Annotated in this window: 124 protein-coding genes and 2 tRNA genes (1 of these 126 running past the window's edge); 53 read left to right on the top strand and 73 right to left on the bottom strand. The window is 57.2% G+C overall.

Annotation, left to right across the window (positions count from 1 at the left end; genetic code table 11):
- The 8 genes from ACR0K9_RS13975 to ACR0K9_RS13940 all read right to left on the bottom strand — a co-directional run.
- Positions 1–1,508 carry the 5' portion of an OmpA family protein gene (locus ACR0K9_RS13975; RefSeq protein ID WP_480824033.1) on the bottom strand. It extends 541 nt beyond the left edge of the window, so the window shows 1,508 of its 2,049 coding nt (coding positions 1–1,508); its start codon is at positions 1,506–1,508; the stop codon falls past the left edge of the window.
- Positions 1,509–1,517: 9 nt separating this feature from the next.
- On the bottom strand, positions 1,518–1,886 hold the full coding sequence (locus ACR0K9_RS13970; protein ID WP_480487274.1) for a hypothetical protein: 369 nt from the start codon (positions 1,884–1,886) through the stop codon (positions 1,518–1,520).
- A gap of 7 nt (positions 1,887–1,893) precedes the next feature.
- Positions 1,894–2,334 carry a hypothetical protein gene (locus ACR0K9_RS13965; protein WP_480824031.1) on the bottom strand — a complete coding sequence of 147 codons (441 nt, stop codon included), beginning with the start codon at positions 2,332–2,334 and terminating at the stop codon, positions 1,894–1,896.
- A complete protein-coding gene (locus tag ACR0K9_RS13960) occupies positions 2,331–3,017 on the bottom strand; it encodes an extensin family protein (RefSeq protein WP_480824029.1) in 687 nt (228 codons plus the stop codon). The genes ACR0K9_RS13965 and ACR0K9_RS13960 overlap by 4 nt, the downstream gene beginning before the upstream one ends.
- The gene (locus ACR0K9_RS13955) at positions 3,007–3,246 is read right to left on the bottom strand and encodes a hypothetical protein (protein WP_480487279.1); all 240 of its coding nucleotides are present in this window, start codon (positions 3,244–3,246) and stop codon (positions 3,007–3,009) included. Before ACR0K9_RS13955 ends, ACR0K9_RS13960 begins: the two co-directional genes overlap by 11 nt.
- Positions 3,247–3,524: 278 nt before the next feature.
- Positions 3,525–4,172 carry an N-acetylmuramoyl-L-alanine amidase gene (locus tag ACR0K9_RS13950; RefSeq protein WP_480824027.1) on the bottom strand — a complete coding sequence of 216 codons (648 nt, stop codon included), beginning with the start codon at positions 4,170–4,172 and terminating at the stop codon, positions 3,525–3,527.
- 288 nt (positions 4,173–4,460) lie between these two features.
- Positions 4,461–5,615 (bottom strand): LuxR C-terminal-related transcriptional regulator, encoded by a 1,155-nt coding sequence (locus tag ACR0K9_RS13945; RefSeq protein WP_480824025.1) that lies wholly within the window; start codon positions 5,613–5,615, stop codon positions 4,461–4,463.
- A 1,126-nt stretch (positions 5,616–6,741) separates the two neighbouring features.
- The gene (locus tag ACR0K9_RS13940; RefSeq protein ID WP_480824023.1) at positions 6,742–7,629 is read right to left on the bottom strand and encodes a LysR family transcriptional regulator; all 888 of its coding nucleotides are present in this window, start codon (positions 7,627–7,629) and stop codon (positions 6,742–6,744) included.
- A gap of 78 nt (positions 7,630–7,707) precedes the next feature.
- Here ACR0K9_RS13940 and ACR0K9_RS13935 point away from each other — a divergent pair, with 78 nt between their 5' ends.
- The 4 genes from ACR0K9_RS13935 (at position 7,708) to ACR0K9_RS13920 (ending at position 10,460) form a co-directional block, all read left to right on the top strand.
- Complete coding sequence (locus ACR0K9_RS13935) at positions 7,708–8,595, top strand: SDR family NAD(P)-dependent oxidoreductase (RefSeq protein ID WP_480824021.1); 888 nt, start codon at positions 7,708–7,710, stop codon at positions 8,593–8,595.
- A complete protein-coding gene (locus ACR0K9_RS13930) occupies positions 8,592–8,969 on the top strand; it encodes a DoxX family protein (RefSeq protein ID WP_171676639.1) in 378 nt (125 codons plus the stop codon). The genes ACR0K9_RS13935 and ACR0K9_RS13930 overlap by 4 nt, the downstream gene beginning before the upstream one ends.
- A 29-nt stretch (positions 8,970–8,998) precedes the next feature.
- Entirely contained in the window at positions 8,999–9,787 is a 789-nt protein-coding gene (locus ACR0K9_RS13925) for a nuclear transport factor 2 family protein (RefSeq protein WP_480824019.1), read from the top strand.
- A 196-nt stretch (positions 9,788–9,983) separates the two neighbouring features.
- Positions 9,984–10,460, top strand: a complete 477-nt coding sequence (locus tag ACR0K9_RS13920; protein ID WP_480824017.1) for a hypothetical protein — start codon at positions 9,984–9,986, stop codon at positions 10,458–10,460.
- An 11-nt stretch (positions 10,461–10,471) separates the two neighbouring features.
- Here the strand turns inward: ACR0K9_RS13920 and ACR0K9_RS13915 are convergent, their stop codons facing one another.
- A complete protein-coding gene (locus tag ACR0K9_RS13915; protein ID WP_480824015.1) occupies positions 10,472–11,020 on the bottom strand; it encodes a VOC family protein in 549 nt (182 codons plus the stop codon).
- An 85-nt stretch (positions 11,021–11,105) separates the two neighbouring features.
- On the opposite strand from ACR0K9_RS13915, the gene ACR0K9_RS13910 reads away from it, so the two are divergent.
- Both ACR0K9_RS13910 and ACR0K9_RS13905 read left to right on the top strand, forming a co-directional pair.
- Positions 11,106–11,858 (top strand): DeoR/GlpR family DNA-binding transcription regulator, encoded by a 753-nt coding sequence (locus ACR0K9_RS13910; protein ID WP_480824013.1) that lies wholly within the window; start codon positions 11,106–11,108, stop codon positions 11,856–11,858.
- The gene (locus ACR0K9_RS13905; RefSeq protein WP_480824011.1) at positions 11,855–13,036 is read left to right on the top strand and encodes an MFS transporter; all 1,182 of its coding nucleotides are present in this window, start codon (positions 11,855–11,857) and stop codon (positions 13,034–13,036) included. The genes ACR0K9_RS13910 and ACR0K9_RS13905 overlap by 4 nt, the downstream gene beginning before the upstream one ends.
- Before the next feature lie 33 nt (positions 13,037–13,069).
- Here ACR0K9_RS13905 and ACR0K9_RS13900 read toward each other — a convergent pair whose 3' ends face one another.
- The gene (locus tag ACR0K9_RS13900) at positions 13,070–14,404 is read right to left on the bottom strand and encodes a tetratricopeptide repeat protein (protein ID WP_480824009.1); all 1,335 of its coding nucleotides are present in this window, start codon (positions 14,402–14,404) and stop codon (positions 13,070–13,072) included.
- A 99-nt stretch (positions 14,405–14,503) separates the two neighbouring features.
- Here ACR0K9_RS13900 and ACR0K9_RS13895 point away from each other — a divergent pair, with 99 nt between their 5' ends.
- Genes ACR0K9_RS13895 through ACR0K9_RS13885 form a run of 3 tightly spaced genes read left to right on the top strand, consistent with a single transcriptional unit; the run spans position 14,504 to position 17,209 of the window.
- A complete protein-coding gene (locus tag ACR0K9_RS13895; protein WP_480824007.1) occupies positions 14,504–14,722 on the top strand; it encodes a hypothetical protein in 219 nt (72 codons plus the stop codon).
- 25 nt (positions 14,723–14,747) lie between these two features.
- The gene (gene gntH / locus ACR0K9_RS13890) at positions 14,748–16,214 is read left to right on the top strand and encodes a guanitoxin biosynthesis MBL fold metallo-hydrolase GntH (RefSeq protein ID WP_480824005.1); all 1,467 of its coding nucleotides are present in this window, start codon (positions 14,748–14,750) and stop codon (positions 16,212–16,214) included.
- 14 nt (positions 16,215–16,228) lie between these two features.
- Positions 16,229–17,209: a CobW family GTP-binding protein gene (locus ACR0K9_RS13885; protein WP_480824003.1), complete on the top strand. Its 981-nt coding sequence runs from the start codon at positions 16,229–16,231 to the stop codon at positions 17,207–17,209.
- Positions 17,210–18,076: 867 nt separating this feature from the next.
- Here the strand turns inward: ACR0K9_RS13885 and ACR0K9_RS13880 are convergent.
- A complete protein-coding gene (locus tag ACR0K9_RS13880) occupies positions 18,077–18,748 on the bottom strand; it encodes a GntR family transcriptional regulator (RefSeq protein ID WP_480824001.1) in 672 nt (223 codons plus the stop codon).
- 114 nt (positions 18,749–18,862) lie between these two features.
- On the opposite strand from ACR0K9_RS13880, the gene ACR0K9_RS13875 reads away from it, so the two are divergent.
- From ACR0K9_RS13875 to ACR0K9_RS13860, 4 genes are all read left to right on the top strand, one after another.
- Positions 18,863–19,861 carry a TRAP transporter substrate-binding protein gene (locus tag ACR0K9_RS13875; protein WP_170546565.1) on the top strand — a complete coding sequence of 333 codons (999 nt, stop codon included), beginning with the start codon at positions 18,863–18,865 and terminating at the stop codon, positions 19,859–19,861.
- Positions 19,862–19,939: 78 nt separating this feature from the next.
- Positions 19,940–20,425 carry a TRAP transporter small permease gene (locus ACR0K9_RS13870; RefSeq protein WP_480823999.1) on the top strand — a complete coding sequence of 162 codons (486 nt, stop codon included), beginning with the start codon at positions 19,940–19,942 and terminating at the stop codon, positions 20,423–20,425.
- A gap of 10 nt (positions 20,426–20,435) precedes the next feature.
- Complete coding sequence (locus ACR0K9_RS13865; protein WP_480823997.1) at positions 20,436–21,719, top strand: TRAP transporter large permease; 1,284 nt, start codon at positions 20,436–20,438, stop codon at positions 21,717–21,719.
- A 45-nt stretch (positions 21,720–21,764) separates the two neighbouring features.
- A complete protein-coding gene (locus ACR0K9_RS13860) occupies positions 21,765–22,910 on the top strand; it encodes an alpha-hydroxy acid oxidase (protein ID WP_480823995.1) in 1,146 nt (381 codons plus the stop codon).
- A gap of 24 nt (positions 22,911–22,934) precedes the next feature.
- Here the strand turns inward: ACR0K9_RS13860 and ACR0K9_RS13855 are convergent, their stop codons facing one another.
- The 13 genes from ACR0K9_RS13855 to ACR0K9_RS13795 all read right to left on the bottom strand — a co-directional run bounded on the left by ACR0K9_RS13855 (position 22,935) and on the right by ACR0K9_RS13795 (position 33,669).
- On the bottom strand, positions 22,935–23,348 hold the full coding sequence (locus tag ACR0K9_RS13855; protein WP_480823993.1) for a methylglyoxal synthase: 414 nt from the start codon (positions 23,346–23,348) through the stop codon (positions 22,935–22,937).
- The gene (locus tag ACR0K9_RS13850; RefSeq protein ID WP_480823991.1) at positions 23,329–23,847 is read right to left on the bottom strand and encodes a 2,4'-dihydroxyacetophenone dioxygenase family protein; all 519 of its coding nucleotides are present in this window, start codon (positions 23,845–23,847) and stop codon (positions 23,329–23,331) included. The genes ACR0K9_RS13855 and ACR0K9_RS13850 overlap by 20 nt, the downstream gene beginning before the upstream one ends.
- Positions 23,848–23,856: 9 nt before the next feature.
- Positions 23,857–24,558, bottom strand: a complete 702-nt coding sequence (locus ACR0K9_RS13845; RefSeq protein ID WP_480823989.1) for an SDR family NAD(P)-dependent oxidoreductase — start codon at positions 24,556–24,558, stop codon at positions 23,857–23,859.
- A complete protein-coding gene (locus ACR0K9_RS13840; protein ID WP_480823987.1) occupies positions 24,555–25,181 on the bottom strand; it encodes a 2-dehydro-3-deoxy-6-phosphogalactonate aldolase in 627 nt (208 codons plus the stop codon). Before ACR0K9_RS13840 ends, ACR0K9_RS13845 begins: the two co-directional genes overlap by 4 nt.
- A complete protein-coding gene (locus tag ACR0K9_RS13835) occupies positions 25,178–26,098 on the bottom strand; it encodes a 2-dehydro-3-deoxygalactonokinase (RefSeq protein ID WP_480823985.1) in 921 nt (306 codons plus the stop codon). Before ACR0K9_RS13835 ends, ACR0K9_RS13840 begins: the two co-directional genes overlap by 4 nt.
- A complete protein-coding gene (locus ACR0K9_RS13830; protein WP_108861947.1) occupies positions 26,079–26,768 on the bottom strand; it encodes an RraA family protein in 690 nt (229 codons plus the stop codon). The genes ACR0K9_RS13835 and ACR0K9_RS13830 overlap by 20 nt, the downstream gene beginning before the upstream one ends.
- Positions 26,769–26,780: 12 nt before the next feature.
- Positions 26,781–27,812, bottom strand: a complete 1,032-nt coding sequence (locus tag ACR0K9_RS13825) for a C-terminal binding protein (protein ID WP_480823983.1) — start codon at positions 27,810–27,812, stop codon at positions 26,781–26,783.
- The gene (locus ACR0K9_RS13820; RefSeq protein WP_010437254.1) at positions 27,805–28,299 is read right to left on the bottom strand and encodes a lactoylglutathione lyase family protein; all 495 of its coding nucleotides are present in this window, start codon (positions 28,297–28,299) and stop codon (positions 27,805–27,807) included. The genes ACR0K9_RS13825 and ACR0K9_RS13820 overlap by 8 nt, the downstream gene beginning before the upstream one ends.
- 22 nt (positions 28,300–28,321) lie before the next feature.
- Positions 28,322–29,110, bottom strand: a complete 789-nt coding sequence (locus tag ACR0K9_RS13815) for an SDR family NAD(P)-dependent oxidoreductase (protein ID WP_480823981.1) — start codon at positions 29,108–29,110, stop codon at positions 28,322–28,324.
- A 1-nt stretch (position 29,111) separates the two neighbouring features.
- Positions 29,112–30,113 carry an ABC transporter permease gene (locus ACR0K9_RS13810; protein ID WP_108861951.1) on the bottom strand — a complete coding sequence of 334 codons (1,002 nt, stop codon included), beginning with the start codon at positions 30,111–30,113 and terminating at the stop codon, positions 29,112–29,114.
- Positions 30,110–31,633, bottom strand: a complete 1,524-nt coding sequence (locus ACR0K9_RS13805) for a sugar ABC transporter ATP-binding protein (protein WP_480823979.1) — start codon at positions 31,631–31,633, stop codon at positions 30,110–30,112. Before ACR0K9_RS13805 ends, ACR0K9_RS13810 begins: the two co-directional genes overlap by 4 nt.
- Positions 31,634–31,717: 84 nt before the next feature.
- A complete protein-coding gene (locus ACR0K9_RS13800; protein WP_480823977.1) occupies positions 31,718–32,752 on the bottom strand; it encodes a sugar ABC transporter substrate-binding protein in 1,035 nt (344 codons plus the stop codon).
- Between the two features lie 26 nt (positions 32,753–32,778).
- Positions 32,779–33,669, bottom strand: coding sequence for an SMP-30/gluconolactonase/LRE family protein (locus tag ACR0K9_RS13795; protein WP_480823975.1), 891 nt, complete (start codon positions 33,667–33,669; stop codon positions 32,779–32,781).
- Positions 33,670–33,754: 85 nt separating this feature from the next.
- Between ACR0K9_RS13795 and ACR0K9_RS13790 the strand changes: the two genes are divergently transcribed.
- The 6 genes from ACR0K9_RS13790 (at position 33,755) to ACR0K9_RS13765 (ending at position 39,920) form a co-directional block, all read left to right on the top strand.
- Complete coding sequence (locus ACR0K9_RS13790; protein WP_170431691.1) at positions 33,755–34,426, top strand: GntR family transcriptional regulator; 672 nt, start codon at positions 33,755–33,757, stop codon at positions 34,424–34,426.
- A gap of 135 nt (positions 34,427–34,561) precedes the next feature.
- Positions 34,562–36,127, top strand: a complete 1,566-nt coding sequence (locus ACR0K9_RS13785) for a sugar ABC transporter ATP-binding protein (protein ID WP_480823973.1) — start codon at positions 34,562–34,564, stop codon at positions 36,125–36,127.
- Positions 36,128–36,129: 2 nt separating this feature from the next.
- Entirely contained in the window at positions 36,130–37,116 is a 987-nt protein-coding gene (locus ACR0K9_RS13780) for an ABC transporter permease (RefSeq protein ID WP_480519512.1), read from the top strand.
- Between the two features lie 56 nt (positions 37,117–37,172).
- A complete protein-coding gene (locus ACR0K9_RS13775; protein ID WP_480823971.1) occupies positions 37,173–38,168 on the top strand; it encodes a substrate-binding domain-containing protein in 996 nt (331 codons plus the stop codon).
- A 52-nt stretch (positions 38,169–38,220) separates the two neighbouring features.
- Complete coding sequence (locus ACR0K9_RS13770; RefSeq protein WP_480823969.1) at positions 38,221–39,123, top strand: hypothetical protein; 903 nt, start codon at positions 38,221–38,223, stop codon at positions 39,121–39,123.
- A complete protein-coding gene (locus ACR0K9_RS13765) occupies positions 39,111–39,920 on the top strand; it encodes an NAD-dependent epimerase/dehydratase family protein (RefSeq protein ID WP_480823967.1) in 810 nt (269 codons plus the stop codon). The genes ACR0K9_RS13770 and ACR0K9_RS13765 overlap by 13 nt, the downstream gene beginning before the upstream one ends.
- Before the next feature lie 114 nt (positions 39,921–40,034).
- Here ACR0K9_RS13765 and ACR0K9_RS13760 read toward each other — a convergent pair whose 3' ends face one another.
- From ACR0K9_RS13760 to ACR0K9_RS13740, 5 genes are all read right to left on the bottom strand, one after another.
- Positions 40,035–40,259 (bottom strand): hypothetical protein, encoded by a 225-nt coding sequence (locus tag ACR0K9_RS13760; RefSeq protein WP_480823965.1) that lies wholly within the window; start codon positions 40,257–40,259, stop codon positions 40,035–40,037.
- Between the two features lie 648 nt (positions 40,260–40,907).
- Positions 40,908–40,984 (bottom strand) — tRNA-Arg (locus tag ACR0K9_RS13755).
- A 63-nt stretch (positions 40,985–41,047) separates the two neighbouring features.
- Positions 41,048–42,430 carry an ATP-binding protein gene (locus ACR0K9_RS13750; protein ID WP_480823963.1) on the bottom strand — a complete coding sequence of 461 codons (1,383 nt, stop codon included), beginning with the start codon at positions 42,428–42,430 and terminating at the stop codon, positions 41,048–41,050.
- Between the two features lie 18 nt (positions 42,431–42,448).
- Positions 42,449–43,867, bottom strand: coding sequence for a dihydrolipoyl dehydrogenase family protein (locus ACR0K9_RS13745; RefSeq protein WP_480823961.1), 1,419 nt, complete (start codon positions 43,865–43,867; stop codon positions 42,449–42,451).
- 3 nt (positions 43,868–43,870) lie between these two features.
- Positions 43,871–44,602: a TVP38/TMEM64 family protein gene (locus ACR0K9_RS13740; RefSeq protein WP_480824195.1), complete on the bottom strand. Its 732-nt coding sequence runs from the start codon at positions 44,600–44,602 to the stop codon at positions 43,871–43,873.
- A gap of 296 nt (positions 44,603–44,898) precedes the next feature.
- Here ACR0K9_RS13740 and rpmH point away from each other — a divergent pair, with 296 nt between their 5' ends.
- The 12 genes from rpmH (at position 44,899) to ACR0K9_RS13680 (ending at position 54,495) form a co-directional block, all read left to right on the top strand.
- A complete protein-coding gene (gene rpmH, locus ACR0K9_RS13735; RefSeq protein ID WP_005980833.1) occupies positions 44,899–45,033 on the top strand; it encodes a 50S ribosomal protein L34 in 135 nt (44 codons plus the stop codon).
- A gap of 25 nt (positions 45,034–45,058) precedes the next feature.
- Positions 45,059–45,484 (top strand): ribonuclease P protein component, encoded by a 426-nt coding sequence (gene rnpA, locus ACR0K9_RS13730; RefSeq protein ID WP_480823959.1) that lies wholly within the window; start codon positions 45,059–45,061, stop codon positions 45,482–45,484.
- On the top strand, positions 45,481–45,705 hold the full coding sequence (gene yidD, locus ACR0K9_RS13725; protein ID WP_480823957.1) for a membrane protein insertion efficiency factor YidD: 225 nt from the start codon (positions 45,481–45,483) through the stop codon (positions 45,703–45,705). Before rnpA ends, yidD begins: the two co-directional genes overlap by 4 nt.
- A 44-nt stretch (positions 45,706–45,749) precedes the next feature.
- Entirely contained in the window at positions 45,750–46,634 is an 885-nt protein-coding gene (gene ttcA / locus ACR0K9_RS13720; protein ID WP_480823955.1) for a tRNA 2-thiocytidine(32) synthetase TtcA, read from the top strand.
- Between the two features lie 72 nt (positions 46,635–46,706).
- Complete coding sequence (locus ACR0K9_RS13715) at positions 46,707–48,245, top strand: putative bifunctional diguanylate cyclase/phosphodiesterase (RefSeq protein ID WP_480823953.1); 1,539 nt, start codon at positions 46,707–46,709, stop codon at positions 48,243–48,245.
- A gap of 125 nt (positions 48,246–48,370) precedes the next feature.
- Positions 48,371–50,194: a membrane protein insertase YidC gene (gene yidC / locus ACR0K9_RS13710; protein WP_480823951.1), complete on the top strand. Its 1,824-nt coding sequence runs from the start codon at positions 48,371–48,373 to the stop codon at positions 50,192–50,194.
- Positions 50,191–50,928 carry an MOSC domain-containing protein gene (locus tag ACR0K9_RS13705; RefSeq protein ID WP_480823949.1) on the top strand — a complete coding sequence of 246 codons (738 nt, stop codon included), beginning with the start codon at positions 50,191–50,193 and terminating at the stop codon, positions 50,926–50,928. The genes yidC and ACR0K9_RS13705 overlap by 4 nt, the downstream gene beginning before the upstream one ends.
- On the top strand, positions 50,925–51,578 hold the full coding sequence (yihA, locus tag ACR0K9_RS13700; RefSeq protein WP_480823947.1) for a ribosome biogenesis GTP-binding protein YihA/YsxC: 654 nt from the start codon (positions 50,925–50,927) through the stop codon (positions 51,576–51,578). Before ACR0K9_RS13705 ends, yihA begins: the two co-directional genes overlap by 4 nt.
- A gap of 60 nt (positions 51,579–51,638) precedes the next feature.
- A complete protein-coding gene (gene argB, locus ACR0K9_RS13695) occupies positions 51,639–52,502 on the top strand; it encodes an acetylglutamate kinase (protein WP_480534642.1) in 864 nt (287 codons plus the stop codon).
- A 57-nt stretch (positions 52,503–52,559) separates the two neighbouring features.
- The gene (locus tag ACR0K9_RS13690; protein ID WP_480824193.1) at positions 52,560–53,354 is read left to right on the top strand and encodes a sterol desaturase family protein; all 795 of its coding nucleotides are present in this window, start codon (positions 52,560–52,562) and stop codon (positions 53,352–53,354) included.
- A 47-nt stretch (positions 53,355–53,401) separates the two neighbouring features.
- Positions 53,402–54,004 (top strand): ferredoxin, encoded by a 603-nt coding sequence (locus ACR0K9_RS13685; RefSeq protein WP_480823945.1) that lies wholly within the window; start codon positions 53,402–53,404, stop codon positions 54,002–54,004.
- Positions 54,001–54,495, top strand: a complete 495-nt coding sequence (locus tag ACR0K9_RS13680; protein WP_480823943.1) for a SixA phosphatase family protein — start codon at positions 54,001–54,003, stop codon at positions 54,493–54,495. The genes ACR0K9_RS13685 and ACR0K9_RS13680 overlap by 4 nt, the downstream gene beginning before the upstream one ends.
- A gap of 48 nt (positions 54,496–54,543) precedes the next feature.
- On the opposite strand, the gene ACR0K9_RS13675 is transcribed toward ACR0K9_RS13680, so the two are convergent.
- The 9 genes from ACR0K9_RS13675 to ACR0K9_RS13635 form a co-directional block, all read right to left on the bottom strand.
- Positions 54,544–55,335: an amino acid ABC transporter ATP-binding protein gene (locus ACR0K9_RS13675; RefSeq protein WP_480534637.1), complete on the bottom strand. Its 792-nt coding sequence runs from the start codon at positions 55,333–55,335 to the stop codon at positions 54,544–54,546.
- 12 nt (positions 55,336–55,347) lie between these two features.
- A complete protein-coding gene (locus tag ACR0K9_RS13670) occupies positions 55,348–56,703 on the bottom strand; it encodes an amino acid ABC transporter permease (protein WP_480534635.1) in 1,356 nt (451 codons plus the stop codon).
- Between the two features lies 1 nt (position 56,704).
- The gene (locus tag ACR0K9_RS13665) at positions 56,705–57,973 is read right to left on the bottom strand and encodes an amino acid ABC transporter permease (protein ID WP_480823941.1); all 1,269 of its coding nucleotides are present in this window, start codon (positions 57,971–57,973) and stop codon (positions 56,705–56,707) included.
- A 129-nt stretch (positions 57,974–58,102) separates the two neighbouring features.
- The gene (locus ACR0K9_RS13660) at positions 58,103–59,119 is read right to left on the bottom strand and encodes an amino acid ABC transporter substrate-binding protein (protein ID WP_480534630.1); all 1,017 of its coding nucleotides are present in this window, start codon (positions 59,117–59,119) and stop codon (positions 58,103–58,105) included.
- Positions 59,120–59,325: 206 nt separating this feature from the next.
- Positions 59,326–60,033 (bottom strand): ATP12 family chaperone protein, encoded by a 708-nt coding sequence (locus ACR0K9_RS13655; RefSeq protein WP_480823939.1) that lies wholly within the window; start codon positions 60,031–60,033, stop codon positions 59,326–59,328.
- Between the two features lies 1 nt (position 60,034).
- On the bottom strand, positions 60,035–60,709 hold the full coding sequence (locus tag ACR0K9_RS13650; RefSeq protein ID WP_480823938.1) for an HAD-IA family hydrolase: 675 nt from the start codon (positions 60,707–60,709) through the stop codon (positions 60,035–60,037).
- Complete coding sequence (locus tag ACR0K9_RS13645; protein ID WP_480823936.1) at positions 60,706–61,749, bottom strand: RluA family pseudouridine synthase; 1,044 nt, start codon at positions 61,747–61,749, stop codon at positions 60,706–60,708. The genes ACR0K9_RS13650 and ACR0K9_RS13645 overlap by 4 nt, the downstream gene beginning before the upstream one ends.
- A 109-nt stretch (positions 61,750–61,858) precedes the next feature.
- Positions 61,859–63,172 carry a replication-associated recombination protein A gene (locus ACR0K9_RS13640; protein ID WP_480823934.1) on the bottom strand — a complete coding sequence of 438 codons (1,314 nt, stop codon included), beginning with the start codon at positions 63,170–63,172 and terminating at the stop codon, positions 61,859–61,861.
- A 3-nt stretch (positions 63,173–63,175) separates the two neighbouring features.
- Positions 63,176–64,561, bottom strand: coding sequence for a trypsin-like peptidase domain-containing protein (locus tag ACR0K9_RS13635; protein ID WP_480823932.1), 1,386 nt, complete (start codon positions 64,559–64,561; stop codon positions 63,176–63,178).
- Between the two features lie 192 nt (positions 64,562–64,753).
- On the opposite strand from ACR0K9_RS13635, the gene ACR0K9_RS13630 reads away from it, so the two are divergent.
- Positions 64,754–65,686: a TAXI family TRAP transporter solute-binding subunit gene (locus ACR0K9_RS13630; RefSeq protein WP_480823930.1), complete on the top strand. Its 933-nt coding sequence runs from the start codon at positions 64,754–64,756 to the stop codon at positions 65,684–65,686.
- Between the two features lie 77 nt (positions 65,687–65,763).
- Here ACR0K9_RS13630 and rplQ read toward each other — a convergent pair whose 3' ends face one another.
- The 8 genes from rplQ to ACR0K9_RS13590 all read right to left on the bottom strand — a co-directional run bounded on the left by rplQ (position 65,764) and on the right by ACR0K9_RS13590 (position 71,471).
- Entirely contained in the window at positions 65,764–66,186 is a 423-nt protein-coding gene (gene rplQ / locus ACR0K9_RS13625; protein ID WP_039538314.1) for a 50S ribosomal protein L17, read from the bottom strand.
- Positions 66,187–66,359: 173 nt separating this feature from the next.
- The gene (locus ACR0K9_RS13620) at positions 66,360–67,376 is read right to left on the bottom strand and encodes a DNA-directed RNA polymerase subunit alpha (protein ID WP_170387759.1); all 1,017 of its coding nucleotides are present in this window, start codon (positions 67,374–67,376) and stop codon (positions 66,360–66,362) included.
- 114 nt (positions 67,377–67,490) lie between these two features.
- Entirely contained in the window at positions 67,491–67,880 is a 390-nt protein-coding gene (gene rpsK / locus ACR0K9_RS13615) for a 30S ribosomal protein S11 (protein ID WP_170462414.1), read from the bottom strand.
- A gap of 15 nt (positions 67,881–67,895) precedes the next feature.
- Positions 67,896–68,264, bottom strand: coding sequence for a 30S ribosomal protein S13 (rpsM, locus tag ACR0K9_RS13610; protein ID WP_298387605.1), 369 nt, complete (start codon positions 68,262–68,264; stop codon positions 67,896–67,898).
- 200 nt (positions 68,265–68,464) lie between these two features.
- Positions 68,465–69,109: an adenylate kinase gene (locus ACR0K9_RS13605; protein WP_480534616.1), complete on the bottom strand. Its 645-nt coding sequence runs from the start codon at positions 69,107–69,109 to the stop codon at positions 68,465–68,467.
- Positions 69,106–70,470: a preprotein translocase subunit SecY gene (gene secY / locus ACR0K9_RS13600; protein ID WP_480823929.1), complete on the bottom strand. Its 1,365-nt coding sequence runs from the start codon at positions 70,468–70,470 to the stop codon at positions 69,106–69,108. The genes ACR0K9_RS13605 and secY overlap by 4 nt, the downstream gene beginning before the upstream one ends.
- 109 nt (positions 70,471–70,579) lie before the next feature.
- Positions 70,580–71,053 (bottom strand): 50S ribosomal protein L15, encoded by a 474-nt coding sequence (rplO, locus tag ACR0K9_RS13595; protein WP_480534612.1) that lies wholly within the window; start codon positions 71,051–71,053, stop codon positions 70,580–70,582.
- A gap of 202 nt (positions 71,054–71,255) precedes the next feature.
- Positions 71,256–71,471: a DUF1127 domain-containing protein gene (locus tag ACR0K9_RS13590; protein ID WP_480823927.1), complete on the bottom strand. Its 216-nt coding sequence runs from the start codon at positions 71,469–71,471 to the stop codon at positions 71,256–71,258.
- A gap of 376 nt (positions 71,472–71,847) precedes the next feature.
- Between ACR0K9_RS13590 and ACR0K9_RS13585 the strand changes: the two genes are divergently transcribed.
- Positions 71,848–72,906, top strand: a complete 1,059-nt coding sequence (locus tag ACR0K9_RS13585) for a haloalkane dehalogenase (protein WP_480823925.1) — start codon at positions 71,848–71,850, stop codon at positions 72,904–72,906.
- A gap of 139 nt (positions 72,907–73,045) precedes the next feature.
- Here ACR0K9_RS13585 and rpmD read toward each other — a convergent pair whose 3' ends face one another.
- From rpmD to rpmC, 11 genes are all read right to left on the bottom strand, one after another.
- Positions 73,046–73,234, bottom strand: a complete 189-nt coding sequence (gene rpmD, locus ACR0K9_RS13580; RefSeq protein WP_039538297.1) for a 50S ribosomal protein L30 — start codon at positions 73,232–73,234, stop codon at positions 73,046–73,048.
- A gap of 12 nt (positions 73,235–73,246) precedes the next feature.
- Complete coding sequence (gene rpsE, locus ACR0K9_RS13575; protein ID WP_170356677.1) at positions 73,247–73,810, bottom strand: 30S ribosomal protein S5; 564 nt, start codon at positions 73,808–73,810, stop codon at positions 73,247–73,249.
- A gap of 116 nt (positions 73,811–73,926) precedes the next feature.
- Positions 73,927–74,286 (bottom strand): 50S ribosomal protein L18, encoded by a 360-nt coding sequence (rplR, locus tag ACR0K9_RS13570; RefSeq protein ID WP_039523386.1) that lies wholly within the window; start codon positions 74,284–74,286, stop codon positions 73,927–73,929.
- 11 nt (positions 74,287–74,297) lie between these two features.
- Positions 74,298–74,831 carry a 50S ribosomal protein L6 gene (gene rplF / locus ACR0K9_RS13565; protein WP_170456135.1) on the bottom strand — a complete coding sequence of 178 codons (534 nt, stop codon included), beginning with the start codon at positions 74,829–74,831 and terminating at the stop codon, positions 74,298–74,300.
- Between the two features lie 11 nt (positions 74,832–74,842).
- Positions 74,843–75,235 (bottom strand): 30S ribosomal protein S8, encoded by a 393-nt coding sequence (rpsH, locus tag ACR0K9_RS13560; RefSeq protein ID WP_010437099.1) that lies wholly within the window; start codon positions 75,233–75,235, stop codon positions 74,843–74,845.
- Between the two features lie 13 nt (positions 75,236–75,248).
- The gene (gene rpsN, locus ACR0K9_RS13555; protein ID WP_068340744.1) at positions 75,249–75,554 is read right to left on the bottom strand and encodes a 30S ribosomal protein S14; all 306 of its coding nucleotides are present in this window, start codon (positions 75,552–75,554) and stop codon (positions 75,249–75,251) included.
- A gap of 19 nt (positions 75,555–75,573) precedes the next feature.
- The gene (rplE, locus tag ACR0K9_RS13550) at positions 75,574–76,134 is read right to left on the bottom strand and encodes a 50S ribosomal protein L5 (protein ID WP_480534608.1); all 561 of its coding nucleotides are present in this window, start codon (positions 76,132–76,134) and stop codon (positions 75,574–75,576) included.
- Positions 76,127–76,438 (bottom strand): 50S ribosomal protein L24, encoded by a 312-nt coding sequence (gene rplX, locus ACR0K9_RS13545; protein WP_171092002.1) that lies wholly within the window; start codon positions 76,436–76,438, stop codon positions 76,127–76,129. Before rplX ends, rplE begins: the two co-directional genes overlap by 8 nt.
- A 2-nt stretch (positions 76,439–76,440) precedes the next feature.
- The gene (rplN, locus tag ACR0K9_RS13540) at positions 76,441–76,809 is read right to left on the bottom strand and encodes a 50S ribosomal protein L14 (RefSeq protein WP_005621870.1); all 369 of its coding nucleotides are present in this window, start codon (positions 76,807–76,809) and stop codon (positions 76,441–76,443) included.
- A 76-nt stretch (positions 76,810–76,885) separates the two neighbouring features.
- A complete protein-coding gene (rpsQ, locus tag ACR0K9_RS13535; RefSeq protein ID WP_068340771.1) occupies positions 76,886–77,116 on the bottom strand; it encodes a 30S ribosomal protein S17 in 231 nt (76 codons plus the stop codon).
- A 4-nt stretch (positions 77,117–77,120) separates the two neighbouring features.
- Complete coding sequence (rpmC, locus tag ACR0K9_RS13530) at positions 77,121–77,327, bottom strand: 50S ribosomal protein L29 (RefSeq protein ID WP_010437082.1); 207 nt, start codon at positions 77,325–77,327, stop codon at positions 77,121–77,123.
- A gap of 356 nt (positions 77,328–77,683) precedes the next feature.
- Between rpmC and ACR0K9_RS13525 the strand changes: the two genes are divergently transcribed.
- Positions 77,684–78,511, top strand: coding sequence for a LytTR family DNA-binding domain-containing protein (locus tag ACR0K9_RS13525; protein ID WP_480823923.1), 828 nt, complete (start codon positions 77,684–77,686; stop codon positions 78,509–78,511).
- A 166-nt stretch (positions 78,512–78,677) separates the two neighbouring features.
- Here the strand turns inward: ACR0K9_RS13525 and rplT are convergent, their stop codons facing one another.
- The 5 genes from rplT to pyk form a co-directional block, all read right to left on the bottom strand.
- Positions 78,678–79,043, bottom strand: a complete 366-nt coding sequence (gene rplT / locus ACR0K9_RS13520; RefSeq protein WP_008756009.1) for a 50S ribosomal protein L20 — start codon at positions 79,041–79,043, stop codon at positions 78,678–78,680.
- Between the two features lie 14 nt (positions 79,044–79,057).
- A complete protein-coding gene (rpmI, locus tag ACR0K9_RS13515) occupies positions 79,058–79,258 on the bottom strand; it encodes a 50S ribosomal protein L35 (protein WP_010443552.1) in 201 nt (66 codons plus the stop codon).
- 183 nt (positions 79,259–79,441) lie between these two features.
- Positions 79,442–80,992, bottom strand: coding sequence for an alanine/glycine:cation symporter family protein (locus tag ACR0K9_RS13510; protein ID WP_480823921.1), 1,551 nt, complete (start codon positions 80,990–80,992; stop codon positions 79,442–79,444).
- Positions 80,993–81,006: 14 nt separating this feature from the next.
- Positions 81,007–81,444, bottom strand: a complete 438-nt coding sequence (locus tag ACR0K9_RS13505) for a universal stress protein (protein ID WP_480534602.1) — start codon at positions 81,442–81,444, stop codon at positions 81,007–81,009.
- A gap of 243 nt (positions 81,445–81,687) precedes the next feature.
- Entirely contained in the window at positions 81,688–83,133 is a 1,446-nt protein-coding gene (pyk, locus tag ACR0K9_RS13500; RefSeq protein WP_480823919.1) for a pyruvate kinase, read from the bottom strand.
- A 118-nt stretch (positions 83,134–83,251) separates the two neighbouring features.
- Here pyk and ACR0K9_RS13495 point away from each other — a divergent pair, with 118 nt between their 5' ends.
- The 4 genes from ACR0K9_RS13495 to ACR0K9_RS13480 all read left to right on the top strand — a co-directional run bounded on the left by ACR0K9_RS13495 (position 83,252) and on the right by ACR0K9_RS13480 (position 85,172).
- Positions 83,252–83,989 carry an N-formylglutamate amidohydrolase gene (locus ACR0K9_RS13495; protein ID WP_480823917.1) on the top strand — a complete coding sequence of 246 codons (738 nt, stop codon included), beginning with the start codon at positions 83,252–83,254 and terminating at the stop codon, positions 83,987–83,989.
- Positions 83,990–84,076: 87 nt separating this feature from the next.
- Complete coding sequence (locus ACR0K9_RS13490) at positions 84,077–84,316, top strand: DUF6868 family protein (protein ID WP_480823915.1); 240 nt, start codon at positions 84,077–84,079, stop codon at positions 84,314–84,316.
- Positions 84,317–84,419: 103 nt separating this feature from the next.
- Complete coding sequence (locus ACR0K9_RS13485) at positions 84,420–84,734, top strand: DUF1244 domain-containing protein (RefSeq protein WP_480823913.1); 315 nt, start codon at positions 84,420–84,422, stop codon at positions 84,732–84,734.
- 210 nt (positions 84,735–84,944) lie between these two features.
- Entirely contained in the window at positions 84,945–85,172 is a 228-nt protein-coding gene (locus tag ACR0K9_RS13480) for a hypothetical protein (RefSeq protein ID WP_480823911.1), read from the top strand.
- A 102-nt stretch (positions 85,173–85,274) separates the two neighbouring features.
- Here the strand turns inward: ACR0K9_RS13480 and ACR0K9_RS13475 are convergent, their stop codons facing one another.
- From ACR0K9_RS13475 to dgcN, 3 genes are all read right to left on the bottom strand, one after another.
- A complete protein-coding gene (locus ACR0K9_RS13475; protein ID WP_480823909.1) occupies positions 85,275–86,135 on the bottom strand; it encodes a D-amino-acid transaminase in 861 nt (286 codons plus the stop codon).
- Between the two features lie 11 nt (positions 86,136–86,146).
- Entirely contained in the window at positions 86,147–87,112 is a 966-nt protein-coding gene (gene dgcA / locus ACR0K9_RS13470) for an N-acetyl-D-Glu racemase DgcA (RefSeq protein WP_480823907.1), read from the bottom strand.
- A gap of 75 nt (positions 87,113–87,187) precedes the next feature.
- On the bottom strand, positions 87,188–88,189 hold the full coding sequence (dgcN, locus tag ACR0K9_RS13465) for an N-acetyltransferase DgcN (RefSeq protein WP_480534586.1): 1,002 nt from the start codon (positions 88,187–88,189) through the stop codon (positions 87,188–87,190).
- 292 nt (positions 88,190–88,481) lie between these two features.
- Here dgcN and ACR0K9_RS13460 point away from each other — a divergent pair, with 292 nt between their 5' ends.
- Complete coding sequence (locus ACR0K9_RS13460; RefSeq protein WP_480823905.1) at positions 88,482–89,444, top strand: L-malyl-CoA/beta-methylmalyl-CoA lyase; 963 nt, start codon at positions 88,482–88,484, stop codon at positions 89,442–89,444.
- Between the two features lie 49 nt (positions 89,445–89,493).
- Here ACR0K9_RS13460 and ACR0K9_RS13455 read toward each other — a convergent pair whose 3' ends face one another.
- Positions 89,494–90,078: a PA14 domain-containing protein gene (locus ACR0K9_RS13455; protein ID WP_480823901.1), complete on the bottom strand. Its 585-nt coding sequence runs from the start codon at positions 90,076–90,078 to the stop codon at positions 89,494–89,496.
- Between the two features lie 119 nt (positions 90,079–90,197).
- On the opposite strand from ACR0K9_RS13455, the gene ACR0K9_RS13450 reads away from it, so the two are divergent.
- The 3 genes from ACR0K9_RS13450 (at position 90,198) to ACR0K9_RS13440 (ending at position 92,763) form a co-directional block, all read left to right on the top strand.
- Entirely contained in the window at positions 90,198–90,791 is a 594-nt protein-coding gene (locus ACR0K9_RS13450) for a LysE family translocator (protein WP_480824192.1), read from the top strand.
- 223 nt (positions 90,792–91,014) lie between these two features.
- Positions 91,015–91,698, top strand: a complete 684-nt coding sequence (locus tag ACR0K9_RS13445) for a hypothetical protein (RefSeq protein WP_480823899.1) — start codon at positions 91,015–91,017, stop codon at positions 91,696–91,698.
- A gap of 102 nt (positions 91,699–91,800) precedes the next feature.
- Positions 91,801–92,763, top strand: a complete 963-nt coding sequence (locus ACR0K9_RS13440) for an acetyl-CoA carboxylase carboxyltransferase subunit alpha (protein ID WP_480823897.1) — start codon at positions 91,801–91,803, stop codon at positions 92,761–92,763.
- Positions 92,764–92,766: 3 nt separating this feature from the next.
- Here the strand turns inward: ACR0K9_RS13440 and ACR0K9_RS13435 are convergent, their stop codons facing one another.
- From ACR0K9_RS13435 to ACR0K9_RS13425, 3 genes are all read right to left on the bottom strand, one after another.
- Positions 92,767–93,897: a lytic murein transglycosylase gene (locus ACR0K9_RS13435; protein WP_480823895.1), complete on the bottom strand. Its 1,131-nt coding sequence runs from the start codon at positions 93,895–93,897 to the stop codon at positions 92,767–92,769.
- 112 nt (positions 93,898–94,009) lie between these two features.
- Complete coding sequence (locus tag ACR0K9_RS13430) at positions 94,010–94,657, bottom strand: GntR family transcriptional regulator (RefSeq protein WP_480534574.1); 648 nt, start codon at positions 94,655–94,657, stop codon at positions 94,010–94,012.
- 30 nt (positions 94,658–94,687) lie between these two features.
- Positions 94,688–95,380, bottom strand: a complete 693-nt coding sequence (locus tag ACR0K9_RS13425; protein ID WP_480823893.1) for a M48 family metallopeptidase — start codon at positions 95,378–95,380, stop codon at positions 94,688–94,690.
- A 100-nt stretch (positions 95,381–95,480) separates the two neighbouring features.
- Here ACR0K9_RS13425 and ACR0K9_RS13420 point away from each other — a divergent pair, with 100 nt between their 5' ends.
- From ACR0K9_RS13420 to ACR0K9_RS13405, 4 genes are all read left to right on the top strand, one after another.
- The gene (locus tag ACR0K9_RS13420; RefSeq protein ID WP_480534570.1) at positions 95,481–95,804 is read left to right on the top strand and encodes a TIGR02300 family protein; all 324 of its coding nucleotides are present in this window, start codon (positions 95,481–95,483) and stop codon (positions 95,802–95,804) included.
- Between the two features lie 140 nt (positions 95,805–95,944).
- Positions 95,945–96,020: transfer RNA gene (locus ACR0K9_RS13415), tRNA-Ala, on the top strand.
- 260 nt (positions 96,021–96,280) lie between these two features.
- Positions 96,281–97,036, top strand: a complete 756-nt coding sequence (locus tag ACR0K9_RS13410; RefSeq protein WP_480823891.1) for an SDR family oxidoreductase — start codon at positions 96,281–96,283, stop codon at positions 97,034–97,036.
- A 19-nt stretch (positions 97,037–97,055) separates the two neighbouring features.
- Positions 97,056–97,898, top strand: coding sequence for a fumarylacetoacetate hydrolase family protein (locus tag ACR0K9_RS13405; protein WP_480823889.1), 843 nt, complete (start codon positions 97,056–97,058; stop codon positions 97,896–97,898).
- Positions 97,899–98,031: 133 nt separating this feature from the next.
- Here ACR0K9_RS13405 and ACR0K9_RS13400 read toward each other — a convergent pair whose 3' ends face one another.
- On the bottom strand, positions 98,032–98,991 hold the full coding sequence (locus tag ACR0K9_RS13400) for an isopenicillin N synthase family dioxygenase (RefSeq protein ID WP_480823887.1): 960 nt from the start codon (positions 98,989–98,991) through the stop codon (positions 98,032–98,034).
- Between the two features lie 194 nt (positions 98,992–99,185).
- Between ACR0K9_RS13400 and ACR0K9_RS13395 the strand changes: the two genes are divergently transcribed.
- Both ACR0K9_RS13395 and ACR0K9_RS13390 read left to right on the top strand, forming a co-directional pair.
- Positions 99,186–99,845, top strand: coding sequence for a TetR/AcrR family transcriptional regulator (locus ACR0K9_RS13395; RefSeq protein ID WP_480823885.1), 660 nt, complete (start codon positions 99,186–99,188; stop codon positions 99,843–99,845).
- Positions 99,842–101,026, top strand: coding sequence for a pyridoxal phosphate-dependent aminotransferase (locus tag ACR0K9_RS13390; RefSeq protein WP_480823883.1), 1,185 nt, complete (start codon positions 99,842–99,844; stop codon positions 101,024–101,026). Before ACR0K9_RS13395 ends, ACR0K9_RS13390 begins: the two co-directional genes overlap by 4 nt.
- A gap of 47 nt (positions 101,027–101,073) precedes the next feature.
- On the opposite strand, the gene ACR0K9_RS13385 is transcribed toward ACR0K9_RS13390, so the two are convergent.
- Positions 101,074–101,949 (bottom strand): LysR substrate-binding domain-containing protein, encoded by an 876-nt coding sequence (locus ACR0K9_RS13385; protein WP_480823881.1) that lies wholly within the window; start codon positions 101,947–101,949, stop codon positions 101,074–101,076.
- 131 nt (positions 101,950–102,080) lie between these two features.
- On the opposite strand from ACR0K9_RS13385, the gene ACR0K9_RS13380 reads away from it, so the two are divergent.
- The 4 genes from ACR0K9_RS13380 (at position 102,081) to ACR0K9_RS13365 (ending at position 107,868) form a co-directional block, all read left to right on the top strand.
- Positions 102,081–103,046 (top strand): NAD(P)-dependent oxidoreductase, encoded by a 966-nt coding sequence (locus ACR0K9_RS13380; protein WP_480823879.1) that lies wholly within the window; start codon positions 102,081–102,083, stop codon positions 103,044–103,046.
- An 18-nt stretch (positions 103,047–103,064) separates the two neighbouring features.
- Entirely contained in the window at positions 103,065–103,811 is a 747-nt protein-coding gene (locus tag ACR0K9_RS13375) for a 3-methyl-2-oxobutanoate hydroxymethyltransferase (protein ID WP_480823877.1), read from the top strand.
- A 100-nt stretch (positions 103,812–103,911) separates the two neighbouring features.
- Positions 103,912–104,967: a sterol desaturase family protein gene (locus ACR0K9_RS13370; RefSeq protein WP_480823875.1), complete on the top strand. Its 1,056-nt coding sequence runs from the start codon at positions 103,912–103,914 to the stop codon at positions 104,965–104,967.
- Positions 104,968–105,948: 981 nt separating this feature from the next.
- Positions 105,949–107,868, top strand: coding sequence for an adenylate/guanylate cyclase domain-containing protein (locus ACR0K9_RS13365; protein ID WP_480823873.1), 1,920 nt, complete (start codon positions 105,949–105,951; stop codon positions 107,866–107,868).
- Positions 107,869–107,918: 50 nt separating this feature from the next.
- Here ACR0K9_RS13365 and ACR0K9_RS13360 read toward each other — a convergent pair whose 3' ends face one another.
- Positions 107,919–109,553 carry a winged helix-turn-helix domain-containing tetratricopeptide repeat protein gene (locus ACR0K9_RS13360; RefSeq protein ID WP_480823871.1) on the bottom strand — a complete coding sequence of 545 codons (1,635 nt, stop codon included), beginning with the start codon at positions 109,551–109,553 and terminating at the stop codon, positions 107,919–107,921.
- 166 nt (positions 109,554–109,719) lie between these two features.
- On the opposite strand from ACR0K9_RS13360, the gene ACR0K9_RS13355 reads away from it, so the two are divergent.
- Entirely contained in the window at positions 109,720–110,136 is a 417-nt protein-coding gene (locus tag ACR0K9_RS13355; RefSeq protein ID WP_480823869.1) for a hypothetical protein, read from the top strand.
- Between the two features lie 9 nt (positions 110,137–110,145).
- Here ACR0K9_RS13355 and ACR0K9_RS13350 read toward each other — a convergent pair.
- Positions 110,146–110,345 (bottom strand): hypothetical protein (locus ACR0K9_RS13350; protein ID WP_480823868.1); only part of this gene is annotated, 200 nt, incomplete at its 5' end.

Below are 110,345 nucleotides of genomic sequence, written 5' to 3'. Positions count from 1 at the left end.
GCTAACGCTTCGGCAGCAACAGCCAACGAGTTTGCCGCGCCGCCAAGATCCTCCAAAGTGTCTTCCAAGGCGGTTCCATCAGTCAACTCAGCAACAAATTTGACTGTCAGGTGTTTCTGGGTTTCGCTTACGGTTGCAGGTTGCAGCACCACAACAGGCGGCCGTTCCCTCAGCAGCTTCACCTCTTGTGCCAGACGCGCAATTTGAACTTCGACAACAGTTGGCGGGTCCGGCAGCAATTTCTTCACATTCGAAACAAGCGCTATTGCCGAAGTTGCCAATTTATACGCTTTTTGAGCGTACTCAGCCGGAAACGACAGCCTGGTATTGCCATCATCGAGTTGGAACTGTTTTATCGTAGAGGCATTGAGGAATACGAGCTGACCGCGTTGACCAACCGGAGCAAGCGCCGCCCATCCGCCATATTTACCGAGATGGAAAACGGGTTTGGATATCACCGAACCTGTTCGTCCAGCGGACAAACCGGCGTCCACGATCCTAGCGTTTTCCAAAGCAGGGGGAACCGACATGACAATCCTGCCGCATGGTATTCGAGCGGTGAGTGGTAGTCCCAGTTTCTCTGCGCCATTCAGAATGAATCCTCCGACGGAGATCTTTTTACAATTCTTCGAAGCGGTTTCAATTTGTTCGTTCACTTTCCCAGCAATAGCCTTGGTCTTAAATGTCAGGCTAACTGCCAGAATTGCGATCACTCCACACCTGACCAATACCGAACTGATCCCCTTATGTTTGTTGTTCAGAAGCGCCCCAACCCAAAAACCAACTAAACTATCGGTTCTCTCGATCCACATTTTACGAGTGGCATCGTAGCTATCCCGCATTCGGCTTCTCTGAGCGATTTCTGCTTGTTTACCGCGCTCAAAGTCGCGTTGAATGCGCGCCTTCGCTGTATGTTCCAAATTCCTGCCAAGCCCGAGCCACCAACGAATTTGACCGGCAAGAAACTTGATACGGTGCTTCAACATCAAACCTGCCAATTGAAGCCATTCGCCCTTGAGCACCGTTGCAATTTTCGGAGAGATCATGACCCCGCCAACGCGGAAAACCACCCAAAGGACGAGTGCGACGAATAGATAAAGTAAAGCAAAAACAATAACTAAGACCAAAAATTCAGCGGACACAAACCGCTCGAATGTCGAACTGTTGTCGCCAATGGGCAAAACGATGCCCAGTTCATGGCGCCAGACACGTTCAAGAAGCACCCCAATAGTCGTTCCTGTAACCACAAGCAGCCCAGGAGTTGAAAACACCATATCGGCCAGACGTGAGGGTTGCTTGGCAGAAGCCTTTGCGGCGAGGCCCAAGAGTTTCGTGATTTCACCAGATTTCAAGCTGGTTAACACAGCGGTCTTTTCTTTGCTCAAGTTGGCCAGATGCTCTTTGCACAGCAGCCCGTCACCGTCACCGACCGCATCTTTGGGACAACGCTGTCCTTTGTCGACGGCCACACAGCGGCCGTCGGGCGAGTTTTTTGCTCTCTTTGTCATGACATATCCTCACCGCACAAGCTGAGGCGCTATGTTCAGACCCGTCAGGTTTCGCACGGCGTACCCAAGGGCACGGACGGCTGTATCGAGGATGGTCTGCCGAAACTCGAAAGTCTCGTATTTCAGACCATTCAGATACACTTTCATAGCGCGCTTATGTGACCGCATCAGGAATTCAGCATTCTGCTTGCTGATCCGATTTGCGGCAAAATCGATCTGCGTTTGAATTACGGCTTCTGAGATGCTTTTCAGATAGCCGCTCGCCTGCTCTTTACTCTCGGCGAACCAGGTTTGGGCTTCGGAAGAAATCGCGGCACCTAAACCATTTAGCAAATCATCTACAGAGCTGGGTTTGAAGTTTTCGTAATCAAATGCCATGACAACCTCACTGCAAAATGTTGTTGATAGGGATGGCGCAGGTCACCTGTACCAGGGTGTAGGCTTGAGACTGGCCGAGCCCAACAGTCCGATGCTGCTGAGCCATTTCAGTGAAGCCGTCGACGCAATCCGTCAGGTCTGATGCCAGCAGCTTGGCCGCTTTGGTCGCCGGCCTGCCATCGTTACTTTCTGCCCGGTTTTTAACCCAGCTTCGGGTGACCTCCAACTGCGCAAGCGCATCGGCATAGCGCGTGGCGGCACCGTTATAGGAGCCAGGCCCCTTGAAATCGCCCAGCTGCGCAGATGCCACCAGCGACGAGACACTCTGCAAACCATCTGCTGCGGATTTTGTGACCTGGTTGGGAAAGGCCGGTTCAAAATAAGTGCATCCACTGAGGGCAAGGCCAATCCCGGCAACAATCAAAGCTGTCTTCGAAAAGTAGGTCATGCAATCAGCCCTCCTTGGTTCAACTCCCGAGCCCGGTCCGTCGCGATGTCGAAACTGGCCTCGATAAACCCGACCCAGTTCGACCGGATCGACAGGCCACCCAGCCCAAGCTCTTTGCGCACTTCGCGCTCGATCGATTGCGTTTCTGGCCCCCTTACCCCATCGATGGTAAGCATCTGGTCAAACAGGAATTTCAGGGCGTTTTGCAGGTAAAGCACTCGGCTTTTGGAATGCCGCTGAAAACTAACCGGCTCGCCATTATCAAAATGGATATGATCGCGATGGGCGGAGTCGTAGCCAGAAGTTAGCACTGTTCCAAAATTCTGGCGCAGCACACCTTCGATCGCCAGATATTGATGCGGTTGCGTAGCAAAGGTATCGGCCACCCAGATGAAGCCGTTATCGAACACCAGGCCGTCCAGATCGAACGCTCGGCCCTTGTGGTGAAGACTGTATCCATTTCCAGTTCCATCGACGCCGCCAAACAGGATAGCCGTGACCTGCCCAAGATCCATCGCCTCGAGCACCTGGAACATTTCGCCGATTGCGATGTCCGTTTGAAGCGCAAAGACCGTATCGACATGAGGATGCGCGCGAAAACCGCACTTGCCGCAGTTAGCTACCGGATCCCGGTCATAAAGCAGCGAGACGTCGCCAAACTGACTGATCCGATTACGTGCCATGGGCATTCACCCCTTGGTCATCGGTGATGATGCCATCGTTGGCACTTGGGGGCACAAAGTACCCGACCAGAAACACGATAATTGTGATCAGCGCAGCCGACACCGCGCCGGGCAACTTAGCACCCAGGAAGAACTCTTCGACTACATAGATAAAGACCGTCGCAACTGCCGCCCCGACAGAGCCGAAGACAACCTTTCGCGCAGGCAGGTTTGTTGACATCTGAGCCATGTGATACCTCTAAATAACTGATTCTGAATGGCGCCAAACTTTCTCAAGCGCCTAATTTATTGAAGAAAAAGTATCGTTTGCCTTGCCGAACAACCTCGCCCGACAGGGCTGTGCCTGCGGATATAGCGGCGATGCAGTCCAACATTGAATTTCAGTTTTACGTCAGCGGCGCTCAGTCGATCTCCTGAGTTTCAGGGATCATTTCTGAACATCGAAGCGTCCGCTATTGAGCCACCCTAGCTATTCAAAAAAAGCGAAAAGCGGGTGGTTCGCAGCCCTTAGAGCCACCGGTCAACCTTAAAGCCCGGGCATGCTTTGGCTGCGTAGTCGTTATGACCGCTAACTATCTTGATCAGCGTCCGCCCCTGAATATCCGAGATCAGATTGCGCAATGCGACATCTTGGGCGTCCGTAAAATTGTCGGTAAAGGCATCGTTTTCAGATGAGCCGAAACCGCCAACCAAAGAGATACCAATCGTACCGGCGTTGTGGCCCGCCACATGCGCGCCCACAACGGTTTCAGCACGTCCTTTCGCGATGCCGCCATCGCGATCAATCATGTAATGATAGCCGATATCTTTCCAACCGCGATCTGACACGTGCCATCTGCGGATTTCAGCAGCCTTTTCTTCGACAGATCGTCCCGCATACCATTCTGGGCGGGTAGCTGTGCAATGGACAATGATTTCATCAACGGTATGACGAGCACTACCCTGATAAATCATCCCGCCTGTACTGACGGCTGCGGCGACTTTTTGCATCTCGGCCGGTTCACCATCGTTTTCAAGCCAAAGTTCAGCTGCCGCACGGGTCCGTCGACCAAAATCACCATCGATCGGACCAGGATTGTATCCCAGAGCCTTCAGCGCTTGCTGAATAGACGTAACTGCGGTTGCCGGATTGGTGATCGAAGCGAAGTTCGTCATAAGAATCTCCTTTTCCAATAAAATTTAGCCGTTGGAGGCAAGGTCAATATCGTCTCTTAAAAGCACTTGGTTGCGAGCTAAAAATGCCAGTTGTCGAGCAGCTTAATGGGAACAAACGCAGCGATCATGATCCAAACAGATCATGACACGACAACTAATTTTGAAATGTGAAAATGCTGGATCGCCTTGAATCCCCTACCATCAAATTGCGGAGGCGATCGCTTCATTCCCTAAACATCCTAGTGCAGATGTTTCCGTTCAAAATCAAAACACCACTCATACGCGATGTTAGGCTACCGGAGGCAATACACGAAGAATTAAACGTATCAGTTCGTGCCTGCTGTTCACACCTGTTTTTGCAAGCACCGCAGAAACTTGGTTCTTTGCCGTTGTCGGACTAGTGTTTCGATGCTCAGCAATCTCAGCGACGCTTGCGCCTTCTGCAATCCATCGGCAAACCTCGGTTTCCGCTGGAGTTAATCCATATAGGGCCGTGAACCGCTCCAGTCTTAGATACGGAACTCGCTCTGGATCGACTATGGTGATCAGGGCTCCATCCAGGTTGTTCTCAAGCTCTGCATTGCTATCACTCAGCGGGGCAATGTCTAAAAGATAAGGCGTCAGGCCAGATGGCCGCGAAACTGACACAAGCGATTCATGACGATTGGCTTGCCCCTGCGCTGTGGATCCGATGTCAAATATGTGCGCTTTGATTTTCGAAGTCACATCCGGATCAGAGGTTACAATTCTTCCGTCACGGGCCAGTGTTATTCCATCTTGTGCTTTCAGGATCTTTTTTGCTTCTGCGTTTTTGACAATCACCTGCCCATCCGGCAGCGCTATCGCAATTCCGGCCTGCACATGATCCAACGCTGTGAGAGTTGCTTTGTATCTCGCCTTCAAGAAGGTAAATACGCGTCCTATCTCCAGAGCCTTCGTCAGATGTGGAAGCAATGTAAGAGATCTCTCACATGCTGACCGAGGTACCTTGGAGTCCTGTTGGTCGAAGCCAAGACTCATTGCATCAAACCAGACTGGATCAGTGTTGAGACGTATTCCAATTCGGCGGGCAACACCTGTCCGCCTTTTCAAAAATGCATAATCCTTGCGGGCGTCCAAGACTTCGGCTGCAAGTCCGGTTGCCAGGTCGGGTACCGGTTGATGAGCAGGCTGAGTTCGAAGAAAATCCCAATCCTGATTTTGCAGTCGAGAGAGCCAAGCCCCGTAGTACCACCCTGCTGGTGTGCGGGAAAAATCCAGATAAACACTCGACATCATCGTCAAGTCTTTTGCTCCGGCCTTTTGGCCCCTGATCACTAAGGCTATGGCCTTCGCGCCAACGACAGAGGTCGTTGCATCTAAAGCTCTGCGCCAGCGCCCAGGATTAACCGCTGTGTCGTATATAGTTTCGAGGGCCTTATAGCCCCTAACATCTAGCTCCAACTGTCACCTCCAGAGTTCAATGGCCGCAATGGAAACTGAGATACCCTAATGCGAATTGACGCCATGGACGACTTGATCGGTCTTCGCCGCACCTTCTAACATAACTGCTAAAGCCGTAACGCGCGACCAAAGATCGAAATCGGGAAAATCCGACCGATTTGGCAACCAGTGAAATGTACAGTGTTTGAAACCTTTTCCTGGCAGACTTCGCAACCTTCGGCTGAAACGCTTCTCCATAACAAACCGCGAACATCGTTGAAGCGGTTTTATGTGAAGCGATCTCTGGTTGAGTGCTCAGCCCCCCAAGCGGACCAAACGAACCACTACTTCAATCGCCGGATTACAGTCATTGATCCTGTTTGCAGAGAAAGTCAGCGAAGAGCCCATAGTGCCGATTGCTGCGGTGCAAATAACTGCAAGAAAGTTAGGGAGCAGATCTTCAGGCGTTCCTTTTTCGGTCACTCCACGGTTGGAGCTATTTCAGCAGATGCCCCGGTTTCGTTCCGCTTGCCAACGTTTTCGGCAAAGTGCTCTTCAAGCAGAGTGTCGAACCGGGCAAAGTCAATATCCGGGCAGCGCTATACGCTAGGCGTGATCTTTCACGATGCCACGTAAAGGATGAACATGGCCTTGGATTTATTCAGTAATCATGCGGACCCAGAACAGAACCTGCTGCCCCAAGACGGCGTTGTTCATTACTACGGATCGATCTTCCCGCTGGACGTAGCTGACCGATACTATGCGAGCCTCATGGAGCGAATAGAATGACGCCACGATGAAGCGGTGATCTATGGGAAGCGCATTCAGACTAAACGCAAAGTTGCATGGTATGGCGATGCACCGTTTGAATACACCTATTTGCGGGTCACGAAGCATGCCTTGCCATGTCCGGATGCTGTTGACGTAGTTCGCGGAGCCGACATTCGAGCACAACGAAGCAGATCTACGGGAGGTTGTAATCTAGTCTCTGGGAAACCAGAAATCCGCGGTAAACTCAGTAGGGTCGACTTTGATTAACAAGAACCAACGCTGCCCTTGAAGTTCTCCTTCCTACGAGGTTGGCGTATAACATTACTGGCCTCATTGCACAGTTGGCACCGAAGAGCAGTACTAGATCCAATAAACGCTATGTTTCCAGCTGGCTACGGATCCAGCTGAGAAGGGGAGACCGTGCGTCTCGCTCATGCCAAATTGCACGGATTCCCAATTCCGGCAGTGTGAAAGGGCAATCGCGCGTGATTAGATTTCCGTTGATGGTGGCGGCTTGGGCGAGCGTCTCCGGCACAAAAGCGATTAGATTTGTTCCTTCCAGGAAGGCCGGTTGCAGATGCAGACTATCTGTCACCAGCCCAACCTGGCGTGGGGGCAAACCCTGATCCTTCCCAAAAAGGTGAACTGGGTCATCTTGCTTGGCCACGAGCCTCAGCCGGACATGTGGATATAGAAAGACCGTCTCAGCATTCCAGCTGTTCAACGCTGGGTGGGTTCGGTCTAATAGGCACACAAGGCGCTCACGCAGTAGAAGCTTTTGAAGAAACTTAGGATTTGCCTGAAGCCCTGCGCCAATGATCAAATCGGCATCACCTGAATCGAGCATCTGGTAGCTGTGATCCGAATAGCTATGAATTTCGAACACGATCCCCGGTGCTTGCTTTCGAATACGCCGAACTGCGTTTGCAAGGAAACTGGTGGCAATAAAATCATGGGCATGAATTCGAATAGTTGCGCTCGCGTTTTCAGGTGAGAACGTCACCGGCGCAGTCAGCACGCTGATCTCGGAAAGGATCGTGTTCAACCGCGCTGCAAGATCCAGGGTGCGCGCCGTTGGCACCATTTCGCGCCCTTGCTGGACGAACAGGGGGTCGTCAAACAGGCGGCGCAACCTTGCTAGAGTATGACTCATGGCAGGTTGGGTTACGTTCATTCGCTGCGCAGCACGCCCAACATGCCGTTCCGAAATGAGCGCTTGCAGAGATTTCAGTAGATTAAGATCGACGCCATCAATATCATTCATATCAGGAAGTAATAATGATTATTTCCAATTATGTCCACCGGACGCCATCTTCCTCTCGACCACAAGAGGAAAAGAAAGATGAATATTCTGATCACTGGGGCCAGCAGCGGCTTCGGAAAAGAAATGGCCATCAGACTTGCAGACGAAGGTCATTCTGTATTCGCCGGAATGCGTGCTTTGAAGGGGCGAAACGCCGAAGTGGCGACCAGCCTAGAGGCGGCATCTGCGCGGATTTCATCCATTGAACTGGATGTCGGCAGTGATGGCAGCGTAGACAGCGCAATCGCCGATCTGATGTTAAAGCTGAATGGCCCACTTGATGTCGTCATTAACAACGCAGGGATCTATGTTGGAGGGCTCAACGAGACCATTTCTGCGGTTCGGTTTCAGAACATGCTGAATGTGAACGTGCTGGGACCGGTTCGTGTTCTACGCGCCATCCTTCCCAATATGCGCGTCCAGGGCTTTGGCACGGTGATCAGCATCACCAGTGACATGTCGCGGTTTGCGTTGCCGATGAGCGGTTTTTACTCAGCCAGTAAAGCGGCGCTGGAACTGGTCGCCGAGACCTATGCCCTTGAACTCGCTCCTTTGGGACTGGAATCCCTTATCGTTCAACCCGGCGCATTTGACACTGGCATCATGCAAAAATCGCCGCCAACGGATGAACCGGAACGCATGGCTGGATACGGCCCAACATTGGAACAAGCACAGGCGATAGCCGGTCGCTTCATGGGGTTGGCGCAAAAAAGCTTTGTTGAGGCGTCCCCTGCAATGGTTGCCGATGCCATCGCCGACCTGTTGAACCTGCCCTACGGCAAAAGACCGCTGAGAACTGTCGTCGACCCGTCGGACATTGGCGCTCTGGCCAGCGCAATGAATGCTGCCGTAGCCACCAAGCAGGAGAGGATTCAGAACGCTCTCGGCGCCGATTTTTCCTTCCCGGTTCAGGAGGCTGCGGAATGAATATGATCACCGTTTTCGTCGGACTGCTGTCCGTCTTCTTCCTCTTCGCAAGCTCGATCAAGATCTTTGGCTGGCAGAAGTTCATTTTCGAAACCCAACTGGCGATGTTCATCAAGTATGGGTTGAACCGGCAGATCATGGCCTTGGTCGGCGTGGTTGAATTGTTGGGCGCAGTCGCGATCTGGTTTCAGGGATCCTGGGTCGGAACTTTAGGCGCGTTGGCTATTCTTGGAACGTCTATCGGTGCAATTGGTTGTCATCTGATCTGGGATACCTGGAAAGAAGGCGTTCCCGCCATGGTCACAGGCACCTTGTCCGCTTTCGTAGTTTGGTCTGGCCGTGAAACGGTGTTGAGCATTGTTGGTATTAGCTGAAAGCAATTCATAACACAGGAGTGCATGTTGTGACTGACAGTATCCGCGTGGCAAATGCCAAGGGCCTTTATCTGGAAGGCATTCGAGACGGCAAAATGGTTGAAGCGCTCGATAAATATACCGGGGATCGCTACACGCAACACTCAACGGGTGTAAGCGACGGTAAAGAAGGTTTCATCGAGTTCTTCACGCCTTTTCTTGAGCGGAATCCGGTGCGCGACGTTCAGGTTCTGCGCACCATCGAGGATGGAAACTTTGTATTCGTACATGTGTATCAAAGCCTCAACGGTGGTGAAGCGCAGTGGGTGACGGCCGATATCTTTGATACCGACGAAGACGGTAAAATCATCGAGCATTGGGATGTGATTGCCGCGTATAAGTGGCCAACCGTCTCGGGCCGCAGCATGGTGGATGGCCCAACCGAAATCGAAGATCTCGATTTCACCGAGGCCAACAAGACCGTGGTGCAAGGGTTCATCGACAATGTCCTGATGGCAGGGCGTACCGATCTTGTGACTGACTACATATCGACCGAGCAATACGTTCAGCACAACCCAGAAATAGACGGCGGATTGGAAGCTTTCTCCATGCATCTTGGAGAGATGACAAGTGGCGGAAAAACCGCGCAATACGTCAAAGTTCACCGACTACTCGGCCAAGGAAATCTTGTGGTTGCTTATAGCCATGTAAAACAAGACGAGAACGATTGGGCCGTCTTTGACTTGTTCCGGCTCAAGGGTGGGAAGATCGTCGAACATTGGGATGTTCAGGAACAGATCGGTCCGAAAGAGACTTGGAACAACTCTGGCAAATTCTAGGGGAGGAGGCAGTCCTATTTTCTCTGGTAGGGGTTTAAGATGATTGCTTTTTCAGGGCTAGGGCGTATTGACGTCGGCTCAACATTCCAGAAGCTGAATGGTTGTATTTGATTAACCCCGCGCGATACTCTGAATGCACCTTTTTACTTTCGGAACAAGTGTGTGGCATCGAATGAACAAGTTGGCGCTGACAGCAATGGCATTGATCTCCACTGGCGCGGTGTGGGCCGCCGGTATGGAACGGTGGGGCGAATCCGGGGACTGGACAATCCTGATTGATCCCGAAAAGGGAAACGGCTGTCTCGCGTGGAAGCTCTTTGAAAATGACATGACCGTTGAAATCGGCGCGGCACCTAATGAGGCCGGCGGCTTTTTTGCAGCTTACAATCCGGCCTGGGTTCAAATCGAGGACGGCGCGACTGGGGTCGTACAGTTCGACTTTGGTGATGCGAAATTCGAAGGTGAAGCGGTTGGTGTCTTCAAGAATGGAGTGCCCGGTGGCTACGCATTTTTCGACAACCCGGCATTTGTAACCGAGTTTGGAAAACGCCAAAGCGTTACGATCATTGGTGAAAGTGGGGCCGAGGTGGAGCTTGATCTCAGCGGGTCTGCAAAAGCCATTGAGGCCGTTCTGGCGTGTCAGGCCGAACAGCCGGAACCGCTGAAGAATTAGGACGCGCCCGATTATTCCAATTGATTGATGTCCGGTACACAAGGTTGCCTATCGGCAGGCATTTCATCAGCGCCTTTTGGAGCCTTGCTTCTCGACCCACCCACATCCAGCTTGAACTTTGGCGACGAAAGTTGGCCCGTCACATCAAAGGGCCAGGCGCTTCGAGATAGGGGTTTGCCAACGCGACGGGGCTCTGCTCTGATCGCTATGCTATCGTTCAGCCAGTCCACTTGCCCCCTGGCCACCAACTGAACTGATCCCGTTTCAATGACGATGGAGTTTGAACTGACCCGCCCGGCCTGAATAGCAACCGGAGCAACCACGCAAGTGATGTCGGTGTAGCCCTGTCTGAACTCTTCTGAAAACAGCCAAGGGAAAATGCCCAGCCCCGCCAGTTCCAATAGGCTGGTGCTGATAGGCAACGTGGCGAAGCGGGAGGCAAAGCCGAGGCGATTCACACTCTCATACCTGTCGCTGAGTTCCGCTTCAAAAAACTCTACCCAAAATTTCGAGGAGCACTCCAAGTCTGTTGTCCAAAGAGCAATGTGGTTCAATTTCATCCCAATCTCGCTCACATCTTTTCAGTATTGACGGGCGTCGCATAGCAACCTATGCGGTTTATTGCAATATTCTGAAGGTTTCTGCATGAATCTGAATGTCCCAGACACTCGTCAACTCGAACTGGCTCGGCGCTTGCAGGAAGGTCAACAAGTCATTGCGGTCGAGGCTGCTCAAGAATTTGACGTGTCAGTTGATACGATCCGGCGGGATATTCTCGCCCTCGAAGCAGAGGGAAAGGCCCAACGCGTTCGCGGTGGTGCAGTGCCTTTGTCCACTCCGGCACCGCCATTGCATAAAAGACTGTCGGGAGATGTCGCGCCTGACGCGAAGCTGGTATCGGCCGCTATCCGAGAGATAGGCAGTGCGGCGACACTCCTGATCGATGGAGGCACGACAACACTAGCCATAGTCGAACACCTGCCCCACGAAGAGGGTCGCCTTGTGATCACACCGTCGCCCTGGATTGCGATTGCCTGCCAGCAAAAGAATGTTCCGGTCTATGTTTTGGGTGGTAGCCTAAGGCCGCAAGGCGGCATTGCGACAGGAGACTCCGCAATCGAACGGGTTGGGGATGTCGCGGCAGATGTCGCGATTCTGGGAGCGTGCGGACTAGAGGCAGAGTTCGGTTTAAGCTCGGACGATGCAGAAGAAGCCATGATGAAGAAGGCAATGCACCGGGCCGCAAGCCGCACTATTGTTGTGACTAGTCACGCGAAAATCGGCCTCAGAGCCCGTCATCGAACAGTAGCGCTCCCAGAGATAGATGCCGTTGTCACAGATTCACACAACGCGACAACAGATTTGCTCGCGCCCCATACGCGTGTGGTGACCAAATGACCGACAGTTCTCGTGCAAGTGAACTGACCCCGAGAATTGGCCTGCCGACTAATCATTCGGCTACAAACTCGGCGCGTTTAGCCACACGTTTGGCTTTTTTTACGGCGGGTTTTTCCCTGGCCTGCTGCGCGCCCCTTTTTCCCTTTTTCAAAGAATCCGTTGACGTCGACAAAACGCAATTTGGGCTACTCCTGCTTTGTCTTGGATTTGGATCTATAGTCGCCATGCCGATTACCGGTGTCTTGGCAGCGCGCAGTGGAGCGCGTCCACTTATTTTGCTTGGAGGCTATGGTCTGATCGCCATGCTTCCCCTACTGGCACTATCGCAAACGCCAATAGCTTTGGGTGCAGCTTTATTCGTTTTCGGAGCATCACTTGGAACCATCGACGTCGCAATGAACGTTCATGGCGCGGAAATTGAAGCTATCGAAAATCGCCCACTTATGTCGAACTTTCACGCCCAGTTCAGTATTGGTGGGTTTTTCGGAGCTGGTTTGGTTACACTGTTGTTGTCGTTGTCCATCCCAGTTCTGGCTTGTGCCATCGTGGGGGCTATCGTGGCATTGGCTTCAATGCTGCTGGCCCGCTCCCGGTTTCTGGAGGTCAGTGGCAAGGATCCGGAACCCATTGTCGTTCCGCGCGGGGTTGTTCTGCTCTTAGCCATTTTGGCGGCAATCACGTTTTTGATCGAAGGTGCTCTGCTGGACTGGGGCGCTCTTCTGATCATTGATCTTGAACTCACCGAACCCGAAAGCGCCGGCGTCGGCTACATATTGTTCTCAATCGCAATGGTATTAGCCCGCCTGACTGGTGACCGAATTGTTGAGCGATGTGGGGAATATCTCGTTCTGCTGGTTGGCGGATCAATCGCAGTTCTTGGTATCGCGAGTATTCTGCTATCGACCAACTCGGTTGTTGCCATGCTTGGGTTTGTCTTGATTGGGCTCGGAGCCGCGAATGTGGTGCCGATCTTATTCAGCGCTGCTGGACGTCAAAACTTGATGCCACCGGGGATTGCTATCGCCTCGGTTACTACAACGGGATATGCAGGCATCCTTATGGGGCCAGCATTGATTGGTTTCATATCTGGGGCATCGACACTGGCGACGGCATTCTGGATTCTTGCGCTGCTCATGGTATCAGTTCCGATTTTCGCAAGACTGGTGGCAAAAGTCTGAACCCAGCATAGGCAACAGTCTCGATAATTTTCGTCAGTACCTACTCAGTGTTTCCAGTATCATATTCCGCGTATTGACGTCGTTGTGGAAAATCCTGTCGGCGAGAAACTCGGACGGAAACTCAGGCCATGTCCCGTGCATTTCAGCGACGAGCCGTCGTGCCTCTTCTGAATTTCCCAACTGATCGTACGCAACAGCTTGGAATAAGAGCGAAGGAGCACTGACTGGCGCTCCGGCAGCTGGTGCGCCCTGGAAGGCTTCAACAACATTTTCGTAGTTCCCGAGCATGAGTTGCGAAACGCCCCAGATGTTTCTCGCACCAAACCTACCAGAGCCTGATTTGGGCCTCTCCGGGTTGCTAACCTCGGCAGCAAGTTCCGGGGCGTTAGCCAAGATGGCGGTGATACCTGCAAGGTCGAGAATATGGCCATCATTCGGTGCCAGTTCGACGGACATTCTTGCGTACTTCAATGCCTCGTTTGGCTGGTTTTTGACAGCCAGCACCCAACCATTTGCGCCGTTTGCCCATGCATCGACGGGGGACAATTCAAGCCCTATTCCAGACATTTCTGAGGCTTGGTTGAAGAGATCCTCCCTTTGTGCTTCATCCGGCGACAACACTGCTAGGATCGCCAGGACCTGCGCTGATCCAGCATAGCCATCAGACAGAGCCGGGTCGAGTTCCATCGCGTGCTGGAACATTCCCAGTGCTATTTGCTGACGTTTGACATCAAATACGGGAAAAAACATGCCTCGGGCTTGGTCCGCAAGGTTGGCAGCCTGGAGTCTTGTCAATGATTGTTCACCAAGCGCCACACGTTCTGCTTCTTCGATGGATCGAGTTGTTGGCACAACCTCCCTGTTATCCTGGCTCGTCCAGATTCCAAACACGGCGACTAATGCAAGAACACCCAGTCCGGCTGGCAGCAGTTTCAGCGAACGCCGACGCTCATCAGGCTCATCGCTGTCCCACGCACTCGATGTGCGATCTTCATTTGTAGGTACGTAGGAAAACCGCGGCTTGTATCCGCCGGGGTCAACAAAGATGCGAACTCCATTGCCGTCCCAGTGATCTTCGTAGAACTGATGCAAAAGACGACGCAGCCGCCTTGCCTCAACGCGAACCAGGTTTTGACCACCAGTACCATCTATGCGCCGCCCATAGACCTCAACAGCGATAGCTTTGCCTCTAATCTGAGTGCTTCGACCAGATAGAGATTCCTCGACTATATAGGTGAGAAATTGCGTGAGTCGGGGTGAAGCTTGAAACCCGTCGCTTGATACGATTCGACTCAGAGCTTCCCGGATGAGTTCCGGAGAAGGCTGTTCAACATGTTGATTTACTAGCAAATCGTTGGATTTGTTCAATGTCAACTCACCCCCAGCTCACGGTGACTCACTTGGCCTTTGCGGTCAACCGCACTCATCTTGATTTGAGAATGGATAGTGGGCGTCGGGATTTTTCCAGTGACGGTGGACCTGATTGAAGAAATTCCAGAACTTTCCGATGTGCTGTCGAGGCGCATGGAAACGGATGCGCTACTCGGCGAGGTCATCGAAGACCTGAAGAAAGCATCTGCGCTTTCGAAAGACGCATCGATCACGGCCTCAGAGCGCGCCGAATGGGCCCACATCAAATCTGAACTCATCAATGAGCTTCGCCGCATGTTGAAGCGCAATATGTGAGACACTTCTAACTGAGGACCAATCCATGGCCAAAGAAGACAATAGAAAAGACCAAGACGACAAACAGGTTCAGACGTCAGATCAAATTGAAGACCCGTCACGACGGAGTGTTCTTAAGGGCTTGGCCACTGGAGCGGCTGCGACAGGGGCGGCTGGGTTAGCGGCAGGGAGTGCTGAGGCTCACCAAGGAGACGGCCCCTTGGGAGAAACACTAAGGAACCCATACGGTGGTCGACCCGCTGGCGGCATCTCGTTGCCGGAGTACTTCCGTCCGACGAAGTACATGACTGGTTCAAATGCGAACTATTTTCCACTTAGTGAGGAGTTGGGGCCAGATGAGATGCGCATCTCATTCTGTGGCTCAACACCATATCCGCCGCGTGAAGATCAGGCGGGTACTTGCATCATGGTGGAGTTGGGGAATGGAAAACGGTTCTTCTTTGACTTTGGATCCGGTTGTGTCCGCAACATCATTGCCATGCAAGTGCCGGGGCAACTGATCAACGATATCTTCATCTCTCATTTGCATGTCGACCACTACGCCGACATTCCTTATATCTATCCGTTCCGGGCCTGGTCTGGAGGGTATACACCATTGCGCATCCATGGTCCCTCTGGTCGGACGCCCGAACTCGGCACAGCAGGAATGGTTAAAGGTATGCAACAGATGCTCAAATGGCATCTTGAAGCTTTCGACGTGTTCCCAATTGGTGACGGCTATGAGATCGAGGTCAACGAGTTCGATTTCCGCCAAGAAGGTGGCATCGTTTATAACCAAGACGGTGTGACTGTTCGGTCCTGGCCGCGCAGTCATGCCAAGGACGGCGCAGTTGGTTATCGGCTCGATTGGAACGGTCTGAGCTTTGTATGGACCGGCGATGGACGCCCGGATGAGCTTTCACGGAAATACGGCGAAGGTGTTGATGTCTTTGTAACCGAAATGTCGGGACAGGATATTGGTCAGTTGATGACCTACAAATACGGTATCCCACAGGATCTCTTTAATTACACTATCGATACGCATCACACCTCCCACTATGCCGTTGGTAAGCTCTTTGCTGACACAAGGCCGCGTTTGGGAATGGTGACACACTATACCCAGGACGAAGACATCGACGCTGAAATGCTGGCTGGTATTCGCGCCCACTACGACGGTCTGTTCCAATGGGGTCTCGATGTAGCCGTTGTGAACGTGACCAAGGATGCAATCTGGTACAGGAAAGCTGCACTGCCCGGAAAATCCGGTACTGTGCCACCATTTCGTGAACTGGCTGCGGCAGCCGAGGCCGGGCGTATTGAGCTTCCGGATGAAATCACATTACCGAATCCGAGGCTCACCCGAGCAGATCAGCAAGACCAGAAGTACCGTGATATGGAGATCGATCCACGCGAATACTACCCAACTGACGTTTTCCGAGCACCCGGCGGGGACTGGCCGCAGGACTTTACCATCAAAGTTTCGGATGTAATCGGCTCGCGTGATGAAGACTGAGAGGAGATCGAACAATGATTGAATTTGGTTCGACTTCTGCGATCCCCGTAACGATCCTTACCGGCTTTCTTGGAGCCGGTAAGACTACACTTTTGAACCGGATCCTAACAGGCAATCACGGGTTGCGGGTTGCGGTTCTTGTAAATGACTTTGGATCCATAAACGTCGATGCAGACTTGGTGGTCGGCCTCGAAGATGACGTCATGAGCCTCGCGAATGGGTGCGTTTGCTGCTCGATACGAGATGACTTGATCGAAACGGTGGAAGCCGTTCTCGCCCGGCCCGAGAAACCGGAATACATCGTCCTTGAAGCAAGTGGAGTGTCGGATCCGTCATCAATTGCGATGACATTTACCGATCAGAAGTTTCGGGACATGATCCGCTTGGACAGCCTTATGTGTCTGGTCGATGCGGAACAGCTTTTTGCTGCGCCGGAACAAATGGAGTTGAAGCTCCGACAAATTGCATTCTCGGACATGGTAATTCTGAACAAAGTCGATCTTGTCGACAGGGCCGCTGTTCAAAGAGTGCACGATTGGCTCGCGTCTCGCTTCCGTCGCTATCGTTTGGTCGAAGCTGTCAATGCGGACGTCCCACTGGATATACTTCTTTCAGTCGGTCGCTTTGCCGCCGAACAGCTACAAACAGAAATACCCGATCATCACGAACATGGACCGGATTGTGGTTGCTACGCCTCTGATCACTCAGACAGCTTCTCAACAACTATGATGAAAGCTGAACGCCCGATAAGCTTATCCTCTCTCCGGAGCGCAATTCGAAAGCTTCCGGGCGATGTGTATCGCCTCAAGGGCTTTGTTTTTAGCGAGGAGGATCCAGATCATCGCATTCTTGTTCAGGTCGTTGGAAAACGTATGGACATCGCACGTGATGGCGCTTGGGGTGGCCGCAAACCCGAAACAAGGCTTGTCGCAATAGGCGCACCGGGGGCGTTCTCCGAGGATGTGCTTTCGGATACGCTTATGGAGACAGTCTGAAAGCCATGTTCGATCAAGTATCTTGGCTATTAAGTCAACCGTGCTGGATAATTTCATCCAGTTCGGCGGCGGGGACTGTGAGTGGGCCATTGACGTCATTGCCAACCTGGCGATCTCAAGTGCAAGCCACCCATGAAAAAACGGCCTGCTAAGAGGAGACCGCCTATGAACCTCAGGTTGCTACGCTGCTCCATACTTGCTGGGATTGGGGCGCGAGACTTGTGGCTACCTTTCTGTTTCCCAAATAGTTGAGCCTTTCCTCAGTGAATATCGCTACCGGATGCAGGCATTGCGCGGATGAAAGCGAATAGCGGTTTGGTCCGCGTCTTTCGTGTTCATGCCGCGTGCAGCGAAAGTCCATCCATATCAGACCGGCCCTCGGCGCAGATCGCGGCGAAGATGCCAGGAGAGCCCAATTCGACTGATGCTGCGCTATGCATCAATGTCTGCTATCTGTCTCAGGACGTGGTAATCCCTAAAGGATGCCGCTGATCATAAAACGATAGTGGATACCGACCGACTTCGTAGCAAAAGTCGTAGCAAAAATTGCCTCGAAAATAGAGGTGCTTTTCTAAGTGCTTGTTTTCGCTGGCAAAGAAAAATCTTGACAAGGGGTGTGGAACGTCACTGATATTTGACTCAATCGACAGACAAAACCTCAATAAATCGGCCAATCACGTCATTCATTTCTGACCCAATCGTCAAGCATTTCTGACCCAACACAAAAACCGCCCTCTAATCGTGGCCACGGCCCATGTCTCAGAACAGCCCAACTCCGCCACTTTGAACTTATGTTGCCCACGCACGCGGCATTAGATTTGCTGCCAGATGCGCTTTTGGTGAACATCGTGACCAAATGGTGGGCACCTATGCTTGCCTTAGACCAACCAAATCGGAGTAAGAACGCTCACCGCGTGTGATTTGACGTTTGAGGGTGTTCGTTGCTGCTTTTACTTTACCCTCGCCCAATAGCGATGTGATCGCTTGATGTTCCTTGTAAGATTTCTTCGTTCGATTGGAACGCTTGGACAGATGTGTCCGCATAGTTTGGACGATATCACTGACTTTTTGATATCCATCCCGCAGATAACTGTTTCCGCAGGACCTGAAAAACGCGTCGTGAAACTCGGCGTCAAGTTCCAAATACTGCTCGAATTCATCCGCTTCCTGCGCTTCTGACATCTTAGAAACAATTGTAGCCAGCTCATTGATCAGAACCGACGGGTTCTTTTCAAGCGCCTGCTCCAAAGCTGCAGATTCTAGGATGAGCCGATACTGGCAAAGCTGCACCACGTCCTCTTGAGAAAGAGAGAATACAAACGCTCCTCGATGAGGAAAGATCTGAACGAGCCCCTGAAGATTCAAAGCTGATAGAGCTTCGCGAATCGGAGTTTTGCTGATGCCCATGGCATTTGACAGCTTCACTTCCGGCAACGATTCACCCAATTGAAACGTGCCATTGATAATGCCTTTTCGTATATGCTCTTCAGCAGTTTTACTCAAAGAATCCGGTCGCTTAATCTGCAAAATCTCGGTCATTTTCACTTCGTCCTATTTCGTCTCTCTAACACAATAGCACAAGTAAGCTTGATTTCTATATTATATCTGATATCTCAGATAATAGATCGAAAAATAGATCCATGGGAGGAAACCTTGTTCAAGAAATCAACATTGGCGCTTGGCGTCGTCATGTCAGCCGGGCTTGCTTTTGCAGCATCCGCTGAAACAGTCATTAAGGTTGGGCATGGCGCAGCAGAAGCGTTTCATATGCATCGCGCGCTACTGAAATTTGAAGAACTGGTCGAAGCTGGCTCGAATGGTGAGATCGACGTACAGATATTCCCTTCGTCGCAGATGGGCCCTGATCGCGAAATGATCGAAGGTGTTCAAACCGGCGTTCTGGAAATGGCCATTCCTCCTTCCTCTTTCTTCGCGGGCTGGGATCCGGCTTTTGCAGTAATTGAACTGCCCTACATGTATTCCTCCAAGGACATCGCCTTTGATGTTCTTGATGGTGATGCTGGTGATGGCATGCTTGCACGGGTCGAAAACCAGGGATTGGTAGGTCTTGGCTGGCTTGAATTGGGTGTACGCAATGTGACCAACAATGTCCGTCCGGTTGCAACCCCCGCAGATCTTGAGGGTGTTAAGCTGCGTACTATGAAGGTTCCGGCGCATGTGGCGACTTTCGAGACGCTCGGGGCCAACCCGACGCCAATGAACTTTGGTGAGGTCTATTCTGCTCTCCAGCAAGGCGTGATCGACGGCCAGGAAAACCCCCTGGCGATCATTACATCACAGCGTTTCTACGAGGTGCAGAAATACCTTTCGACCACGGGCCATGTCTTTGCGGTCTATATGCCCGTCATCTCCAAACCGTTCTTTGACTCGCTGTCCGCAGAGCATCAGCAACTGGTGCGGGACTCGATGGCCGCCGCACGTGACTATCAGGCGGAACTGGTCGCAAGCGAAGATGCGGAACAGCTGGAACAGATCCGTGCTGCTGGTGTCGAGATTCTGGAACTGACTGCCGAGCAGCGACAAGCCTTTGCAGACAAAACCGAAAGCGTCCGTCTGCAGTATCGCGACGAGGTTGGCGCTGAAGCCTATGACGACTGGGTAGCAGCGGTTTCCGCAGCGAGCGGAAGCTGACCCTCGGACTACTCAGCCAATGCGGGCACCCGTGCCATAAAAGTTCGGGTGCCCCTTTCGTTCAAGGGGAGGTGAACGGTGTCGGTTATCAAATGGATCGATATGAATGCCGAAAAGGTCTTAGCCAGTGCACTTTTGGCCGCGATTGTCTTGTTGATCTTTGGCAATGTGTTCATGCGCTACATTCTGAATGCCTCTCTTTCATGGGGCGAAGAGCTAACGCTTTGGCTGTTTGTATGGTTTGTCTGGCTTGGCGTCAGCTATGCGTTCCACACAGGCGATCATGTGCGTATCACAGTCCTGCGTGATGTCCTAAGCGAGCGCGCAAGGCTTTACGCGGATGTTGTGATCGGGCTTCTTGTCCTTGGATTTCTGATCGTTCTGACAATTGAATGCATCAAGCTAATCCGACAGCCTTTTGTCGCCAGCCAGACTTCGGTCGTTTTGGGGCTACCGATTCCGATCCTTTATGCTTCGGCGCCGATTGGCGCGGGCCTGTCCGCGATCCGCGTCACTCAACATCTGTTCCGAACCCTGCGTCTGATCGCAGGAACCAAAGCGTGAGGAACCCGGCATGCTTGCAACAACGCTCTTCCTGACGCTCTTTGCCCTATTGCTCTTCAGCGTGCCTATTGGCATCTGTCTGGGCTTGGCCACTATGATCGTGATGGTCTTTGTAGATGGCACACCACCCATGGTTCTTCTGGCACGGTCGGTGGTAACAGGCGCGGACTCCTTTCCTCTAATTGCCGTCCCTCTGTTCATATTGGCAGGCGACCTGATGCAACACGGCGGAATGTCTCGCCGACTGGTTGGATTTGCCAATGCGCTGATCGGTCATATCCGGGGTGGGCTGGCTTATGTGAACGTGCTCGCCTGTGTGTTTTTTGCCGCCATATCCGGCTCATCTCCTGCGACCGTAGCCGCCATCGGGTCGAACATGATCCCAGAGATGGAAAAGGTCGGCTATACGCGCAAATTCAGCGGCGCATTGACAGCATCCTCAGGAATGATCGGTGTAATGATCCCGCCAAGTATTCCCTTCATCATCTATGGTGTTACTGCCGAGGTTTCGATCGGCAAACTGTTTCTTGCAGGCGTTGTTCCTGGCATCCTTTTTGCCCTCATGTTCATGTTGGTCGCTCGTGTTCTGCTGCGAAAGGACGAGGTTGTTCAGCAATCGACGACTACGTTCTCAGGCCCGGGCGTCTGGCAGAGCTTCCGGTCTTCCATCTGGGCGCTATTGGTGCCGGTAATTATCCTTGGGGGCATCTACAGCGGTATCTTCACCCCAACCGAAGCCGGTGCCGTGGCCGTAGTCTATGCCGCTTTCATCGGCATATTCGTCTATGGCGACATCACCCTCAAGGACCTGCCAGAGGTTTTGGCGGGCAGTGCAAAGACCAGCGGGACCATTCTGATATTGGTGATCATGGCGACCGCCTTTGGCAGGTTGATCACGCTCGCAAGAATCCCGACAGAGCTCGCAACAACGATCACCAGCCTGTCCGACAACCCAATCATCATCCTGTTGCTGATCAATCTGCTGTTGTTGGTGATCGGAATGTTCATGGAGACGATTTCGTCGATCATCATCATGACGCCGATCCTGCTGCCGGTTGCAACCGCGCTGGGTGTCGATCCGATCGTTTTTGGTGTCATCTTGACGATCAACCTGGCCATTGGGTTCTGCACACCGCCATTGGGTGTGAACCTGTTCGTGGCCAGCAGCATTTCGAAGGTTTCCATCGAAAGCCTCAGCCGGGCAATCCTGCCATTCTTTGTCGGAATGCTGATCTTGTTGATGTTCATCACCTATGTGCCCGCAATTTCCTTGGCTCTGCCATCCCTTTGGTAACCGACTGAGGAGCTTCAAACGTTAGACAACGAACAGAGGACCCGGATGGATCTGGACCTTTCCCACCCGTCGATAGAAGACCTTCGGAAAACCGCACAAAAGCGCATTCCGAAGTTTGCCTTCGAATACCTCGACAGCGCGACCGGCCGGGAGCTGGGGTTGAAGGTCAACCGGGACGCACTTGATGCCATCGGATTCATGCCGCGTGTACTATGCGGCCGAACAAAGGCCGACCTGCAGACTACATTGATGGGTCAAACTTACGATCTGCCATTCGGGATAGCACCGGTAGGCATGTCCGGCCTAATGTGGGCAGGAGCAGAGCGGATGCTTGCAAAGGCAGCGGTTGCTCACAACATTCCGTTTTCGCTGTCGAGCGTGGCGGTTGCTTCACCGGAAGATGTGGCACCTTACATTGGCAAAAATGGATGGTTTCAGCATTACCCGGTGAACTCCAGCGATTTGCGCCGCGCGATGCTGCCGAGGATTAAGGCAGCGGGATTTCACACGCTGATTATCACGGTGGACGTTCCAGAAGAGAGTCGGCGCGAACGACAACGCCGCGCCAATCTGACGGTGCCTCCAAAAGCTGACCTGCGCACGCTGAGAGAAATGGCGTCACGACCCGCCTGGTGCCTTGCACATCTTCGCGAGGGCATCATGCCACGTATGCGGTTCTTTGACGATTACGTCCCGACCCGCGGACGAGAAAGTTTTACCCATGCAGGCGCTCTGATCCGTGGGATTCCAGATTGGGACTACCTGCGCGAACTACGGCAGGAATGGGAGGGTCACCTGATCGTCAAGGGTGTTCTGCGGCCGGAGGACGCGCAAAAAATGGTGGCCGAGGGCGTGGATTGCATCTGGGTCTCAAACCACTCCGGGCGTCAATTCGAAGCCGGGCCCGCTGTGATTGACCAACTCCCGAACATCCGCGAAGCAGTCGGAACAAATGTGCCACTGATTTACGACTCCGGCGTGGCCTGGGGATTGGACATCATGCGCGCACTGGCGAAAGGTGCAGATTTCGTCATGGTCGGACGCGCCTTTCAATATGCCGTTGCAGCGTTCGGAGCACGAGGGGTCGACCATCTCGTTCACATCCTGAAGGCTGACATTGAGGCCAACATGAGCCAGCTCGGCAGCGAAAACCTCGGCAGTCTGGCAGAGCACCTTCTGAGAACTGGCTGATCGGCGCTTGCGGCGCGTGGCGTATCACGCAGGCGCGTTGTCACCCTCGTCAATCAGCCCCTTGACGATCAGATCCGCGGTTGAGCGCGAACATGCCATTGGCAGATCATACACTGTTGCGAGACGGGTCAGAGCCTTAACGTCGACATCATGTGGCATGGGCGACAGAGGGTCGACGAAGAAAATCAGTGCATCCAGTTTCTCTTCACAGATCATAGCGCCGATCTGTTGGTCGCCTCCGAGTGGTCCGCTTTTAAGGCAGGTCACATCCAGTTCTGGATAGGCTTGCTTAATACGACTACCGGTAGTCCCAGTCGAAAAGATTTGTACTCTGGACAGGCGGGCCAATTGCAGACCCACCCATTCGACGATTTCGCCCTTTCGCGCATCATGCGCTACAAGCGCGAAACGCGGCGCATCACCGGATGAATTGTTCAACGTAATCTTCTCCAAGACCGACTTCCCCGAAATGTTTTCGGCACAGATCAATCTTGGTAAAGACATCTTCGTAGCCAGTGACCTTGCCCCACGGATCAACATAGCACATCACGCCATTGACCTGGAAATAGGTGACCATCTCTTCTACATCGTCGGGAACGACCAAAGTATGAGTCTCACCCGGCGGCTCAAAGACATATCCCCCCTCTTCCGCAACCCAATCATGTTCCAGATAATGCCAGCGCCCTTTCAGGACAAAACCGTGGACTGGCTGTGGATGGCGGTGCCGCGAAAGAACACCTGCTTTGCGCACTTTGAGAAGGTTCATCCAATAACCTTGCGAGCGGTTCAGGCAGAGCGGTCGGAACCAGACGTTCTCTGCCTGCGGAACCCACAGTCTGTCGTCCTCACTCATGGCATTCGGGATCACGATCTCGTCTTGCGCATCCTTGGGGAATGGCAATCGATATGGCATTCGGGCGGTGTCATCGTCATTCATGGATTTTCCTCACATAGCGAGATAGCCGCCATCGACCGGATAGATCGATCCGGTCACAAAACTGGCGTTTTCACTCAAAAGCCATTGCACAAGCGCGCCGACCTCTTCGGGTTTCCCCCAGCGCTTCATTGGCGTACGCGCCATGATCCCCGCTGTTCTTTCAGCGTCTTCCCGAAGGCCCTGGGTCATCTCTGTCTCGATCCAGCCCGGCGCGATGGCATTGACCCGGATACCGTCTTCAGCCCAGCGACCTGCGAGCGCCTTGGTCAACTGTGCCACGCCGCCCTTAGAAGCGGAATACGCCGGAACCAAAGGCCCACCAAAGGTACTGAGCATAGAGGCGGTGTTGACGATGGCCCCACTCGCTTCAGCCAACAATGGATGCGCGGCAAGACTGCAGCGCATGGTGCCTGTCAGATTCACATCGAGCACCTTGGCGAAGACGTCGATGTCATATTCTTCGCCACGCAAAAGAATACCTGCGCAGTTCACCAAGGCATCGAGACCCGTGAGTTCGCCGAATACATCATTGATGGACGTCTGGTCGGTGACATCCAAGAGCTGCACCTTTAACCCGTCCTGAGGCTCGAATGCATCCAATTCGGATTGGGAGGCGGATGCGGCAATGACGGACCAACCTACGTCTGCCAACGACCGTGCAACACCCGCACCAATCCCTCGCGTACCGCCCGTTACTAGGGCCTGTTTCATCCAAGTTCCTCCAATACACTGGTGAAGGCGCGCGCGCGCCTTCCGATATCACCCAATGTATAGCTCGGTTTGAACAGCGCGGAGCCCAACCCATATCCATCTACACCCGCGGCATGATACGACGCCATCGTATCCGGCGTTATGCCCCCTACCGCAGCGACGACTGCGTCTGCAGGCAATACGGCGCGCATGGCAGCAATGGCAGCTGGCGGCACCATTTCCGCCGGAAAGAATTTGAGGACCGATGCTCCGATATCCAACGCCGTAAAGGCCTCGGAGGGCGTCATAACTCCTGGACACCAATAAAGATCCCGAGCGACAGCCGCGCGCCCGACGTCCGGGTTCATATTGGGCGACACGATGATACGCCCGCCTGCATCAGCAACCGCCGCGACCTGATCCGTAGTCAACACAGTGCCAGCGCCGACGATGGCTTGAGCACCATGTTTCGCAACGATCTGCGTAATCGATTCCAGCGGGTCCGGTGAGTTGAGCGGCACTTCGATGTTCCGAAACCCGGCATCAAAAAGTGCGTCAGACACCGGGCGCGCATTTTCTGGTGCCAGCCCCCGCAAAATCGCAATCAGCGGGTTCTCAGCCAGAGCTGCGGTGAGGTCAATCATCCAACCAACCCCGCAGCGCGAGCAATCAGAAAATGCCCTTTCGCAACGATGTCATCTGGCGCGCGACGGCTGTCGAAACCTGCAGTTCGAAGCGCTATTTCGTATCGGTCGGACAAGTCGCTGCGTCCGACAACAGTGATCGTGCCGACGTCTTCTAATGCACCGGTCGCGGCAGCAACCTCGGTCCCGATCAGCAAGCCCGACAAGTAGTCGGCCGTGGCAACCTTTGGGATTTTGCCCATGAGAGGAAGCGTCCGAACATGAAACAGGCTGTGCAGCAGGTTCGACTCACCACTGAGGCCCGCCTTTACGCCCATCACGAATGCGTCTTCGCTGAAGGCGTCCTCCTTCATCAATGTGCCAAGGATCGTGTGTTCTTTCAGCGCCGAAAAGATCTCACCTGTCATGTAGGTCGAGAAATCCACGATCTTCCCATCCGCAACCTGAACCCATTTGCTGTGCGTTCCCGGCATCACGAACATACCTTCGCTTAAACCGAGCGAAGATGCCCCGATAATCTGGGTCTCCTCGCCGCGCATTACGTCGGGTCCTCCGGCATGTTCTGTCGACGCACCAGTCACAAAGTGAATGCGCGCTCCGTTGGCCGCTTGGTGGGGGACCAACGCCCGCGCCAGACCGCCAGCACCCAGCGGCATTTCGGCATATTGCGTTTCGACCCAGCCATTGCGGCTGGTGATCATGCCGGATGCCAGGATCGGCAGGTTAGTGTTGGAGACCCAAGGGCCGATGAGACGATCAAGGACCGCGTCAAAGGTTTGCCCCGCAACCTGCATGATGCCTTCAGGCGACGAGACCCCATCGATCACCTCGCCCTCCGCACCGATTAGAAATGCACGGAACGATGACGTGCCCCAATCTACGCCGATCAGCGCTGGCTCAGATGCGACCGAATTCATTCAGCAGATCCTCAACGGTTTTGCCTTGGGCCACCCATTTACGGGTTTCCTCTTCACGGTCAGCCTGCTCTTGAGCAAGGCGCACGGTTTCTTCGGCAATTTCCTGTGGAACCACAACGACGCCCATAAGATCAGCTACGATGAAATCTCCGGGGTTTACGACGACGCCCCCACAGGCAATGGGCACATTAATCGAAAGTTCTTCTTTACGTTCCGAGAACATCGTGTGCGTTCCGCGCGGCGTGATCGCGCGCGTCCAGATTGGCCAGTTGATGTCTTCCAACTCATCTGTGTCGCGCCCGGTGCCATCGACGATCATACCGCGAATGCCACGGTTCTTGGCCAGACCACCCATCAAACCGCCGCAGACCGACGTTTGACGATCTCCACCCGCGTCCACAACGATCACGTCCCCGGGTTGTCCCATTTCAAGCGCTCGCAATGGGTCGACCAGGTCGCCTTTTGAAAGCTGAACCGTCACGGCCTGGCCTGTCACCTTGGCGCGGAAGGCGGGTTTGATGGCGCTGTCCATCACGCCTGTTCGGTACTGCACATCCGCAAAAATGGCAGCGGCAGAGTACGCCTCCAACACCTTGTCGAATTTTTTGAGAAGTTCCGGGTTTCTTTCAAAATCATTGAAAACCCTGAGGTCCGTGCTGACGTCTGGCATTCTTGTCTCCTGTTATGCGGTAGATACGGCCAATGCGTCGGCATTGACGGTATAGTCGGGGTTTTGCCCTGTCAGGACCTTAGCCACCTGAGTGGCCGCGGTGACCCGCGCTGCGTGTATGGATTCCTCGGAATAGTAGGCCGCATGTGGCGTTACGAGGACGTTGGGCAGTGTGAACAACGGGTTGTCATCAGGCGTCCAGTTGGCGCGCTTGGCCGGCTCTTCTTCGGGGTCGTCGAGCCCTGCAGCGGCCAGATGGCCTTCGGTCAGCGCCCGGAATAGGGCTTTGTTGTCGACCGTTGGTCCGCGTCCGGTGTTCACGAGTATCGCACCGGGTTTCATGACCGAGAATTCGGCATCCGACAAAAAGTGATGCGTGTTCGGCGTCATCGGTGCCTGCATCAGGATATAGTCGGACCTTGCCAGCAATTCGGGCTTGCTCACCAGCTCGACCCCAATCTTTGCCGCGACTTCTCTTGGCAAATACGGGTCGTAGGCGATGACCGTAACCCCGAAAGATTGCGCCCGCGACACGATGGCTTGCCCGATTTTACCCAGCGAGACGACACCCATCGTCCGCCCGCGCAAACGGTAGACCGGCTGCCCGCTTTGCCATTTCCAGATCCCTGCATGAGTGGCCCGATCATAGTCAGGCAACTTGCGCGCCAGGGTCAGCCAAAGGGCAATCGCATGATCGGCGACCTCCTCGGTGCAATAGTTTTGCACATTGGTGACGAGGATACCTTTTTCCGTCGCCGTGCCGACATCCACGATGTCCACGCCTACGCCATAGCGCGCGATGACCTCGCAGTTTCGCATCCGCGTGATCGTTTCTTTCCCGATCCGGGCATATTGGTTCATCATCGCTGCGCAATGCGGCGCGACATCGAACAGGTCTTCTTGACGCTTGGCCTGAAGCGCAATCACCTCAGCTCCTGCGGCTTCCAGGATTTCCGTCTCAACGGCAACATCACCAAAGTCGTAATCGGTGATCACGACCTTGGGTTTGTCCGTTCTGGGGGGAAAGGCGGCGCGATCAGTCATAAGCACCCGCCGAATAGGTCAATTCGTACGAGTGGCTGTAGAGCTCGAAAATGTTGCCAAAAGGGTCTTCCATATAGACCATGCGATAGGGCTTTTCACCTGGGTAATACTTGCGCACTTGGCTCATGCGCTGGCGCCCGCCCAGGTCTTCGATAACCTTGACGCGGCCTTCCAGATCCTCGTCCTGTACGCAGAAATGGAACAAGCCACGCCGCCAATATTCAAACGGGCGTTCTTCTTCGACGGTCTTCGGGAACTCAAACAATTCGATGCCAACACCGTCGCCCATCGACAAATGCGCGATGCGGAAGCTTCCCCAACCTTCCCCAAATACATCGTCGCACATCTGACCGATGGCGCTTTCGTCATGCAGGATTTCAGTTGGTTCCATCAGCACGTAGAGGCCGAATGCCTTGGAATAAAACTCCACGGCTTTTTCCAGGTCGGGAACTGTGATGCCGATGTGAGAGAAAGTGAGAGCGGCCATGTAGGGCTCCTCCAGTTAGAAGTTAAAGAATGTTGCGAACGATGCCGCCTTCGATCCGGTGCGCAGAACCATTGGAGGCCGTGCTTGCTGAGATCGTGACGATCATGCGGGCGACTTCGTCTGGTTGGACAAAGCGTTGTATGAGCGATGTGGGCTCATCTGATTTGAAGTAATTGTCGACGATCGTATCGAGCGGCTCACCCTTTTGATCCGCGAGACCGTCAAAATAGGCTTCGACACCTTCGGTCCAGGTCGGACCAGGTAGGATCGAGTTAACCCGGACTTTCGTGCCCTTTGTCAGTTCTGCCATGCCGCGTGTCAGACCTAACATGGCAGTTTTAGTGACAGAATAATGCACCATCTGAGGGAGCGGTTTCACTGCCGCTTCGCTGGCCATGTTGATGATAGATCCCTTATCCCGGCCAAGCATGTCAGGCAGGAAAATTCGGCTCATCCGAACGGCGGACAGGACATTGATGTTGAAATAATGCATCCAGTCGTCATCCTTGAGATCCTCGAACGGTTTGACCGAGAAGATGCCGACATTATTCACAAGAACATCCACCGCCCCGCGCGCGCGGGCAAAATCCGCCAGTGTTTCTGCATCTGAGGTCTTGGTCAGGTCGGCCGCAATGCCTTCGACCTTGCCCAGAGATGACAGGTCGTCGACGCAGTCGGACACTTCCGTCTGGGTCAGGCCATGCACGATGACCCGCGCGCCTTCTTCAAGATAGACCCGGGCAGTGGCTTTGCCGATGCCGGAACCTGAACCAGTCACCAGGACCAGCTTATCCTTAAGCCCCAGATCCATCTCAGGCCTCCTTCTTTACGTTAGACGACTGCTGCGATGAAGTGCGGCCGAACATTCGACCCATCAAGCCCGAAATCTCTGCACGCCACATGTCTATGCCGACGGCCAACAGAATGATCAGGCCCAACACGATGTTCTGAACCGAAGATGGCGCAGCGTTCAGGTTCAAACCATTCTGGACGATAACGATTGTCATCGCCCCCATCAGCGTGGCGAGGATGTTGCCACGACCGCCTGCAAGGCTGGCTCCGCCGACAACAGCAGCGGCAATGGCCTGCAGTTCCAACGTCTGGCCATAGTTGGGCGAACCAGAGTTGAGGCGCGCTGACATCAGGATCGCACCAACAGCCGTCATGAAACCAGCGATGACAAATGTCGTCGTCTGAACTTTACGTACGTTGATACCCGTCAGAACGGCAGCGGCTGGGTTACCACCCACGGCATAGATCTCACGCCCAAGTTTCGTGAAGTTCATGGTGAACGCAGCAAGGACGTAGAAGAACACGAGGTAGAAGAAAGGCATCGGAACGCCGAACAGCTTGCCGTAAAATATTGGCTCCAGCGCCGGATCCAGCGAAAAGATCGGCGATCCATTGTTGAAAGTCAGCGCAAGGCCCCTGAAGGCAATCAACGCCGCCAATGTTGTGATGAAAGACGGGATACGCCCGTAGGCTGTTATCAGCCCAATGAACAGACCAAGCAATCCGCCCATGAAGAGTATGAGGGGCAGCGCCAGAACCAGTGGAATGCCGACAAATTTCAACATTTGCGCAAGGATCATGGTCAGCAAAGCCACCATAGACCCGGAACTCAGATCTATGCCCGCAGCGAAGATCACGATAGTAGACCCGATTGCGATCAAGGCCACGATGCTTACCTGTAGGGACAGGTTTGAAAGGTTACCCGGGTTCAGGAAGCGTTCCGTCGTAAGGGCCACGATCAGTGCGACGATCACCATTGCTGCAAATGGTCCGATCAACTGGGTGTCAAAGATCCGCTTCATGCGAAAGCCTCCTTAGGCTTGGATTGAGGAGTGTCGGCGGACGCGCGCACAAGGTCGTCATGAGTAAGGTCGGATGCATCGACCGTGCGCACGATCGTTCCGTGCTGCACGACGGCAATCCGATCGCTCATCGCAAGCAACTCATCATGGTCTGAACTGATCAGAATGATCGATTTTCCCGCCCGCGTGAGCCTGTTAATCAGCTTGTAAACAGCGATTTTCGCGCCGATATCGATCCCCTGCGTCGGCTCATCAAGGATCAGAATGTCCGAGGCTGAGAACAGCCAACGCGCAATAACAATCTTCTGCTGATTGCCACCAGACAAAAAGTTGACCGTCTTTTCCTCAGCCTGGGTTGAGATTTCCAGATCGCGGATCAGGTCATGGGTAGCTTGTTCTTCCGCCTTAAGATTCAACACGCCGAACCGGCTTAGCCCGCCAAGGGACGCTGCGGTGACGTTCCCGCTTGCGCGGAAATTGAAGAACAACCCGTCAAACTTTCGATTCTCTGGGACAAGAGCCAAGCCCGCACGGATCGCATCAATTTCCCGACGAAAGCGAACCGGTTTGCCATTTAGTGTTATCTGTCCGCCTGTTAGCTCGTCTGTTCCGAACAGGGCACGAGCGATCTCCGTGCGGCCACTGCCCAATACGCCACCCAAGCCCAGAACTTCACCCTGGTGTAATGAAAACGATACATCTTTCACGCCCGAATTGGTGCCCAGACCTGCCGCTTCCAGCACAACATCCTTGGTCGCGTTCTGCTCCTTGGGATAGTGCTCACCAATGTCCTCACCGACCATTGCGCTGACAATCTCCGAGACGTTGATCTTGGTCTCGCCACTCGCTCGCACAACACAGCCGTTGCGCAAGATCGTCACTTCATCAACGATCCGTTCAACCTCATCCAGCCTGTGCGACACATAGAGAATAGCGGTTCCGCGTTCACGCATATTGCGCAGTAACTGGTGCAGGCGTTCAATTTCATCTTCACCCAATGCCGCCGTTGGCTCATCCAGGATGATCATGCGGGCGTCCATCGCGACGGCTTTCGCGATCTCGACCAGTTGTTGCTCGCCTACCGATAGCGAGCCGGTTATGGTCTCGGGTGAAACATCGACATCCATTTCAGCCAGAACCCGAGCGGCTTCGTTGTGGACCTTGGCCCAGTCGATCACGCCAAAGCGGGACCGAGGCATATTGCCAAGGAAGATGTTTTCGCCAACCGACAAGGTGGGCACGATCGAGAATTCCTGAAAAACTGTTGCGACGCCAAGTTCACGTGCCGCCTGCGGATCGCTGATCGTGACCGGCTTGCCATTGTGCAGGATTTGACCGCTATCGGGTTGCTGCACGCCGGACAGTGTCTTGATCATAGTCGATTTGCCACAGCCATTTTCACCCAGCAGCCCATGAATGGAACCGGGCATAAGCCGGATGCAGACCTTGTCATTCGCCAAAACCCCAGGATAGGCCTTGGTAATATCGACAAACTCCCAAAGGGGCGTTGCGGGTGTCATTACGATTGCCTCGTTAAAAGCGAAACTCGGTTGAGTTGCGACCCGGCAGCACGCGCACGCGCCACCGGGAAGCGGGGAGAAAGCTCAGTACTCTTTGGACGGCTGCGGGAAGAGCTTTTCCGGCTCTTGCAGCACGCTGATCGCACCATCTTTGTCTTCAATTGATGTGGGCGTTTCGATCCAGCCGCCGGGATAGGACCCGTTGAGCGCATCAATGGTTGCGTGCATAGCCGCCTTACCCATCAGGAATGGTGAGGTGTTGACGGTTGCCGTGATGTTGCCAGCCGCAATTTCTTCAAGGCCGGACGTGTCGCCATCATTGCCCAAAAGGACGATGTCATTGCGACCGAGTGCCTTAGCCGCGAAGGACGCTCCAATGATCATGTAGTCGTTCGCCGCAAAGATCATGTCCAGATCAGGGTTCGACTGCAGGATATCCATACCAGCAGTGTTGCCGCCCTCAACGTTCCATTTTCCGTCAATAGACACCACAACGTCAAAGTTTTCGTTGCCCTCGATACCGTCGAGGAAGCCACCCACACGCTCGGTTGAGTGATAGCCAGGCTGCCCTTCGATAATGCCGACCTTCAACGGTTTATCGCCATAAGTCTCAATGGCCCAGTCAGCGATAGCATGCGTGCCGTTGCGCTGAGAGTACCCGACAACGCCATGAATGGGTGTCGGGAAGTTCGGAATGTCCGAGTTGATCATCAGAACTGCCATGCCCTTGTCGACGGCCTGCTTCAGCAGTGGTGCGGCAGCAAATTCATCGTGTGTCCCAAAGATGATTGCATCCACATCCTGCGTCAGCACATCCTGGATCATTCCCATTTGGCCGTTGATGTCCGCACCGGACTGGGGCGCAAGCATGAAGACTTCGACCCCGGCCTCAGCAGCAACCGCTTTGATGCCTTCACCGATGGCGATGTAGTAGTTGAACTCGGTCGCCGGCGGCATATACGCGATCCGGAACGTATCGTTCTTGGGTTCTATTGCATCGATTGGCGCTTGTGCCCCGTCCTCAAGTGGAACCGGTGTTGGATAATTTTCCGCCAGAGCGACCGCTGCCAGCGTGGCGAACCCCGCGGCAAGCGTAGTGGTCATAAGCGTTTTCAACATAGTTTTCTCCTCCAGAATTTCGTTGGTTATCCTTTGAATGGCGCGTCGATCACGCCACGAACGCCGGGTTTCACAGCAAAGAGGCCGCCGGATTCCGGTTCTTTTGTTAAAGCTGCTTCGTCACTCATCAGCCTTGAGGTCGTGATGAACAGCGTGTCGAGATCAGGGCCACCGAAAGCGCAACAGGTGGGCTTCCAGACCGGCACCTCGATCACGCGATCTATCGTGCCATCAGGTGCGACGCGAACAACGCGATGGCCTTCCCATTCGGCGTTCCAGACGCCCCCTTCGGCATCGACACAGGACCCATCAGGCAAGCCGGGCTCATCATTGAAAGAAGCGTGCCGCCGACGGTTCGAAACGGTTCCACTGCGGGTGTCGTAATCAAATGCGACGATTTCCCGATCCGGAGTATCCGCGAAGAACATCGTCTCACCGTCGGATGTAAAGCAAGTCGAATTGGCGCAAGACACTCCTTCGATAATCGTCCGCACACTCAAGTCTTTATCGACGAGGATGACTGACGAATCGGCCTTACCAGAAACTTCGTTCATGCCTCCAACAATCAATCGCCCCTGGCGATCGGTTCGCCCGTCGTTCAGCCGTGTCTCCGGATTGTTCGGCTCGAATCGTGCCACGAGGGTTTCCTCGCTATTGGGCGAATCGAACAAGACAACTCGATCAGCATAAGCAACAATCAGACCGCCAGACGCGCGCGGCGCGAAGCAACACACACGCTCCGGCATCTCACGAGAGGCAGTTTCTGACGTTGCAGCATCAAATGACCAAAGCGCACAGCCTTCAATGTCGGTCCACCAGACAAGACCATCGGCGGGATTCCAGAAAATCCCTTCCCCGTGCTGGTTCTTACAATCGACGACCAACTCTGCGCGCACTTTTTGATCTCCTAAGTACATTCTGATATCTGATATACCAGCTTGCCTAATCTGGTGTATCAGATATCTTGCATCTGGCAACACCTTTTTTTGGAGATATCCTCAGATGGCGCTTGAGAGACCCAAGTCTTTGCGTGAACTCGCACTGGAACATTTGCGGAATAGTATTATCGATGGCTCCCTGAAAATGGGTCAGGTTTTGTCGGAGCGAAAAATCTCCGAAGAGCTGGGCGTATCGAAATCGCCAGTCCGCGAAGCACTCGCTCAATTACGTGACGAAGGGTTGGTCAGTATCGAGCCTCAAAAAGGCGCACGCGTTTTTTCGCTGTCTGAGCCGGAAGTGACTCAGATCTGCGATTTCAGACAGGCTATCGAGACTGCCGCCTTTGAACTTGCGTTGTTGCGGAACCCGGAAGGTCTTGCCAGCGACATGCAGCGTGTCGTGAAGGACATGGAGAAGGAACGCAGGCGAGGTAATGAAAAGGGCTACCTTTCACTGGATACCACATTTCATCAGTTGATTTTTGAACATGCAGGTAACGATTACCTGACGGCCAGCTACACACGCTACATCGGTAAGATTGCCGCATTGCGGACCCATTTGGCGAAGCTGCCACAGCATACTGAGCTTTCCTTCGATGAGCATTCGAAAATCGCCATTGCCGTTCGCGAAGGCGACATGGCCAAAATCAAATCTCTTCTCACTGCGCATATTGACCGCACCAGACAAGCCTACAAAAGCGCCGCCATCGTCCTCGAAGGAGCGACCGCATCCTAGCAAAAACGTAGCTTCGTTGTGACGGGGGCGGGCCAAAACGGCGCCGCCCCTTCCTTTTGGGCACCTCCCGGTCTTTTCTTTTTCAGTTGACATCTGAGATATCAGATGCCAATCAAAAGGCGGGAGGAGACTTGCATGACGCCAATAATGAAGCCTGACTCACCGGGGCCACAGCCACTGATCCAGCTGGATCGGGTTGGCAAAAGCTTCGGGACGAACATTGTGTTGGACGGTGTCGACTTTGAATTGAGGCCCGGCGAAGTTCACGCGCTTTGTGGTGAAAACGGCGCCGGAAAATCCACCTGTCTCGGCCTGTTTTATGGGCTTCACCAACCTTCAGCTGGGCGTATCCTGTGCGACGGCAAGGAACAGCGGGTGGAAAGCCCGTCGCACGCGCAATCCCTGGGCATTGGCTGTGTTTTTCAGGAACTCAGCCTTGCTGGCGCTCTCTCTGTTGCGGAGAACATCTACGCGGGCCGCGTGCCCACCCGATTTGGCGTAGTGGACTGGCCCAAGCTGCGCCGCCGAGCGGAGGCGTTGCTGGCGGAATTCGGTCTGGATATCGACGTCTCTACACCCGTGGAAAACTTGCCGATCAGCTCCCGCCAGATTGTTGAAATCGCTAAGGCGCTATCACTGAATTCACGCGTCCTTTTGCTGGATGAACCGACATCGGCATTGGCACCCGACGAAGTAGACGCACTGTTCGACGTCCTAAAATCCCTGACAAAAAAAGGGATTGGCATCGTCTATGTCAGCCACCATATGGCCGAGATATTCCAGATCTCGGATCGCATTACAGTTCTACGAGACGGGCGCCACATCAGCACTTTGCCGGTTTCGGAAACCTCTCAGGAACAAGTCGTTGCCGAGATGATCGGCGGCGCTCACCCCGGTGATGTCACGCGGTCAGGTAAGGTTAGCGGCGAAGATGTTTTGCATGTCCAAGACCTAGCCTATCCAGGTGAATTCGAAGACATTTCTTTCTCCATAAAGGCAGGAGAGATTGTAGGCATGGCCGGGTTGATGGGCGCTCGCCGCAGCGAGATTGTTCGATCGATTGTCGGGCTGATGCATGGCGCGACCGGGGAGATCAGACTTCACGGCAAGCCTGTTAACTTTGCGTCCTTGCGGCAAGCGATGCGTGCTGGGGTCGGGTTTGTTCCCGAGGAACGCAAGACTGAAGGCCTATTTCTGGAACAAACTCTCAGTGACAACCTGATCGCGGCCAGTCTGTCCGATCATGCGTCTGCAGGGTTCATGCGTTCAGGCTCGATCAAAGCAGCCAGCCAAACAGCCATTGACGCCTTCAGTGTTAAAACCAGTGGGATAAACGAACTTGTTGGTGATCTGTCAGGGGGCAATCAGCAAAAGATCATGTTGGCCAAGTGGCTTAAACGCACGCCAGCTCTTCTGATCATTGAGGAGCCCACAAAAGGGGTCGATGTCGGAGCCAAATTCCAAATCCACACGGAACTTTTGCGTCGCGCAGCCGAGGGAATGGCCATCCTCGTCGTGTCATCCGATTTTCCCGAACTTGTCTCTCTCTCGACCCGCATCCTTGTCGTCCACGACGGTCGCCTCATGGGAAATATCGCAGCCGCCGAGGCAACCGAAACCACGCTTCTTCAAATGGCCGCCGGAAATTCCGTTCCAATTGTGGACGCACCCCAAACCAATCAATCAGGAGTCGCGACGTGACTATGACCGCTCAAGCCAACTTGCCGATGAAGCGTCCCCTGCTGCGCCGAGTCTTGCAAGCCTTTGTCGACATTCGTGAACTGACGCTGATCGTTCTGATCGCCGCCATCATCATCGTGATGTCCAACGTTAATCCCTATTTCCTCAGCTTCTCGAACTTTCGAGCCGTGGCCGTGGGCATGGCCCCCACCGCGATCATCGTGATCGGTATGGCGATCCTACTTGCATCCGGCGGGTTCGATCTTTCCGTTGGATCGGTTATGGCTTTGTCTTCTACCGTCGTAGCCATGCTGCTTTTGACTGGCATGCCAATTCCGCTCGCTGTGGTATGCGGATTAGTGTTGGGTGGAATTGTCGGGGTAGTGAACGGTTTGCTCGTGACCGGCCTCGGGATCAATCCGCTTATCGCGACCCTCGGCACGATGTCGATCGCGCGAGGCATCGCTCTTGTCCTGACCGAAGGTTTTTCTGTCTCAAGCCTGCCGGCATCATTTGCCTGGATCGGCAAAGCTGAAATAGGCGGCTTTCCGGTAATCGTCTTGTTCACCATTCTGCTCGTCGTTCTGTTTGACCTGGCCGTCCGCCATACGCGCTTTTTCCGTCAGGTCTATTTCATCGGCGCCAATGAAAAGGCCGCGATGTTGTCAGGCATCCATGTCACACGCGTGCGTATCATTCTGTACGCACTGACCGGTATTCTGGCTGCTTTGGCGGGTGTATTGCTGGCCTCCCGCCTGATGAGCGGCACGCCCACGGCAGGAAACGGTATCGAACTTCAGGTTCTGGCAGCGGCTGTCATCGGTGGCGCATCTCTACGCGGCGGCGAAGGTACTATTCTTGGTGCTTTCCTCGGCGTCGTTTTCGTTGCGTTGATCAACAACACTATGACGATGCTGGCTGTATCGATCTACTGGCAGATGATCGTCATCGGCGGTGTACTCGTTACAGCGGTCGCCTTGGACATGCTGATCCGAAGTAAACGGGGCTAATCCCGAAGCTTTCCAAAACTTAACAACAACCAAAGATCCAAAACAGGGAGACTACGATGACTGAATTGAACGTGAATCGGCGCAGGCTGCTGACAGCGGGCACCACCGCTGGATTGGCCGCAGCGTTCGGACTGCCCATGCTGTCCAAAGAAGCCATGGCGCAAGCGGCCGGCAAGGAGTATGTGTTCCTGTCCATCGTCACGCAGGTGCCGTTCTGGGTGGACTATCGAAATGCAATGGAAGACCTTGAGGAACTGATGGGCATCAAGGCCACATTCACCGGCCCGTTGGATTTCGACACGGCCGCACAAGCACGCCAATTGGATGAACTGATCGCAAGACGTCCCGCAGGCATCCTTATCTTCCCCGGTGATCCGGCCACTCTGGCTCCCGGCGTCGAACGTGCGGTCGACGCGGGCATTCCGGTCACATGTTGTATTGGCGATATTCCCGACAGTCCCCGGTCCACATTCCTTGGTATCAACGGCGTTCAGGCAGGACGTGTCGGCGGTGAAATGCTCGCGCAAGCGATTGGCGGGAAAGGCAAGGTTATCCTCGGCACTTTCCCTGCCCCCTCCACATTGGAGCGGGTCGAGGGGTACAAACAAATCTTTGCTGAGAAATACCCAGATATCGAGGTCGTCGACGTCGTCAACGATAAGGCCGACCCGTCCTATGCGCCGACAGCCTACCTTCAGGCAATTCAGGCGAACCCGGATATTGTTGGCATTGGCGGCACGGACGGCGACAGCGGCAAAGGCGCGGCAATTGCCGTCAATGAGGCAGGACGCAAGGACATCAAGATCGTCGCGATGGACCGAAATGATGATATGCTTCCCTATATCGAAGACGGCACAATTCACGGCGCTGTGGCTCAGAAATCCTATCTTGAGATCTTTCTCGCCTTCCACATGATGCATTGGCAGAACACAGACGCGCTGAAGGTCTTGCCCGATTGGAAGGCGGCTGGCATCAACCCGTTGCCGGAGCGCGTTGAGACCGGGGTTATGCCGATTACGGCCGAAAACGTCGTCCAGTTCAAACACACCTAAGCGATTGTCCCGGCGCATTCGATCGCGCCGGGAACCCGATAGGAGGGGGTACATGTCGGACAGATGGAGCGTTCTTCACCTGCAGCAAAACGATCTGCAACTGACACTCCTGCCCGGCATCGGGGGCCGCCTATGGGATATATACTTCCAAGGTCGCTCCCTCCTATTTCAGAACGCAGATCTCGACGGTTTGGATGTCGATGACACACGGCTTACTGATCTGCCCACACGCTCTCCACAATTTGGTTTTCCGCTCTGGGGCGGAGAGAAGACGTGGATCGCCCCAGATGCATCCTGGGTAAACGGCGCTCCGTTTCCCGTGTTGGACAGCGGCTCTTACCAGATCACTTCAAGAAGCAGCACTCGTATCGACATGACCAGCGCAGTATGCCCGACCTCGCACTTGTCAGTGTCGCGCCGCATCACGCTGACCTCGGCGGAAACCTGGGAAATAGAACACATCGTGGTCAACCATGGGACCTCCTCTCGCCTCACCGGCATTTGGTCAGTCATGATGCTTAACACCCCTGCCAAGATCGGTGTCGGGTTGGAAGACCCCGCGTTTTATCCTGTTTTTGGCTCTTCCGAAGGGATGATAGCTACGCACGGCAAAAGCATTGTCGTGGATTGCAACAGACAGCAGGAATTCAAGGTCGGGCTACCGAACCCAAACGGACGTACAGTGGCGCGGTGCGGCGCTGATGGCCCTCTGCTGATGTGTTCAGTACCAGAACCTCAACAGGGCGATCAATTTGCACACGACTATCCGTTTGAGGTCTTTAACTCGGGCGATTACGCCTATTGCGAAGCGGAGTGGCACTCCCCGGTACGCAACCTCGCACCGAATGAGACGCTGAATTTTCGGCAGACGTTCCGCGTCTTGGCGGAGGAAGATGCATCCCAAATGCCATTGGGACTCGCAAACAACAAGGAATTCCTGTCATGCATGTCCTGATTACAGGCGCTGGTGGGCATCTCGGCCGCAAACTTTTTGACGCGCTAGAAAGCGACCCCGACTACACCGTTTCTGGCATCGACATTCGCCCCGTTGATCATCCCGACATTCACACCGCAGACCTGTCCGACGACAGCAGTTGGGTCAGTTTGCTAAAGGGAGTGGACGTTATCGTGCATCTAGCTGGTGACCGAGAGCCCTCCGCCACTTGGGCCTCCGCGATCAAACACAATATGGATGCAACGCTTTCTCTCTATCACCATGCGGCAGCCATGGGCGTCAGGCGCGTGGTTCTTGCCAGCTCCAACTGGGTTCACGGCGACAAAAGGTTCACGCATCAGGTGCTCAACAGCGCGACACCACCAGGGCCAGTAAACGCCTATGGCATGTCAAAGTTATTCTGTGAACGGACAGGGGCCTACTTCGCCGAGCATCACGGACTATCGGTCATCTGCTTGCGCATCGGCTGGACGCAATGGACTCACGGCAACCAACCCGGCACACACATGGCGATGGGCCGGTGGGGTCAGGAAATGTGGTTGAGTGATCGGGACTTTCTAAGCGGAATGCGCGCCGCAATAGATGCCAAGGATATTTCCTTCGCAGCCCTAAACCTAATGTCAGATAACCCAGGTATGCGCTGGGATATCACCGAAACACGACAAACGATTGGCTACTCTCCAGAGGATGGAAGCCCCGCAAAAATAACATTGGGCATTTCCTTGAGATCCATGCTGCAGCGGCTGTTTACAGTCCGACTCCCCAGCTTTTTCGCGACACGTTTCCCGGATTGGTAGAGTACAAGAAGGCGCAATCGCCGCCTGCGCGATGCAGCCAGAGGGAAACTTGCCAAACAACGTTTCGACGATCTGAGCAAGCGGTTTTCGGCATTTATGACTGCAGAATGGCGATCAGGTCGAGCCTGTACCCTCTTTGCTCACGAGGCGAACCTGAGGCATGAACTGCGTCGCGCCTTGGTTCTTCAGGGCTGGGCGTGGGTATCCGCCAATGACGTTGCAGTCGAGGTTGTAAGCTATGCGTTGGCTCTTGCGGGCGCAAAACGGCCGAGTTGGGATGAAGGACAGCGGATAGTTGAAGAACGATTTGTACAGCGTACCCGCTGCGTGATCTGCCATCGACCTTTGCCCGAGGAACGCCGCGCCTATTGCTCAGATAGGTGCGTGGGTGTTGCGCACACGCGTCGTAATCACCAGCGCAAAGACGACACTCTTCGAGTGCAGTCACATTTGAAAGGACAACGCTGTGAACCTAGATGACCTACCCGGAGACTCATGTGCCTTTTGTGGGGCCAGTATCGAGCATATGCGCGTTACAGCGAAGTACTGCTCTGGACGGTGCCGCCGAAAGGAATTGACCAGGCTTGAGCAAATCGCCCGGTGGGAGAAAAACCAAGGTCGAAAATGTGCTGATTGCGGTGGCTCAATATCTCCGCAGAAAATAGCGGGAACCAAGTACTGTTCGCCAAAATGCTCAAACCGAGCCTCTCATAAACGGTGGGCAAAGCGCGTTAGGCACGAAGCGAAGAAAGGACGGACATGTGTCCATTGTGGCGGCCCGATTGCCATAGAGAAACGAAATGGCACCAAATACTGTTCACCGCATTGTTCTAATGCTCTCTACGTGAATCAGCGCAAAGCGGCTTGGATCGTTTGGAATGCGCTCAAGAGTGAATTTTAAGCGCTATTGGTATTGGCAGTATGTTGGCGGGTAAAACGCAACTTGATCCGTCATTTTGTTTGTTAACAATGACTTAGGGGAGCAAGTGGCGGACCGAGGAGGATTCGAACCCCCGACCCCTTGATTCGTAGTCAAGTACTCTATCCAGCTGAGCTATCGGTCCGCGTTGGTGAGGCGCTGTTTAGACCCGGGGCTGGGCGCGTGCAAGCGGATTCTGCAAAAAAAATTAAAAATTCATGTCACCCCGGGGAAGCCTTATTTCAAAGGTGGTTCCAGCCGGTCCGGTGTCTTTCAAAAACAGATCACCTCCGTGACCGCGCACCAGTTCCTGCGAAATCGCAAGGCCAAGGCCCGAGCCGCCTTTGCGCACACCGCCCTGAAACGGGGTAAACAGATTCTCGCGCGCCTTAGGGGGTAGTCCGGGACCGGTATCGCTGATCTCGATGCACCAATCAGTCTCCAGTTCCGACGCCGTCACCGCGATGCGGCCCGGCTTGCCTGCGGCGACAAGCGCCTGCCGGGCGTTGCGCACGAGGTTCATGATAACGCGGAACATCTGTTCAGGGTCAGCGCGGACCACAAGGTCCTTGGGAACGTCATTGACGATTTCGACGCAGGCATCGGCAATCGCAAGCTGCTCGCTGGCGACAACATCGGCGGCGATATTATGCAGGGGCACCATGGTCAGGGTTGGCGCCGGTTCTTCGGCGCGTCCGAACGCCAGAGTGCTTTCACACAGCGACACCGCGCGCGTGATCGAATTGACCAGCTTGGGTGCCAAACGTGCCACCAGCGGATCGTCGCTGGATTCGATCCGGTCAGTAAACAACTGGGCCGAGGTCAGAATGTTACGCAGATCGTGACTGACTTTGGCGACGGCCCCTCCTAGCTGAGCCAGCCGTTCGCGTTGTTTCAGGGCCTGCGTCAGATCGGTCTGAAGTGTCTGCAACGCCTCTTCAGCCTCGCGCAGTTCGGTCACCTTGGAGTTGGGCGAGATGATGCCCCGCGCATCCTCAGGCGCGCTGGCATAGCGCTGCATGTAGCCCACGACGCTTTTGATTGGGCGCACCAGCACCACGCGCACCGCCAGAAACAGGAAAGACGCCGTAATGATCGAGATCACAAAGGACAGGCCCAGAATACGCAAACCGTAATCCGTCATGGCCATACGCAGAGGTTCGCTGTCCATCGTCACTTCGATCAGCAGGCCTGCATCCTTGACCGGCTCGCCCATCACCCGGATCACTTCGTTTTCAGGGGTAAACAGGCGGGTCGTTGCATCGCGGATCAGAACCCAGGCCCCCGCGCCGCGCAGGTCATAGGTATTGGTGATCTGTTCGGGTATGGGCGACGACAGCATGAGCTGGCGCACTTCATCGCGCCGCAATACAACGTTGTAGACACCGGCATTGGCGAGCAGCTCTGCCTCGAGATCATCGGCGAGCATGTCATCGGCCAGCAAGGCAAGCGAAGCGATCTGGGCGCGTTCCAGCCGGTTCAGCAGGAAATCTTCGCGGAAACGCGCGATCGAGGGCACAAAGATCAGCACTTCGGCCAACATGACGAAGACCGTCGTCAGGATCAGAAATCGGCCCGACAGCGAGTTCACTTTGCGCTCCTCCTCGGGTCAGGGAATCCAGCGCTGGACGAACCTGACCACTCGTTTAACCGTCTGATTCTCAAACAGCCTTGGCGAGAAATAGGCGCCCGCCACGCGTTTGTTAAGCTCTCCAATCGTCGGATAGGGCGAAACCATCGCGGCGATCTGGCCCATTTTGAGGTTATTGGCCAGAGCCAGCGACCACAAGTTGATCAGTTCCCCGGCCTGATGCCCTACGATTGTCGCGCCCACGGGTCGGCCTTTTACGACCATCACCTTAATGAAACCCTTCGTCTTGCGCTCGGAAATGGCGCGGTCATTGTGGTGATAGTCAAAGCGCGCGATTTCCAGCGCATCTCCGTGCGCGTCGCGCGCCTGTGTTTCGCGCAGGCCGACTTGCGCCAGTTCCGGGTCGGTATAAGTGGCCCAGGGAATATGCGCTGTTTTCGCCTTGGACGGCAGACCGAACAGGGCCGAACGGATGATAATCCCCGCCTGATATCCCGCAACATGGGTGAATTGCAGCCCGCCTGCGACGTCGCCGATGGCATAGACCTTGCGGTTGGAGGTCCGCAGCGCCTCATCAACCTTGATGCCGGTGCGCGTCCGGTCGATTCCGGCCGCTTCCAGGTTCAGCCGGTCGATATTGGCCTTGCGCCCGACCGCCAGCAACAGGTGAGAGCCGGAGTAAATCTCGCCATTTTCGGTGACGACCTCGACGGCCCCCGCATTGCCCCGGATCTGGGCCACCATGGCGTTCTCATGGATTGCGACGCCTTCGGCCTTCAAACTGTCCAACACAACCGAGGCGGCCTCGGGGTCATCCTTGCCCAGCGCCTTCATGCCTTCGATCACCGTGACCTTGCAGCCAAGCCGGATATGCGCCTGTGCCATTTCCATGCCGATGGGACCCCCGCCGATGATCAGCAGATGTTCGGGTTTGTCGCGCAGGTCGAATATGGTCTCATTGGTGTAATGCGGCACCTGCTCCAAACCGGGCAGAGGCGGCACCAAAGGCGACGAGCCCGTGGCCACCACGACGCGGCGGGCGGTGATCAGGTGATCCCCGGCCTGCACCTGCGTGGGCGAGACAAAGCTGCCATATTCGCGGATCACCTTGACGCCAAAGCCCTCAAAACGTTCCTGACTGTCCATCGGCTCGATCTGCGCGATCACGTCATGGACGTGATCCTTGGCCGCGGCATAATCGACCTGCGGCACCAAATCCGCGACGCCAAAGGCGGACGCATGTGATTGCCCATAGGCCGCCTTGCCGCTGGCGATCAGAGCCTTGGAGGGGACACAGCCGAAATTCAGGCAATCTCCGCCCATCTTGTGCCCTTCCAGCAGGACGACATCCGCGCCCATCTGGCTGGCCCCGGCCGCCACCGACAGCCCGCCCGACCCGGCACCGATCACCAGGATATCGGTCTTCAACTTCTGCATGGATCAGGCGTCCTTTCGGCCACGGAGGGATTTGATGACAATCGGCAACGCTGCCAGAACACACAAGCCGATGATGGGACCAATGACAAACGGTTCCCACAAAAGCGAGACGTCCGGGGTCTCACCCCGGTCGAACACACCGCCCAACCCGACGCCAATCCAGGTATAGACGATGCCACCCGGGATGATGCCCAGCGCCGTGGTGAACAGAAAGTTGCGGAACTTCACCCCCACCAGCGCAGGCACCAGATTGGCCACAAAGAAGGGTACGACGGGCACCAGACGTAGCAGGAACAGGACCGAGATTTCGTTTTCACGCAGCCCGTCCTTCAGTTTCTTGACCGTCCCTTCCGAGGCCTCCAGCCGCGCCGTAAGCGACTCGCCCAGCCCCCAACGGGCGGCCAGAAAGATCGCAGAGGCGCCGATAGTTGCAGCGACTACGTTGAACACCGTTCCGGCGAACAGACCAAACAGGAACCCACCGGTCATCGAGGCCACAGCCGCACCGGGCAGCGAAAAGGCGACAATCACGATGTAGATCCCCACAAACGCGGCGGCCATGGCCCAGTAGTTGGCGTCTCGCCACGCCAAAAGCGCCTCGCGGTTGTCGCGCAGGGTCTCGAACGTCAGGTAATCGCCCAGGGTGAAGAACCCGACCGCTGCAACGGTGAGAATCACCAGCAATGGAATATGCCGCGCAAATCTGCCACGCGCGGTCTGAGTCGTGTCACTCATCACGTTGTCCGGTTTGGTACGTTTCATTCTGCCTACAACATGCGACGCCCCGGGGTCGGGCAACAGAGGCCTCACGCGGCGTTGATGTTTATGGCAGGAAATGTGAGGGTTTCGGGGGCTCGAACCTGTTTTTTGAAACCTTTTGCTGGTGCCGGTATCAGAATTGTTGCAAAAGGCACCAAAACCCCCACCTAGGGGTTTGACTTACCCCCCGCTACCCAGTAGAGGACGGGCTTCGAACACTAGGGCCAGGCGAATCCGCGCCGCACCCACCGCTATAGATTGGAGACGGAGCGATGAAACGCACCTATCAGCCTTCGAACCTGGTTCGCAAACGCCGCCACGGTTTCCGCGCGCGCATGGCCACCAAAGCCGGCCGCAAGATCCTGAACGCGCGCCGCGCACGCGGCCGCAAGTCGCTGAGCGCGTAAACCGCTCACCGATCAGGTTATGAACATGACGCCGCCGGAGGCCCCTGAGGATGGTAGCAACCAGCCGAGGGTGAAGCCCCCGGCGGCGTCCGTTTGCGCGCCCGAAACTCTGACCGTATTACAGAATCGCTCGGATTTTCTGAAGGCCGCGCGGGCAAAGCGGCAGGGCACATCCTCGATGATGGTGCAGGCGCGGAAACGTGGCCCGGATGAGGCCCCGGGCATTCGCGTCGGATTCACCTGTTCCAAAAAGGTCGGCAATGCCGTGGCCCGCAACCGCGCCAAGCGCCGCCTGCGCGAAGCTGCGCGCGCGGTTCTGCCGGTTCAGGGTCTTGCGGGCTGGGATTACGTGTTGATCGGCCGCGCCGAAGTCACCGCTGCCCGCCCCTTCGAGGCGCTGAAAGACGATCTGCGCTATGCCCTGCGCAAAATGCACGGCGGGGGAAAATGAACCTGTTTGCGCATATCCTTGCATTGCCCGTCCGGGCCTATCGGCTGATCTTCAGCCCATGGGTCGGGTTCAATTGCCGCTATCAACCGACCTGTTCGGCCTACGCCCTTGAAGCACTGGAAAAGCATGGACCCGTCAAAGGCACATGGCTGGCTGCGCGGCGTATCGGCCGGTGCCATCCGTGGGGCGGCGATGGCTATGACCCTGTGCCCGACGAATAACACCGCCCCTTGCCCGGTTCACCAAGCTAAGATAGGCCCGCCCAATGTTCGATGAAGCCGACGACATCCATCCGCTCTTTGCCGATGCGCCCTCGACCACCGAATACAAGAAGCTGCGCAAACGCATCGTACGCCAAACCCGCGAAGCCATCGAGCATTATGGGATGGTGGATCGCAGCACCGAGGGCAAAACACCCCGGTGGCTGGTCTGTCTGTCGGGCGGCAAGGACAGCTATACCCTTCTGGCGGTGCTTTATGAGCTGAAATGGCGCGGGCTGCTGCCAGTTGACCTGCTGGCCTGCAATCTGGATCAGGGTCAACCGGGTTTTCCCGCGACCGTCCTGCCCGAGTTCCTGAGCCGTATGGGCGTGCCCCATCGCATCGAATATCAGGACACTTATTCCGTTGTCATGGACAAGGTCCCACAGGGCCGCACCTATTGCGCGCTATGTTCGCGTTTGCGACGGGGCAATCTCTATCGGATTGCGCGCGAGGAAGGCTGCTCGGCGGTTGTGCTGGGTCACCACCGCGACGACATCCTCGAGACCTTTTTTATGAACCTGTTCCACGGCGGGCGGCTGGCAACAATGCCGCCCAAACTGGTGAATGAGGAAGGGGACCTGTTCGTTTACCGCCCCCTCGCCCATGTGGCCGAGGCGGATTGCGGGAAATTCGCCAATGCGATGAACTACCCCATCATTCCCTGTGACCTGTGCGGCAGTCAGGACGGGCTGCAACGGCAGCAGGTAAAGCAGATTCTCGACCAATGGGAAAAGAACGCGCCGGGGCGTCGGCAGGTGATGTTCCGGGCACTGACCAATGCCCGCCCCTCGCATCTGCTGGATCCCAAACTGTTCGATTTCGCGAACCTTTCGCTCGATCCGATTCAAAAAGACGAAAATTCGGACGAAATTCCGCAGCTGCGTTAACGTCTGACTCAGATAGCTTTCCTACGGTTGGCCTGTGCGATCCACGATCCTGCGGAAGGCCGTCAAAAACCGATGCGGAAAATTGTCTCTGTTGACCGAATTCTTGAAACGCTGCGCACTGCCCTGACCGGGCCACAGGCGCTTGCCTTTGTACCTGCCGCCTGTCTGGCCGCTTTCTGGCTGGGCGGAGAGGTTTCCTTGCTGGTCACAGCGCTTGGCCTGCCACTGGTCAGCGCCGCGACCGGCTGGGGCGATCGGCTGCATAAGGCGACCAGCCCGGGCGTGCGGCCTTCGGGCTTGGTTGCAAACGACGTGTTTCAGGCCGAGATGCAGGTTCTGAGCGAGATCGCGAAGGCTCGTGGTGAAAACGCGGCCTGCATCGCCGTGTCGCTGGATGACTATGCCGATCTTCTGGATGTGCATGGGCAAGCGGCCGCGAACCATGTCGCTTTGCAATTCAGTGATCGGATTCTGGCGATGATCCGAAATCATGATGTCTTTACGCAGATGGGCCAGAACCGGTATTTGATCGGCCTTCAACCCTCGCCCCATCTTGATCTTGAGGCCTGCATCCAGACGTCGGGTCGCATTCAAAGCGCGATTGAGGACCCGGTGTTGCTGAGCGGCGCCAGCGTCTACCTGTCCTGCTCGGTCGGTTTCTGTCTGCTGTCCGATCTGCAGGAGGCGGATGCGCAGGAATGGATCGACGGGGCCAGCGCGGCCCTGTCCGAGGCGCAGCGTAATGGCCCCTCAAACATCCGTGCCTATTCGACCGAAACGCGACGCCGGTCGCTGGTCCGGGCCAATCTCAGACGGGATTTCGAGACCGCGCTGGATCAGGGTGAGATCCGCCCGTGGTTTCAACCGCAGATCTCGACCGATACCGGCAACATCACGGGCTTCGAGGCGCTTGCCCGTTGGGAGCATCCGGGGAAAGGGGTTCTTGGCCCGCAGGTGTTCCTGCCCTTTGCCGAACAGGCCGATCTGATGGAACGTCTGGGTCAGGTGATACGGCATCACGCGATCGAGGCCATGCAGAAATGGGATCGCGCCGGTCTGGCCGTGCCTAGGATCGGCGTCAATTTCTCATCCGATGAGCTGCGCAACCCCGGCCTCGTCGATCGGTTGAAGTGGGAGCTGGACCAGTTTGACCTGACCCCGGACCGGCTGGTGGTGGAAGTTCTGGAAACCGTGTTTTCGCGCCGCCCCGACGATGTGATCACCCGGAATGTCACCAGCCTGTCCGCGCTTGGGTGCTGCATCGACCTTGATGATTTCGGCACCGGCCATGCGTCGATCGCATCAATCAAGCGGTTTGACGTGTCGCGCATCAAGATTGACCGTTCCTTCGTGGCCAAGGCGGATCAGGACCCCGGCCAGCAGCAGCTTGTCAGCGCCATCTTGACCATGGCGGAACGGCTGAATCTCGAAACTCTCGCCGAAGGTGTCGAGACCGCCGGAGAACATGCGCTGATGGCACAATTGGGAAGCGACCATGTTCAGGGCTTTGGCATCGCCAAACCCATGCCGTTTGAGCAGACACAGGATTGGATCGTCGCACACAGGGCCAAGATCAAGGGGGCCCCCAAGATCAGCCGCAAATTGGGTTGAATCGGCGATTGTGACCCAACGAATACCGGGTTGCGGCGAATTGGCGGGCGATTCCGCTTGACCTTTGGGGCTGCACTCTGTTGAACCCAGCGGGTGTGTTTCACTGCTTAAGGTGGCTGTCCCCGATGGACGATCAGAATAAGAATCTCATCCTCGCAACCGCGCTCAGCTTTCTGGTGATCCTGGTCTGGTTCGTCCTGTTCCCACCGCCGGAACCAACCGCGACACAAGAAGAGGCCGGGATTGCAACCCTTGAAGAAGATCAGGTTCAAACACCCAATGCCGCAGGCACGGTTGGGGAAGCGACCGCTGCTGCAGACGAAGCACTGCCCGAAGAACAAGCCCCGCGTGTCGAGATCGACACGCCGCGCCTGAAAGGCAGCCTGTCGCTGTCCGGTGGCCGCATCGATGAGCTGTTTCTGAAGGACTACAAAGTCTCGATCGACGAAGGCGCACCTATCGTCGAATTGCTGTCGCCGGTTGGTTCGGACTCTGCCTACTACGCGCTTTATGGCTGGGCTCCCGGCTCTGGCGTAACCGGCAGCGACGTTCCGGGCCCCAACACCCTTTGGACGCTTGAACAAGGCGACGCACTAGGGGTGGGTACACCGATCACATTGGCCTGGGACAATGGCAATGGCCTGACCTTCCGCCGCACCATCTCGGTTGACGAGGACTATATGTTCACGGTGGCCCAATCGGTCGAAAACGCCACCCAGTCCGAGGTCAGCATGGCCCCCTATGGCATTCTGGCCCGCCATGGCATCGGTGAAGATGGCGACCTGCCGGGCCTCAAGAATTTCTTCATCCTGCATGAAGGCGTGATCGGCATGGCCGACGGCACCCTGACCGAGGTCGATTATGGCGATGTGCGCGATTTCGACATCGACCCGAATGAGCGTGCGCAAGCCGAGGTCTATCAGGTCAAGGAAGATGGCTGGATCGGCTTCACCGACCACTATTGGATGACCACGCTGATCCCCGACCCCGGCTCGGCCTTCAAAGCCGCCGCCAAATATGACTCGCGCCGCAAGATTTATCAGACGGAAACTGTGCTGCCGACGCTGACCGTGGCCCCGGGCGCAACCGAAGAGGTCAGCACCCGCTTGTTCGCCGGTGCCAAGGAATGGGAAGCCATTCGCGAATACCAGAGCGAAGGCGTGCAGAAGTTTATCGACAGCATCGACTGGGGCTGGTTCTTCTTCCTGACCAAGCCGATCTTCTGGCTGCTGCACAACATCAACGCCCTGATCGGTAACATGGGCTGGTCCATCATCGGCCTCACGCTGATCATCAAGGCGATCCTGTTCCCGCTGGCCTTCAAATCCTACGTCTCGATGGCGAAGATGAAGGAACTGCAGCCGCAGATGGAGGCCCTGAAAGAGGCTGCCGGCGACGACCGTCAGAAGATGCAGCAGGGCATGATGGAGCTGTACAAAAAGGAAAAGGTGAACCCCGCCGCGGGCTGTCTGCCAATCCTGATGCAGATTCCGATCTTCTTCTCGCTGTATAAAGTGATTTTCGTCACCATCGAACTGCGCCAAGCCCCCTGGTTTGGCCCGTTCCAGGACCTCAGCGCGCCGGATCCGACCTCGATCTACAACTTCTTTGGCTGGTTGCCTTGGGCGGCGCCCGCGCCCGAAAGCTTCATGGCGCTGATCTTCATCGGAATCCTGCCGCTGTTGCTGGGTATCTCGATGTGGCTGCAGCAGAAGCTGAACCCGGCACCAACCGATGCGACGCAGGCGATGATCTTTGCCTGGATGCCGTGGGTGTTCATGTTCATGCTGGGCGGTTTTGCCAGCGGCCTGGTGGTTTACTGGATCGCGAACAACACGATCACCTTCACACAGCAGTACCTGATCATGCGCAGCCAGGGTTACACGCCCGATGTGTTCGGCAACATCAAATCCGGCTTCAAGCGCACCCCCAAGACGGGCGACAAATGAGCGGAGCGGTCACCGACCTGTGGCGGCATCCGATCAAAAGCCACGGGCGTGAAAGCCTTGATCACGTCACCATGACCCCCGGGCAGACCATGCCCGGGGATCGTGTTTGGGCGGTCGCACATGAAGCCTCTGCAGCGGACGGGTCGGAATGGGTGCCCTGCGCCAATTTCAGCCGAGGGGCCAAAGCGCCCGGCCTGATGGCGATCTCGGCACGGTTGGACGAAGACACCGTCACTCTTAGCCATCCGGACAGACCGGATCTGAGCTTTGCGCCGGACCGCGACCAAGACCGTTTTCTGGAATGGGTGAAACCGTTGATGCCGGCGGACCGGGCGGCCTCGGCCCGGATCATTCGCGTCCCCGGGCGCGGCATGACCGACAGCGATTTTCCGTCAATCAGCCTGTGCAACATGGCCTCGCACCGGGCCGTCGAACAGAAGCTCGGCTGCGATCTGTCCATCGCACGCTGGCGCGGCAATGTCTGGTTCGATGGCCTGCCCCTTTGGGAAGAATTCGACTGGATTGGCAAGGACATCCAGATTGGCGAGGCAGTGTTCCACGTGCGCGAACGTATCACACGCTGTCTGGCGACCACCGCCAACCCCGAGACGGGTGTGCGGGATGCGGATACGCTGGGCGCGCTGAACAGCTGGGACCACCAGGATTTCGGCGTTTATGCCGAGGTGATCCAAGGCGGCACGATCCGCGTCGGAGACAAGGTTCAGATACTATGACCACCCTGCCCTTCCCATTGGCCGAAGACCCGGACACCTTGGCGCTGGAACATGGGCGCAAGCTGTTTGCCGGACCGTCGGAGTTTGTCAAAGGCGTGGTCGCCATGAACGGCCTGCCCGCCCCGGATCGGCTGGAGGTCTGCTTTGCGGGCCGCTCGAATGTCGGTAAATCCAGCCTGATCAACGCGCTGACCGGCACCAAGGGGCTGGCCCGCGCCTCGAACACGCCGGGCCGTACGCAAGAGATCAACTTTTTCACCCAAGGCCCCGAGCTCTATCTGGTCGACCTGCCCGGCTATGGCTTTGCCAATGCGCCGGTCAAGGTGGTCGAGAAATGGCAGCGACTGCTCAAGCAGTATCTCGCCGGGCGGCAAACCCTGCGCCGGGCCTTTGTACTGATCGACTCGCGCCACGGGGTGAAACCGGTGGACAATGAAATCATGAAGCTGCTGGACACCAGCGCCGTGACCTTTCAATGCGTGATGACCAAAGCCGACAAGGTCAAAGCCAAGGACCGGGAAAAGGTGCTGGATCAGGTCCGTGGCGCCTTGTCGAAACACCCCGCTGCCTACCCGGAAATCGTCCTGACCTCGTCCGAGAAGGGCGACGGCATTCCGACCCTGCGCTCGATCATCTCGCATCTGGAATAGCTTGCCTCTTGGCAGCCCCGTCCAAACGCCCTAACAGGGTGGACCAGAGGACAGACAGCCATGAAGACACGAGACATGAACCGGGACTGGATCGCCACCGCCGCCACTTTGAACAGCGCACTGCCTTATCTGCAGCGCTATGACGGGGCTATCGTCGTCATCAAGCTGGGCGGACACGCCATGGGCAGCGACGAGGCGATGGAAAGCTTTGCCCGCGATGTGGTGCTGATGCGTCAAGTGGGAGTGAACCCGGTCGTGGTGCATGGCGGCGGTCCGATGATCAATGCGATGCTGGACAAGCTGGACATCCAGTCCGATTTCGTGGGCGGCAAGCGTGTCACTGACAAAGCCACCGTCGAGGTGGTCGAGATGGTGCTGTCCGGCCTTGTGAACAAGCGCATCGTGCAGGCGATCAATGATCAGGGTGGCATGGCCGTGGGCCTGTCGGGCAAGGACGCCAACCTGATGACCTGCGATCAGACCGATGCCTCGCTTGGCTTTGTTGGCACTCCGGTCGAGATGAACCCGAAGGTCCTGCACGATCTGTTCTCGCATGACATGATCCCGGTGATCGCACCCCTGGGTGCGGGCCGCAATGGCGAGACGTTCAACGTCAATGGCGACACGGCTGCGGGGGCGATTGCCTCGGCATTGAAGGCCGACCGCCTGTTGCTGCTGACCGATGTCTCGGGCGTCAAGAACGCCGCCGGAGAGGTCGTGACCGAACTCAAGGCCGGCCAGATCCGCGAGATGACCCGCGAAGGCACCATCGCGGGCGGGATGATCCCGAAAACCGAAACCGCGCTGGACGCATTGCACAGCGGCGTGCGTGCAGTGGTCATTCTGGATGGTCGCGCACCCAATGCGGTGTTGCTGGAACTGTTCACCGAGCACGGTGCCGGATCGCTGATCCGCCCCGACTGACGCCTATGTGAACTGGGCAGGCTTGTGTCGGGCATAGATATGCCTGAACATGAATGTGTGGAAAATGAAACCATCATCCGCCTGAGCACATTTCTGGTGCTCTTTGCACTCTTTGCTGCCGCTGAAGCGCTGGCACCGCGCCGAGCACGCAAATGTGTGCGGAGACGGCGCTGGCTGACCAACCTGTCAATCACGATATTGAACGCCGTGACACTGAGGGCCATGGCGATTGGCTTTCCACTTCTTGCGGTGGGGGCTGCCATCGACGCGGGTCAGAACGGTTTGGGATTGTTCAACAAGCTCGATTGGCCTGATTGGTTCGAACTTGTTCTGAGTATTCTGGTTCTCGATTTTGCGATCTGGCTTCAGCATCTCGTGACCCACAAGGTGCCAATGCTGTGGCGCTTGCATCGGGTGCATCATGCCGACCGGGATATGGATGTGACAACGGCCATTCGCTTCCATCCGATTGAAATCGCATTGTCCATGGTCCTCAAACTCGGGCTGATATACGTGTTGGGACCCAGTGCGGTGGCAGTCATTCTGTTCGAGATACTGCTGAATGGCACAGCATTGTTCAATCACTCCAACCTGAAACTCCCCCTTGCTGCGGACGCCGTATTGCGTAGGGTTCTCGTGACGCCTGATATGCACCGGGTGCATCATTCAGTCCTTCGGGAAGAACATGACAGCAACTACGGTTTTGCTCTTTCGATCTGGGATCGGCTGCTGGGAACCTACGTGGCACAGCCCGGTGACGGGCATGACAAAATGGAAATAGGGCTGCAATGGCAAGACGATCGGCCAACACAACTGGGGTGGAGCCTGTTGCTTCCGTTTCGACGAAAGTGACATACTCAGACATCAGGGAAGCTGCCATTAAGGCGGGCCTGATCGTTATGGGCGCTCAACACCCCAGAACCAGCGGTGCAGCACAGCTGAACAGTGGTACGCTGGTCCTGCTTGGAACCGCTGCGGAATTCTGGCCCGCACTCAAAGCCTCGCCCGAGTGGGCAGATGGCAAAGAGAATCCCGTAGACCGTTGGTCCACGCGTGTCGTTGGGCAGATGGCCTCTGAGCTGGGCGCAACGCCCTACTACCCGTTTGGCGGCCCGCCTTATGCACCGTTTATTGACTGGGCGCTGAAATCCGGGCGTACGTTCAGCAGCCCCGTGGGAGCTTTGGTGCATGATACGGTCGGCATGCTGATCTCATACCGGGGGGCGCTGCATTTTGGCGAGGAATTCGCAATCCCCGAAACAACTGCTGCCTCTCCCTGCACGACATGCCCCGCCCCCTGCGCGCAGAGCTGCCCGGTAGAGGCATTGAATGACCGCAGCTTCTATAACGTCGACGCCTGCCACGGCTATCTTTCCACAGCCGAAGGGCAAACCTGCATGACCGGTGGCTGCCTGGCCCGCCTTGCCTGTCCGCTGAGTGACGGCGCAGGACGTGATCCGGAACAGTCCGCCCACCATATGAGGGCCTTTCACCCCTCATGACCCGCACCCTGATCCTGATGCGCCACGCCAAGTCCAGCTGGGATGACCCGTTCCAGATCGACCATGACCGCCCCCTGAATAAACGCGGTCGCAAATCTGCCCCCGCCGTGGGCGCATGGCTACGGCAGAACGATTGGCTGCCGGATGAGGTGATCAGCTCTACCTCGGCCCGCACGCGCGAGACCTGGGACCGGTTGGGGCTTGAGGCCGCCATCATGACATTCACGCAGAACCTGTATCATGCGGGGGCGAACGACATGCTTGCGGTTCTGCGCGGGGCCGAAGGACAGGCTGTTTTGATGCTCGGTCACAATCCGGGCATTGCTGTGTTTGCCGAAAGGATCGTGCGGCACCCGCCGGACCATGCCAGATTTCATGACTACCCGACCTGCGCGACGACCGTGATCCGGTTTGAAGTTCAGAACTGGATGGATGTGACATGGCACAGCGGCGCTGTCGAGGGTTTCACCATTCCGCGCGAGTTGCTGTAATGAATAAAGGCGGGGTAAAACCCCGCCTTTTCATCTGTTTCGCCGGGATCAGTGCCCCAGAATCTGGCTGAGGAACAGTTTGGTCCGTTCGCTCTGCGGGTTGTTGAAGAACTCTTCCGGCTCGTTCTGTTCCACGATCTGACCGGCATCCATAAAGATCACGCGGTTGGCGACCTGACGGGCAAAACCCATCTCGTGGGTCACGCACAGCATGGTCATGCCTTCCTCGGCCAGTTCGATCATGGTGTCGAGCACCTCTTTGATCATCTCGGGGTCCAGCGCCGATGTCGGTTCGTCGAACAACATGATCCGCGGCATCATGCACAGCGAGCGGGCAATCGCCACACGCTGCTGCTGTCCACCCGACAGCTGACCGGGATATTTCAGCGCCTGATCTGGGATTTTCACCTTTTCCAGGAAATGCATCGCGCGCTCTTCAGCCTCTTTCTTGGGCGTTTTGCGCACCCAGATCGGGGCCAGCGTGCAGTTTTCCAGAATGGTCAGATGCGGAAACAGGTTGAAGTGCTGGAACACCATGCCAACCTCGGACCGGATCTTGTCGATGTTCTTCAGATCATTCGACAGCTCGGTCCCGTCCACGACGATCGTGCCCTGCTGGTGTTCTTCCAGCGCATTCAGACAACGGATCAGGGTGGATTTGCCCGACCCCGACGGCCCCGCGATCACGATCCGCTCGCCCTGATTGACGGTCAGATTGATGTCGCGCAGCACGTGAAAGGACCCGTACCACTTGTTCATGTTGCTGATTTCGATGGCGACCTCGTCGCTCACCTGCATTTTCGAGCGGTCGATTTCGCGTTCAATTGCAAGTTCAGACATATGTTGAACTCCTTAACGATGGCCAGTCTGAAGCTTGCGCTCCAGATACATGGAATAACGGGACATGGAGAAGCAGACGACGAAGAACAGAACGCCAATAAAGGCAAACAGTTCCCAGTAGACGCCATTCCAGGCGGTATCGGCACGGATGCCGTTGGTCAGACCGATCACGTCGAACAGACCGATGATCGAGACCAGCGTGGTATCCTTGAAGATGCCGATAAAGGTCGACACGATGCCCGGGATCGAGATTTTCAGAGCCTGCGGCATGATGATCAGCCGCTGCGCCTGCCAGTAGTTCAGGCCCAGACTGTCGGCCCCTTCGTACTGACCGCGCGGCAGGGCAGCCAGACCACCCCGGATCACCTCGGCCATATAGGCGGCCGAGAACAGGGTCATCATGATCATCACCCGCAGGATGATATCAAAATTGGTGCCCGGCGGCAGGAACAGGTTCAACAGCAGCGAGGCCACGAACAGCAAAGTGATCAGCGGCACGCCCCGGATGAACTCGATAAAGCCCACGCAGAGGTATTTGACGATCATCAGATCGGACTGACGGCCGAGTGCCAGAACGATACCGATGGGCAACGAGACACCGATAGCCACAACGCCCAACAGGATCGCCAGCATGAAGCCACCAAAGTCACGGCTTTCAACTGAGGCAATACCGATCGGAACGATTGAATTGATCGTGTCTGCAACCGAACCGGCGGCAAACAACCACCAAAGAACAGGCAATACGATCGCCAGGATCAATGCCGCCAGCGAACCTGCGATGGGAAGCAGAAGCTTGTACGCAAAATATCCAATTGCAAATCCGGCGGCGACCATCAGTGGCCCCCAGATGCTGCCACCCCACATCAGCCAAGGCAGAAGGAACGGATAGGCCGCAGTCACGAAAAGAAGTTTGCGCGGTAATTTGGTGAACAGCACCGGCGCAATCGCGACAAGCAACAGGATGAAAGTCAGATTCGGCCGAAAATAGGCGGGCCAGCCGCCGGCCTCAGGCGGGTTAGACCACGTTGCATCCGGGTGCGCCGGGTAAGGCGGATAAAAACCGTACAGCAATTGCAGCCACCGGTCCTTGATAACACCCCAGCAGGCATGACCATGCGTATCGCCCCATGTCGCCATCATGATCTCACGACATTCTGACAGGGAATTGGCGTTCCAAACGGATTCGAACGTCCAAGCCAGGATGTTGGAAAGCACGTAGTAGATGAAGTACAGCGAAATGATGGTCAGAATGGCGTTGAGCCAGCTTGAGAACAGATTGTGCCTGATCCAGCCCAGTACGCCCACCTCTGAGGCGGGTGGCGCCTGTTCCGGCAACATTTCCGTGCGGACAAATGAAACATCACTCATATTACCGCTCCACCAGTTTGACACGGTTGTTGTACCAGTTCATCACCGCCGAAATGCTCAGCGAGATGGTCAGATAGACCAGCATCAGCAGCAGAACACATTCCAGTTCACGACCGGTCTGGTTCATGGTGATGCCACCAAGGGTACCCGTGATGTCCATATATCCAACCGCGATCGCCAGCGACGAGTTCTTGGTCAGGTTCAGATAGTTCGAGATCATTGGCGGAATGATCACCCGCAATGCCTGCGGCAGGATCACCAGACGCATCGTGCGGCCCGGGCGCAGGCCCAGTGCAGATGCCGCCTCGGTCTGGCCTTTCGAAATGGCCAGAATACCGGCACGCACGATCTCGGCGATGAAAGCTGCGGTGTACAGCGACAAGGCCAGCCACAGGGCAATCAGCGAGTTCCGCAGGTGGGTACCGCCAGTGAAGTTAAAGCCCTTCAGCTCGGGATAGCCCAGATGGAAGCCCAGTGCGGTCAACAGGATGCCCGACGGCACAAACAGCAAGCCCAGTTGGATGTGCCAGATGGTCGGACGATCACCGGTTGCTTCCTGCGTGGCATTGGCACGGGCCGACACTTTGCGCATGGCAAAGATGCTGCCGCCAATAACGATCAGGAAGGCGATCAGATCCAGCGAAACATCAAAGCGCAGGCTCGACGTGCCAAACAGGTGGATGTCGCCCAGACCGCGCGAGAACAGAAACTCGGGGATATAGACCCCGCGATTGGTCACAGCAACCGTGCCGAACAGGTCCATCGTGGCTTCTGGATTTTCACCCCGGAAGGCGCGCGGAGCAGGCAGGCTTTCGATCAGGATCGCCATGGCGAACACGATCCAAAGCAGAACCGGAACGTTGCGGAACATCTCGACATAGACGGTCATGATGCGGGCGACCAGCCAGTTGTTCGACAGGCGCAGAACACCAACCATGACGCCGATGATCGTTGCCGTGATACAGCCCAGAACAGCCACAACCAGCGTGTTCAGCAGACCTATTAAGGCCGCACGCAGATGGGTATCGCGCGAGTCGTATTCCAGCAGGCGTTGGTTGATGTCATAGCTCGACGGCTCGCTGAAAAAACCGAAACCGACTGTTCGGCCCAGCGTTTCAAGGTTCTGAATGGTGTTGCTAATAATCCAGGCTGCCAGAAGCATGAACCCGATCATTGCGATGACTTGGATGGTCGCAGATCGGTACCGCGTATCGTAAAGGAGCATGGACAGCCGGAAGTGCTCCTTCGGCGGGTCAGTAAGAGTCGTCATGACCTATGTAATCCCCGTAACGTCCCATTTTTGTCGACAGAGTTTGTCTCTGCTCAATCTGTGCGGGACTGTTTATTTGTCTTCGCAAAAAAGGGCGCAGGTTGCCCTGCGCCCTTTTCCGTAAGCGTCTTAGCGGAACGGCGGTGCGTACAGCAGGCCGCCATCGGTCCACTGTGCGTTCAGACCGCGTGCCAGACCGATCGGGGTTTCTTCACCGATGTTCTTGGCAAAGACTTCGCCATAGTTGCCGCCGACCTTGATGGCGCGCTGCGCCCAGGTCGCGTCCAGACCCAGCATCTCGCCCAGGGTGCCTTCGCTACCCAGCAGACGGTTTACTTCGGGGTTGTCCGTACCAGCCGACATCTCGTCGATATTGGCGGACGTGACGCCCATTTCTTCGGCTGCGATCAGCGCGTTCAGCGTCCAGCGGACGATATCGCCCCACTCGTTGTCGCCGTGACGGACCAGCGGCCCCAGCGGCTCTTTCGAGATGATTTCGGGCAGAATCACGTGATCCGACGCGTTTTCGAACGTGGCGCGGGTTGCGGCCAGGCCCGAGGCGTCGGTGGTGTAAACGTCACACGCACCAGCCAGATACTGCTGTTGTGCTTCGGCGTTGGTTTCGATCGGAACCGGCTCGTAGCTCATGTTGTTGATGCGGAAGAAATCCGCCAGGTTGAGCTCGGTGGTGGTACCGGTCTGAATGCAGACAGTCGCGCCATCCAGTTCCTTGGCCGAGCTTACGCCCAGAGCCTTGGGAACCATGAAGCCCTGACCATCGTAGTAGTTGATGCCGACGAATTCGAACTTCAGGTCCACATCGCGGCTGAAGGTCCAGGTGGTGTTACGGGCCAGCATGTCGATCTCACCCGATGCAAGCGCGGTAAAGCGTGTCTTGCCGGTGGTGGGAATGAATTCGACAGCGCTCGGGTCGTCCAGAACGGCGGCGGCTACGGCGCGGCAGACAGCGACATCGAAGCCCTGCCATTCGCCATTGGCGTCAGGGCTGGCAAAGCCGGGTACGCCGGTGGCGACACCACAGTTCAGCTTGCCGCGCGCCTTGACGTCGTCAACGGTCCCCGCCACAGCAGCGCCAGCTGCCAGACCTGCAATCGTTGCAACGCCCAAGATTACGGATTTTTTCATTTTTACCTCTTCCTGATTTTCTATCCCTTTCAGGGACAGTTCTATCCGGCGCATAGGCACCAGAAAGGTTACCCAAAAGGTATCTCCCCTTTAGTGGCCCGAGTTTGGGCGTATTCATCAACAAACGTCAAGGGCCGGATCAGCGAAATCGATAGGCCGACGTTAGGGATTTTGGGGCAAAAAAGGTAATTCAGATAAAAGAAGTCTCAGGAAGAGAGATCAAAGAAACGTTTTGCATGCAAAAATGCGGCCTCCTTGATCCGGGCGGCGGCATCCGCTTCGTCATCGTGACCCCACTGCTCGATCTGCCAAAGCTCATCAAGTCTGGACATACGCCAGATGTCCTCGGGGTTGCGCCAATCCTCAGCTGCGGCGAACCCAAGAAGCAATGAACCGGACAAGCTGACAAGGTCGTGGAACGCTGCCAGTTGAAACGGGGTGAGGGCATGAACCCGCGTGCGCAACGCCTCCAGCGCGACGGGATTTTGGGGTTGGTGCACGACCCCGGCACGCGGAACCAGCCGCGCGCCCAACGCCTCGGCGGCCCAATCGAGCGCCGGGTCCCATGCTTCGGCCTGCCGGGTCTGAAGCGCCTCGGGATGTGTCGCGCGATAACACAGCAAATCCGAATCGCCGTAATCCGCTAGCATATCGGCAACTTCGCCATGCTGGTGGCCCACCTTATCAATGGCTGCGTTGGCGGAACGGGTGAAGGGCATGGTGGTCGGATCGACCTCTTTTTCCTGCGCGTCCCATTCGGCCGCAACCGCCTCGGCCATTGCCTGCGTGGGCAGAACCAATGCCGCCTTGGCAGGCGTTTTCACGCGGCGGCCATCCAGTTCGACCGTGTGGCCGCCTTCGGTCTCCACCACCGTACTGGAGGTCCAGAAGCGTTTGGGTTTCCAGTCTCTCATTTCATTCGCCCCAAATCCTGGCCAGTTCTGCTGGCAATTGTTCAAAACTCTCGATCACCGTATGCGCCGCACCCAACGCGGATCGGTCATGATAGCCCCAGTTGACCCCGATGCCGGTGACCCGTGCGGCAGCGGCCATCTCCATGTCAAAGCTGGTATCCCCGATCATCGCCGCGTGCTGCGCCAAAACGCCGGTTTCCGCCAGAGCGGTTTCGATCATGGAAGGATGCGGTTTCGACGGGTGATGATCCGCCACTTGCCGGGTTACAAAAAACCGCTCCAGATCATGCGCCTCGAGCAGCGCCTCCAGACCGCGCTGAGATTTGCCTGTGGCAACGCCCAGCAGAACCTCGTCACGTCCGTGCAATGCCTCGATCACATCGCGCGCGCCGGGATAGAGCGGCGAACTGGCCGCACCCTGTTCAAGCCGTTGCGCATGATAGGCCTGTTTGTAACCCTCGACCAATTGCATTTGCACGGTGTCTGATTGGTCCGGCGCAAGACGTGCCATCGCATGCGGCAAGGACAGGCCGACAATGGACAGGATGGCTGCGCGATCCGGCACCGGTAGCAAAAGCGCCTGAAAACAAGCGGTCATCGCCGACACAATCGCCCCCTGACTGTCGACCAGAGTGCCATCCACATCGAACAGAACCAGCCGTAGCGGCGCGGTCATCGCAGTTCCTCGAACGGGTCATCCGCGGCAAGGTCTTCGGTCCAGCCCAGCGTGTCCCAGCTGTGTTTCATGTGATCCGGAAGCGGCGCGGTGATCGAAATGGCTTTGCGGGTCATCGGGTGTTCAAAGGACAGACGCCGCGCATGCAGGTGCAACTTCTTGCTGATGATGCCACCCAGTTGCGCGCCCCAGCCATCGCCGAGGTTTTCCTGCCCCGAGCCACCATATTTCCCATCCCCGATGATCGGGTGCCCAATGGCCGCCATATGTGCGCGCAGCTGATGGGTGCGGCCCGTGACCGGCTCCATCGCCACCCAGGCTGCGCGCCCGGCGACACGATAGAGCGTGGCGTACAGCGTATGCGCCCGTTTCGCGCCGGGCGTATCGTTGACCTCGCTGGAATGGACGGCGATCATCTTCTCGCCTTCGCCCTGCTTGCCATGACCCGAGGCCTTGACCAGCCCGGTCTTGATCTCACCCAAGTAGGGAGTGGGCACCCCGGCCACCAGCGCCCAATAGATCTTGCGCGTGTTGCGATGCCGGAACGCCGCGGTCAGCCCCTTGGCCGCTTCGCGCGTGCGGGCCATCAACAGAACGCCCGAAGTATCCTTGTCCAGCCGGTGCACAAGACGTGGGTTCTCGTCATAGCCAAACCGCAGTGCCTCGGACAGGCTGTCCACGTGGCGGGTCTGACCGCTGCCGCCCTGAACCGGCAGGCCATGCGGCTTGTTGAGCGCCAGAACGTGGTCGTCTTTGTAGATCACGCAGGACTGGATCATCTTCGTATCCGCATCCGAGATACTGCGCCGCACTTCAGCCGGTTTGTGATCAGCATCCGGCAGGGGTGGCACACGCACGGACTGCCCGACCTCCAGCCGGGTCGAGGCTTTCACCCGTCCGCCATCAACCCGCAACTCACCCTTGCGGCACATCTTCTCGATCCGGCCCTGACTGACATGCGGGAACAGGCGGCGCAGCCAGCGATCCAGCCTCTGGTCGCCGTCACCTTCTGCCACCGTGATCATCTGCACGCCACTCATGCCATTGCCCCTTGCGCCGCGCGGCTGATCCGCCCGGAATTTACCCGTTTCAGTGCCTTAGAAAACATGCGCGTCTGTCGCGCGCATTGGACGAAGAGTCAACCCGAGCCTATCGCGCGTTCCGTTGCGCACGCAGTTTCGAAAAATAGTCCAGCCGCTTTTTCAACTCACGCTCAAAACCGCGCTCGACCGGCTGATAAAGCTCGGGCCGCTCCATGTCGTCGGGGAAATAGTTCTGCCCGGAAAACCCGTCTTCGGCATCGTGATCATAGGCATAGCCCGCGCCATAACCCTGATCCTTCATCAGTGATGTCGGCGCATTCAGGATATGTTTGGGCGGCGGCGCGCTGCCTGATTGCTTGGCCAACCGCATCGCGGCCTTATAGCCCACATAGGTCCCGTTCGATTTCGGGGCCAGCGCCAGATAGACCACAGCCTGCGCCAGCGCCAACTCACCTTCGGGTGAACCAAGGCGTTCGTAGGTTTCCCATCCCTGCAAACAGATCGCCTGTGCCTGCGGATCGGCCAGACCAATGTCTTCGACCGCCATGCGGGTCAGGCGACGGGCCAGAAAGCGAGGGTCTTCCCCGCCCGTCAGCATCCGCGCAAACCAATAGAGCGCCGCATCGGGATCGGACCCGCGCACTGATTTGTGCAGCGCCGAGATCAGATTGTAATGCTCATCCCCCGATTTGTCGTATTTCGAGGCCCGCCGCATCAGCCGCGTCGACAACGCTTCGGGTGTCAATGCAGCTTCGACATTCCATGCGGCCACCTGTTCGATCAGGTTCAACAGCGCCCGTCCGTCGCCATCTGCCATCTCCTGTAGCGCATCCCGTGCTGCCGGGGTCAGTGGCAAGGCGCGGCCCAGCTCTTTCTCGGCGCGTTGGGTCAGACGTTCCAGATCGGCAAGACTGAGCCGTTCCAGCACCAGCACCTGCGACCGGCTGAGCACAGCGGCGTTCAGCTCGAACGAAGGGTTCTCGGTCGTGGCTCCCACCAGCAGGATGGTGCCATCCTCCATATGCGGCAGAAACCCGTCCTGTTGCGCCTTGTTGAATCGATGGATTTCGTCGACGAACAGCAGCGTGCCCTGCCCGTTCTGACGCCGGATTTTTGCCGCCTCGAAAACCTTCTTCAGGTCCGGCACGCCGGTGAATATCGCACTGATCTGAACAAAATGCAGATCGGTCTCTTGTGCAAGAAGACGCGCGATGGTGGTTTTGCCGACCCCCGGCGGGCCCCAGAATATCAGGCTGGAAAGACCGCCCGATGCCAGCATGACCCCCAGCGGCGCATCCGGGCCCAGAACCTGTTCCTGCCCGATCACCTCGGCCAGCGACTGCGGGCGCAGCCGGTCGGCCAGCGGACGGTGCAGTGCGGCCGCAGGTTCGGACGACCCGGTATCGAACAGATCCGCCAAGGCTTACAACCGGAACCGCAAGGACACGGTGCGCCCGTCCCGCTGCAGCTCGAATTGCAGACGGCGGCCCGGATTGGTTAGCGCGTCGATCACGTCGCCGGGTGCGGCGATATCGGTGCCGTTGATACGGCTCAGCACATCTCCGACCTGTAGACCGGATCGCCCGCCATAACGACCGGCATCGACAACCACGACACCATCCACAGACAAAGGCAACCGCAACCGCGTGATCACCGCCGGATTGATACGCGAGACGGTCAAACCCGGCATCACGGTTCCGTCGGTCAGAACCGTCTCGTCCGCCGCAGGCGTGTCCGGCGCCCTGACCAGGGCGACGCTGACATCCGCGCTTTGATCGCCGCGCAGACGGGTCAGAACGGACGTCCCGCCGACCCCCGCCACCGACATGCGGAATTTCATTTCGGCGGGCGAGTTCACCTCATCCCCGTCCACATGCGTGACCACATCACCCACCCGCAATCCAGCCTCGCCCAGCGGGCTGCGCGGATGAATGTCGGAAATGACCACACCCATGGGGAAGGTCAGGCCCAGCGACTCGGCGATATCCGCGCTCATATGCTGGCCGGAAACCCCGGCCCAGGGACTGATGAAACTGTCATTGCCGTCCTGCGCCTGCCGCAGGAATTCGGCCACCAGATTGGCCGGAATGGCAAAGCCGATCCCATTCGACCCGCCCGAACGGGTCAGGATCGAGGTGTTGATGCCAATCAGATCGCCATTCACGTCGATCAGCGCTCCGCCGGAATTACCCGGATTGATCGCCGCGTCGGTCTGAATGAAATACCCTCGCGCATTGCCCGTCGCGGTGCCAGTGCGCGCCAGCCCCGAGATGATGCCCGACGACACGGTCTGCCCCACCCCAAACGGGTTGCCGATGGCAAGCGTCAGCTCACCCACCTCGACCTGATCTGAGTCGCGCAAAGTCAGGAAAGGCAGGTCTTCGGCTTTTTCCAGCTTCAGGATCGCAATGTCGCTTTCCTTGTCGCCCAGCACAACCTGCGCCGAGTATTCTCGCCGATCCGTGGTCACCACCCGAATTTCCGTCGCGGTGCCGACCACATGATAATTCGAGACCACATAGCCGTCTTCAGACAGGATCACCCCGGAGCCCAGCGAGTTCTGCACACGCTGGCGCGGCTCATTGAAACCCCGGCCAAAGAAATCCTGAAAGAACGGGTCTGAGAACAGCGGATTGACCCGCCCTTCGCGTACGATCTTGGCGTAGATATTGACGACGGCGGGCGAGGCCTGTTTGACCACCGGGGCGAAGCCAAGGCTGATTTCGGCCGAGGATGTTGGCACTTTGGTTTCGGCATACGCCGACGACGCAAACATCGCCAGCATGAGTGAACACAGAACTTTCCGCATGATCTTTCCGTCGATTGACTGCACATCGGATATGCGAGGCCCGCCGCGGGAATGCAAGCGCGTTGCATCATTCCCCGCATTGACGAAGGCATAGACCGATGGAATGCTCGTGCCGATAGAACCATCAGCAACAGGCCTATTGTGTTTAAAATCTTTCGCCTGAAAAGGCCTACGACACCCGGACCTTCCACTTTGCTCCTGACGGCGATCATCGGCTTGATCGCGCCGGTTTCTCAGGCTGCCGAAGCTCGGCTGACTTTTGGAACAGGAGGGAAAGGGGGATACTACTTTCAAGTCGGCGATCTGCTCTGCAAATCCTTCGCGGCCGATACAACTGGTTATGCATGCCGAAACCGATCAACGAAAGGGCCCACAGAGAATCTTCCAAAGCTTCGTGCAGGCAAGTTCGACATCATCGTCGTACGATCAGATTGGGCCAAACAAGCACTTGATGGGAAGGGGTATTTTCGCCCTAAAGGGGCAGATTCATCGCTTCGTTCTTTGTTCTCACTTCACAGTGAGCCTTTGACAATCGTGACGCGAAAGAACTCTGGGATCAACGATATCGGCGACCTGAGCGGCAATCGTGTACGACTGGGGCGGTCGGCCACTCACCTTGTCCAGCAAATTCCTCAATCCAAAAACTGGGATGTATCTGCTTTTAAGACCATCAAACCCAATGAAACAAAGGCGCAAGGCAGCGCTCTGTGCGCAGGCAAGATTGATGCCATTGCAGCGGTAGTCGGTTACCCTTCAGGGCAGATTCAGAAGATCGCACAATCCTGTCCGATTCAACTGATCAAGGTAACCGGGCCCGAGATTAACCGTATGATTTCAGGTTCCAAAGCACTTAGCCCCGCGACAATCCCTGCAAACGTATACGTTGGGCTGGGATCACCGACAAAGACCTTCGGCTATAAGGCAACGTTGCTGAGCAGCGCCGAAGTGCCGGATAACGATGTCTACGCATTCGTCAAAAACAGTTTTGAAAGCCTGCCTGAACTGGCGCGCCAGCACCCGGCGTTCAACGGACTGAAACCGTCTGCAATGATCCGCGACAGCCTGCCTGCCCCCTTACATCCGGGGGCCGAGCGGTATTATCGGGAACAAGGTTGGATTAAATAATCCACGGATAGCAGGCCCGACAACAAAAAACCCCCGCGTCAGAAACGCGGGGGTCGAAATCGGAAAGCCCGACTTTTTTATTCTTCGTCTGCGGCCTCTTCGGCAGCGACGCGGGCTTTGTCAGCCGCGCCTTTGGCGTCGACGTCACGATCAACGAATTCGATGATCGCCATCGGTGCCATGTCGCCATAGCGGAAGCCTGCTTTCAGGATGCGGACATAACCGCCCTGACGCTCGGCATAACGAGGGCCCAAAACTTCGAACAGCTTGGCGACGTCTTTGTCTTCTTTCAACTGTGCAGCGGCCTGACGGCGGGCGTGCAGGTCGCCGCGCTTGCCCAGTGTGACCAGCTTTTCGATGATCGGGCGCAGCTCTTTTGCCTTGGGCAGAGTTGTTTTGATCTGCTCATGTTCGATGAGCGAGCCAGCCATGTTTGCAAACAGAGCCTTGCGGTGCTCATGAGTACGGTTCAGGCGGCGGTAACCACGTGCGTGACGCATTGTTCAGTTCCTATCTTGCGTTTTACTTTGTCTGGCCAGCGATGCGTGTCACCGGCTCTCCTTGGGGCGTCATTGCCCATACAGTCCCCGGCAGTCCGGGCATTAAGAGGTGGGGTAGAACCCCACCCTACTTTTGAAGCGCTCTTGTAGGATGGGGTTTCACCCCATCTTTCTTAAAAGGCGTCTTCGAATTTCTTCGCCAGATCTTCGATGTTGTCGGGCGGCCAGTCCTCGACATCCATGCCGAGGTGCAGACCCATGCCGGACAGCACTTCCTTGATCTCGTTCAGCGACTTGCGGCCGAAGTTCGGGGTGCGCAGCATCTCAGCTTCGGTCTTCTGGATCAGATCGCCGATGTAAACGATGTTGTCGTTCTTCAGGCAGTTTGCCGAACGGACCGACAGTTCCAGCTCGTCCACTTTCTTCAGCAGCAGCGGGTTGAACTCCAGACCATCGTCCTCGTCCTGGCGGCCAGCCGATTCCGGCTCGTCGAAGTTGACGAAGATCGACAGCTGATCCTGCAGGATACGAGCGGCGAAGGCCAGCGCATCCTCGGGTGTGATCGAACCGTCGGTGTCGATCTTCAGGGTCAGCTTGTCATAGTCCAGAACCTGACCTTCACGGGTCGGCTGAACGTCATAGGCAACCTTCTTGACCGGCGAATAAATCGCGTCGATCGGGATCAGGCCGATGGGTGCGTCTTCGGGCTTGTTCTTCTCAGCCGAGACGTAGCCTTTGCCGGTGTTGACGGTCAGTTCCATGAACAGGTCGGCGCCATCGTCCAGGTGGCAGATGACGTGGTCGCGGTTCAGAACCTCGATACCGGCGCTTTCGCTGATGTCGCCTGCGGTGACAACGGCGGGACCTTTGGCATTGATCGACAGGCGCTTGGGGCCTTCGACTTCCATGCGCAGCGACACGCCCTTGAGGTTCAGGATGATGTCGGTGACATCTTCACGCACGCCTGCGACCGAGGAGAACTCGTGCAGGACGTTGTCGATCTGGACGCTGGTGATGGCAGCGCCTTGCAGGCTGCTCATCAGAACACGACGCAGCGCGTTGCCCAGGGTCAGACCAAAGCCACGCTCCAGCGGCTCGGCAACCAGCGTTGCCTGACGTGCGGGATCGTTGCCCGGCTTGGCTTCCAGCTGGGTCGGCTTGATCAATTCTGCCCAATTCTTATGGATCATGTAATCCCTCCATTCCTGTCCGCGCCCCATGACCAACAAGGTGCAGACGCCCGAGGTTCAAAATGACGTGCTGGGGCCGTGCAAAAACACAGCCCCAGCTCAATTCAAAATCGCTTAGACGCGGCGGCGCTTCGGCGGGCGGCAGCCGTTGTGAGCAATCGGCGTCACGTCGCGGATCGACGTGATGTTGAAGCCCACTGCAGCCAGCGCACGCAGAGCCGATTCACGGCCCGAACCGGGGCCCTGAACTTCGACTTCCAGCGTCTTGACGCCATGTTCCTGCGCCTTTTTGCCTGCATCTTCTGCAGCCATCTGAGCGGCGTAAGGTGTCGATTTCCGCGAACCCTTGAAGCCCATGGTACCAGCAGACGACCACGAGATGGCGTTGCCCTGTACATCCGAGATCAGGATCTTGGTGTTGTTGAAGGTCGAGTTCACATGGGCAACGCCCGATGCGATGTTCTTGCGCTCTTTGCGCTTGATGCGTGTCTTGTCGCGTGCCATCGGTCAGACCCTCCCTTATTTCTTCTTACCGGCAATGGCCTTTGCGGGGCCTTTGCGGGTACGAGCATTGGTGTGGGTGCGCTGACCGCGAACCGGCAGGTTGCGGCGGTGACGCAGACCGCGGTAGCAGCCCAGATCCATCAGACGCTTGACGTTCATCTGAACTTCACGACGCAGGTCACCTTCGACGGTGTAGTTGGCGTCGATGTGCTCGCGGATGGCCAGAACTTCGGCGTCGGACAGTTCGTTGACGCGACGGGTCGCATCGATGCCCACGGCTTCGCAGATCGCTTTGGCCGAGGTGTTGCCGATACCGGTGATATATGTGAGGGCGATTGGTACCCGCTTTGCAGTCGGGATGTTTACGCCGGCAATACGTGCCACGTGTCACTTTCCTTTTCGTTGCGGTTCCGTAACTCCAGAACCTTTTTTCACAACGCTTGACCGTGGCAGTGCCGCCAGAGGGTCCAGCATTATTCGAGGTGGTCGGGGCGGACGGGACGATTCCCATACGCGGTCTTGATTCCCCTTGGGGATGGGGGTCGATATGGGCTTTTGGCGGTGCCGTCAAGCCCATATTGAAGTCAGCCGAGAATTGCCTCGATGGAAGCCGTGACTTCCTTGATATCCGCCAGCCCGTTCACCGGACGCAGATCGCCCTTGGCATAGTAATAGCCAATCAGCGGCGAGGTCTTCTTGTAGTATTCCATCAGACGCGTGCGCAGGCTGTCTTCGTTGTCGTCAGCGCGGCGGGTGAACTCTTTTTGCTGACCGCAATTTGTGCATTTGCCGTCGGCAGGGATCGGTTTGGTGTGGTCGTTATAGACCTCGCCACAACCGGAACAGGTTGACCGCGCGGTGATCCGTTCGACCAGCGCCTCGTCATCGACGCGCATCTCGACCACGGTGTGCAGCGACTGACCCAGCTTGGTCAGCAGTGCCGCCAGCGCGTCCGCCTGCGCCAGTGTACGCGGGAAGCCATCGAAGATGAATCCGGCTCCGGTTTCGGAGGTCAGCTTCTCTTCGATCAGGCCGATCACGATCTCATCTGTGACCAGCTTGCCCGCGTCCATGATCGCGGCAACCTTCTGGCCCATTTCGGTGCCCGAGGTCTTGGCCTCGCGCAACATGTCGCCAGTGCTCAGCTGTACCATGCCGCGTGTTTCAACGAGGTGACGCGCCTGCGTCCCCTTGCCTGCCCCCGGGGGGCCGAGAAGAATGATGTTCATCGACGAGAAGGTCCCTTCCTGTTGCGTTTCTTCCCCTTACCACGCAGCTGGGACTTTTCGATAAGACCTTCGTATTGGTGCGCTAGCAGATGACTCTGGACCTGTTGGATCGTGTCCATGGTCACAGAGACGATAATCAGAACCGAAGTGCCGCCGAAATAGAACGGGATGGCAAACTGGCCCCGAAGGATTTCCGGCAACAGACAGACCGCCGCCAGATAGGCCGAACCCAGAACCAGCACGCGATTGACCACGTATTCCAGGTATTCGGCGGTTTTCTTGCCCGGACGGATGCCCGGCACAAAGCCGTTCTGCTTTTTCAGATTGTCCGCCACATCGTCCGGTTTGAACGACACGTTGAACGTATAGAAATAGGCGAAGAACACGATCATCGAGGCGAAGAACAGCAGGTACAGCGGCTGTCCGGGGCCGAAATTGGCCAGCAGCCACGACATGATCGGCCCGTTGGTCGCCCCCGACGAGAAGGTCGAGATCGTCACCGGCAGCAGAAGCAGCGAACTGGCGAAGATCGCCGGGATCACGCCCGCCGGGTTCACTTTGACCGGCAGGTGGCTGGAGCCGCCTTCATAGATCTTCATTCCGGCCTGACGGCGCGGATACTGGATGTGGATCTTGCGCAAGGCCCGTTCCATGAACACCACGAAGGTGATCACGGCGATGACCATGACAATCACCCCAACAATCACCGCAGGGCTGATCGCACCGCTGCGTCCCGAAGCGAAGAACTGCGCCAGAGCGGCCGGAACCTCGGCGATGATGCCGACGAAAATGATCAGAGAGATGCCATTGCCGATGCCGCGCGCGGTGATCTGTTCACCAAGCCACATCAGGAACATGGTGCCGCCGACCAGAGTGATCATGGTCGACATGCGGAAGAACATGCCAGGATCGGTGGCCAGATCGCCCGATTCCAACGAAACGGCCAGGCCATAGGCCTGCACGGTGGCCAGAGCCACGGTGCCGAAACGGGTATATTGGTTGATCTTCTTGCGCCCCTGCTCGCCCTCTTTCTTGAGCTGTTCGAGCGCGGGAACCATCGATGTCAGCAGCTGCACGATGATCGAGGCCGAGATATAGGGCATGATGCCGAGGGCAAAGATACCCATCCGCCCCAGCGCCCCGCCGGTGAACATCGAAACCATGCCGCCGATGCCCTGCCCCGCCTGCTCCATGAACTCGCGCAGCGCCTGCCCGTCGATACCCGGCACCGGAATGAAGGTGCCCAGACGATAGACGATCAGCAAGGCCAGCGTGAACAGGATGCGGTTGCGCAGATCGGTGGCTTTGCCCAGAGCAGCCCAGCTTGTGTTGGCTGCCATTTGTTCTGCTGCTGATACCATAAATCGGTCTCTCTTATGAAAACACCGCCCGGAACCGTTTTCCGGCTCGGGCGGCGTCTTGGAAAACTCTGAGGTCTATGTAAGCGGGTCTTGGCCCGCTCACAAGCGCTTACTCTGCCGCAGCAGCTTTTGTGACCGTAAGTGAGCCGCCCGCTTTCTCGACCGCCTCAACAGCAGCTTTCGAAGCACCGGTAACTTCCAGGTTCACCTTGGCGCTGATCTCGCCTTTGGCCAGCACGCGGACACCGTCCAGCTTGCGGCGGACCAGACCGGATGCAACCAGCGCGTCCTCGGTGATCGCAGCCTTGGCGTCCAGCTTGCCGGCGTCGACGAATTTCTGGATCAGGCCCAGGTTGATGACGGCGAATTCCTTGCGGTTCGGCTTGTTGAAGCCACGCTTGGGCAGGCGCTGGTACAGCGGCATCTGGCCGCCTTCATAGCCATTGATGGCCACACCCGAACGGGATTTCTGGCCTTTGATACCACGGCCACCCATTTTACCTTTGCCGGAACCGGGACCACGGCCAACGCGGGTGCGTTTCGGGCTCGCGCCGGGATTGTCGCGCAATTCGTGCAGTTTCATATCGCTTCTCCTTAGCCGGATGTGACCCCCGAAGCGTGATGGGCCAACCACGGCGTTTCTTGGTTTTGATTCTCGTGGACGCAAATCCACCGGAGCGCTCTACAGCGTTGCGCCCGGCGTTGCAAGGTTTGTTATGTCACAAAGCCAAAAACCAAAAGAGGCGCCACACAGGGCGCCCCTTCATCGGTGAGTGGGTGACGTCTTACGAGCAATAAGCGTGCTTGCGCGCGATATCCGCGATGTCGCAGCGACGGACGCCGATATCGTCCAGTTCACGATTGGACAGACGCTGGAGTTCACCAAAGGTCCGGTTATATTCCGCAGCCCGGGCGCGGTTTTCTTTCACGCGCTCGATGAAGTTCGCAATGCGGGCGCTCAGGTTGAAGCCGCCATGTGTCAGTGTTGCTGTGTGTGCCATATCATTAATCCTTTCTGTACCGAGGCGTATTCCCCGGGCGTTTCCTTGTGTTCCTTTGTGGACACGGCTCAGATAGGAGTGTTGGATATCGCTAACAACGCGCGTTTTGGTCTAGCCGGTATGCGGTGGGGGTATGGCAAAGCGGGAGTCCGCGGGCTACTCTAAATGCAACGAATGTCCACTTTGCGGAGATAGTGTTGAAAAACTCCATTTTTGGTGGAAGGCGTTAAAAAATCCTGCCGTTGAAAGCCGGTTGCAATTTTTAGCTAGGGGGTCGGCCAAAGCACGGCATTGCCGTCGTGTCGCGCGCCCATGGCCTTCTCCGTCCAAACTAGGACAACTTTTCAGGCGCGATGGAAATTGGCGAGAAAATGCAATGATCGGAATTTTCGAGTTTTTCAACACTATCCGGACGAAGTTGCCATTCATTCATGAGTTACGAATGTCCGCTTGTGAGATCACACTGAAAGATGCAAATTTGGCCAACAGAAACAGAAATGCAAGGGGGGCAAGATTGTCACCTATTGACGCTGTACGTACGCCTGACGACCGTTTTCTGAACCTGCCTGATTTCGCCTGGCATCCTCAGTACGAAGATCAGTTGGCCGGGTATGAAGGCCTGCGGATGGCAAGAATAGACGAAGGTCCACAGGATGCAGAGCGGGTATTCTTGTGCCTTCATGGGCAGCCTTCATGGGGTTTTTTGTATCGGCATATGATCCCGGTCTTTCTCGAGACTGGTGCCCGGGTTGTCGTTCCCGACCTGTTCGGTTTTGGCCGGTCTGACAAACCTATCCAAGACAATTGCTACACTTTCACATTTCACAGACAGAGCTTGATCGAGTTGATTGAAGCGCTCGATCTCAAAGGAATTACACTCGTTGTACAGGATTGGGGTGGGCTTCTTGGTCTTACCATTCCACCAGACATGCCTGATCGCTTCAATCGGCTATTGGTTATGAACACAGTTCTTGGCTTGGGTGGCGGTAGCAGCGAAGGGTTCGATGTCTGGAGGGAGTTCCACCGAACCCACCCGGACTATGACGTGGCCGCATTGTTTCAAAAATACGTGCCCGGCATGAGTGATGAAGTTGCGGCCGCTTACGCCGCCCCTTTCCCGGACGCGCGTTATCGGGGCGGGGTACGGAAGTTCCCGTCGCTGGTGATGACCGAACCCGACATGGAGGGCGTTGATGTGTCGCGACGCGCAGCGGAATGGTGGAAAACTGACTGGTCTGGCGACAGCTTCATGGCGATTGGAGAAGCAGATGTTCTGATCCCGCCGAGGCTGATGAAACGCATGCACGAAATATTGGGCGTAGTTCGCCCTCCTCTGATGCTGCCAGACGCAGGTCACTTCGTTCAGGAGACCAACGGCGAACAAGTTGCTCGCGCGGGCTTGTCTGCATGGGAAGATGTAGGGCATCCCATTTAGCCTTAATGGTTTAGAAATCGGACCTTCCTGCAGACCGCAGCATCAGTTACTTCGGGCCCAAAGCGGACAAACATAATTGCAAACACGAAAAAAGCCCCCGAGTTTTCGGGGGCTTTTCAAGTCTCAAAAGAAACCGCGCTTAGCCGCGCTCTTCGATGATCTCAACCAGATGCGGGATCTTGTTGACCATGCCGCGGACCGAAGGGGTGTCCTCCAGCTCACGGGTGCGGTTCATCTTGTTCAGGCCCAGACCGATCAGGGTTGCGCGCTGTTCGGCGGGGCGACGGATCGGGGAACCGATCTGCTTGACGACGATGGTTTTTGCCATGGTTCGCTCTCCTTACGCTTCGGCTTCAGCCGGTGCTTCGTCCCGCTTGGGCAGGATGTCGGCAACCTTTTTGCCACGACGTGCGGCAACCGAACGCGGGCTCTGCTCTTTCTGCAGGCCGTTGATGGTGGCGCGGATCATGTTGTACGGGTTCTGCGAGCCCAGCGACTTGGACACAACGTCCTTGACGCCCAGCATTTCGAACACAGCACGCATCGGACCACCGGCGATGATACCAGTACCTTCAGGTGCGGTGCGCATAACCACTTTACCGGCGCCGTGACGGCCCTCGATATCGTGGTGCAGGGTCCGGCCTTCGCGCAGTTGCACGCGGATCATCTGACGCTTGGCTTGCTCAGTCGCCTTACGGATGGCCTCGGGTACTTCTTTCGCTTTACCTTTGCCAAAGCCCACGCGGCCTTTCTGATCGCCGACAACCACCAGAGCGGCGAAGCCAAAGCGCTTACCACCTTTTACGGTTTTCGACACGCGGTTGATTGCGACCAGACGATCGGCAAATTCCGGTGCTTCTTCACGGTCGCGGCCACGGCCCCGACGGTTTTCACGTTCTGCCATTTGGCATCCCTTTTCTCATGTGGCGCTTACGGCGCCGTTTTCTTCAATCCAAGTGAGCCCCGACTGTTGCCGAGGCCCCCGGATCATCGGGGCAGCCGTAAAGCTGCCCGCAAGTCTTAGATCTTCAGACCACCTTCACGCGCGGCGTCGGCAACTGCCTTCACCTTGCCGTGGAACAGGAAGCCGCCACGATCGAAATAGGCCTCTTCGACGCCTGCCTTCTTGGCACGCTCGGCGATGGCCGCGCCCACTTTGGTGGCCGCTTCGACGTTGTTCTTGCCAACAACACCCAGATCTTTTTCCAGGGTCGAGGCCGAAGCCAGGGTCACGCCACGAACGTCGTCGATCAGCTGAACGCTGATGTTCTTGTTCGAACGGTGAACCGACAGGCGTACACGGCCCGCGTTGACTTTGCGAAGTTTGTTCCGAACGCGCAGGCGGCGCTTCAGAAACAGGGTTCTTTTGCTGTTTGCCATTGTCTGCGTCCTTACTTCTTCTTGCCTTCCTTGCGGAAGATGAACTCGCCCTTATAGCGGATGCCCTTGCCTTTGTACGGCTCGGGACGGCGCCATTCGCGGATTTTGGCCGCGACTTCGCCCACCTGCTGCTGGTCGATACCTTCCACAACGATCTCGGTCTGCTTCGGCGCGGTGATGGTGACACCTTCCGGAGCAGTGAAGTCGACATCGTGGCTGTAGCCCAGGTTCAGCTTCAGGGTGTTGCCCTGCATCTGAGCCCGGTAACCAACACCCTGGATCTCCAGCTCTTTTTTGAAGCCTGTGGTCACACCGGTTACCAGGTTGGCAACCATGGTGCGGCTCATGCCCCACTGCTGGCGGGCACGCTTGGACATGCCGCGGGGGTCGATCTTGACCACGTTGTCTTCAACCGACAGCGTGACGTCGTCGGTGGCGGTGAAGCTGCGGGTGCCTTTCGGACCTTTCACTTCGATGGTCTGACCCGACACAGAGGCGGTAACGCCGCTGGGCAGCTCGACCGGTTTTTTACCAATACGAGACATTGCAGACCTCCTTAGAAGACGGTGCAGAGCACTTCGCCGCCAACATTGTTGGAGCGAGCGTTTGCGTCCGACATCACACCTTTCGGAGTGCTGACAATCGACACACCCAGACCCTGACGGACCTGCGGGATGTCATTGACGCCCATGTACACGCGACGACCGGGTTTCGAGACCCGCTTCAGTTCGCGAATGACAGGGGTGCCTTCGTAGTATTTCAGGCTGATTTCGATGGCCGGATGACCGTTTTCACCGGTCGTCGCTTCGTAGCCACGGATGTAACCTTCGTCCGCCAGCACGTCCAGAACCCAACCGCGCAGCTTGGAAGCCGGGGTGGAAACGGTGGACTTGCCGCGCATTTGCGCGTTGCGGATACGGGTGAGCATATCGCCGATAGGATCGTTCATATCTATGTCTCCCTTACCAGCTCGATTTCACCATGCCGGGGATCTGACCAGCAGAACCCAGCTCGCGCAGCGCGATACGGCTGACCTTCAGCTTACGGTAGTAAGCGTGAGGACGACCGGTCAGCTGACAACGGTTGTGCAGACGGGTCGCCGAGCTGTTGCGCGGCAGTTTCGCCAGTTTCAGACGCGCCTTGAAGCGCTCTTCCATCGGGCGGCTCTCGTCATTCGCGATTTCTTTCAGCTCGGCACGCTTTGCGGCATATTTGGCCACCAGGCGTTCGCGCTTCTTCTCGCGTTCGATCATTGCTTTTTTAGCCATGTCTCAATCCTCCGGGCGCTTACGCGTTGAACGGCATGTTGAATGCTTTCAACAGGCTCTTCGCTTCAGCGTCGGTTTTCGCTGTGGTGGCAATTACGATATCCAGGCCCCAGACCTCGTCGACCTTGTCGAAGTCGATTTCCGGGAACACGATGTGCTCTTTCATGCCCATGGCAAAGTTGCCACGACCATCGAAAGACGGCTTCACACCGCGGAAGTCACGCACGCGCGGCAGCGCGATGGTGATCAGACGATCCAGGAATTCGTACATCCGGTCACCGCGCAGGGTCACTTTCGCACCCAGCGGCATGTCTTCACGGACGCGGAAACCCGCGATCGATTTCTTCGCCTTGGTCGAAACGGCCTGCTGGCCAGCAATCGCGGTCAGATCCTCGACAGCGGCTTTCGCTTTCTTCGAGTCCTTGACGGCCTCAGCACCACACCCGATGTTCAGAACGATTTTTTCCAGCTTGGGCAGCTGCATGTCGTTCTTGTAGCCGAACTCTTCTTTCAGAGCGGCACGGATGGTTTCAACGTACTGAGTTTTCAGACGCGGGGTGTAGGTTGCATTATCAAGCATCGATCACGTCCCCTGTGGTCTTGGCGAAGCGGACCTTCTTGTCGCCTTCCATGCGGAAGCCAACGCGGGTTGCTTTGCCGTTCTTGTCCAGCAGCGCCAGGTTCGACAGCTCGATCGGGTTTGCCTGAGGCAGGCGACCGCCTTGCGAGGTCTGCGACTGACGGGTGTGGCGGATGGCGATGTTGATGCCGTCGACAACAGCTTTGCCGGCTTTCGGGTCAACCGAGGAAATGGTGCCCTCTTTGCCCTTGTCCTTGCCGGCCAGCACGACGACCTTGTCGCCTTTGCGGAGTTTAGCAGCCATGATTACAGAACCTCCGGAGCCAGCGAGATGATTTTCATGAAGTTCTTGGCGCGCAGTTCGCGAACAACGGGGCCAAAGATACGGGTACCTACGGGCTCGTTGTTGTTGTTCAGGATGACGGCGGCGTTGCGATCGAAACGGATCGCGGTGCCGTCTTCGCGACGGACTTCCTTGGCGGTGCGTACGACGACGGCCTTGCGGACGTCCCCTTTCTTTACGCGGCCGCGCGGGATGGCTTCCTTCACCGAGACGACAATGATGTCGCCGACGGAGGCGTATTTACGCTTGGAACCACCCAGGACCTTGATGCACTGAACTCGGCGTGCGCCGGAGTTGTCAGCGACATCCAGATTGGTCTGCATCTGGATCATGTGGTTTCTCCCGACCTGTGGGGGCTGGTCTTGTTAAATCCCCCAGGGTTTCGACAAATGGAAAAGCTCTGGGGGCTTACGCCTCCAGAACCTCCCAACGTTTCGTCTTCGATTTCGGCGCGCATTCGATGATGCGGACTGTATCGCCGACCTTGAAGGCGTTCTTTTCATCGTGAGCCCGGTATTTCTTGGACTTACGGATGGTTTTCTTCAGAACCGGATGCGTAAAGCGGCGCTCGACGGATACGGTTACGGTCTGTTCGTTGGCGTCGCTGGTCACGGTGCCTTGCAGGATACGCTTGGGCATCTGATTACTCCTCGGATGCCGCAGCAGCGGCCTTTTCGTTCAGAATGGTTTTGACACGGGCAGCATTGCGGCGGGCCGCTTTGATACCGGCTGTGTTTTCCAGCTGACCGGTTGCCTGTTGAAAGCGCAAGTTAAAGCTTTCTTTCTTCAGGTTGGCCAGTTCCTCGCGGAGCTGGTCCGGGGTCTTGTCACGCAGTTCTTGGGCGTTCATCGCCTTTTTCCTTTGCTCAAAACACCAGAAGGCCCCGTACACGGGTCACCTTTGACCTGGTGGATGAATGATAGACATACGAATCGCCCGACAACGCCGGGAGACCGCAGGATGCCGCCGTATAAGGGTTTGGGGGGTGGGTGGCAAGAGGAAGTTTGGAGATTGCCAACCATGAGTAACATGGTAAAAAATTCCCCCCGTCATTAACACGACGGAGGGTTATCAGGAAGTCCACTCGTGACAAAATCCGGGTATACGCCCCGCTTCCTCGGGTCCGGCTTGAGACTTCTTTAGACCCCATATGAAGACACTGGGATGAACTTGTTAACCATCAAACGGGTATAGCGCTACGACACATGCAGAAATTCGAAAGTCGTGATTATCAAATTCTGTTAACGAATGGACAGGTCGTGCATTTCACGCAACGCGAACTGCATGATCTGGCCCACAGCAAACGGGTAAAGATTTTTCTGGCGTGCAGCCTTGTCGTGATCGCCCTCGCCAATCCAACCCTGTTTCCGTCGATACCGGAATACTCGGCTCGTCTGTTTTATTGGGGCGTGTGCGTGTTGCTCTATATTGCAGTCATACCGTACTGGGGATTGGTCACCCAGCGCTTGTGGCACCGTTTCCTGCAACTCCCCTTGCCACTCATAATAGCCACTGCGCCCCTGAATATCAGCTTGTCCGCGCTTTCGACGATTATCCCGATGGTGTTTGGCGATCTGGTACCGCAGCGCGGTGAACCGCTTGTATGGACTGACTATCTGCGCAACCTGATCATCGGGCACGTTCTGGAAACCATCGGCCTGCTGTGGCTATTGCCGCTGCAACGCAACGAGCAAGCGGAAGACGCACAGAAGAACAAAGTACGCTTTGTCATTCTCAACGGTCGATCCCTGCCCTTGAGCTCAATTCTGCTTGTGCAAAGCGCAGAACATTATCTGCTCGTCAGCACATCCGATAAAACGACGCAATACCGTGCCCGGATGAAAGATTTTCTGAAGCAGGTCGATGAAAGCGACGGGGTGCAAACCCATCGTTCATACTGGGTCTCGGCGGACGAAGCCCTGGAACTGCGAGGGAACGTGGTCAAGACGTCCGTGAGAGAGGACATCCCGGTATCCCGAGGGCGCTTGCCCGAGGTGCGCAACTGGTTTCGTCAGCAAGGCAAACTTCATTAGCCGGCCATCGTCAGGCAAGGCAGGCGTTTGCATCATCATCAAATTGCGATTTGATTGCCAAAAGTGCTGCTAGAGAATCCCGCCTGGCGCGCATCCTGATGCAAACCATCAAAAAGGGCCGCCCCAAGCGGGACGGCCCTTCATTCACTGTCTCTTTAACAGAGGATCAGGCAGCCAGAGCGGCCTGAGCTTTGGCGACGATCGCGCCGAACGCTTCCGGTTCGTGCACGGCCAGGTCGGCCAGAACTTTGCGGTCCACTTCGATACCGGCCAGGTTCAGGCCGTTGATGAAGCGGGAATAGGTCAGAGCCTCGTCATGCGAACGGACAGCAGCGTTGATACGCTGGATCCACAGCGCGCGGAAATTGCGCTTTCGGTTCTTGCGGTCGCGAGTTGCATACTGGTTGGCCTTATCGACGGCCTGGCGGGCAACCTTGAAGGTGCTCTTGCGGCGGCCATAGTAACCTTTGGCGGCCTTGATGACCTTCTTGTGACGGGCGTGAGTTACGGTTCCACCTTTAACGCGGGACATCTCTTAATCTCCTCTTAGCGGTCGTAGGGCATGTAGCCCTTGACGATCTTGGCGTCGGGGGCGGACAGGGTGGTGTTGCCACGGGCATCGCGGATGAACTTCTTGGTCCGCTTGATCATGCCGTGCCGTTTGCCGGCCTGGCCAGCAAGGACCTTACCGGTCGCAGTCACCTTGAAGCGCTTCTTGGCGCTCGACTTGGTCTTCATCTTAGGCATTTCCGTCTCCTTTTCCGGGTTCGGTTTCAAACGCGACTCGGCATGCCATCTCGGCCGGTCACGCGATCAGAAGCGCCGTTTACGCAAGTTCGATGATACTGGCAAGGGGGTTTTGAGCGGAATCTGCGGAATTCGCGAGACCGTCAGGCACCGGGGCGACATGCGCCGCCCCGGTGAAATGGGTTAGTGGCCGAATTTGCGGATTTCACCGCTCTTCAGCCGTTCGGCATAGGACGCAAGCTCCTGCCGCACCACTTTCATCAAGAAGTAGAGCGCGAAGACGTTGACAACCGCCATGGCAAAGATCGCCGCATCCGAGAAGTCGATGACCGGGCCAAGGTTGGCTGCCGCACCGATCACCACGAAGACGCAGAAGATGATCTTGAACACCAGTTCCTTGGTGTGACCCTCACCGAACAGATAGGTCCAGGCCTTGAGGCCATAGTAGGACCAGCTGATCATGGTCGAGAAGGCAAACAGCACCACGGCAATCGCCAGGATGAAGGGGAACCAGCTGAAGGCACTGCCGAAGGCGGCAGAGGTCAGGCTGACGCCGGTATTGCCATCAACGGTGGCAATCGCGTTGCCAGCTTCGTTCAGCATGTACTTGCCGGTTTCCGGATCAACGATCAGCTGCTGGGTGATGATGATCACCAGCGCGGTCATGGTACAGATCACGACCGTATCGATGAACGGCTCGAGCAGCGACACGAAACCCTCGGTGATCGGCTCTTTGGTCCGCACCGCCGAGTGCGCAATCGCCGCAGAACCAACGCCCGCTTCGTTCGAGAACGCCGCACGGCGGAAGCCCTGGATCAGCGCGCCGACCATGCCGCCCGCAACGCCGAGCCCGGTGAAGGCACCCGCGAAGATCTGACCGAAGGCCCAGCCGATCTGATCGGCATGCATGATGATGATGACCAGCGCGGCCAGCACATACATGACACCCATGAAGGGCACGACCTTCTCGGTCACGCGCGCGATGGATTTCAGGCCTCCCACGATCACCGCAAAGACGATGCCCGCAAAGACCAGACCGGTGATCCAGCCAGGATAGTCGCCGACAATGCCCGCGATCTGCTGGTGCGCCTGATTGGCCTGGAACATGTTGCCCCCACCCAGCGCGCCAAGGATACAGAAGATCGAGAACAGAACGGCCAGTATCTTGCCGCCCGGCAGGCCCAGTTCGTTAAAGCCCTTGGACATGTAATACATCGGACCACCCGAAACGGTGCCGTCCTCGTATTCGTTGCGATATTTCACGCCCAGCGTACATTCGGTGAATTTCGACGCCATGCCCAGCAGGCCCGCAACGATCATCCAGAATGTGGCACCCGGCCCGCCGATGCCCACGGCCACCGCCACACCGGCGATGTTACCAAGACCCACCGTGCCCGAAAGCGCGGTTGCGAGCGCCTGAAAGTGGCTGACCTCACCCGCGTCATTGGGGTCGGAGTAATCGCCTTTCACAAGGCTGATCGCATGGCTGAAGAACCTCAGCTGCACAAAGGCGAAGTACAGCGTGAACACGGTCGCCGCGATCACCAGCCAACCCACGATCCATGGGAAACCCGTTCCCGGAAACGGCGCAAAGATAAAGCTCACGAACGGCCCGGTGAAATTGGCGAAGGCCTGGTTGATCTTGTCGTCCAGACCCGCTGCCTCTTGTGCGGCCGCAGGAGCGGCGAACAGAGCGGTCAGGGCGGCCAGACCCAGTTTGTTTTGAATATTCATCATCATCTCTCCCCTCAGTTCACGACCGTGACCGGAACTTCGGCATGCATGACCAGATTCTGGGTGGAACTGCCAAACAGGCGTTTCTTGAACCCATCCGCCGACGCCCGGCCCACAACGATCTGAGAGCCGCCATTTTCCACCGTGATTGCGTTCAGCGTTTCCGCCACATCACCGTGGCGGACGATGCCCTGCGCTTCGAACCCGGCGGCTTTCAACGCCTCGACCGCTGGTGCGATGATGCGCGACGTGGCCAGTTCGACCTCTTCTTCGCGCCGCTTGTGACGCAAGGCGTTTTCTTCCGGTGTCTGAAATGTGAAAGGAGACCATTCGATGACATAAACCACCAGCAGATCACACGATCCGATGAGCCCTGCCAAATCTTTGGCAAAGGCGATCGCGCGCTCTCCGGTTTCTGTCCCGTCCAGTCCAATGACAATTTTCGTTGTCATGTCGTTCCTCCGTTATTGTTGATTAGGCCGGGACCCTCGCTCCCGGCAGGGCAGCCGGAACCTGGAACTTGCTGAGTAGACTGCCCTGGACCCGAGTATCCCCAGAAAACACGGAAAAACAGAAGGATTATTTCCGGAAACACGCCCGGAACACCTATAATATTGATAAGTATTTCCAATTTTTGCCTAAAAATTAGGCATTCGACAAAGTCTCAGGGTGAAATCTGCCCCTGAGCCCCGGGATCAACCCGGATCTGTGTTGTAAATCAGCCGTTCATCGCAGGGGGCGATGCGCAGAATATTGGTTGTGCCCGGTACGTTGAAGGGCACGCCTGCGGTCACCACGATCTGATCGACCTCTGAGGCGAAGCCACCGGCGCGGGCGGCGCGGGCGGCGCTGACCACAGCACCCTTGAACCGCTCAAGCTCGGGCGTCATGACGCAATGGCAGCCCCAGCTCAGGCACAAGCGGCGGGCGGTTCCGGTGGCGGGCGTCATCGCGATGATCGGCACCCCGGGACGTTCACGCGCGGTCAGCAGCGCGGTGGTGCCGCTTTGGGTGAAACAGCAGATTGCCTTGATGTCCGTCTTTTCAGCAATCTCGCGGGCGGCGGCGACAATCCCATCGGCCACGGTGGTCCCCTTGGCCGTGCGCGAGGCGGCGATGATCTGAGTATAGGTCGGGTCGGCCTCGACCTCGATGGCCACCTTGTTCATGGTCTGCACGGCCTCGATCGGATAGGACCCCGCAGCCGATTCCGCGCTGAGCATGATAGCATCCGTGCCCTCGTAGATTGCGGTGGCCACGTCCGAGACCTCGGCCCGGGTGGGCATCGGGCTTTCGATCATGCTCTCCAGCATCTGCGTGGCCACGATGACCGGCTTGGCCGCGCTACGGCATCTGCGCACCAGACGTTTTTGGATCGGCGGCACGGCGGAAACGGGCAGTTCAACCCCCAGATCACCACGTGCAACCATGATCCCGTCGGACGCGTCGAGGATATCGTCAAACGCCTCAACCGCAGCGGGCTTTTCGATCTTGGACAGGATCGAGGCACGACCATCCGCCAGGGCGCGGGCTTCGAAAACGTCCTTAGCGCGCTGTACGAAGCTGAGCGCCAGCCAGTCCACGCCCAGTTGGCAGACAAATTCCAGATCGTCCCGGTCCTTGGCCGACAGCGCCGCCAGAGGCAGCACCACATCCGGTACGTTGACCCCCTTGCGGTTCGAGATGGTGCCGCCGACCTCGACGGTGCAATTGGCAAAGTCCTGACCGCAGTCCTGCACGATCAGGCGGATCTTGCCATCGTTGACCAACAGGCGCGCGCCGGTTTCCAGCGCCGCGAAAATCTCGGGATGCGGCAAGCAGACGCGAGTCGCGTCCCCCGGCGCCGGGTCGAGGTCCAGCCGGAACGCCGCGCCCTCTTCCAGATCCTCAGCCTCATTGGCGAAGACACCCACCCGCAGCTTGGGGCCCTGAAGATCGGCCAGAATCGCAATCGGGCTGTCCAGATCCTTTTCCACCTGCCGGATGATCCGGTGGCGCTCGCGAATCTCGTCATGGCTGCCGTGGCTCATGTTCAGGCGGAACACATCCGCCCCGGCCTCGTGCAGCGCTCGGATGGTGTCATAGTCATTGGACGCCGGTCCCAGCGTCGCCACGATCTTCACATTTCTCAGGCGTCGCATCGGTCAGGCTCTCCTTGGACGTACAAATGTTACCGCAAACATTGCTCAGGCTGCTTATTGCGCAATTCCCTTTCCAACGCAACTGTCCTACACCTGCGGCAAACAAGATGACAGGCTCATGACGTATTCTCCGTTTTTCGTTCACGGCGCGGATCGCCCGTCGCGCTGGCTGATTACCTGCGATCACGCGACCAATATGGTGCCGCCCAATGTCAATGGTGGCGACCTCGGCCTGCCACGCGAAGATATGGAGCGTCACATCGCCTACGACGTCGGTGCCTATGAGGTGTCGAAACATCTGGGCGAGATCCTGAATGCGCCGGTGATCGCTGCCAATTTCTCGCGACTGGTGATCGACCCAAACCGGGGCGAGGATGATCCGACCCTGCTGATGAAGCTGTATGACGGGTCGATCATTCCCGGCAACCGCCACGCCGATGCAGCCGAGCGCGACCGGCGTCTGAACATGTGCTATCGCCCCTATCACAAGGCACTGGCGCAGATGGCCGCCCTGCCGCACGCGGTGATTGTCTCGATGCATTCTTTCACCCGCCAGTTGCGCGGGCGTGAGCCGCGCCCCTGGCATGTCGGCGTGCTGCACACCCCGGACGAGCGGTTCTCGCGCCCGCTGATCGACCGGCTCGAAGCCGAGGGCGATTTATGTGTGGGCGTGAATGAGCCCTATACCGGCGTCCTGCCCGGGGATGCGATTGACAAGCATTGCACCACCTTTGGCCGCCCTAACGCATTGATCGAACTGCGCAATGATCTGATCGCGGATCACGAGGGTCAGCGCCATTGGGCCGAGCGTCTGGCCATCATATTGCAGGATGCGCTGTCGGAAAGCGGGCTGTAACGTCGGGTCATTCCAGGCCGTTTCGGCATCTCACGATATTGTGAGGTCACCCTCCGATGCCCATATATTGGAGGAAAGGAGACGACTATGACTCAGGAATTTCTGACGACCGTCTTCGGCTGGATGACGGTCCTGAATATCGCCGTTTTGCTGTTCACCACGCTGATGATCGTGGTCCTGCAGGACTGGATCGCAGGCGTACATGGCAGAATGTTCCAAATGGAACGGGCGGACGTGAAACGGGCCTATTTCGGGTATCTTGCCAACTATAAGATCCTGACGATCATCTTCTGCCTGATGCCGTGGCTGGCGCTGAAACTGGCATAGCATCCCAATCCGAAGGGCCTTAGGGCCCCTCCTGTTCATTGTAACAAGGCGCACGGATTGCTAGGTCAGACAGAAGACGCAAGACAATCATTCGGAGCCCGACATGGACAAGAAAACCGAAATCGAACTTCAGGCCGCCGCCTTTCGCCGGCTGCAAAAGCACCTGATGGAAGATCGCACCGATGTGCAGAACATCGACATGATGAATCTGGCCGGGTTCTGCCGCAACTGCCTGTCGCGCTGGTATCAGGAAGCGGCGAATGAAAAGGGCATCGAGATGGGCAAAGTTGAAGCGCGCGAGATATTCTATGGCATGACCATGGATGAGTGGAAGGCCAACTATCAGACCGAAGCCAGCGCCGAGAAACAGGCCGCCTTCAAAGTCGCCTTCGAAGAGAATGTCGGGAAAGAGAGCTGATCCCCAGCCGTTTCCTGATCCATTCGATAAATATCCTGAAGTAATCCGGACAGGAATACCGAGCCCCTGTCCTGATAAAACAGGATACCGATGAGTCAGGACCACCACATTCCACGCCCGGATGAGGCTGTGCGAAGCCACTGGCAAAGACGTGGTTCTGATCGTCGACGAAGCACAGCACAGCCCGGCCAAAAGGCGGACCGCAATGCGATGCATGCACTGAAAGCGGCGCCGGATGCGGTCAATCAGGCCGGGCTTGAGACATGGCATCTGGTCATGACGGGATGGCATCGCGACAGGCTGGCGGCGCTGATCCACAATCAGCAGGCCCCCTTATTCGGCGCGCGTGCGCGTGATGTCCCGAAACTGGAGCACAGGTCTCAGCCGACATCATGGACGCAGTGTTCGGCGATCCGGGCAGACGCCCCGAGATCCTGAACGACTGCCTGCGCGACCTGATACTGGATACCTCCCCCAGTAATCAGGCGCTGCGCGAAGAGGCCCGCGCTGAATAGCGTCTCAGGCTTAACCCGAAGCGCTTTAGATTGCCGCTTTCAGGCTCTCTTCCAGATAAATCTCACGCAACCGCTTGGCGATGGGGCCCGGCGTACCTTCGCCCAGCGCTTCACCGTCAATCTCGACCACCGGCATCACAAAGGTAGAGGCCGAGGTGACAAAGGCTTCCTCTGCCTGCTTTGCCTCGTCGATGGTGAACAGGCGTTCCTCGACCTCCATCTGAGCCTCGGCTGCCATGCGCAGCACGGCCTTGCGGGTGATCCCGTGCAGAATGTCGTTGGACAGCGGGCGGGTGACGATCTTGCCGCCTTTGACGAAATAAGCGTTGTTCGAGGTACCCTCGGTCACATACCCGCCTTCGATCATCCACGCATCGTCGGCCCCGGCCTTCTTGGCCATCATCTTGCCCAGCGACGGATAGAGCAGCTGCGTCGTCTTGATATCGCGACGCCCCCAGCGGATGTCGTCAATCGAGATGACGCGGATTCCCTTCTGCGCCGCCGGGCTGTTGGCCAGACCGGGCTTGCTTTGGGTAAACAGCACCAGTGTGGGCTTGGTGTCATTTGAAGGGAATACGAAATCCCGATCCCCATCGCTGCCGCGCGTGACCTGCAGATAGATCAGACCCTCGTCAATCGCGTTCAGTTCGACCAGCTTGCGATGGATGTCCAGCAACGCGTCCTTGCTGCAGGGCGCGGCCATGTCCAGCTCATCCAGCGACCGTTTCAGGCGCACCGCGTGGCCGTCGAAATCGATCAGCTTGCCGCCCAGAACGCTGGTCACTTCGTAAACGGCATCCGCCATCAGAAAGCCCCGGTCAAAGATCGAAACCGTTGCTTCGGTCTCGGGCAGGTATTCTCCATTCACGTAAACGGTGCGGGTCATGTCGTGTCTCCTCAGCCCCAGAGCACCGCTTTGGGCGGGTGTACTCCGGCGTCATCAAATATCAGCGGGTTGGCACGGTCTTCGGCCAACAGAAGCGGCCCGTCAAGGTCCGTTACCATCGCACCCTGCGCCAACAGGGTCGCGGGCGCCATCGCCAGAGAGCTGCCGACCATGCAGCCCACCATGATTTTGTAGCCCCCGGCCAGCGCCGCCTTGCGCAGCTCAAGCGCTTCGGTCAGGCCGCCGGTCTTGTCCAGCTTGATGTTGACCACATCATATTTACCTTTCAGCGCAGGCAGGCTGGCGCGGTCATGGCAGGACTCGTCGGCGCAGACCGGCACTGGGCGGTCCATCCCGATCAGCGCCTCATCCTCACCCGCGGGCAAGGGTTGTTCCACCAGCGCCACACCCAATCGCACCAGATGAGGGGCAAGATCGGCGTAGACCTCAGCCGACCAACCCTCATTGGCATCCACAATGATCCGGGCGTCAGGCGCACCCGCCCGCACGGCTTCCAGCCGCGGCATGTCATCGGGCGTTCCCAGCTTGATCTTCAGCAAAGACCGATGCGCATTCCCGGCCGCCTGCGCCTGCATCGCCTCGGGCGTATCCAGAGACAGGGTATAGGCGGTAATCTCGGGCCCCGGAACCGGCAGCCCGGCCATGTCCCAGACCCGTTTCCCGGCGCGCTTAGCCTCAAGATCCCAAAGGGCGCAATCCACCGCATTGCGCGCGGCTCCTGCCGGCAGAAGCTCCATCAGCGATTGCCGCGAAAACGCATCGGGCAGACCTGCGATCTCGGCCTCGACCGACTCCAGCGTCTCGTCATACCGGGCATAGGGGACGCATTCGCCCCAGCCCTGATGCACCCCATCCGAAACCCGAACCGTCAGTACCTTCGCCTCGGTCCGTGATCCGCGCGAGATGGTGAACACCTGCGCCAGCCGAAACACATCGCGAGAGACTTCAACCTGCACGCGCCCGCTCCTTCATCTTTTTAAAAATACTCCCGCCGGAGGCGGACCATGCCCGCCACCAGCGCGTCTTTCAGATCACATCGCGGCCAGCGCGTCGACCAGTTTGCCCGAGCCGAACCGGAACGGATCGGTCGCAGGCAGACCCATATCCGCCTCGATCTGCGCCAGATAGGCCGTCGCGTCCTGCTCGCTCATGTGCTGGGTGTTCACCGAAACACCCACGACCTGACAATCGGGATTGGCAACGCGGGCCAGATTCAGCGCCGTGTCGCGCAATGCCTCCAGCGAGGGCTGCTGATAGCCGGGCAGACCGCGCATATGTTCGCGGGTCGGTTCATGCGAGAGGATCAGGGCATCCGGTTGCCCGCCATGGATCAGCGCCATCGTCACTCCCGAATACGAGACATGGAACAACGATCCCTGCCCTTCGATCAGGTCCCAGTGATCCTCGTCATTGTCGGGGGTCAGCCATTCCACCGAACCGGCCATGAAATCGGCCACGACCGCATCCAGCGGCACGCCGTCACCGGTGATCAGGATACCGGTCTGGCCCGTCGCCCGGAAGGTCGCCTTCATGCCGCGCTTGCGCATCTCGGCTTCCATCGCCATCGCCGTGTACATCTTGCCGACCGAGCAATCGGTACCCACCGCTAGGCAGCGTTTGCCGGTGCGCTTGACACCATTGGCGATCGGATAGTCGACCTCGGGCACCCGCACGTCGTGCAGCTTGCGCCCGGTGGCTTCGGCGACGGCGACCAGATCGGGCTCATCGCTCAGCAGGTTGTGCAGGCCCGAGGCCAGATCAAACCCCTCTTCCAGCGCCATCACCAGAACCTTTTTCCAGTCCTGGCTGATCACGCCACCCCGGTTGGCCACACCGATGACAAGGGTCTTGGCGCCCGCTTCGCGCGCCTCAACCAGATCCATGTCCGTCAGGCCCAGATCGGCCTTGCAGCCCTCCATCCGGTATTGACCTACGGCATTCTCGGGCCGCCAGTCCTTGATCCCGACGGCAACCTTGGCCGCCAGCTGGTCCGGGGCATCTCCCAAAAACAACAGATATGGTGTCTCGATCATCGCGCAGCTCTCCTTTGATTCCGGCACAAGCTAGAGAACCGATTTAACGAGCGTTTCTCGAATTCTCTTCACATACCACCACTTCACGCAATAATTTTGCAGGATGCTAAACAAACCTGCAAAATTCTTCGAAGTTTTCAAACTGATCAAACTTTCAGCACTATTTTGACAGGCTTCGATCCTCGCTGCAGGCGCAATGCCGCACATGCACAATCCCGCTTGCGCGCCCAGGCGCAATTTAATATCCCATTGCCAGCAAAGAACGCAACTTCATTACCCACGCGAGGTCCAGATGAGTTTCCGCATCCAACCTGCCGCCCCGGCGCGGCCCAACCGTTGCCAGCTGTTTGGCCCCGGCTCGAACACGAAACTGTTCCCGAAAATGGCGGCATCGGCAGCGGATGTCATCAATCTCGACCTCGAGGATTCAGTGGCTCCTTCCGACAAGGACACGGCGCGCGCCAATGTCATCGAGGCGCTGAACACAGTGGACTGGGGCAACAAGTACATGTCCGTCCGCATCAACGGGCTGGATACGCCCTACTGGTACCGCGACGTGGTGGACGTGCTGGAACAGGCAGGCGACCGGCTGGATCAGATCATGATCCCCAAGGTCGGCTGCGCGGCGGATATCTATGCGGTGGACGCACTGGTCACCGCGATTGAACGCGCCAAGGGCCGGGCCAAACCCATCTCGTTCGAGGTGATCATCGAATCCGCCGCAGGCCTCGCACATGTGGAAGAGATCGCCGCATCCTCTCCGCGCCTGCAGGCAATGAGCCTCGGGGCCGCGGATTTCGCCGCCTCGATGGGTATGCAGACCACCGGCATCGGCGGCACGCAGGAAAACTATTACATGCTGCGCGAGGGCCGGAAGCACTGGTCCGACCCCTGGCATTGGGCACAGGCCGCCATCGTTGCCGCCTGCCGCACCCATGGCGTGTTGCCTGTCGATGGACCGTTCGGAGATTTCTCGGACGATGAAGGCTATATCGCGCAAGCCAGACGGTCGGCGACGCTGGGCATGGTCGGCAAATGGGCCATCCACCCGAAACAGATCGCATTGGCCAATCAGGTCTTCACCCCATCGGACGAGGCCGTCGCCGAGGCACGCGAAATCCTTGCGGCGATGGAGCAGGCCAAAGCCAATGGCGAAGGCGCAACCGTCTACAAGGGCCGCCTGGTCGACATCGCCTCGATCAAACAGGCCGAAGTGATCGTGGCACAGTCCGAGCTGATCGCAGCCGGAGGCTGAAAAAAGAGCGGCGCCCGAAAGGGCGCCTCCTTTGGATCACGGGAACGGATCAGCGGCCAAAGGCGCTATTCGGGACCCATTTCAGCTTTTCACCACTCTTTCCCCACTTCATCATAAGGCAGGCGGTGCCGTATTTCTGATAATAGAACATCTTAACTTCGTACCAACCGGCGGACGGAACTTCGACCTCAACCTGTTCGTTGTTCGTGCAGGGTTGTGACCCTCCCGCATTCCCGACGTTCTGGCCACCGATCCAAGCCTCCAGCCCATCATTGGAATAGGTCGTGAGTTCATAGATGCCCGGAGCGTCAAACTTGATGTAGCCCTGAATATCGGCCGCAACATTATAGTGCTCCGGGTGGGTCATGACCGGGTCACCTTTACGCGTATCGCGATAATCCAGCCCGCGAAGCGGAGCGCCGGGCTGAGCACCCGATTTTAACAAACTTTTGGCGCTGCCGATGGATTGAATTCTGGCAGGTGGCTTTCCCGCCCAGGCATATTTGACGTTCAGCCCTGATTTGAGCCCCGAGGGCTGCGGGCTTGCGGGCTGCAGTTTCAACGGCGCGGCAAGGCTGCCACCGGCGATCAACGCCAACGCGGCGACAAGCGCTCCTATCCGTAGTAAAGCCATGGTATTCTCCCTGAGTTCGCGCCGATTCTCGCGATCAGCGTCCTGTTGGGATCAACACTATGGCGCGAAATTTCACCGGGCAAGGTGGTTATGCTTCACAATTCAAACCTCAGGCGCACATGACTTACGACATCCTGCTGGCTCTGATTGCGTTCGCCTTCGTCTCGTCGATCACGCCGGGACCCAACAACCTGATGCTGATGGCATCGGGTGCCAATTTCGGTTTTCGCCGCACGATACCCCATATGCTGGGGATCGGGCTTGGGTTCACTTTCATGGTGCTGCTGGTCGGGGCCGGGCTGGTGCAGGTCTTCAACCGGTTTCCGGTCAGCTATACGCTGCTCAAAATCGCGTCGGTTCTGTATCTGCTGTATCTGGCATGGAAGATCGCCCATGCCGCCCCGGCGCAGGGCGGAAAGGCCGCGGGCAGGCCTATGACTTTCCTGCAAGCGGCAGCCTTTCAATGGGTCAATCCAAAAGCCTGGGCTATGGCCCTGACCGCAACCACCGCCTATACGCCCGGCCACACCTTGGCGGCGATTTCCGTTGTCGCGCTGATATTTGGCGCGGTGAACCTGCCTTCGGTCAGCGTCTGGACCGTTCTGGGCCAGCAGATGGCGCGGCTGCTGACAAATCCGCGCCGGTTGCTGGTGTTCAACTGGACGATGGCGGGGCTGCTGGTGGCGTCGCTTTATCCAGTGCTGTGGCCCTGAGCCCGCTCAGAGGCAGATCGATCCCGGTCAGCACACGCCGAACGCGCCCTTCTTCGCTGGTGGTCATCCGGCATCATTCCTTGTCTTCCGCGCCGCCGATTCTGCAGACTCTCGCGCCACAAATCTTGCTGAATTCACCGGGCGTGGTGAAACAAACATGATATACTGGTGCAACAGGCTGCAAACCGAACGGGTGCATCACGCACCCGAAGCGAGGATCGATATGCCCAAACTCATTAGCTTAGTTCGCCACATTCTTCTTATGTCTATCCTGACGGTAACGCCCGCTTTGGCGCAGGATACAAGTGTCCAAACGCAGGACATGATCGCCGAACGCGTCGCCCAGAACAGCCCTCGGGCCGAGACCTATATCAAGGATCGACCGATCCTTGGATGGACGCTGAGCAGCGATCAGTTCGACGATATCCCCGATGCCATTCGCGAAAATCTGGGTTCGGTCGATGCCACCGGGTATGACCAAAGCTATCTGGCCGAAAACACCGGTTCGATCATTGCACTGCAATTCCGCAAGGATGGCCCTGATTTCTATATCATCGGCAAAGGTACGTTTGATGAGGCCTACGAGCTGGTACCACTGGACGAGGTTGCAGCCAAAAACGCACGGTTGATCGAACGTCTGGCGCTGGCCCCCGACGTTCAGGCGATGTTCGAGACCAAAGCGCCGGGTCTGGTCGGGGCATTGAAGACAACACCGGTCGAGATGTTGCGCGTTTCGGATCTGGGCTATGCCACCGATCGGGAACTGACCATTCAGGCCCCGTGGGGTGAGCAGACGAAACCGGCAAATGCCGACGCGTTTCTGGTCTGGGATACGGGTGAAAACCAGTACTATATGGTCAATGCCGATGCGGATGGTCTGCCGTCCAGTTATATCCCGGCCAAATGATCCATTCATATGCGGGCGCGTTTCCGGGCCCGCATGCGCCTTCTGTTGCATTCCTCTGACGGCAAGGTCATATAGCGTGGAACTTCCGCGTTGAGAGGCGTCATGACCCAGTATCTGGATTTCGAAAAACCGCTGGCCGAGATTGAAGGCAAGGCCGAGGAATTGCGCGCGCTGGCCCGCGCCAACGAAGAGATGGATGTGACCGAAGAGGCCGCCGCGCTGGATGCCAAGGCCGCCAAGCTACTGGACGAGCTGTACAAGGATCTGACCCCGTGGCGCAAATGCCAGGTGGCGCGTCACCCGGAGCGGCCTCATTGCAACGATTATGTCGATGCGCTGTTCACCGAGTTCACCCCGCTGGCCGGTGACCGGAACTTTGCCGACGATCTGGCCGTGATCGGCGGTCTGGCACGGTTCAACGATCAGCCGGTGATGGTGATCGGCCATGAAAAGGGCAGCGACACCAAATCGCGGATCGAGCGCAATTTCGGCATGGCCCGTCCCGAAGGGTATCGCAAGGCCGTGCGTCTGATGGAGATGGCCGGGCGATTTGGCCTGCCGGTGATCACCCTGATCGACACCGCCGGCGCCTATCCCGGCAAAGGCGCCGAGGAACGCGGCCAGTCCGAAGCCATCGCGCGCTCGACCGAGATGTGCCTGAAGATCGGAGTACCTCTGGTCTCGGTCATCATCGGCGAAGGCGGTTCGGGCGGTGCGGTGGCTTTTGCCACGGCGAACCGCGTGGCGATGCTGGAACATTCGGTCTATTCGGTGATTTCGCCCGAAGGCTGCGCCTCGATCCTGTGGAAGGATGCCGAGAAGATGCGCGAGGCGGCCGAGGCGCTGCGTCTGACGGCGCAGGACCTGCACAAGCTGGGCGTCTGCGATCACATCATCACCGAGCCCAAAGGCGGTGCGCATCGCGACCGACCGGCGGCCGTGGAAGCCGTGCGCGAAGCCATCGCTGCCATGCTGAAAGAGCTGGACGGCAAGGATGCGGCGGCCCTTATCAAGGACCGCCGTCAGAAGTTTCTGGATATCGGATCGAAGGGGCTGGCGGCGTAAGCGTCAGCCGCCCAGACGCCGCAGCAGATCGACCGATGGCTTGCCGGTGACCGGCAGACCATTGGCGCGCTGATAGCCGCTGATCGCCGCCTCGGAGTTCTTGCCGATCACCCCGTCCGCGCCCTGCGTGTCGTACCCGGATGCGGTCAGACGGCGTTGCAATTCCTTGCGATCCTCCAGCGTCAGCCCGTTTTCATCCGGCCCGAACGAGGCCTGAAACGGTGCGCCGCCCGCAATACGGTCGGACAGATGACCCACACCGATCGCATAGCTGTCCGAGTTGTTGTACCGCTTGATCACCTGAAAATTGCGGAACACAGCGATGCGCGGGCCGGGTGTCTGCGGCTGCAATACGGCCACCGGCGTGCCGGATACGGTGCCAGCCTCTCCGCCCCAGGGCTGGCTGCGCACCCAACCGGCGCGCGCCAGATAGGCGGCGGTCGACGCTAAAGAATCCGCCGGATCCTCCGACCAGATATCGCGGCGGCCATCGCCGGTGAAATCCACCGCATAGGCAAGGTACGAGGTCGGAATGAACTGCGTATGCCCCATGGCGCCCGCCCAACTGCCGGTCATGTTGGCGGGCGTGGTGTCGCCCTCCTGAACAATCCTGAGCGCGGCCACCAGTTGCTTTTCAAAGAACGCGCCGCGCCGCCCGTCATAGGCCAGCGTTGAGGTAGCCGAGATCACCGGCACGTCACCGCGCCGCGCACCATAGCGGCTTTCCAGTCCCCAGACGGCGACGACGATCTCTTTGTCGACCCCATACTTGGCCTCGATCTGCGACAGGGTTCCCGCATGGCGCACCAGCATCTGCTTGCCGGTGCTGATCCGTTCGTCCGAGGCAGCGATGGCCAGATAATCCTCGAGCGAGCGTTTGAATTCGACCTGATTGCGGTCGCGCTCGATGACGTCGGGCAGATAGCCCGCACCCTGAAACGCCCGGTTCAGTGTGCTTTGCGAAATGCCCTGAGACGCGGCGCGGTTCCTGAAGCTGGCGACCCAGGCATCCCAGCCTGCGTTCGGCACGGCGCGCATACGGCTTGCCGGGGCCGAGCTTGGCGCGGTGCCCGTGGAACAGGCGGCCAGAAGGCTTGCCCCAAGCCCCATTGAAAAGGTTCGACGATTGATCATGACTGAAATCTGCTCTTGTTGTGATTTGCAGTTACGATAACCCAGCGCGGACGCTCAGACCAGAAGAGCCGCGGCTAAAATCAGCGGGTTAGATCGATGGGCAAAAAGCCGCTCAGGTCACCAGCAGACGCAGCCCTTGCGTTACGTCCGAGCGCACGGCCAGCCGCAACCCCGGCTCGTCCCCGGCCTTCAGGGCGGCGATGATCAGACGGTGGTAATGTGGCGGCTCGGTGCGCCGTAACCGCCCATAGAGGGCGCGCATCGTCGGCCCGAGCTGCAGCCAGACGGTTTCCGCAATCGCCAGCATCGCCGGGGCCTGCGCGCGCAGATAAAGCGTGCGGTGAAATTCCAGATTCGAGCGGATATAGCCCACCGCATCCCGTTTGGTGACCATCTCGGCCACGTTCATGTTGATGCTCTGCAACCGGTCGATCAGCGCCATATGCGCCCGCGGCAAGGCCCGGCTGGCCAGTTCCACCTCGATCAGCGCGCGCAGAGCGGCCAGTTCCTCGATGCGGTCACTGGTCAGTTCAGGCGTGGACACGCGGCCCGATGTGGACAGCGACAACGCCCCCTCTGCCGCCAGCCGCCGCACGGTTTCACGCGCCGGGGTCATCGACACGCCAAACTCTTTGCCGATCCCACGCAAGGTCAGCGCCTGCCCCGGCGCGATCTCACCGTGCATGATACGGGATCGGAGCGCGCGATAGACGCGATCATGGGTGGCGGTGTGAGAGTCGGCGGTGCGTGTGGTCAGCATGGGTTTATGTGATCACAAATCCCGCTCAGGTCAACCGCTGGCCTCGAACCGATAGCGGTGCAGATGCGTTCCATGGTCGCGCAACCACCGCCGCTGCTGTTTGCAGGGGCCATAGATCCGCTCGACCTGCGCCCAGAACGCGGGTGAGTGGTTCATTTCAGCCAGATGCGCCACTTCATGCGCGGCGACGTAATGCAGAATATCGGGCGGCGCCAGGATCAGACGCCATGAGAACATGAGCCCGCCCGCCGAACTGCACGACCCCCAGCGCGAGCGCGTATCGCGCAGGGTCAGGGTACTGTACGACCGCCCCAGCATCGCGGCATAATCATCGCAGGCTTCGGTCAGTCGGTCGCGGGCCAGCTCTTTCAGAAAACGGGCAAGACGGCGCGCCTCGGCCCCTTCGGGCACGGCGATTTCGGCATCACTCAGCGCGACCCGGCGGCCCGGGGCTGGAACGATTCGCCGCTCGACCCCTTCGATGGGGATAGATTGCCCGAATTGCACCATTGCCGCTTCGGGACGATCCTGCAGATGTCCCCGAATCCAACCCTCTTTTTGCTGCGCGAAATTCAGCGCCTCATGCTCGGCAACCCCGGTCGGGTAGGTCAGCGTAACCCGCCCGTCCAGTTGGGAAATCCGCAAACTGATGCGCCGCGCCCGCGCCGATTTGCGCAATGTCAGCGGCACCGGGGGCGTTCCCGGCAAAGCATGTCGCCCCATGGGCCGATCTCCTTCGCGCAAAGGCTTTGACAGTGCCTGCCGCATGTGGCAGGTGACCTGAATCATTGATGAGATTCACCTGATATCAAGGGGATTTGATATGCCCAAGGAAGAATGGGGCGTAAAGCGTGTCTGCCCGACCACCGGCAAACGCTTTTACGACCTGAACAAGGACCCGATCGTCAGCCCCTATACAGGCGAGGTCGTGGAACTGGACACCGGCAAGAGCCGGATGATCGCTGCTGACGCGGAAGATGCCGCTTCGGTCAAGGCGCGCGAAGCGTCGTCGGATGACGATATCGTTCTGGATGATGACGACAATGTCGATGTCGAACTGGACGACGATCTGCTGGACGATGATGACGAAGGCGACAACGTTTCGCTGGACGACATCAAAGACATGTCCTCGGAAGACGAAAACTGACAGGACCCGAGGCGGCCCGCGCCGCCTCGTCCCAGCCCTGCGGGATCGAGCGAAACTTTTTCATCGATTCCGTTTTTTGGGCTTGAACTCATCGGCGGCGTCTCATAAACGTCCGTCCACCGCCAAGGCGGTACCTGCATGGGGCCTTAGCTCAGTTGGGAGAGCGCTTGCATGGCATGCAAGAGGTCAGGGGTTCGACTCCCCTAGGCTCCACCAAATCCAAGCAGACTATCCCAAAGATTAGCTCCTCAGCGTTGTATTTCGCGTGTTTTGCGCCCGACCGAGATATCAGTTGTCATTTGCCCGTCGTCCCCTCTTTCAAGTTTAAAATCTGTGCGAGCTTGGATTTTGTCGTCGGGCATCGGCTAACTTCGACGCAGAATCAATGAAGATGCTGTCGAAGTGTCGCTTTCTGCGGCATGCTTGTCCTCAGACAACTTGACCGACCTTCTGTCTGTTAAACTGCGAGGCTACCTATGACGACTTTCAACGCATCCAACCGGCTTGCTGGCAAAACCGTTCTCATTACGGCTGCCGGTCAGGGTATTGGGCGCGCAACCTCTGAACTGTTCGCTGCGGAAGGCGCGCGTGTCATTGCCAGCGATATCAACGATACCACTCTTGCCGAACTCGGCCGCATGGGCGGAATCGAAACCCTCAAGCTTGACGTTATGGACAATGAGTCGGTGGAGGCTGCGGCGGCAACGCTGCCCAACCTGGACGTTTTGTTCAACTGTGCCGGTTATGTTGCCGCCGGATCGATCCTTGAATGTTCCGAGCGGGACTGGGATTTCAGCTTCGACCTCAACGTCAAAGCCATGTTCCGGCTGATCCGGCTGACCCTTCCCGGAATGCTGCAAAACGGTGGCGGGTCGATCATCAACATGTCATCCGTTGCCTCCTCCATGAAAGGTGTACCAAACCGGTTTGCCTATTGCGCCTCGAAAGCGGCTGTCATCGGGTTGACCAAATCCATCGCTGCCGATTTTGTGACCCAGGGCATCCGCTGCAACGCGATCTGCCCCGGCACGGTCGACAGCCCCAGCCTGCAGGAACGGCTGCGCGCAACGGGGGACTATGAGCAGGCAAAGTCCGATTTCATCGCGCGGCAGCCGATGGGCCGGATCGGCACTGCTGAAGAGGTCGCGGAACTCGCGCTTTATCTGGCCAGCGATGCCAGCACATACACAACCGGTCAGCCATTCGGTATTGATGGCGGCTGGACGATCTGAGCGACAAAGGAAACACGATATGAAATTGCTACGCTTTGGCCCGCAGGGCGCTGAAAAACCCGGGCTGCTCGATGCTGAGGGTGTCATTTGCGATCTCTCGGGTGTGGTCGAAGATATCTCCGGTGACGTACTCGGGGATGAGACGCTTGCACGGTTGCGGTCGATAGATCACAGCAGCCTTCCCAAAGTTGATGGCAACCCGCGTATCGGTGCCTGTGTCGGCCAGGTTGGCAAGTTCATCTGCATTGGCCTGAACTATGCCGATCATGCGGCGGAAAGCGGGATGGAATTGCCAGAAGAGCCCGTGATTTTCTTCAAGGCGACCTCTGCCATCATCGGCCCGAACGATACGGTCGAAATCCCGCGTGGTTCAGTCAAAACCGATTGGGAGGTCGAACTGGGCGTGGTCATCGGGAAAGCGGCCAAATACGTGTCCGAAGCCGACGCCATGGACCATGTGGCAGGGTATTGTGTGGTCAACGATTTGTCCGAGCGCGATTTTCAGCTGCACCGCTCGGGCCAGTGGGTCAAAGGCAAATCCGCCGACACGTTTGGCCCCATCGGCCCCTGGCTGGTGACGCGGGACGAGATTTCCGACCCGCAGGACCTGCCGATGTATCTTGAGGTGAATGGCCATCGATATCAGGACGGCTCGACCAGAACGATGCATTTCGGTGTGGCAACCGTCATTTCGCATCTGTCTCAGTTTATGTCGCTGCAACCGGGGGACGTGATCTCGACCGGGACGCCTCCGGGTGTTGGCATGGGGCAGAGCCCGCAATCCTATCTGAAACCCGGTGACAGGATGGAATTGGGGATTGAGGGGCTGGGCGTTCAACGGCAAGACGTCGTCGCCGGTTGATCTGCGGTTCCATACCAGCTTTGGAACAGGTTTCCAGAATCACCGACCCCGAGCGATAAGTTCGGGGTCTTTCTGTTGTCGACCGCCTGACACTTTGTTGTGGCCTGGCGCACTGCGAAGCAAAGCGTCTTGGTTAGTCGCTGACGGTTGCATCGTCCTGATGCGCGTCATAGCCGGCCTCCAGTTCGCCGCGCAGGAATTCACCAAAGTTCAAAGGCCCGAACTTTGCGGGCCCCGTTTCCGCAAGAGGTGCAATATCGGCCCAGACATGTGGATCGAAGAAAAAGGGCACCGAGTAACGCTCTCGCCCTGTTGAATTTATTACTCTGTGAGGGGTGGACAAAAGCCGTCCGTTCGTCAGCCGGTGCAGCATGTCGCCAACATTGACCACAAACGCGTCTTTTATGGGCGGGGCATCGACCCAATGGCCAGCTGGTGTCTGAACCTGCAAACCGCCGACATCATCCTGCGCCAGCAATGTCAAAAACCCGAAATCCTTGTGCGGCGCTGATCCATACAGATCATCCGGCGCCTGCGCAGGTTGCGGGGGATAGTGAAGCAGGCGCAACCAGATCGTTGGCGTTTCAAATGCCGCGAGGATCGAACGGTCCTCGGCACCGATCGAATCCAGGGCCAGCCCGAGTATCTTGCGGCCCAGCCCCGTCATCGCCTGCGCGTAAGCCTCGCAGGTGGCCCGGAACCCATCCAGTTCAGGCCACTGGTTCGGTCCGGACAGATAGACATCAGGGTCAGCCTGAGCATCTTCACGCATCATCATGAAAGATGCGGATTGATTGGGCTTTGTCACCTCTGCCAGATCCGAATTCACGTCCGTAGAGGTGTTGATCGCGATATAACCGCGATGCGTTTTGTTGAGCGCGATTGCCTGCTTGTCGGCCTCTGGCAATGCGTGAAACGCCTTCGACGCGGCAAACACAGCCGCACGCAAAGCGGGATCAATTCCGTGATTGACGACATATCCAAACCCGGTCTTGCCATAGGCATTGAGGAACTCTTCAGCCAAGCCGGTCGTGTCGTCGCCGTTTATCAGTGGCGCGAGATCAAGCACCGGGATTTCAGAAAATTCAGTCAACCGGGGTCTCTCCGAAGCTGCAAAGGTTGCGACAGAGTTTGTTTGCCCCACGGAACCTTGCTTTGGCAAGGTGTTGGCACGGTCTCCTGCGACATCGGGACTGCACCAGTGTTGACCGGCGCCACATCTTTCAGATTGCGATAAGCTGCAAAGCCAGTAATTATTCATCCGTATAATTTCAGGCTCGGACAAATATGGAAACCCCGGTGGGTGCAGAACGCAAGAAGTTCAGTCGAGAAAGTCCCGGGTCGCGGCAGGAGGCGCTGATCCTTGCCACGCTGGATCTGGTGGCCGAACGGGGCGTGCGTGGCGCCACGGTGCGGGATATCGCCCGGTGTGCGGGCGTCACGCAAGGGCTGATCCGGCATTACTTCAGCTCAAAGGAAGAGCTGATCGTTGCCGCCTACGCGCATCACATGAAAACCCTGACCGATCAGACACTGGCCCTGGCGCATGGTGTGACGGTCAATGCCCGTGCCCGATTGTCTGCGTTCATCCGGGCGTCGCTGACACCTCCGGTTGTCGACCCGCGCGCCATCGCGCTGTGGGCAAGTTTTCTGACCAAAGTACAGCGTGACCCGCAGATGAAGGCGACGCATGAGCAAACCTATGCCGCGTTCCGCGATGAACTGGAACGGCTGATCGCCGCAGCGCTGGATGAGGCGCGATGCCCCGTCCCCCCTGCCCGGTTGCGGCAACTGGCCATTGCCTGCAACGCGGTTCTGGACGGGCTCTGGCTTGAAGGCGGCGCCCTTCCCGATGCCTTCGCCCCTGATGAACTGGCAGAGATCGGTCTGCAATCGGTCTCATTCCTCATTGATCTGGATCTGACGCAGGAGGCCGAAAGCCAATGAAGCTGAGTACTATCACCGAACGGCTGGCCGGGTTGGGCGGCGGCAAATGGGAGGTACACCTGAAGGCGCGCGCGCTGGTGGAGGCCGGAGCCGATATCGTGGAAATGACCATTGGCGAGCCCGATGTTCCAGCCCCGCAAGACCTGTGCGAGGCTGCGATACTGGCGCTGCGGTCCGGGCGCACCCGCTATTCCAACGGACGCGGTGAGGCCGGGCTTTGCGCAGCACTTGCAGAAGCCTATTCCGCAAGTCGCGGACGCAGGTTTCGGACCGAGAATATCCTCTGCTTCCCAGGCACCCAAACCGCGCTTTATGCCGTGATGCAGGGCGTAGCTGAGGCAGGCACCGAGGTGCTGGTGGGCGATCCGATGTATGCCACCTATGAGGGCGTGATCCGCGCCTCGGGCGCCGAACCCGTCGCAGTACCGCTGCTTCCTGAGAATGGCTTTCGGCTGCAGGCTGCGGACCTTGCCGCCCGCATCACCCCGCGCAGCCGTGCCATCCTGCTGAACACTCCGCACAACCCCACAGGGGCCATCCTCAGCGCCGCGGATCTGAGGGATATCGGCGAACTGGCCATCAAACACGATCTCTGGATCATCTCAGACGAAGTGTATGAGCATCTGGTGTTCAACGGGGCCAAGTTCGTGTCTCCGCTCTCTGATCCGGCGCTGGCTGATCGGGTCATCGCCGTCTCATCGATTTCCAAGTCACACGCAGCACCGGGGTTTCGCAGCGGTTGGTGCGTCGGGCCTGCCGCATTCTGCGATGCGCTGCTGCCCGTCTCGGAAACAATGTTGTTCGGCAACCAACCTTTCATCGCCGACATGACTGAAAAAGCCGTGCGCGACGGATCATCGGTCGCGGCTGGCATGGTGTCCCGCTTCGCCGCGCGTGCGAGATTGCTCGCGCATCGGCTGCACGCTGAGACCGGGCTGTTTGTTCAACGCCCGGATGCCGGAATGTTTGCGCTGGTCAATGTGTCGGCCAGCGGACTGGACGGCGACGCCTATGCCTGGGATCTGCTGGAAAATGGCGTCTCGGTCATGCCCGGCTCGGCCTTTGGCGAAAGCCTGAGGGACTGGGTGCGGGTCGCCCTTACCATTGAGGACGCGCAGTTTGCCACCGCACTGGACCGCATCATCACCCACGCCAATAAGATAGGTCAGAGCGTCACATGACCACTCAGACGACCGGCGAGCCCTCGTCATCGCAAGACGGGGGGCAGTCAGGCAAACACCTCCTTGATCCATTGCTCAAAAACCTGTCTGGCCGGATCGTTGGCTTTGGATTTCTGGCCGCCGACAAGAAAATGGCTTTGTTCGATCGGAACCGCATCGCCCACAATCGCAATGAACCGGCCTGTTTCAATGGCGGTTTTGGCAAACCGCTCAAGAACCACCGCATACCCGCCGCCAGCCGCCGCGATATCCACTGCAGCGACGGTCGTATCCACCGTGAGGGAGGATGAAGGGACCGGGTAATCCAGTTCGAGCGCAGAAAAATACCGCTGCCACATGTTCTGAAACCCCAGAATCTGTATCTGCGGCATGTGCAGAAGATCCTCGGCAGACGCCTTTTCCGCCCCGGTTTCTCGGGAAGCGATGGGAACGATCCGCTCCTGCGAAATCTTTTGGAAAGGGGCGTCGCTCCATTCACCTTTGCCCAGACGCAGCTCGACATCGACATTCTCGCGCCCTGCAGACTCTGCCCAAATGTTCGACACCAGCCTGATCGAGAAATTGGGATGCTTCCGAGAGAAGCCTGGTAGCCTGTGCGCCAGAAACAAAGCGGCGGTCGAGATCGGCACCCGCACGACCAGTTCTTGTGACTGGTTGGCCCCGAACAGGCTTGATGTCGACAGATCAATATCGCCCAAGGCCCGCCGGACCGAGAACGCGTAGGCCTGGCCGACCTCGGTCAGACTGAGATTGCGCGCCGCGCGAAAGAACAAAGGACAGCCCAGCTGCGCCTCGAGCGAGCGAACATGCAGGCTCAGCGCGGTTTGCGTGATACCAAGTTCAGCCGCAGCGGCGGTGAAGCTCATATGCCGGGCGGCACTGTCAAAGGAGCGGAGCCAGGTCAGGTTCGGCGATTTCGACATTTTAGCACCAAATATTATTGGTCATTACCGGCTGTTTTATTCATTTTACACGAGGAAGCAAACGCCACTAGCTTCTCGTGACTGTCATCACGACATATCTTCAATTCGCATCGAAAAACAGGAGCACCCGCATGAAAGTAGGATTTATCGGTCTAGGGAATGTTGGGGGGAAACTCTCGGGTTCGTTGCTGCGCAATGGCATTGATCTGACGGTTCATGACCTGAACGAAGATCTGGTTGCGGAATTCGTCAGCCGGGGCGCCAAAGCGGCGGAAAACCCCGCCCAACTGATGCGCGATTGCGATGCGGTGATCACGTGTCTGCCGTCGCCCGCGGCCTCGGATGCGGTAATGCAGCAGATGCTGCCCGAAGTGACCGATGGCAAGATCTGGATGGAGATGTCCACCACTGACGAGGCTGAGGTCAAGCGCCTTGGGGCCATGGTGATGGACGCGGGCGGCGCAGCTGTGGATTGCCCCGTGTCAGGCGGCTGCCACCGGGCCGCGACCGGCAATATCTCGATCTTCGCGGGCTGCGACCGGGCCACGTTCGACAGGATTGCGCCGTTTCTGAAAACCATGGGCCGTCGCATTCTGCACACCGGCGATCTGGGCTCGGCCTCCGTGCTGAAGGTTGTCACCAACTATCTGGCGACCGCCAACCTGATCACCTGCTGCGAAGCGCTGGTCACCGCCAAAGCCGCAGGCATGGATCTGAACACCACCTATGAGGCGATAAAAATCAGCTCGGGCACATCTTTCGTGCATGAGACTGAAAGTCAGGTGATCCTGAACGGGAGCCGCGATATCTCATTCACCATGGATCTGGTGAAAAAGGACGCGGGCCTGTTCCAGCAGGTCGCTGACCGCCACAACGTGCCGCTGGAAATTTCACCCATGCTGGTTCAGATTTTTGAAGACGGAATTTCGCGCTATGGCGAGCGGGAATACTCGCCCAACATCATCCGCCGTCTGGAAGAGGCCACCGGTCTGGATATCCGCGCACCGGGCTTCCCGCCCGAGATGCTGGACGATGAACCGGAAGAACCGGGGTATGAGGTGATCCCGCAGGGCTCGCAGCTGAAAGCAGCCGAATAAGACAGGACGGCGGCAGCGATGAAACGGATCTATACCTTTGGCGGATATCCCGCGACCCGCAACCTGACGGTTGCGGATATCAGGGCGGGCAAGGGCAGGCGCAAATTTGTCCAGACCACTGCCGTCAACCGAACCGAAGCTGCCGCTGCCGAAACGGCCGGGATCGATCATCTTTCGATTGTCGACCACGATCTGCATGAGGTGCGCGCAGGTGCCCCCAACACCTTTACCACCGCCGCGCTGATGGCTAGCGATTACGAAACCCATCAGGACATCCTGCGTGCCGGTATCCGCGCCGCTGCCGCGGGGGCAGACGCGGTATATACCCTGCGCAGTTTCAAGGCGGTCGAGCTGCTGGCGGATGAGGCGATGCAACTGGCCGAGGATCTGCGCCGTCTGGAGGACGCCGGCGCCTATGCGGTCGAGCTGGAATGCGTGGCCGATGTGGCGATTGCCGAGATCAGCCCGCGCACCGGGCTGTTCACCCATTCGATCGGGTCCGGCGGGGTGGCGGATGTGATCTTTCTGTTTCAGGAAGACGCCTGCGGAGACACCGAAAACCCGCCACGTCATGCCAAGGCCTTTGCGGACATGGCCGGTGCCCGCGCCAAGCTGAAAGCCGAACGGATGAAGGGTCTGACCGCCTATCGCAGCGCGGTGCTGGATGGCAGTTACCCGGATGCAGCGACCGGCATTGCAATGAAACCCGGCGAGCAGGACAAGCTGCGCGAGGCGCTGGACAAGCGCCGCCCGTTCCACGAATAGGCCCGATCATGTATTGCCGGCCATCACGAAAATATCCCTACGAGCCACCTCCGGCCCGGCCCTGAAACCAAGGCTACTTTATTCAGGAAAGGGAAACCCCATGACGACCGCAGATACCAATCCGCAAGACAGCGCAACAACCCAGCCCAAGCCCGGCCCGATGAGCCGTGAATGGCATTGGCATCCGGAATTGCCGGTAAGATATGCCCCCTATTGGAACTGGCCGCCGAAACTGGGTGTGCTGGGGAAATGGGTCTGGCAGAACTGGCTGCAATTCTCGGACCGCTCGATCTTTCTGGTGCTGGCCTTTGTAGTGGCGTTCTGGCTGCAACCAGTTGGGCCAGAACAAGCCTCTTATGCCTTTGGCTGGATGTCCTGGGTGTTCATCCGAAACTGGGCGTTGCTTCTGATCGTCGCCGGTGGCCTGCACATGTGGTTCTATGGGGTCGACGGGCAGGGAAAGCTGCTGAAATACGACCCGCGTCCCTACATGAAGCGCAAGAATGCGCTCTATAAGTTCGGCTATCAGACCTGGGACAACATGTATTATTCGCTGGTCTTCGGGGCGCCTTTCCTGTCGCTGCTGGAGTGCTTTCTGCGCTGGATGTACGCGAACGATTATATCGGCACGCTCAGCTTTGCAGCGCACCCGATCTGGTTCATCGCGCTGTTCCCGGTGCTGGCGATCTGGCAAAGCTTCCATTTCTACGTGGTGCATCTGTTTCTGCACCAGCCGTTTATCTATAAACACGTCCACGCCGTACATCACCGCAACGTCAACACCGGCCCCTGGTCAGGCATGTCGATGCACCCGGTCGAGGCGTTCGGCTATCTCAGCGCTATCCTGATCGTGCTGGTTCTGCCCAGCCACCCGGTTCACATGATCTTTCTCGGCTATTGGCTGATGCTGGGCGCGGCGTCATCGCATTCAGGATATGAGGCAATCTGGGCAAAGGACCGTCAGGCCCTGCTGATCGGTGCGTTTTTTCACCAGCTGCACCACCGGTACTACGAATGCAACTATGGTAATGCCGAGATGCCCTGGGACAAGTGGTTCGGCACCTTTCATGACGGCTCGGAAGAGGCGACACGTATCACGCGTGATCGCAAACGCCAGATGCATGCGCAGGGTTCGGTGAACAATCCCAGGTCTTAACAGAAACCAACGCTCTGAATCCCGGAACTTCCCTCGTTCTGAGATGGAGTTTTGGGTGCCCCTAAATTTATAGACGCTTTGCTTGGTAGTTTTGGAAGCAAAGGATGCAGGTCCTTGCGGGAACCGAAACCAAGATCCATCTTAAACAGGGCTGCAAACTGGTAAAAAACCTGAGACCACCTCTGCACTCCCCCGCTATTTGCTGTGTGAAACCGAATGTCCGGTTCTCGTGAACTAGCTACTCGCTGTACCGGCGAGGCGTCAAATGCTGCCAGATTTCCGGTCAGGGCTCATCGCGACTTTATTCGAATGTTTGGTGGAGTTATGCCTGTTGCGCGTTGCCACATTCTCAATTGGCTCCGCTTGCTTCCACAGCGCATCCACTGCCAATGGCGTGAAGCAAAAAGCCCCGCGTGATGCGAGGCTAAGTGTTTGATATCCTACCTAGATGTTTGGTTGCGGGAGCAGGATTTGGCCTATACCGGACGTTAACGGAACTATTAATCTAAAAAGCCATCTCTAAGCATTCCCTGTCTGTTTGAAATAATGGCCGCTTTGGACGAAAAAGTAACAATCAAGAAACCCGTTTCAAGGTCCGCACTGAGCCCTTACCGGACATGATCCAGCTCTGACGCTCGCAGATGCGGCGTAAAATCGACTGAAGCTTTCAGCTGCGCCGCAAAAAGAAAAGCGGTCGTTCATAATGACCGCAGCGAGTTCCCGGGCATCAATGTCCGAGTTGCGGACATAGCGTGAATTCACGTCGCAAACCCCGACTTCTGCAATCTGCGCATCGCGACATCGATCTCCTGTACCAAGGGCGAAGAGCTGACCTCCACTGCGGGTGCAAGCAGGTTATGCCTTACGAGGCGAAGCGGACGTTCAGCCTCGGTTATGAAAGCCAAATTTAACTGGACTACTCAGAGGCTGCGCATTGTCGATATTTCGTGACATCAGTTAGACTGCGAGCAGGAGGGTTCTATGCAGCGCCGACTCGCCGCGATCATGGCTGCCGATGTCGTTGGGTATTCGTCGTTGATGGGCAGCGACGAGGCAGGGGTATTGTCCGCCCTCAAAACTCTGCGTTCAGAGATTTTTGATCCCGCAATTGCCAGACATCACGGGCGCCTCGTCAAGTTGATGGGGGATGGTGCTCTTGTCGAATTCGCTTCGGTTGTCGATGCCGTAACCTGTGGCGTCGAGATCCAGCGGGCAATGGCTGAGGCTGCTCCAACCCTCGCCAACGGGTCGCGGTTGCAACTTCGGATCGGGATAAACCTCGGTGATGTCATGATCGCCGATGGGGACCTCTATGGTGATGGGGTGAATGTTGCCTCCCGCATTGAAGGTCTGGCTGACCCAGGTGGTGTCGCGGTTTCTGAGAGTGTCGTGCACCAGGCAATGGGCAAGGTGGATGCCGGATTTGAGGATCTCGGTCTGAAAAACCTAAAGAACATCGCTGAACCGGTTCGAGTTTTCCGCGTCATGCCCGACAGAGCGCCCGCCTTCAAACGGCGATCAAACAAGCTACCATTGATGACCGGTGCATCGGTGCTGGTTGGTCTGGGCGTTGCGGGTTTGTTAACGTGGTGGATCAGCTTTGGTCCCGAGCCGCCCGACGCCCTGACCTTTGATGAAGCCGCTTTGTTGACAGAGCCAACAGGTCCGACCGTTGCGGTTCTGCCATTTCAAAACCTTAGCAATACGGACGCCCGCGATTTATTGGCTGTAGGCATTGGTGAAGACATCATTGTTGAGCTGGGGAGCTACCAGGACCTCAACGTCCTATCCCGCCAATCCACCCATTCCGTCCGGCCCGAGGAAAGTGACCCGCGCAGTATCCGGCAGAAATTCGGTGCAGACTATGTGCTGGAAGGTACTGTCCGGCAGGTTGCAGATCGTCTGCGTGTGACAGCGCGATTGATAGACACAAGCTCGGGGCTTCAGGTCTGGTCGGACGCGTATGACGAAAGCCTCACCACTTCTAATATTCTGGACGTTCAGCTGAACATTACCGAAAAAGTGGCCTCGGCTGTGGGTGACGCGGGCGGGGCGATCAAGCGCATTCATGCGGGTCATGCGCGAGCGAAACCTCCGGAACATCTGTCGTCTTATGAATGTTCTCTGCTGCGGGTTGGGTTTCTGAACCGACGAGATATGCAAGAGCGCGTCCGCGGCTGTATCCTGCGGGTCGTCGAAGAGGAACCCGAGTATTGGCGCGGGTGGGCGCAATTGGCCGAGGCACTGCTGACGGATGTGAAGCTTTTTACCGGGCTATATCCAGGGACGCAGGATGAGAAAATCCACCGTGCAGAAGAGGCGGCGCGGAACGCGGTGTCGCTGAACCCTTATTCTGCGCGCTCTCACTTCCTTTTGGCGCTTGTGCTACAGATTCAGCGCGATCTTGACGGGTTCTTCTCGTCTGCTGAAACGGCGCTGGCATTGGGGACTGATCGTTATCTGCAAGGGCAGATCGGCTATGAGTTCATTTGGTCTGGGCGTCTGGATTTGGGCGCTGCTCTTGTCGAAAACGCAATTGCGCTTGACCCAAATGCAGCGGACCCCAACTGGTATCAGGCGCTGGCTGAGTATCATTTCCTGAACGGAGACTATGAAACAGCGCTGAACACTTACCGCAAGGGGGCACAGCCGGACATTTGGTGGTCGGTTTCCATTGAGGTTGCAATCTTGGCCGAACTGGGTCCGCGCGATGCTGCCATTGCCGCGCGGGACAGGCTGAACAAAGTCCGTCCGGGTATAAAAATTGCTGACATTGTCTGGATGTATCGGCGCTTTGCGCGCCCTGATGAACACATCTTGCCTTTCGTCGAAGCCTACAGAGCCGTGAACATGCCCGAGGGACGGTTTGCCCCGCTTCAGGATAATGATAGTTCAGGCTAACCGACAGGGCGTGGTAAGGCATAGTGTGGTGCCAAGTCTGGCGCCGGTTCTTATTCGGGCACACCCGCTCTTTGCAGGCTTGCCAGCCAGATCCGTCGGTTTTCAGGATGGTTCTTTGACCCAGCGAATTGTCTCCGCATCGCTGAGATTGACAGTTTGGGGTTGATCTCAAGCGCAGCTTTGACGGCCTCTTGGGCATCGTCTTCCCTACCCATCTCGGCAAGAGTGGCCGCGCTCAACAAGTGATGAAACAGCCGCCAAGTATTGCTTGTTGCCACCGCGCCTAATTGCCGGGCTGCGTCCAGCGCTTCTTCGTAGCGCTCAAGATGAAACAAGATATGACCCTGGTAGAAGTACATGTTTTGAAGAAGCGGATCGCGCGGGCTTAACCGGATCGCCATCTCTATCTCTGGCAGGGCGCGGTCCTGCATACGAAACCAGTCATAAGTATGCGCCAATTCCAGCCGAATACGCGCGTCGTTGGGGTTGAGCGCGACAGCGCGTTCGAGATTTGCGATGGCTGGATCGGCCTCTCCTGTAAAGCGGTAGATATAGCCGAGGGCCGCATGCGCCTGCGCGTCCTGATCGTCCAGTTCAATTGCTCGCTTGGCCGCCTCAGTCGCGGCAATCAACGTGTCCTGAGGGGTATCCGACCACTGAAAGAAGAATATCGTTCCCAGCGCGCGAGCTAACAGGCTGTGCGCTGCCGCGAATTCCGGATCCACTGCGATGGCGGACTGTGCAAACGTCACCGCGTCCTGCTGGGCCTCTTGCGAAAACACGGACTGCCGCGCCCGACCGCGCAAATACAGATCCCATGCACCCATGTCCTCGGTCGGCTTTTCCTGCGATCGTTCTTCGCCGGACTGATAAATCTCGGGCAACAACTGACCCGCGATGGCTCGACTGATCTCGTCCTGAACGTCAAAGACATCCGTTACCTGACGATCAAAAACCTCGGCCCAGATGGTTTCGGCGCTGTCGACGTCAATGAGTTCTCCGCTGATGCGCATCTGACCATCGGCGCGGCGGACACTGCCGCGGACAACATAGCCAACCCCAAGGTCGCGCGCGATTTCGATCGGGGTCGCCTGATCCTGCGCGTAAGAGAACATCGTTGCGCTGGACACAACGAACAGTTCCCGGTTGCGGGACAGATGCGTAATCAGATCGTCGGTAAGTCCATCAACGAAATACTGACCCGTACTTTCGTCCCCGATATTGTCAAACTGCACAACGGCCAGAGAAGGTTTCCCGGTGTCCGGCAATCGCTGCCGGTCGGCAAATATAGAAAGCGACAGCATGGCGATTGCCAAAGCCAACAGAACACCCGCAACAAGAACGCCGCGTTTGGGAGCCTGGGTAATGCGCTGAGGCGGGTCATCCGATGCAACCGGCGCCACAAATTGGAACCCGCGCTTTGGAAAGGTTTTGATGTAGTCCGAGCTTGCCGCAGTGTCGCCCAAGGCCTTGCGTACTGACCGAATGCGCGTGTTCAGCGCAGCATCCGTGATCGCTGCGCCGTCCCAAATCTCGTCAATAATCTCTTGCTTGCTAACAATCCTGTCTCGGTTCCTGACGAGAAACTCCAGCAATTGCAGGGCTTGAGGCTCCAGAGCAACCGGTTCGCCACAGCGGTTCAATCCCTGTGTCGGATCAAGTTGGAACTCTAAAAAACGGTACATACTGAAACCTACACTCCGCCATGTCCTTGGCTCAACGAAGTTTGCGGATTGTCAGAGGAATGTCAGAAAAAATCAGCTTCCGATCAAGCCTTACGCATTTGCTGGGCGTAGCATTTTCGGGGGTTAGCGCTCCGTAGCATTACCCAAAGCAATAAGGAGATTGGATATGGCACAACTGAAGACACTTTGCACTGCGGCCGCGTTCGCTTTGACGGGAAGCACGGCATTCGCTGAAACGGATCTTGAGGCGGCATTGAACAACGGTGCCGAGCGCCTCAATGCCGATCAGATCGCTGAGCTTCTGATCGGAAATACTGTGACAGCCACGTCGGGAGAGAAGCGATTTCGCTTTTTCTATGACCCGAACAATGTCGTGAGCGGAGAGCTTACGAACGGTGGATGGAGCGGTGCCGGCGCATTTGCCATCACCGATACAGACAAGGTTTGCGTTTCCATGGCCGCCGACAATCGGCGCTATCGCTGCATGACAGTGCTGCGTGTCGGGGGCTCAATCCAAAAGTTCAGCGCCAATGGAAAGAGAACTTTCGAGCTGCACAGCTTTGAACCGTCTACTGGTCTCTGAGTTTCGGTTTCAAACTGGTTCTGACTCTGGACCTACCATTTTTCTGACTGAGGAAAGATGGTAGGTACAAATACAGCGGCCCTTTTCTGCATGCGCGGTGAATGTCCGCAATGCGGGATATTTTGTTGAAAAACTCTTCCTTGATCGATGCATGAACTGCTGATTCAATTCTTCCAGTGGGCGGGAGGATTGGCGATGATGGGACCGAG

Source organism: Ruegeria sp. L12, assembly GCF_056531745.1.
Note: the sequence above shows the minus strand (reverse complement) of the source record. Positions and strands in the feature narration are given on the sequence as shown.

Coding starts and splice junctions, on each gene's coding strand:
- ACR0K9_RS13970 (WP_480487274.1), bottom strand. CDS start 1,886: ATGGCATTTGATTACGAAAACTTCAAACCCAGCTCTGTAGATGATTTG.
- ACR0K9_RS13965 (WP_480824031.1), bottom strand. CDS start 2,334: ATGACCTACTTTTCGAAGACAGCTTTGATTGTTGCCGGGATTGGCCTT.
- ACR0K9_RS13960 (WP_480824029.1), bottom strand. CDS start 3,017: ATGGCACGTAATCGGATCAGTCAGTTTGGCGACGTCTCGCTGCTTTAT.
- ACR0K9_RS13955 (WP_480487279.1), bottom strand. CDS start 3,246: ATGGCTCAGATGTCAACAAACCTGCCTGCGCGAAAGGTTGTCTTCGGC.
- ACR0K9_RS13950 (WP_480824027.1), bottom strand. CDS start 4,172: ATGACGAACTTCGCTTCGATCACCAATCCGGCAACCGCAGTTACGTCT.
- ACR0K9_RS13940 (WP_480824023.1), bottom strand. CDS start 7,629: ATGAATGATATTGATGGCGTCGATCTTAATCTACTGAAATCTCTGCAA.
- ACR0K9_RS13935 (WP_480824021.1), top strand. CDS start 7,708: ATGAATATTCTGATCACTGGGGCCAGCAGCGGCTTCGGAAAAGAAATG.
- ACR0K9_RS13930 (WP_171676639.1), top strand. CDS start 8,592: ATGAATATGATCACCGTTTTCGTCGGACTGCTGTCCGTCTTCTTCCTC.
- ACR0K9_RS13920 (WP_480824017.1), top strand. CDS start 9,984: ATGGCATTGATCTCCACTGGCGCGGTGTGGGCCGCCGGTATGGAACGG.
- ACR0K9_RS13915 (WP_480824015.1), bottom strand. CDS start 11,020: ATGAAATTGAACCACATTGCTCTTTGGACAACAGACTTGGAGTGCTCC.
- ACR0K9_RS13910 (WP_480824013.1), top strand. CDS start 11,106: ATGAATCTGAATGTCCCAGACACTCGTCAACTCGAACTGGCTCGGCGC.
- ACR0K9_RS13905 (WP_480824011.1), top strand. CDS start 11,855: ATGACCGACAGTTCTCGTGCAAGTGAACTGACCCCGAGAATTGGCCTG.
- gntH (WP_480824005.1), top strand. CDS start 14,748: ATGGCCAAAGAAGACAATAGAAAAGACCAAGACGACAAACAGGTTCAG.
- ACR0K9_RS13885 (WP_480824003.1), top strand. CDS start 16,229: ATGATTGAATTTGGTTCGACTTCTGCGATCCCCGTAACGATCCTTACC.
- ACR0K9_RS13880 (WP_480824001.1), bottom strand. CDS start 18,748: ATGACCGAGATTTTGCAGATTAAGCGACCGGATTCTTTGAGTAAAACT.
- ACR0K9_RS13865 (WP_480823997.1), top strand. CDS start 20,436: ATGCTTGCAACAACGCTCTTCCTGACGCTCTTTGCCCTATTGCTCTTC.
- ACR0K9_RS13860 (WP_480823995.1), top strand. CDS start 21,765: ATGGATCTGGACCTTTCCCACCCGTCGATAGAAGACCTTCGGAAAACC.
- ACR0K9_RS13850 (WP_480823991.1), bottom strand. CDS start 23,847: ATGAATGACGATGACACCGCCCGAATGCCATATCGATTGCCATTCCCC.
- ACR0K9_RS13845 (WP_480823989.1), bottom strand. CDS start 24,558: ATGAAACAGGCCCTAGTAACGGGCGGTACGCGAGGGATTGGTGCGGGT.
- ACR0K9_RS13840 (WP_480823987.1), bottom strand. CDS start 25,181: ATGATTGACCTCACCGCAGCTCTGGCTGAGAACCCGCTGATTGCGATT.
- ACR0K9_RS13835 (WP_480823985.1), bottom strand. CDS start 26,098: ATGAATTCGGTCGCATCTGAGCCAGCGCTGATCGGCGTAGATTGGGGC.
- ACR0K9_RS13830 (WP_108861947.1), bottom strand. CDS start 26,768: ATGCCAGACGTCAGCACGGACCTCAGGGTTTTCAATGATTTTGAAAGA.
- ACR0K9_RS13825 (WP_480823983.1), bottom strand. CDS start 27,812: ATGACTGATCGCGCCGCCTTTCCCCCCAGAACGGACAAACCCAAGGTC.
- ACR0K9_RS13820 (WP_010437254.1), bottom strand. CDS start 28,299: ATGGCCGCTCTCACTTTCTCTCACATCGGCATCACAGTTCCCGACCTG.
- ACR0K9_RS13815 (WP_480823981.1), bottom strand. CDS start 29,110: ATGGATCTGGGGCTTAAGGATAAGCTGGTCCTGGTGACTGGTTCAGGT.
- ACR0K9_RS13810 (WP_108861951.1), bottom strand. CDS start 30,113: ATGAAGCGGATCTTTGACACCCAGTTGATCGGACCATTTGCAGCAATG.
- ACR0K9_RS13805 (WP_480823979.1), bottom strand. CDS start 31,633: ATGACACCCGCAACGCCCCTTTGGGAGTTTGTCGATATTACCAAGGCC.
- ACR0K9_RS13800 (WP_480823977.1), bottom strand. CDS start 32,752: ATGTTGAAAACGCTTATGACCACTACGCTTGCCGCGGGGTTCGCCACG.
- ACR0K9_RS13795 (WP_480823975.1), bottom strand. CDS start 33,669: ATGTACTTAGGAGATCAAAAAGTGCGCGCAGAGTTGGTCGTCGATTGT.
- ACR0K9_RS13790 (WP_170431691.1), top strand. CDS start 33,755: ATGGCGCTTGAGAGACCCAAGTCTTTGCGTGAACTCGCACTGGAACAT.
- ACR0K9_RS13785 (WP_480823973.1), top strand. CDS start 34,562: ATGACGCCAATAATGAAGCCTGACTCACCGGGGCCACAGCCACTGATC.
- ACR0K9_RS13780 (WP_480519512.1), top strand. CDS start 36,130: ATGACCGCTCAAGCCAACTTGCCGATGAAGCGTCCCCTGCTGCGCCGA.
- ACR0K9_RS13775 (WP_480823971.1), top strand. CDS start 37,173: ATGACTGAATTGAACGTGAATCGGCGCAGGCTGCTGACAGCGGGCACC.
- ACR0K9_RS13770 (WP_480823969.1), top strand. CDS start 38,221: ATGTCGGACAGATGGAGCGTTCTTCACCTGCAGCAAAACGATCTGCAA.
- ACR0K9_RS13765 (WP_480823967.1), top strand. CDS start 39,111: ATGCATGTCCTGATTACAGGCGCTGGTGGGCATCTCGGCCGCAAACTT.
- ACR0K9_RS13760 (WP_480823965.1), bottom strand. CDS start 40,259: ATGGCAGATCACGCAGCGGGTACGCTGTACAAATCGTTCTTCAACTAT.
- ACR0K9_RS13745 (WP_480823961.1), bottom strand. CDS start 43,867: ATGCAGAAGTTGAAGACCGATATCCTGGTGATCGGTGCCGGGTCGGGC.
- ACR0K9_RS13740 (WP_480824195.1), bottom strand. CDS start 44,602: ATGAGTGACACGACTCAGACCGCGCGTGGCAGATTTGCGCGGCATATT.
- rpmH (WP_005980833.1), top strand. CDS start 44,899: ATGAAACGCACCTATCAGCCTTCGAACCTGGTTCGCAAACGCCGCCAC.
- rnpA (WP_480823959.1), top strand. CDS start 45,059: ATGACGCCGCCGGAGGCCCCTGAGGATGGTAGCAACCAGCCGAGGGTG.
- yidD (WP_480823957.1), top strand. CDS start 45,481: ATGAACCTGTTTGCGCATATCCTTGCATTGCCCGTCCGGGCCTATCGG.
- ttcA (WP_480823955.1), top strand. CDS start 45,750: ATGTTCGATGAAGCCGACGACATCCATCCGCTCTTTGCCGATGCGCCC.
- ACR0K9_RS13715 (WP_480823953.1), top strand. CDS start 46,707: ATGCGGAAAATTGTCTCTGTTGACCGAATTCTTGAAACGCTGCGCACT.
- yidC (WP_480823951.1), top strand. CDS start 48,371: ATGGACGATCAGAATAAGAATCTCATCCTCGCAACCGCGCTCAGCTTT.
- ACR0K9_RS13705 (WP_480823949.1), top strand. CDS start 50,191: ATGAGCGGAGCGGTCACCGACCTGTGGCGGCATCCGATCAAAAGCCAC.
- yihA (WP_480823947.1), top strand. CDS start 50,925: ATGACCACCCTGCCCTTCCCATTGGCCGAAGACCCGGACACCTTGGCG.
- argB (WP_480534642.1), top strand. CDS start 51,639: ATGAAGACACGAGACATGAACCGGGACTGGATCGCCACCGCCGCCACT.
- ACR0K9_RS13685 (WP_480823945.1), top strand. CDS start 53,402: ATGGGCGCTCAACACCCCAGAACCAGCGGTGCAGCACAGCTGAACAGT.
- ACR0K9_RS13680 (WP_480823943.1), top strand. CDS start 54,001: ATGACCCGCACCCTGATCCTGATGCGCCACGCCAAGTCCAGCTGGGAT.
- ACR0K9_RS13675 (WP_480534637.1), bottom strand. CDS start 55,335: ATGTCTGAACTTGCAATTGAACGCGAAATCGACCGCTCGAAAATGCAG.
- ACR0K9_RS13670 (WP_480534635.1), bottom strand. CDS start 56,703: ATGAGTGATGTTTCATTTGTCCGCACGGAAATGTTGCCGGAACAGGCG.
- ACR0K9_RS13665 (WP_480823941.1), bottom strand. CDS start 57,973: ATGACGACTCTTACTGACCCGCCGAAGGAGCACTTCCGGCTGTCCATG.
- ACR0K9_RS13660 (WP_480534630.1), bottom strand. CDS start 59,119: ATGAAAAAATCCGTAATCTTGGGCGTTGCAACGATTGCAGGTCTGGCA.
- ACR0K9_RS13655 (WP_480823939.1), bottom strand. CDS start 60,033: ATGAGAGACTGGAAACCCAAACGCTTCTGGACCTCCAGTACGGTGGTG.
- ACR0K9_RS13650 (WP_480823938.1), bottom strand. CDS start 60,709: ATGACCGCGCCGCTACGGCTGGTTCTGTTCGATGTGGATGGCACTCTG.
- ACR0K9_RS13645 (WP_480823936.1), bottom strand. CDS start 61,749: ATGAGTGGCGTGCAGATGATCACGGTGGCAGAAGGTGACGGCGACCAG.
- ACR0K9_RS13635 (WP_480823932.1), bottom strand. CDS start 64,561: ATGCGGAAAGTTCTGTGTTCACTCATGCTGGCGATGTTTGCGTCGTCG.
- rplQ (WP_039538314.1), bottom strand. CDS start 66,186: ATGCGTCACGCACGTGGTTACCGCCGCCTGAACCGTACTCATGAGCAC.
- ACR0K9_RS13620 (WP_170387759.1), bottom strand. CDS start 67,376: ATGATCCATAAGAATTGGGCAGAATTGATCAAGCCGACCCAGCTGGAA.
- rpsK (WP_170462414.1), bottom strand. CDS start 67,880: ATGGCACGCGACAAGACACGCATCAAGCGCAAAGAGCGCAAGAACATC.
- ACR0K9_RS13605 (WP_480534616.1), bottom strand. CDS start 69,109: ATGAACATCATTCTTCTCGGCCCCCCGGGGGCAGGCAAGGGGACGCAG.
- secY (WP_480823929.1), bottom strand. CDS start 70,470: ATGGTATCAGCAGCAGAACAAATGGCAGCCAACACAAGCTGGGCTGCT.
- rplO (WP_480534612.1), bottom strand. CDS start 71,053: ATGAAACTGCACGAATTGCGCGACAATCCCGGCGCGAGCCCGAAACGC.
- ACR0K9_RS13590 (WP_480823927.1), bottom strand. CDS start 71,471: ATGGCACACACAGCAACACTGACACATGGCGGCTTCAACCTGAGCGCC.
- ACR0K9_RS13585 (WP_480823925.1), top strand. CDS start 71,848: ATGATCGGAATTTTCGAGTTTTTCAACACTATCCGGACGAAGTTGCCA.
- rpmD (WP_039538297.1), bottom strand. CDS start 73,234: ATGGCAAAAACCATCGTCGTCAAGCAGATCGGTTCCCCGATCCGTCGC.
- rpsE (WP_170356677.1), bottom strand. CDS start 73,810: ATGGCAGAACGTGAAAACCGTCGGGGCCGTGGCCGCGACCGTGAAGAA.
- rplR (WP_039523386.1), bottom strand. CDS start 74,286: ATGGCAAACAGCAAAAGAACCCTGTTTCTGAAGCGCCGCCTGCGCGTT.
- rplF (WP_170456135.1), bottom strand. CDS start 74,831: ATGTCTCGTATTGGTAAAAAACCGGTCGAGCTGCCCAGCGGCGTTACC.
- rpsH (WP_010437099.1), bottom strand. CDS start 75,235: ATGAACGATCCTATCGGCGATATGCTCACCCGTATCCGCAACGCGCAA.
- rpsN (WP_068340744.1), bottom strand. CDS start 75,554: ATGGCTAAAAAAGCAATGATCGAACGCGAGAAGAAGCGCGAACGCCTG.
- rplE (WP_480534608.1), bottom strand. CDS start 76,134: ATGCTTGATAATGCAACCTACACCCCGCGTCTGAAAACTCAGTACGTT.
- rplX (WP_171092002.1), bottom strand. CDS start 76,438: ATGGCTGCTAAACTCCGCAAAGGCGACAAGGTCGTCGTGCTGGCCGGC.
- rplN (WP_005621870.1), bottom strand. CDS start 76,809: ATGATCCAGATGCAGACCAATCTGGATGTCGCTGACAACTCCGGCGCA.
- rpsQ (WP_068340771.1), bottom strand. CDS start 77,116: ATGCCCAAGCGTATCCTGCAAGGCACCGTGACCAGCGACGCCAACGAA.
- rpmC (WP_010437082.1), bottom strand. CDS start 77,327: ATGAACGCCCAAGAACTGCGTGACAAGACCCCGGACCAGCTCCGCGAG.
- ACR0K9_RS13525 (WP_480823923.1), top strand. CDS start 77,684: ATGCAGAAATTCGAAAGTCGTGATTATCAAATTCTGTTAACGAATGGA.
- rplT (WP_008756009.1), bottom strand. CDS start 79,043: ATGTCCCGCGTTAAAGGTGGAACCGTAACTCACGCCCGTCACAAGAAG.
- rpmI (WP_010443552.1), bottom strand. CDS start 79,258: ATGCCTAAGATGAAGACCAAGTCGAGCGCCAAGAAGCGCTTCAAGGTG.
- ACR0K9_RS13510 (WP_480823921.1), bottom strand. CDS start 80,992: ATGAATATTCAAAACAAACTGGGTCTGGCCGCCCTGACCGCTCTGTTC.
- ACR0K9_RS13505 (WP_480534602.1), bottom strand. CDS start 81,444: ATGACAACGAAAATTGTCATTGGACTGGACGGGACAGAAACCGGAGAG.
- pyk (WP_480823919.1), bottom strand. CDS start 83,133: ATGCGACGCCTGAGAAATGTGAAGATCGTGGCGACGCTGGGACCGGCG.
- ACR0K9_RS13495 (WP_480823917.1), top strand. CDS start 83,252: ATGACGTATTCTCCGTTTTTCGTTCACGGCGCGGATCGCCCGTCGCGC.
- ACR0K9_RS13490 (WP_480823915.1), top strand. CDS start 84,077: ATGACTCAGGAATTTCTGACGACCGTCTTCGGCTGGATGACGGTCCTG.
- ACR0K9_RS13485 (WP_480823913.1), top strand. CDS start 84,420: ATGGACAAGAAAACCGAAATCGAACTTCAGGCCGCCGCCTTTCGCCGG.
- ACR0K9_RS13480 (WP_480823911.1), top strand. CDS start 84,945: ATGCATGCACTGAAAGCGGCGCCGGATGCGGTCAATCAGGCCGGGCTT.
- ACR0K9_RS13475 (WP_480823909.1), bottom strand. CDS start 86,135: ATGACCCGCACCGTTTACGTGAATGGAGAATACCTGCCCGAGACCGAA.
- dgcN (WP_480534586.1), bottom strand. CDS start 88,189: ATGATCGAGACACCATATCTGTTGTTTTTGGGAGATGCCCCGGACCAG.
- ACR0K9_RS13460 (WP_480823905.1), top strand. CDS start 88,482: ATGAGTTTCCGCATCCAACCTGCCGCCCCGGCGCGGCCCAACCGTTGC.
- ACR0K9_RS13455 (WP_480823901.1), bottom strand. CDS start 90,078: ATGGCTTTACTACGGATAGGAGCGCTTGTCGCCGCGTTGGCGTTGATC.
- ACR0K9_RS13450 (WP_480824192.1), top strand. CDS start 90,198: ATGACTTACGACATCCTGCTGGCTCTGATTGCGTTCGCCTTCGTCTCG.
- ACR0K9_RS13445 (WP_480823899.1), top strand. CDS start 91,015: ATGCCCAAACTCATTAGCTTAGTTCGCCACATTCTTCTTATGTCTATC.
- ACR0K9_RS13440 (WP_480823897.1), top strand. CDS start 91,801: ATGACCCAGTATCTGGATTTCGAAAAACCGCTGGCCGAGATTGAAGGC.
- ACR0K9_RS13435 (WP_480823895.1), bottom strand. CDS start 93,897: ATGATCAATCGTCGAACCTTTTCAATGGGGCTTGGGGCAAGCCTTCTG.
- ACR0K9_RS13430 (WP_480534574.1), bottom strand. CDS start 94,657: ATGCTGACCACACGCACCGCCGACTCTCACACCGCCACCCATGATCGC.
- ACR0K9_RS13425 (WP_480823893.1), bottom strand. CDS start 95,380: ATGGGGCGACATGCTTTGCCGGGAACGCCCCCGGTGCCGCTGACATTG.
- ACR0K9_RS13420 (WP_480534570.1), top strand. CDS start 95,481: ATGCCCAAGGAAGAATGGGGCGTAAAGCGTGTCTGCCCGACCACCGGC.
- ACR0K9_RS13410 (WP_480823891.1), top strand. CDS start 96,281: ATGACGACTTTCAACGCATCCAACCGGCTTGCTGGCAAAACCGTTCTC.
- ACR0K9_RS13405 (WP_480823889.1), top strand. CDS start 97,056: ATGAAATTGCTACGCTTTGGCCCGCAGGGCGCTGAAAAACCCGGGCTG.
- ACR0K9_RS13395 (WP_480823885.1), top strand. CDS start 99,186: ATGGAAACCCCGGTGGGTGCAGAACGCAAGAAGTTCAGTCGAGAAAGT.
- ACR0K9_RS13390 (WP_480823883.1), top strand. CDS start 99,842: ATGAAGCTGAGTACTATCACCGAACGGCTGGCCGGGTTGGGCGGCGGC.
- ACR0K9_RS13385 (WP_480823881.1), bottom strand. CDS start 101,949: ATGTCGAAATCGCCGAACCTGACCTGGCTCCGCTCCTTTGACAGTGCC.
- ACR0K9_RS13380 (WP_480823879.1), top strand. CDS start 102,081: ATGAAAGTAGGATTTATCGGTCTAGGGAATGTTGGGGGGAAACTCTCG.
- ACR0K9_RS13375 (WP_480823877.1), top strand. CDS start 103,065: ATGAAACGGATCTATACCTTTGGCGGATATCCCGCGACCCGCAACCTG.
- ACR0K9_RS13370 (WP_480823875.1), top strand. CDS start 103,912: ATGACGACCGCAGATACCAATCCGCAAGACAGCGCAACAACCCAGCCC.
- ACR0K9_RS13365 (WP_480823873.1), top strand. CDS start 105,949: ATGCAGCGCCGACTCGCCGCGATCATGGCTGCCGATGTCGTTGGGTAT.
- ACR0K9_RS13360 (WP_480823871.1), bottom strand. CDS start 109,553: ATGTACCGTTTTTTAGAGTTCCAACTTGATCCGACACAGGGATTGAAC.
- ACR0K9_RS13355 (WP_480823869.1), top strand. CDS start 109,720: ATGGCACAACTGAAGACACTTTGCACTGCGGCCGCGTTCGCTTTGACG.